The following is a 104,120-nucleotide window of genomic DNA, read 5'->3' on the forward strand; positions in this document are numbered from 1 at the left end:
GATTTTTGTACTGGGCAGTACTTATCCATTTAATCAGAGGAGTTTTCTTTTTACAACAGGTATTTTATTGAAATATCTAGATGCAACGCTAGTGAGTTTTTATAAAAAACTCTGCTTTATCATAGTTTAGATTTCGCCTAAAAGGCGACCTACCTTTTTTCCATAGATAAAAAAGTAGGCAAAAAATCACTCTAAAAACAGGGAAAACGCTAACACTTATAACTAAAATTTGGGCAATTAAATTAATTACAGTAATTCTATGACAAACTAATTTCTTCTCAATAGACCGCTTACTTTCCCAACGAAACACGCTATACTTATATGAGAAATATTTAATTTATTTTGAATTTCTGAGTTTAAAATAATATTAGATTATGACCAAATACCGCTTGCGTTTCTTTAAAGGCAAGTTCTTAATTTTCAATTAAAAAAGTGTCGCAATATACCCATTAAATCACACTTTAGCCTTGGACAGTAAATTAAAGGTTTATTTATTCAATACTTCTTCAGGATTCCAACCATCAAGGATATTTTCAATAGTATACTTCTTGGCTTCTTCAGCAGTTAATTGCTTTCTTGACGGATTGATTACTGCACCTGGTCCACTGTTCTGATATTCATAAAACCTTGCCTCAGTGGCCTTAAAACCTGACATATCTGTCCAGGGTTCAGCCTTGATATGGGCTCCCAGATAAGAGTCTCTAACTACAACATTTGCGATTGCATATTTATCTCCACCTGGATGCCATGGTCTACCTAAGTATACTGTCCCCTCTGGAGCATCACTTAAGAATCTAGAGTTGATAAACAGATATCCATAGGGCTCTTTGATCGGTGTACTGGCAGCACTGACATAGCCATTATTGACAGAAGAACCTCTATCTAAGGAATAGATTTCACAGTTATTAAAGACTGCCTGAGCAGCACCAAAGATAAAGTCAACATCACCTTCAATATAGCAGTTTTTGAAATATTGTCTGCCTGCATTGGCATATAGGGTGTCCTGATTACCTATAAATCGAACATTTTCAAAGATCATCTTATCACCTTGACTCTTGATTGCTACTGCTTGCCTCCCATCATCTTCTATACTCGGGTCATTAAATGAGTTTTCAAAGGTCAGATTCTTAGCTATGAAATTATCAGCATACAAGAAAGCAGTTGAACTACCTGTAGTTCCATAGGTTCCACCAGCGGGCTTTGGCTTACTATTGTAATTATCATAGGTCAAGATAGTACCCTCTTTACTCTCCCCTATCATTCTGATAAAAGGCTTGCTACTAGTAATATTAATTACCTCTTTATAGATACCATCTTTGATAAAAATCTCTACAGGATAGATATTATTTTCTGAAACTGCATCAATTGCAGCTTGCACTGTCTTATAGTCTCCACTATTATCCTTAGCAACAACTATTTTTGTTAAAGTTTCCGATGAATCTACATCTAATCTCTCTACCAACTCTACATCACCAACCTCTAATTTTATTCCATTAATATCCTTAGAGTTATTCGCTACAACTTTGGCATAAACTCTAACCTGACCATAATAACCTATAGAATTAACCACATCAAGCAGTGCCTGCGGATAACTGCCAGCCCAAGAGTAACCATATTGTCCCTCTTCTATTTCCCTTGAATCATGTTTTCAAATTTATCTAAATCTAATTTGTTTAGTAACTTTACATCACCATCTTTTAATTTTATACCATTCATATTCTCAGAATTAGTCTTCACAACTTTGGCATAGACTCTACCATTACCATAATAGCCTATAGAATTAACCACATCAAGCAGTGCCTGTGGATAACTACCAGCCCAAGAATAACCATATTGTCTTTCTTCTTCTATCTTCCTTAAATCATGTCTAATAATTCCATCCATTCCTGAGAAAATAGGTTTCATAGTCTCAATATCATAAAATCTATACCAGGTATTGCTATTTGGATCTTCATAGAAAAATTTCTTTGCTGGATCATTTCTAATATATTTTACACCTTCTATTTTAGCTTCCTCAAACCACCTTAAAGCACCGTTGACAGCTCTTTGAATTTCAGGGGTCTGATTAGGTCTATCCATCAAGAATTTGACTATTCCTACTGATTCAGATCCTGAAATAGATGTATGCTCAAAGACACGGGCAGGTAATGGTTCATAAGTCTTAGGATCATGCTGAGCACACCATGCTGTCAGCTTTCCATCTATCTTGACTTGAGACTTAAGAATATAGTCAACACCTTTCTCCATAGATATACTTATCTTATCAAGGTAATCTTGATCAACTAAATCACTATCAAAAGGAAACTCATGATTCAAAATATCATCAAACATATTCAAGACATTAATCATCGCATTATCATTGTAAGTGACATAGTTTGAATAATATATTATTTCGTCTGGACGAGCCCTTTTTGGATATACCTGCGGGAAACCACCGGTTTCATACTGCATCGTAAATAGGAAATCAAGACCTTTCAAAAAGCTCTTCTTTAACTTAGGTATTTTAGTCTCTCTATAAACTTTAGCAATAAATCTCATCTGAGTAATGGTTGCACCATTATCAATTGAACCTAATTCTTCACCATTTGGACCAAATTGTTCAGTTCTTTCAGCTTTTCCATCCCAGCGTGTCTTATACTTCTCTTCCATATGCTTAGTCCATCCACCATGGTCCATCTGCCATGATACAATATTTAAGGCAGCTTCTTTAGCCATATCTTTATCCATAATAACTTCTGGAGCTAATTTTTTAGTATTAAGTCTAGCCTCTTGATCTAAATCATCTGCAAGCTTATAAACTATAACAGTATTGCCCTCTTTATTTCTACCTACAGCAGCCTCTTTAATTACTAAATAATCTGTTAAATCAGGTTTTAAAGCTTGCCAGTCATTCTTAGGAGCTACTATTCTAATATCATTTACATCAAACTCTTTAAAAGCTCCATCTAATGTTACTAAAACTATATTAGCAGTTACTGCTTTAGCAGATTTAATAGTAACTTCTTCTGCTCTTTTCTCAACTTGCGTCTGAGCAGGCTCTCCTTCTATAAGAAGCCCTTTTCTTGCTAATTCTTCTAACATAAACTTATTAACAATATCAGAAACTTCCACAACTTGAATTAATTTAGCAAGAGGATCAACGTTCTCTTGAATCATATTTGAAGAAAGGACTCTTAAATGATCTATATTAGCTCCACCACTAGCTCCTGTTGCTGTTGCTCTAATTACATTCTTACCTGCTTTAAGCATTACTGTTGTTTTAGTTAGTTGCCAATTATCCCAGGCACCTGTTGGATTAAAAGCTAAATTAGACTTTATTACATCTCTATTGACCTTAATTTCAGCTGGTCTATTCTCTGCAGAACCATTTCCATATCTGAATTGAAGTGCATATCTGCCAGTATCTGGAACATCTACAGTCCATTCCAGATATCCTCCTGGCTGATTTGGCTTATAATCTACAAAACCTAGTCCTGTATAACCTACATGCTCAGTAGCTACAATAGTTCCAGATGATGATACGACATCTTCTGCTTCAAATAACTCATCAAAAGCATAATAGACTCTTAAATTGTCTATATTAGCTCCACCACTAGATCCTGTAGCTGTAGCTCTTATGATATTTTTGCCTGCTTTTAAGCTAACTGCTGTTTGGGTTGTTAACCAATTATCCCAAGCACCTGTTGGATTAAAAGCTAAATTAGGCTCTACTACATTCCCATTAACCTTAACTTCAGCTGCTCTATTCTCTGCAGAACCATTTCCATATCTAAATTGGAGTGCGTATTCCCCAGAAGCTGGAACATCTACAGTCCATTCAAGATATCCTCCTGGCTGATTTGGCTTATAATCTACAAAACCTAACCCTGTATATCCTACATGTTCAGTAGCTACAATAGTTCCAAAACCTTTAGCATCCTCACTCTCTAAAACTTCATCAAAGTAATTAGAATCATAATATAATTTGAGATGATCTATATTTGCACCACCACTAGAGCCTGTGGCTGTGGCTCTTATGACATTTTCACCTGCTTTTAGATTAGCAACTGTTTTAGTTTGCTCCCAATTGTTCCAAGCTCCCGTTGGGTTAAAGGCTAAATTAGGCTCAACTGTATCACCGTTAACCTTAATTTCAGCTGGTCTATTCTCAGAAGCACCACTTGCATAATTAAATTCAAGTACATAATCACCAGCGATTGGAACATCTACAATCCATTCAATATATCCCCCTGGCTGATTTGGTTTGTAATCGACAAATCCTGTTCCTGTATATCCTACATGCTCAGTAGCTATAATAGCTGCTGATAATGTTGATGCATCTTCTGCTTCATAAATTTTCGCTCCATCTGTAGTAATAGCTTTAGATTGAGCTTCAACTATAGATACTGGAATTGTGGTCAAAAGTAAAAAACAGATAATTAATAACAAAATATTTCTTTTTTCCATCTTTTCACCCTTTCAAATTCAAAATCATCAGATAAGCCATATACTTATCTGCTCTTCAAAAATCAATACAATACTATATCATAGAATTTTTACAGGGTTATCTTCTTATATTAATTATACTAGTGAAATTTTTATTTAATATTTTAAAATCAAACAGAACAGATTTATTAATTCAAATCATTCCATTATTCCTTAAGATAATCATTATAAAAGGATATTCATAAATTTTCACAAATCATCTAAAAGATTTTTATTCTATATCTAGCTACTAATATTAGTAGCTAGATAATTTTATAAATCTCTATTATCATCTGTTTTTCAGCTATGTCAATCCCTAGCTAAAAACTCAAACTATTTCTTGTTTTATATAGTTGCTCTTATTGTTATATTAAATTTATAACCTTATATTTACATTCTATTGATTAGGGTTCCAGCCAGCAAGAACATTCTCAATAGTATACTTCTGTGCTTCTTTGGCAGTTAATTGATTTCTGGATGAATTAACTACTGCACCTGGTCCACTATTATTATATTCATAGAATCTTGCATTCTCAGCTTTAAAGCCTGACATATCTGTCCATGGTCTAGCTTTAATATGAGCTCCAAGATAAGAATCTCTAAAGACAACACTTGCTATTGCATATTTATCGCCACCTGGATGCCATGGTCGACCTAAATATACTGTACCATCTGGTGCATTGCTTAGCAGCGTTGAATTTATAAAGAGATATCCATAAGGCTCTTTGATCGATGTACTTGCAGCAGTAACATATCCATTATTTGAAGATGAACCTCTATCTAGTGAATAAATCTGGCAATTATCAAATACTGCCTGAGCATCACCAAAGATAAAGTCAACATCTCCTTCAATATAACAATTATTAAAGTATTGTCTTCCTCCACTAGTATATAAAGTATCTTGGTTACCTATAAAACGAACATTTTCAAAATACATCTTGTCACCTTGAGTCTTGACTGCTACTGCTTGAGTTCCTCCACCTGCTACACTTGCTTCATCAAAAGAATTTTCAAAAGTAAGGTTCTTAGCTACAAAATTATCTGCATATAAGAAAGCACTTGCACTTCCTGTAGTTCCATAAGTTCCACCAGCAGGTTTCTTTTTCTTATTATAATTATCGTAAGTTAATACAGTACCTTCCTTGCTCTCTCCTATCATTCTGATAAAAGGCTTACTACTAGGAATGTTAACTACCTCTTTATAGATACCATCCTTAATAAATATCTCTACTGGATAGATATTATTTTCAGGAACTGCATCAATTGCAGCTTGCACTGTCTTATAGTCTCCACTATTATCCTTAGCAACAACTATTTTGGCTATAGCCTCAGCTTTAGCTAAATCTAATTTCTTTACTAACTCTACCTTGCCATCTTTTAGTTTTGTTACATCCTTATCTTTTGTATCATCATCCATAACTTTAGCATAAACTCTACCTCGACCATAATAACCTATAGAATTTACTACATCAAGAAGTGCCTGTGCATAGTCTCCACCCCAAGAATAACCATATTGTCTCTCTTCTTCTACCTTTCTAAGGTCATGCTTAATTACTCCATCACGCCCTGAGAAAATAGGTTCCATAGTCTTTAAATCATAAAATCTATACCAAGTATTACTATTAGGAACATCATCATAGAAGAATATTTTCAGTGGATCATTTCTAACATATTTTACATTTTCAAGTTTAACTTCCTCAAACCATTTTAAAGCACCATTTACAGCTCTTTTAATTTCAGGGGTCTGATTAGGTCTAGCCATTAGGAATTTAACTATTCCTACTGATTCCTTACCTGAAATAGATGGATGCTCATAAGAACGTGCATATCGTGGTTCATAAGTCTTAGGATCATGTTGGGCACACCATGCTGTCAGTTTTCCATCTACCTTAATTTGAGACTTAAGGATAAAGTCAACACCCTTTGCTAAAGAGTCCTCAACCTTAGCAATATTATCTCGATCAAGCAAATCACCATCAAAAGGATATTCTCTACTAGCAATATCATCAAGCAGATTCATTACATTAATCATAGCACCATCATTAAATGTAACAAAATTTGAATAGTATATTCTCTGATCAGGTCTACCTCGTCTAGGATATACTTGTGCAAAACCACCAGTAGGATACTGTAATTTATACAAGAAGTCTAATCCTTTTAAGAAGCTTTTCTTTAATTCAGGCATCTTAGTCTCTCTATAAACCTTAGCAATAAAACGCATTTGAGTAATAGTCGCATCATTATCAATTGTACCTAATTCTTCACCGTTTGTACCAAACCAGTGAGAACGTTTAGCTTTTCCATTCCAACGTGTTTTATATTCTTCTTCCATATGTTTATCCCAGCCACCATGGTCCATCTGCCATGACACAATATCTAAAGCAGCTTTTTTAGCAGCCTCTTTATCCATGGTAACTTGTGGTTCTTTTTTAGTATTAAGTCTAGCATTTTCATCTAAATTTTCTGCTAACTGATAAATTATAGCAGTATTACCCTCTTTATTTGTACCTACAGCAGCCTGCTTGATTAATAAGTAATCTGTCAAATCAGGATTTAAAGCATCCCAATCATTCTGTGGAGCTGCTATTCTAACATTATTTACATCAAAATCTTTAAAAGCTCCATCTAGTGTTACTAAAACTAAATTAGCAGACAATGCTTGAGCAGATTTAATAGTAACTGCTTCTGCTTTTTTCTCAACTTGTGCTTGAGAAGACTGTCCATCTACAAAAAGTCCTTTTCTTGATAATTCATCTAGCACAAGCTTATTAACTATATCAGAAGCTTCTACAACTTCAATTGATTTAGCAAGAGGATCAACATTCTGTTGAATCATATTTGCAGAAAGAATCCTTAAATGGTCTATATTAGCACCACCACTAGATCCTGTTCCTGTTGCTCTAATTACATTCTCACCTTTATTAAGAACTACTGTTGCTTGAGTTAATTGCCAATTATCCCAAGCTCCTGTGGAATCAAAGGCTAACTCAGGCTCTACTATATCACCATTAACCTTAATTTCAGCTGGTCTGTTTGCTGAAGCACCATTTCCATATCTGAATTGAAGCATATATTTTCCATCAACTGGAATATCAGCAGTCCACTCCAGATATCCTCCTGGCTGATTTGGCTTATAATCTACAAAGCCTGTTCCAGTATATCCTTTATGCTGAGTAGCTACAATAGTTCCAGCAGATGAGGACACATCCTCTGCCTCAAGTAACTCATCAAAAGCATAACAGACTCTTAAATGATCTATATTAGCACCACCACTAGCACCTGTTGCTGTTGCTCTAATTACATTCTTACCTGCCTGTAAGTTAACTGTTGTTTCTGTTGTTACCCAATTATCCCAAGCTCCTGTTGAATCAAAAGCTAAGTTAGGCTCTACTACATCACCATTAACCTTAATTTCAGCTGGTCTGTTGGCTGAAGCACCATTTCCATATCTAAATTGAAGTGTATATTTACCAGCAGCTGGAATATCTACAGTCCATTCCAGATACCCTCCTGGCTGATTTGGCTTGTAATCTACAAAGCCTGTTCCAGTATAACCTTCATGCTCAGTACCTACAATAGTACCAGATCCTTTAGCCTTCTCAGCCTCTAAAATCTGATCAAAATAATTAGAATTATATTCTAATTTAAGATGATCTATATTAGCACCACCACTAGAACCTGTTGCTGTTGCTCTAATTACATTCTTACCTGCTCTTAAAGTAGTAACTGTTTGAGTTTGCTTCCAACTATCCCAAGCCCCTGTTGGATTAAAAGCTAAATTAGGCTCTACTACATGACCGTTAACCTTAATTTCAGCTGGTCTATTCTCTGAAGCACCACTTGCATATCTAAATTGAAGTTCATACTCTCCAGCCTTTGGAACATCTACAATCCATTCCAGATATCCTCCTGGCTTATTTGGATTGTAATCTACAAAGCCTAGTCCTGTATACCCTTGATGTTCAGTAGCTACAATAGTTCCAGCTGATGAGGACGCATCTTCTGCTTCATAAATTTTTCCTCCATCCCCAGCAGCCAAAACCTCAACTGTAAATGCTGAAATCATAATAGAAAGTAACAAACATACAATTAACACCAAACTACTACTTTTTTTCATATTTTCACCCTTTCAAATTCAAATTAATTTGATCAACCTTGAAAATTACTAGATAAGTCATCAACTTAGTTTCAAGAAAAGCAATCTTAATTTAAAGAATGCTATATCATATGAATTTTTACAGGGTTATCTTCTTATATTGATTATAGATAGTAAGATTCTTATTTGATATTTTAAAATCAAGCAGAAAGTATTCATTAATCCAAACTCTTCTACTATGCCTTATGATAATCACCATAATCTACTTTTTTCACACTTTAAAAAGATATAATCAAGATCACAATATTTTACAGCACCAACTCCATTAAGACCTAACTACATATTGACTTCTAGCTAGTAATAAATCTATTCTATTTTAAATTGCTTATATTTGCTTTTTTGATGTTGAGATCAGTGACATTTGAAAAGACAAAACTCTCATTAGACTCACTATTTATCTCTACATTATTTAAAGTAAGTCCATCAATATCGTCAGTTACTAAGCCCTTATTTCCACTTATACTTATATCCTCTAAAACTATGTTCTTCATAGGTACTTCTGGTAAACCTTTCAATTCAACTGCCCTCTCTATGCCTTCACCTTTAATCCCCTTTATCTTAATATTCTCAAACTTTGGTGGAAGGTCAGTGTTTGGGTTGACAGTAGTAGAACCATAATACATATTGATTACAATAGCCTGTTCTCTAAGATTAGAGAGGTCTATATCTTCAAAGAGAATATTTTCAACATATCCACCTCTACCACGCATTGACTTTAGTCTAATACCACGCTCTCCCCCATTGAAGGTACAGTCATGTACATGAATATTTTTCACTCCACCAGACATTTCACTACCTATAACTACTCCTCCATGACCTTCTTTGGCAGTACAATTTCTAATCAGAAGATTCTCACAGGGCCTATTTACCCTTCTACCATCCTCATTTATTCCAGATTTGATGGCTATACAGTCATCTCCTGTTTCAAAATCACAATCTTCAATCAACATATTCTTACAAGAATCAGGGTTTATTCCATCGGTATTAGGACCATTGGTTATAATTTTGATATCTCTAACAATCATATTCTCACAATAAACAGGATGTATCGTCCACATCGGACCATCTACAATAGTAACACCCTCTATTAAGATATTCTTACTATTTATCGGCTGGATAAATTGGGGTCTTAAGCCTTCTTCTATGCCAAAAACTCTATCTTCAACTGGTATACCATTATATTCAGCATTATATAATCTTTCAGCTGCTTGCTGCTGAGTCTGCTTCCATGACCACCAAGCTTGACCATTACCTTCTAATCTACCTGCTCCTGTGATTGCAATATTTTCACAATCTGGTGCATAAATCAGAGGAGAGTAATTATAACATTCATTTCCTTCCCAGCGAGTAAAAACTACTGGTAAATAATCATCAAATTTATTACTAAAACGAAGTATTGCCCTCTCTTCTAACTTTAGATGTATATTACTTTTAAGATGAATTGGTCCAGTCAGCCAAACCCCTTCTGGAACAATTATTGTTCCTCCACCTGCTTGAAAACAGGTGTCTATTACTTCTTTAAATACTTCTGTATTTAAAGTCTTAGCATCATTTATTCCTCCAAAATCTGCTAAGTTATATTTATTATCTGGAAATGAAGGTCTAGATACCTCGATTTTAAATTTATTTTCTGACATCATCTGCCTCCCTATCTAACTAGAATTAGAACCTTTAAAGATTCCTAACTATTTTTAAGATTAGCATTGGCTTTAATTACCCGTTCAATTAAATCCATCTGCTTGTTAGTACTCTCAACCTGCTGATTTATCTTGGAATATAAATCACTATTATAGCTATTTACTTCTTCCATGGAATCATTGATCTCTCCAGTAAAAGCTGCTGCCTGCTGCATTTGAGCTGCAACCTCTTGACTAGATGCTGCAATATCCTGGGTCAATCGGTCAACTCTTTCACTAGAAACCACCTGCTGAGCAGCTGCATTCTTAACCTCTTCCATTTTTACAGTGACATCACTAGATAAGTCATTAATCTCATTAAAAATATTAATGATACTATTCTTATCACCTGTATTACTTATCAACACTGCTGATACCTCTTGAACTGCAGATTCTATCTCCCTACCAATTTTTTGGACCTCTTTAGTTGCTTCTATGCTCTTATTAGCTAGCTCTTTAATCTCATAAGCCACTACTCCAAATCCTTTACCGTGCTCACCTGCCCTAGCAGCTTCAATTGAAGCATTTAATGATAATAAATTGGTCTGGTCTGTCAGCCCCATAATCTTTTCAGAGATGGTATTAATTTGAACAATACTATTTTGCAGATGCTTCATTGTATTAAGCGTATTCTGTACAAATTCATTCCCATCTTCAATCCTCTGGTCAGTCTCTTTAACCAATCTATAGGCTTCATCACCTAATTGTGAAATAAAGTTGGCCTTATGAGACAATTCCTCAATCTTTGCTGAAACCTCTTGAATCGATAATGAAAATTCTTCTACTACCAGAGATATGTCATTGTTCCCACTTACTAGCTCTTTAACTGCACCGAAGGTATTATTCAATTTCTCATCTACACTATCAGCAACCTCTTTAATTGAATTACCAATATCGGTTATAGAATTAGCCTTAGCCGCTAATCGGTTAGTTTCACCCTTAATTTTAGAAACAACATCATTGACACCTCTAATAATTATATATCCTAAGCAGATCACTAAAATAAAGATAATTAATCCCAATATCACAATAGTAATCATCATCTGCTTACTATTATCAACTATCTGCTTTACATTATTATTAAGCTGTTCATCATTAGAAGCATTTAAAGCAATAATATTTAGCCTCATCTTGCTTCCAATTTTATTCATCTGCTGTAAGAGCAGTCTTCTAGAATAGCTATCCTTATCGGACTTCTTTAATTGATCATAATTGAGCCATAAATCATGATTCAATGCTTCTAAACTATCTAATTCTTCAGCCTGATCATCTTTTGTTAAATATTTTTTAAGAGAGTCTATATTGCTACTAACTGCATTATTACCATTAGCAGAAGTCAGACCTTTTACCCCAGCATGCCAACGATAGACCTCTAATAATCTATTATCAATATTCTGCAATAGACTTTGGCTATAGTTAACTGACGGTACTATTCTCTGATTAACAACTTCAATCTTTTTAGTGATTTGAGATGTGTTATTAAAGACTATTGCTATCACTATTATGATTCCAATCAAAATCAGGCTAAAACCAATCTCTAACCTTCTAATAATACTAATCTTATTCGATTTAAAGCCTTTATTTAATCCTCTGTGTGAGACCCTCTTCAAGATGCCAAGTTGACTTGTTTTCTCCTTTAATTGATTTAAGTTCAAGATAGGATCACTCCTTAATACTTTGATTTTTACTAGCAATTCCATCTTATAGTCTAACTCAAACATCTTATATTTAAATTATTATGGATAGTTAGCTTATTCTTCTTAATCTTATCTATAATTAATTCTATCTTTATCAAAAATATTTATCCTCTCGCCTCTTGTACTATCTCTATAAACTGCTTAGCCTTTTTAGTTAACTCTTCATAATTTTCATTATTTATCGCTTCTTTATCTACTAAAGAGCCTCCAGCGCCTATACCCTCTACACCTGCTTTAATAAAGTCAGCTGCATTATCAAGGTTGATTCCTCCAGTTGAAATAATGGAGATATGTGGCAATGGCCCCTTGATACTTTTAATATATTTTGGTCCTAAAACTCCTGCTGGAAATACCTTGACTAAATCTGCTCCAGCTTGATAAGCATTGATCGCTTCCGTTGGAGTCATTACCCCTGGAATTACTACCTTAGCATAACGATTACAAACATCAATTACATCTTTATTGAAGGTAGGACAGAAGATAAATTCTGCTCCTGCTAAGATAGCAGCTCGAGCTGTTTCACCATCTAAGACTGTTCCTGCACCTACTAACACATCTGTATCCTTCATTCTAATAGACAGCTCTTTAATTACATCTAAAGCAGCTGGATTATCTAAGGTAATCTCAAAAACGTCAATGCCCCCTTTATTTAAAGCCTCAATTGCTTTAAACATCTTCTCAGTATCCATAGTTCTTAATACTGGAACTACACCTTTATCAAGAATCTTTTTTAATTTGATCTGTTTATCCACTGTTATTCCCCCTTAATTATCTAGTAACTACCTTCTTATCACCTGTAAATATTTCAACCTCTTCCATAGTCGGTAAGCCTTCCATATCACCAAGTACTGTGATAGCATAAGCACCTACTGCATTAGCCAATTTAGTAGATTCTACTAAGTCATAGCCCTTGAGCTGTCCTGCAATAAAGCCTGCTGCAAAGCCATCACCTGCTCCTACAGTGTCAACAACCTTCTCTACTTTATAGCCTGCAACTCTTTTCATACTATCTTGATCAGCTACTAAAGCACCCTCTGCTCCCAGCTTAACTATTACAATCTCGGCACCTAAATTGAGAATCTCTTGAGCAATCTCTTCAGGGTCAGTAGTTCCTAATAACAGCTCCCCCTCTTCAATCCCTGGCAAGACAATATCAGACTTACTAAATAAATCCAACATCACTTCCTTCATCTCTTCTTGACTATCCCATAATTTCAAACGTAAGTTAGGATCAAAGGAGACTTTAACATCATTCTCTTTGGCTACCTTAATTGCTTCAAGTGCAGCCTCATAGCATGATTGGCTTAGAGCTGGAGTGATCCCTGTTAAATGTAGATACTTAGCTTGAGCAATATACTCTTGATCTAAATCCTCTGGTGTTAGCTTACTTGCAGCAGAACCATGACGATAATAATAGACCTTACTTTCATTTAAAACACTTCTCTCCTTAAACATCAGACCTGTTGGGGCTTTATCAGTAAAGATAACTCTAGAAGTATCTACACCCTCTCCCTGGATAAAGGCTTTAATATATTGACCATGGGGATCAGCACCTAATTTACTAATCCAAGCTGAATGGTGACCTAATCTTGCTAGCCCGATTGCAAAGTTGCTCTCTGCCCCACCTAACTGCTTCTTATAATCATAAATATACTTTAAATTCCCTGTCTCTCGTGGGTTCATTAATATCATTGTTTCACCTAATGTCACTACTTCAACCACATAATACATCCCCTTTCTGTTAACGTTGTAGAATAATTGAATCTATATAGATCTGTGATTTTAAAACTAAAGTTCATATAGAAAAAGCGATATTCAGGAGGTAGGTGGGTAGGGGTTAGAAAATCAAACTACCTAACCACCCAACCCCTAGCTGTCTAATAAAAAAAGTATCACAATATCTACAAGTTAAAATCATATTCTAGAACCACGTCTTTATAAAGTCACACCATCTTTAAAGATAGCAATCTCTCGATAATCATTGAGTTCATTCTTAGTTCTGACCTTTTTAGAGGCTAAATCGATAATATATGCAAAGAAGTCATCTGCTAGCTCTTCCATGCTAGCCCCTTCCAATAATTTACCTGCATTGTAATCGATCCAATTATTCTTCTTATTATATAAATTAGTATTAGTTGAGATTTTAACTGTCGGTACTGGTCCGCCAAAGGGAGTTCCTCGACCAGTAGTAAATAATACAATATGAGCCCCTGCTACCGTTAAAGCAGTAGTAGCTACCAAGTCATTTCCTGGACTCTCTAACAGATTCAATCCACTTCCAGTTACCTGTTCTCCATAGAAGAATACATCCTGTACTATACTAGTTCCACCCTTTTGAGTACAGCCTAAAGACTTCTCTTCTAGGGTAGTAATTCCACCCTTTTTGTTACCTGGTGAGGGATTTTCATAGATCTCTTGGTCATGGGAGATAAAGTAATCTTTAAATCCATTTATCAGCTCTATTATCTTTTCAAAAGTAGCTTGATCTTTAGCTCTATTCATTAAGATGGTCTCAGCTCCAAACATCTCTGGCACCTCTGTTAAAATAGTCGTACCTCCATAAGCAGATAACTTATCAGAGATTCTACCTACTAAAGGATTAGCAGTTATTCCAGAGAAGCTATCTGACCCACCACATTTAAGTCCAATTTTTAACTTGGAAACTGGAATTTCTTCTGGCTTAAACTCTTTGGCATAAGCTACTAACTCATCTATTATTTTAGAGCACTCTTCTATCTCATCCTCCACCTCTTGGAGGTTAATAAACTTGACTCTATCTTGGTCATAATCACCAATAAACTCCTTAAAATCACCAATTAAATTATTTTCACATCCTAAGCCAACTACTAATACTCCTGCAGCATTAGGATGTTTGACCAATCCAGCCAAAGCCTTTTGAGTCTTCTCTAAATCTCCACCTAATTGGGAACATCCATAGGGATGGGGAAAGGCATGAATAGCATCAATCTCTCCTGCTTCTATCTCTGCGCTATACTTCTGTTCAGCCACCATCGCCATCTTCTCTACAGGTTTGTTAATACAGCCTACAGTATTGATAATCCAGATCTCATTTCTAATCCCTACATCTCCATTCTTTCGTCGATAACCAATAAAGTTAGGGATCTCATCTTGCTTAGCTAATTCAGTCAATTGTGGTTGATAATCATACTCTAGCTTTCCTTCTAAATTGGTCTTTAAGTTATGGGTATGAACCCACTGACCTTGCTTTATATCTTCAGTCAATACCCCAATAGGATATCCATATCTGATAATATTCTCACCTTTAGAGATATCCCTTAAAGCTACCTTATGCCCTGTAGGTATATCATCTCTAGCTTTAAATACCTCATCATCTATATTCACATTCATACCTTCTTTAATATCATCTAAAGCAATAGCAATATTATCTTGCTCATTGATTACTAGTACATTGGCTTCCATGTGCTTAGCCTCCTTTATATAATCATCAATTTAACTTTAAATATATTTAAAGTTAAATTGATGATAGTAATTAGTAACTAGTCCCTTTTATCAAACTAAAACTTAACTAAATCATTAATCTTAATAAGCTGTTCCTTTTCAATAGATCTTCTAGCAGCAATTCCAGTCAAAATAGACATAGCACCATCTATTCCGCCTGCTTTCCGATTAAGAGGATCTTCTTGATCTGTATCAAGGAAGATATCCTTAAGCAAGCGAATATCTCCACCTCCATGCCCTCCTTTAGAGACCTCTACTTCTACCTCATAGGATTCAGCAAAGAGAGGGAATACTTCTAAGCGAACATTATTATCAAGGGTTCTTCTCTCTAACTTACCATCATGTCCGCTAATATATGAAGCTTCAATAACATCCTGTTCAATTCTACCTTTTGTACCAACAAAAGCAACCTTATAGCCTTCATAAGGAGCATAATTGTTCAAAGAATAGCTCAATAATGCTGAGTTATCATACTTAACAGTAAGAGCTCTTGTATCCCAGATATTAATCTCTGGTGAGAAGACACACCTATCACGGAAATAACCATCCTCTGCTTCAGCCTCTAGATAAAGACCAGTTAGTTTCTTAGAAGAGCTCATATCTAAATAGAACTTACAGTCATCAGCTACATCACAAGTCTTACATCTTAATCGATATTGGAAGGTCTCAGGCTTATAAAATCTCTTTTCCCCAAAAGCAAAGACCTCTTCTGGCTTGGCATCTAACCACCAATTTACTAAATCAAAATGATGGGTTGACTTATGTACCCACAAAGAACCTGAATTTCTCTTTTCACCATGCCACCTACGATAATAATCTGCTCCATGAGTAGTGTCTAAGAACCAATGGAACTCTACCAAGGTTAAATCTCCAATAACCCCATCTTGGATCAACTCTTTAACCTTAGAACGATAAGGAGAATAGCGATAATTAAAGGTTACGATCAAATCATTACCTGTCTCTTCCATGGTATCGATTATCTCTTGACACTTCTCTTCATTGGTGGTCATCGGCTTTTCTGTAATTACCTTTAGCCCTTTCTTTAGCCCCTTAATGATATATTCATGATGATGAGAATCTTTAGTAGTAACAACAATTCCTTCAATCTTTTCTGTTTCAAGCATCTCTTCAAACTGATAAGGTTGATAGGTAGGTAAATTCAATCCTAAAGTCTTGTTTACATAATCCATTCTACTTTGGTTCAAATCCATCAACGCCACTAATTCATTCTCTTTACTGATCTCTTCATTCTTTACAAGTGCTTCATAATACATTGAAGATCTCGATCCTGTACCAATAATTGCATATCTCATAAATTTATCCCCCTATATCTTTTTAAAGAGATTTTATATAAAAAAACGAATAAAAACAAGACATATATTGTTTATTTCATTGTTCTTCTACATTTTTTGTGGTAGAATAATAAACAATTACTATTTAGGAGGAATATTAATGGCAAGTTATTTAATCAATCATATCAAAAGAACTGGTGGACCTCATACTATGTCTGCAAAACATTATCATAATAGCTATGAATTATATTACTTATTGAATGGAGAAAGATATTATTTTATTAAAGATCAGAGATATCATATTAAGAAAGGAAATATTGTTATTATCAATAAAAATATTCTCCATAAAACTATTGATACTGATAACCCTAACCATGAAAGAATATTAATTGAATTTAACGAAAAATTATTAGAATCACTTGACCAAAATATAACTGATATAAATTTATATAAATGCTTTAATAATGATAATACTGTATTATCACTAGATATTGAAGAGCAATTATGGCTAGAAGAAAAACTCTTTAAAGTCTTAAAAGAAAAGAAGCATAAACAAAAAGGCTATAATACTTATATAAAAATTCTTATCACTGAAATATTGATCTTTTTAAATAGAATATCACTAAAATATAAAAAAGAAGCTACCTATTCTGATCCTATCAATACAAGAATATTAAATATTGTAACATATATTAATAAACACTATAATGACAATCTAACTCTAGAAAAAATCAGCAATAAATATCACTTAAGTAGTTCTTATCTATGCAAGACCTTTAAAGAAGTAACTGGCTTTAATTTTGTAGAGTATAAGAATCATATTCGTGTTAAAGAAGCTCAGAGGTTATTACAACAGACTAATTTAAATATTACAGATATAGCTAGCAAAGTAGGTTATAATAATCTAACTCATTTTGGACGTGTATTTAAAAGTATTACTGGTTATTCTCCTATGAAATATAGAAATTTAAACTAGCGTCATCTTTAATTTAAATTTCTATTTATTTGCTTTGATTAATTAATAAAATAGCCTCTCCCAATCATAGTATTATAGGTCGTTGTGGAATTTTACCTATTCATCAAAATAAATCAATAAGAGAGGCCAAACTTCTACAATCTATAGTACATCAAGATTTCTATAAGATAAATCTTATTTAAAAAATAAATTCAAAGGTCTATAGTAACTGACATTTGCTACTAAATCTGCAGCTACCTGATAAGGCATCTGACCTTTATCTACCATCTTCCCTATTACATTGGATAAAGTTCTTCTAAACATCTCATTTCTAGAGTCATAAGACATTAACTTTCTAGAATCTGATACCATTCCTGCATGATTATTTAATAAATCAACGGTACCTACATATCTTAATTGCTCTTCCATCCCATAAGGGCTATCAGTTAACCACCAGGCAGACCCCAAGCTAATATTAGGAAAAGCACGAGAAATAGTTGCTACAGTAGACCAATGGGTTGATTCCATAGTATAAAGTACAATCTTTAGACTATTATCAAATTCATTGACAAAATATTTGAGATTTTCAGCTATCTCAATATTACTAGTAGAGATATCTCCTCCAACATCTGCACCTAAAGTTTCATATAAGCTATCACGATAATCTCTAACAGCACCAATATGAAGCTGAGTTACCCAGTTACTTGCTTCATTCATCTTGCCAAATTTAACAAGCATAAATGCCTTATAATCTCTAATCTCCTCTTCACTCAACTCTTCACCACTTAATGCTTTTTCATAAATATCACTAGCTCTACTTTCTTCTACAAAATAAGATATTGGCTCTACAATACCATGATCACTGGCTACACAGCCCATTTCTTCAAAAAAGTCATGAGACTTCTGTAAAGCAACTAACAATCCCTCAAAAGTATCAACTTTCTGCTCTGTTGCCTCTGCTAATTTTTCAACAGATTCCTTCCAGATTGCTTGATCAATATTCATAATCTTATCAGGTCGCCAGGTTGGTAAAATTTTAACCCCTTCAACCTCTTCTTTAGCTTGTTGATGCTCTTCTAGCTTAGAATAAGGCTCATCAGTTGTACACATAATCTGTACATTCATATCCTTTAATATCCTCTGTGGCTTCATATCATCATCTGCTAATCTAGCCTTGGTCTTCTCCCAAATCATCTCAGCAGTATGCTCAGAAATAACCTCTTCAATCCCAAATCTACGTTTCAAATCTAGGTGAATCCACTCATAAGTTGGATTTCCTGCAAATTCAGGAAAAACTTTGGCTAATGCCATCCATTTCTCCTTATTAGAAGCATCCCCAGTTATCTTATCTTCAGATACTCCTCTCTTTCTCATCAGCTCCCACACATAATGATCTGTTGCAGCTTCTACCTCCCAAATATCACTCCAACCCTCATTGTCTAAAATCTCTTTGACATCACCATGGTTATGGGCATCTAAGATAGGTAGGTTCTTAACCTCCTCATAAAGCTTTTTAGCTGTTTCACTCTCTAATAAATAATTTTCATCTAAAAAAGCCATTAAATTACCTCCTGTTAAAATCAATTTTATTTAATTATCTAACTTATAGAAGTACTTTTAAACTATTGACCATCCCATTAGAGATAATCTGTAATAAGTAACTTTCAACCTGTTCCGTTAGATTAGCTAAGTCATTTAAATCTCTACCCCAGAAATCCTGATTAGCCAATACTCTCTTAACTAACCCTTCTAAATCAATCTCTTCTCCTTCATAGTCAGTCCATAGCTGACAGAAGAATTCTAGAGCTTCTTTATTATCTCTAATCAAATATTCCTTATCATCTCTTGTTGCTACCAATTTATTATCCCTAATCTCTGTACCCTGATAAAAAGCAATCAATGCCGCTAAAGCAAAGACTAGCCTTTTTGGCAGTTCATCCTTGATTTCAATATACTTAACTAATGATGGTAAGACTCTAGTCTTAAACTTAGAAGTGGAATTCAAAGAGATATCCAGCCATTTATGATCAATATAAGGGTTCTTAAATCTATCAAAGATCTTATTAGCAAAGGACTCTAACTCTTGCTCGTCAGCATCTAAGGTTGGAATGATATCCTCAAATACTGCTTGCTTGATAAACTCTCCCACTAATTCATCATTGACTGCATCCCTTACTAGATCAATCCCTGCCAAATAAGAGACTGGTACAGTCGAAGTATGTGCCCCATTTAAGATTCTGACCTTTGTTGTTCGATAAGGTGTTAAGTCATCTACCCACTTTACATTTAAACCAACTTTATGGAAAGGTAACCTCTCCTTTAACTGTTCATCACCTTCTATTACCCATAAGTGGAATATCTCACCTGTATCTAAATTTTGATCATGATATCCCAATTCTTCCTCTAACTCTTCAACCTCATTAAAAGGATAGCCTGTAACTATTCTATCTACCAATGTATTTAAGAAGTAGTTAGCCTCTTCTATCCAAGCTATAAACTCTTCTGGCAAATCCCAATCTTTAGCTAATTTAATGATAATCTCCTTAAGCTTATCACCATTACGGTCAATCAACTCTACTGGAATAATTACCATTCCTTTATCTTTAGCTCCATCAAAACATTCAAAGCGCCGATAAAGATAAGCTGCTAACTTAGCAGGATAAGACTTTGGAGGAGTATCAGTCAGCTTATCCTCTTGGTCATAGACAATTCCAGCCTCAGTGGTATTAGAGACTACAAACTCCATTTCAGGCTTTTCAGCAAGCTTTAGTACCTCTTCCCAGTCAGTATTAGCTTCTAGCCCTCTACTTATAGAAGATATAATCTCTTTTTGATTAATGACCTCTCCATCTTCTATACCCCTTAAATATAATGTATATAAAGAGTCTTGCTTATTTAGATTACTTACCCTTCCCTCTTTGATCGGTTGCACTACAACTGCTCTACCTTTAAAGACACCCTCTTTATTCATCTCATGGAACATCCAATTGACAAAAGCCCGCAAGAAGTTTCCTTCACCAATCTGTAATACCCTCTCAGAATAATTTAAAACTTCTGCTGAATAATCAGCAATTTCAGTTCCCAACAACTCTTCTTCTAATAGCTTCTTATCTAACATAGGTAAAGCTGTATCAATCATCGTACTCCTCCTTTAATTCAAAATTTATTAAAGTTTTAGTATTATAAACAAGCATCATCGATTAGTAAGACTATTTATTTAGTAGTTTATTTAAAATTTCAAAATCAATCTTAGTCTTTTCTATCCGTGGCTTGCAATGAGTTTCAATTGAGATATTACCCTGGTAGCCATCAGCTTTTAAGGCCTCTATCTGCCCAGCCCAATCTATCTCGCCTTCATCAATAGTGCAGCATTCATATCCTCCATCTACCCTTTTAGCATCCTTAAAATGTACATTTCCTACATAATCTTTAAGTAGCTCATACTCGTCAGGATAAGGAATTACATCTGTTCGAATTGAATTACCAGGGTCCCAATTAAGCTTAAAATTAGGACTGTTAACCCCTTCTAATATCCTTAAAGTATTCTCTGCTGTATCAGCCCACCAACCAGGTTCATTTTCCAACAAAATTTCAAAGCCCTCTTCTTGGGCACGATCAACTAACTCTTTGATATACTTAATTACTAGCTCCATATCTTCTGGGTTATCCTTCTGTTCATCTCTTTTGATTCCAAAGATAACAATCTTATTTACTCCTAATCGCTTCCCTAAGCTAAGAGTCTTCTCTAAAAGTTCACCTTTATGAAGCTCTAGTTGAGAGTCATGTAAAGAGACTTTAAATATACCAGGTGATAAAGCAGTGATATTAGCATCATATTCAGCAATCAAAGTCTCTACCTGCTTTAGCTCTTCTTCTGACAAATTGGGAACTCTCTTCTCTCCAATCCTTCTTAGCTCATAATCCTTAATGCCCAACTCTCTTCCAACTTGAAAGGCCTTTTCTAAATCTCTACTGATTTCATCTGTAACAACTCCAATTTGCACCTCTATACCTCCTTTTAGCTATTATCAAATGTTGCTTTTATCAATTAAACTCAACTGATAAATCATCTATAATTAACTTAACTATTAAAATTATTTACAAGAGAAAAAGGGGCTATAACTCTATTTTGATATCATCTGCTAGATATTATTAATTATACCCCTTCACAATAATCCAATCTTCTCTACCTATTTGGCAAGTCCATCTAAATTCTCTATCATTAACTTTCTATAAATCGCCAAATATATCTCCTGGTCTCTAATCACACAACCTGAATTCATCTTTGCCGCCTTTAATTCTGCACACTTGCTGCAAGAAATACATACCTTTTGAGGATCTAATCCATTATTATAGAGGATATCATAAGCAAAATCAGGATAAGCAAAAGCCTGGCGACCAAATCCAACTAGTGTTGTCCAGCCCTCTTTAATCATTCCTGCCGCTATATTAGGAGCAAATTGCCTTAGCCAAGTAAAGCCAGTTCCTACTACTACACCATCTTTAAGCTCTTGTTGAATTACTTTAGTCAGATATAATAGCCTATAAACACCCTGTAGAGGGTGCTCTGGTGGTTTTGGCTTTCCTTGATCATAGGGTCTATTAACATAAGGCTTTAGATATGGGGTGCTTGCTGTAATATTAAATAATTTAACACCCATCTCTTCTAACTCTTTGACCAATCGCTTTGGTTCACTTAAATCCATCTCACCGTTCTTATCAGTAGCCCAACCATAAGGATAAGGGATAGCATCATAGATATTTAATCTAATGGCTAAATCTATATCAACCTCTGCTTTAACCTCTCTGATAACCTCTTTAAGAAAACGAGTTCTACTTTCGTAATCTCCACCATATTTACCATCTCTAGTATGGGCTGCTAGCATTTCAGATAATAAATATCTATGGCATGCTTTGATATCTACTGCATCAAAACCAGCTTTTTTTGCCAATTTAGCAGAATTAACATAATCCTTCTTTAATTCTTCAAGCTGTTGATCACTCATAATTTGGAAATCGTTTTCCCCCGAAGAAACTGGATCCAGAATTTCATCCTCAAATATAATATTCTTATTATCACCAAACCTCCCTGAATGGGTCAACTGTGCCACCAAATAAGGGTTAAAATCTGCTGAATACTTCTGATGTGCCTCTCTTCTAATTAAATCTATTAACTGGATAAAAGAGTCTATATTCTCTTCATTCATAAATAACTGTTTTGAGTTAGCTCTACCACTCTCATTGACAGCTATTGCTTCAAGCCAGATTAATCCAGCTCCACCTGTAGCAAATCTTTTATACCTTCTTTTAGTCAATTCACTAGGAGTACCATCACTATTAGCATCAGCCCCCTCCATTGGGTGAACTACTAAGCTATTAGGTATAATAGAGCCTTTATCTAAAACAACTCTATTTTTTAAGATATCAATCTCTTTAGAAATAGGAAGATCTAAATTGAATTTTTCTATATCCTCCCTTAATTCTTCCAAAGAGCTATAGTTAAATCTATACCCTTTGCTCATATTATCAAATCCTTTCTTATCTACTTAAATGGGTTAAACCCCTTATAGTCTTCTACATTCACCCATTCAGTCTTCTCAGCCCAATCTATATCCAAATCAGAAAATAGTTTGCGTTCTTCAAAGGCCTGATCTATCATCTCATCTATACCCTCTAAAACACTTTGGAACTCACCATCATCATTTGTAAACTCTTCTACACAACCTGTAGGAATAGCTTTGATCTTTTTGGCAGAGTCATAAGCCCCATTTATTGCTACTACAAAATTTCTAGTATTTGTAGGGGTTGAATAAAGCTCTTCAATCTCACCTTTATGCTTTTTAGCAGCAATTCTAAAGACCTCTTCTTTAGGAAGAATTCCTTCATTATCAAACTCTATTACTTCACCATTATCCAAAGAAATCTTAGTAGTCTCATCAAAATACCAAGCAACCTTTCCTTTACTACCTACTATCTCAATATAAGGATCACGCCTTACTTTAGGAACATGAGTTACATAAAAGTATATTTTAGTACCAGCCTCAGTCTCTACTTCCATACAAGAATTGTCATCTGCTTCTATATAAGTATGTGCTCTATATAGCTCTGCTCTTACTCTCTTTGGCTTAGCTGATTGATTCATACTCTCTCCAGCCAAAAATAGCATATTGTTTAAATAATGGGCAAAGGCATTATGCATTGGTCCATCTAAGATTATTTTGCCATTATGAATACTCTTACCAGCCCAATCATTACGAGTATAGTAGGACTTATATCTTGGCCAAAATCCCTTGCAGGCTATCTCTTTAATCTCACCTAACTTGCCATCAAGAATATACTTTTTGATCTTTCTGATTGTATGGGAATGAATAAATTGAAAACCAATAGAACAGAACTTACCTGTCTCTTTTTCTGCTTTTATAATCTCATCTACCTCTTCTACAGTAGGTGCAGGTGGTTTTTCTAATAAGACATTATATCCTGCTTTCATCCCTTTAATAGCCATTTCTGCGTGACTAGCAATAGAGACTGGAAGTCCAATAACATCAACACACCCATTTCCTTCTTGAAGCAATTGCTCATATGAGCCAAATATCTTTATCCCTTCATTTCTCAGCTCTCTTACTCGATCAGCATTATTGACTTGATCTGTAACGACTACAGCCGTTAATTTAACAAGCCCCTCTTTTTCTATCTTTTTGATATTCTTTATATAGTTATTAGCAAAGTTTCTAACTCCTACTACAGCAAATCCTACTTTTGACATAAACTAACCCTCCTTAAAATCAATCAATTAATTCTAAAGACAAAGATTAAACATAATGTTAATTTTAAAATCTATCCTTTCAATCCAGAAGATGCTGCACCTTCAACTAAATGCTTCTGTAAGAAGATAAAGATTATAAAGGTTGGCAAGATAGACAATACTGTCATAGCAAACATAGCTCCCCAGTTGGTAACTGCATTTGGATCAGAGAACATCTTCAAAGCTATTGATACTGGATATTTCTTGACATCTTGTAAGTAAAGTAATGGTGTCATAAAATCATTCCATGACCAGTAAAATCTAAAGATTCCTGCTGTAACTAGTACAGGTTTTAAATTAGGTAAGATAATTCTAAAGAAGATTTGAAATTGGTTACAGCCATCTATCTTTGCTGCTTCATCTAGCTCTTTAGGAATACCTCTCATAAACTGTACCATTAAGAATGTAAAGAAAGGTACTGGAAGCATCTGTGGAAGTATTACTGGTAAATATGAACCTACCCAACCCCACTTATTAAACATGATATATTGTGGAATTCTTAGTACCTGCATCGGTAGCAATACTGTAGCTATCATTATAGCAAACAGAATCTTCTGCCCTACAAATTTTGTTCTTGTAAAGCCATAAGCTGAAAATGATGCTAGAAGAAGCTGTCCAGCTGTAGCTGTTCCAGCAATAAAGAAAGAGTTTTTAAAGAAGGTAGCAAAAGAAATCCCTCCAAAGCCTCTCCATCCTTCTACAAAATTACTGAAATTTAATCCATCTGGAATTAATGTTGCAGTTAGGGCATTACCCGATGATTTTAATGAGCCTGCTAACATCCAAAGAAGAGGATAAATCATTATAAAACAGAATACCCCAACAAATAATTGAAATAATATTGCCTCTAATTTCTCTTTTTGACTAAAAGAAAGTTTCATTGACTAGTCTCCTTTCGTTTCATAGTAAACCCACTTATTAGATGTTTTAAAGATAATAACTGTAGCTAAAGTTAATATAATTAATATTATCCAAGCCAAAGCCGATCCATAGCCTAAGTGACCATAACCAATACCCTTTTGGAATAAATACATAGCATATACTAATGTACTATTTAAAGGTCCACCTTTAGTAATAACATATGCTTGGGTAAAGACCATAAACATCTTAACCATTTGCATAAGCAAATTAAAGAATATAACAGGAGTCAATAAAGGAATTGTCACCTGAGTGAATTGTTGCCATTTGTTAGCCCCATCAATCTTAGCAGCTTCATAAAGACTTTGAGGAATCTGCTTTAAACCAGCTAAAAAGATTATCATTGGAGAACCAAACTGCCATGCTGCCAGAATAATCAAGGTCCAAATCGCTGTATCTGGATGACCTATCCAGGATATACGTTCATTCATCAGCCCTAATGCTATTAAAATATCATTAAAAGCTCCCTCTGATGCAAATAATTGTCTCCAGACTACAGAGATAGCTACACTACCTCCCAAGATAGAAGGAACATAATAAGCCGCTCTATAAAAATTAGTCATTGGTCTTGTCTTTCTAAATACCATTGCTAAAGCCAATGCACAAGTAAGCCTTAAGGGGACAGCAAAGATTACATAATAAAAGGTAACTTTTAGTGATGTCCAAAACTTTTCATCTGATGTAAAGATAGTTATATAATTTTTTAACCCAATCCAGTGTGGAGTTCCTACTATATTATATTTAGTAAAAGAGTAATATAATGAACTCAATACTGGATATAAAATGAATGCTAGAAAGCCAATCAGCCAAGGAAGAATAAAGGTATAACCTATTAAATTCTCTTTTAACCACTTCTTCCTATCCATTCCAGTATCTAGTGAAGTAACAGTACTCAGTGCCTCAAACTTATTTTTCAATTATTTCCCCTCCTTGAATCAATAATCAATTCCATAAGCTAGTATTTTAAAATACTAGCTTATGGAATTTAATTTAAAAATAATTTCTAAAGTATATTATTATCTGCCAAGTATACTATTTGCTTCTTTTCTAAACAATTTTGCTCCTTCTTGCGGACTGATCTGCTTATAAATAACCTTCCAATAAACCTCTTCATAGGCTTTGACCACTTCTTGATATGCAGGTGGTTGAGGTGGAAGCACAGAACCAGCATTTGCCGCAGCTTTATCAATAAAGCCAAATACCATCTGATCATACTTACCTGCATCCATCTTCACTGCTGATTTAACCTTACTCTCAACTGGAGTTCCTCTATCTGTTCCTAAAATCTTACCAGCCTCTACATTATGGAACCAGAAGTTAAGGAATTTCATTACTTCTTCTGGATGCTCTGTATTACTACTTACTGTAAGTAACATTGCCGGCTTTAAGAATCTACCCTCTTGAGTTTGGTCTTTAGCTGTAGGGTATAGGAATGGAGTTAACATCTTACCAGCACCTGTTGAAATTGCAGCAAGCTGATTACTCCAGTAATTTGTTGCAGTTGCAGCCTTTTGTTTAGTTACTAAATCCTCCTCAATAGCACGTGCAGACTCTTGTCTTTGTGATGCATTCTGTACAGCACCTGATTTCATAAGGTCTAAATCCATCTTCATAAAGTCTACAAATAACTGATCATTGTCATAGCCTAAGCTCTTACCATCTTCAGCAAAGAAATCTGCTCCATGCTGTCTTAAATAAACTGTAAAACCTGTACCATCTTGTTGAGCCGTTGGTGTTGAAGCACCAAAGATACCTAGTCTGTCATGAAGCTTTTTAAACATCTCTGCTCTATCTTCCCAAGTATCATCTGAACTTGGATAAGCAACACCAGCCTTATCAAATAATTCTTTGTCATAATAACCTGCTGGAGCATTAACTCCTGTAGCCAATCCTATTTGCTTACCATAAACCTGACCCATTTGAAGATATACATCAGCAATATTAGTAGTATCCAAACTACCATCCTTTATATAAGGGCTTAAATCTAGTAACTGACCATTTTCAGCATAGCCACTAATATATTTACGAACATGTTGAATAACATCAGGTAAGTTCTTTCCTGCAGCCTGAGCATTCATCTTATCCCAATATCCACCCCAACCTGTATATTCAGGTTGAACTTTAATGTTAGGATATTTCTGCTCAAATAACTTGATTACCTTTAAGGTTCTCTCATGTCTACTTTGAGAACCCCACCAAGCAAAACGGATTGTTACGGTACCATCATCTTCTTTCTTATCTCCTCCGCCAAAGATCCACCAAGCACCTGCAGTCATCGATAAAGAAAAAACTAATACCAAAGCCAAAGTTGTTATAATGGTTTTCTTCTTCAACATTTATCTTCCCCCTTTATTTTTGCTATTACTTATGATACAATAATTTTTGATTGTTTTTTATTCAAGAGGTTAAAAGTTCTCTCTTTTAACCTCTCTTCTTATAATCTTATTATTAATCCACTTAAATAACTGATTGAATTATATTATACCCTTATAATCTTATTAATTCCTTCTAAATATTTATCCTTAATCCCCCCCTCTTAAATGTTCTTAAAACTTCAACTAAAAATATAATCTTATAAACTTATTAAAAATTATTATATATAATTTTATACTAAAAATGGCCTTATATGTTTTTATTTAGCCACTTTTATCACTAAAGAGTACTTTTAAGTCATAAACAAAAAATCCCGCTAAACTTATACTAATAAATAGCATAAGTTTTCACAGGATTATAATCTTATATCACTTATTCTGCACTATCACTTATAAAATCTCATGTTTTCTTATCTCTTTAAACCTTATAGGTATGCTATGGAAATTGTTTTCCATAGTCTCTAAAAAATGTTTTTGAGTATACTTATACAAGTTATTGTAAATCATTATAAAAATTCATTATTATACTAATTTTTTAGTTTTAAAGATACCTAGCAGATCATTTTTTATCTTGATTTTATCTTTAATAGGGACAAGCACTTAATTATATTAGCTAGAATCAAAGTTTACGGAAATTGTTTTCCATAGATTTTAAAAAAATATTTTTGTGTTTGACTAATTCACTTCCTACAAATTAATTATACCACTTTCTCATCAAATAATCAACAAATTTTTACTTCTTTTATCTAAGAATCTTTTTGGGAAAATGTTTTAAGTATAGGAAAATATTTGTGTCTGACTATTTAAAGTATAACTTACAATCTCATAATTGTCAAATTATTTTGTATTTATATAAAATTTCATTGATTAAAAATTAATAGTTTAGTCAGCAACACGCCCTAAGAGTAGTCTTCTCAAGAAAATAATCTTGGGGTAAATTTAAACCAGATTAATTTTAAGGTATTAATTTATTCTTTTTACCTTTAATTCATTGCAAAAATTTCTAATTTTTTTAAAAAACATTAGTTTAAGTCATATATATAACATGAAAAAGAATTTCAATTTATTTAGAAACAAATTGAAATCAAAACCTATCTCGACACTGATTTTCACAGACTAAGTTCAGACTTAAACCTTTAATAATTTTAAATCTTTTTATGCTTTAGTCTGTGTCTAATATGTTTGTATCTTTAACTTTTTAAAAACCTTTTTTGACGCTGATTCTCGCTGATTAAGTTCCGATTTAAAACCTTAATAATCTTTTATTCTTTAATCCGCTTTTGTCTGCGTACATCTGCGTCTAATAATTCTTCTAATTTTTAGTCCTTAAAGAATTATAAAAATTTAAATTCTAGGTATATAATATGAAATCTTTATCGGTTTCTATATAGCAAAAAGGCTCTGCTATTTTATTAAAGTAAATCCCTTACAGAACCTCTTTCAATCAAGCTAATCTGAACATTGGCAGGATCGTCTACAATTTTATTGCCATGTAATTTATTAATTAAATATTCTCCAATCTGCTTTCCTAATTTATATACTGGTAAGGAGATTGTTGTTAAAGGAGGATAAGAGTATTTGGCTTCAGGAAGATCATCAACCCCAACCACCGATACATCTTGGGGAACTTTAATTCCTTGATTATTCAACTCCCACATCAAACCTAAAGCAGTGGCATCATTGGCAGCCACTACAGCCGTTACTTCATCTATATTATCTAATAGTTCTAAAGCCGCTTTTCTTCCACCTTCAAAGCTAAAGTCACTTCGAATTATGAGCCTATTATCAACCTCTATACCTCTACATTTCAAGGCCTTTTTAAAACCTTCTGATCTCTGCTGGCTAGTATTTAAAATCTTTGGACCAGCAACATAGGCTATCTTTCGGTGACCTTTATTCAATACATAATCAGTAATAGTCTGGGCAGCTAACTCATTGCCAAGCTCTATATTCACTATTTCAAAAGGATGTGGTGTTACTCCTACAATAACTGTCCCCTGCTTCTTTAAATTCTGAACATACTCCCCCATTATTTTTCGATATTCCTCATCTAAGAGAGTACTTCCTGCAAAGACAACTGCATCTGCTCTATTGACCTTGAGCATATTGACTGAATGTAGCTCCTTCTCTATACCCCGATTAGTATTATAGATATTAATGATATAGTCATAGTCAGAAATGAATTCTTCAATCCCCTTAACCATTTGAGCAAAATAGGAATCACATATATCATGGACAATTACCCCTATAATATGGGACTTATCACTCTTTAATCCTTGAGCAATTCTATTAGGCCTAAAATTTAACTCTTTGATAGCCTCCTTAACTAAAGCCTTGGTCTTACTGCTTACTGGATGGTCACTATTATTAATAACTCTTGATACTGTCGTTGGAGAGCATCCAGCTAATTTAGCAACATCTTTAATGGTTATTTCACTCTTCTCCATGACCTTACCCCTTTCATAGTTTAAGAAAACGTTTTCTGGTGTACTTATTTTATCACATCATATGTCAATAATCAATCAGTAAAATTCTAAACTATAGATTTATTGATACTTAATTTCAAAAAAAGACAAACATTTTACAAAAATCATGGAAGAGCCAATATTAAATATCCCCACTGATTTTTCAGTAGGGATTTGCTTAATTATCTTTAAACCTCAATCTCTTTAACAATAAAAAGATCAGTAATAATGAAACTAATGTGACTACAATATTTAATATCATCTCTAAATTTATTTCTTCTTTCTCTTTAACCCTGCTTTCTTGTTTCTTTACTTCTAACGCTAATAGTTTTCCTTCTTCCTGCTCTTTATTCTCTATATATTTTCTAAACTCCTCAATATCATAAATAGGTCTTCTAGCCTTTGGATTTCCAAAGCAGAGATAATAAGCTTGACCTTTATTGGTCTTAAAGACAACTTTATCGATAGTATAGTTAAGCTCTATATCATCAATTTTAATTGGCTTATTATCACCATCATAAATCTCAATTTTGATGACTTCGGAATTTAAATAATTAGAGTTGCTGCTCTTAAGTCCGATAGTATTTTCTTTTATTTTAAAGTCATCAAAAAGTAGCTGATAAATCTTAGCATGGCTTCCAGATTGAAAATCAGCTTCATCTCTGTTTTTATAAAAAACTCTATAACTTCTTCTAAAGTTATCCTTACTGCTAACTCTAAGCTGCTCTATTTTAAGTGAATCATCATTGTTAATCTCAATAATAGTCTTTCTATCCTGCTGAATAATTTGATAGTCAGCACTTTTGCTTCTCTGATAGCTTCTAGCTTTTATCATTCGATTATCATAGAGAGCCTGTAATTGATCTATCTCTGTCTTTTCAATATCCTTGAGCATTAGAACTCTATAATAATTAAATTTATAATTCTGAACTAAAGATATTTTTAACTTCTGTGAATCTTTAGTTCTATAAATATTATCCTCTTTTATGAATTCCCACTCTTTGTTATCATAACTCCCATAAATTTTTATCTTTTTTAAGAAGTAATCATCACTTATTTCAAAGGAGATCTTATTAGCTATTATATCTTGATTATTAGCAGGAGAAGTTATCTTAAAATCCTGAATGTAATTGCTCTTATCATCTACAAAATCTAATATCCTCCTTGAATCATATTCTAGCTGAGTGGCTTGTTTAATCACTAAATTTCCATTACTTATATAATAAGGAATAAACTCTCCCCTACCATTGATAACTCTAATATCTGCTAAGTCCTGCTGCCCATACCTATAGACATCTTCATCCAAGAAAACACTTATATATTCGCTTTTAGCCTTAAAGTCTATCCTTTTTTGATAGCCCCACTCATCAATATCATCAGCAAATACTCCTAGACTAAAAAGTAATAAGCTTAAGATAGTTATTAATGTTCTTTTCATCTTCCTTCCACCTCCTCAAAGCTATTGCTGAGCTTTTGATAGATAAAGGAGATCCCTATTAAGACTAATCCAAAGCAGAAATAAGCTATCACCCTACCAGTAGTATCTAAAAAGTTCAAATCAAATATAAATAACTTTCCTGTAGAGATAATAGCTAAAGCTAAGCCCAGCCTTCTAATAGAAATATAGGCCTTCTTAAAACCATAAATAATATAAATAAAGGATAAAATTAAGATAAATAAGCTGATAATTAAGTTAATATTTGCTAAATTAAATTGATTGGTTATAAGGATAATAGGTGTAGCCAATAAATAGATGGCTAAACTCATTAAATATCCTTCTAGACTGAATCTGCCAGCTTTAATCAATCTAAATAATAACTGTTTTAAATTGAGGAAGATAAAGATATTATAAAACAAGAGTATAACAATAGCTAACACCTTATATTCAAAGCTAGCCCCTTGCCCATAGTCAATAAAGTTAAGAATAAAACCACATATATCTGCTAGTAAGTAGAAGAATATAATCATAATCTCTACTATCTTATCCTGTATCACTTTTATTTTACTTAGTAGATAAGAAAAAGAGATAGTCACCGTTAAAATTAAAATAATATTATAAAAATCTAGATACCTCCCTGCTTGAATAGCTACATAATCATTATAGAGGGTATCTGCCATTCTAATAGCAAAAAACCAGCTTGTAATTATGGTAAAGTATTTATAACAACTCAATAGTTTCCCCTTAAGAGAGTATTTAAAGAGATGATCATCATTAAAGCTCTTAAGATATAAAGAGAGTACATAAATTGAGCCTAAAGTCATTAAGGTATATTTCAACTTGAAGAATGAAATATGCCAAAAACTAATTAAATCTAAGAGATAAAAAGTAGCCAAACATAAGATAAATATTACCCAAGCACCAAACTCCATTTTCTTCTCCTTATACCTAACTCCATAGGTCAAAAGAATCAAGGCTTCAATTAGCCAGCCAAGGGCAGCCCATTCAAAACCAAACTGAAAGGGAATCATTAAGATACTGAAGGTCAATGCTGTTATATAGAACAATGCCTGCACCTTCTTTTCTAAAGAAAGCGACTTCTGCATATAATATCCTAATCCAAAGTAGATTAAAGCATAAACCAATGCCAAAACCCCTAAAATAGAATCATAACCCGCCTCTTTAAAGAGTCCAAAGACCAATAAGCAGTTGGTAGCTGTATTGATTCCTAGTAAGATTATATCTGCTAACTTTAGATTTTTCTTCTTTCTAAGTGGGTAACTTAAAGTGATTAGTAAATACATTACAAAGACTATAATGCTATAAATTATAGCTATTAATTCACTCTCTACCCTAAAACTTAAGTATACTAAGCAAGGGATATTTAAAATAAAGCTTAAGTAATTGATATAGATCCACTTCTGCTCTAAAGAAATTAACAGCACCAATATATTTAAAATTAATAAATAAGCCATAGCTATATAAACCTGAGTAACTGTTAAGCCCCCCATAAATACATAGGTAAAGAAGGGTAAGTAACCACCGATTAAAGATATTCCACAGATAGTCATCGACTTATAACGCTGTGATAAGACCAAAGATAGAGCAGTAATTAAGATAGCAACTAAGATGCTGATAAATAAACTGACTATATTCAAAATAAAATAAGAACTAAAGACAGTAAAGTAAAGAATTCCTATCCCTCCACCTGCTAATCCTAAGGCAAATAGGTTCTTCCCCTTTCTATTTAACCACTCTCCTGCTCCAATTAAGGTAGCACCAAGTAAGAATCCAGCAATCCCTTTCATATATTCATTAAACCAAGTACTATAGGTATACTTCATAGCTGTTGCAACCCCAAATAATAAGAGGATAACCCCTATCTTATTAACCACATTAAGACCGATTTTGACTTCAATATCATTATATCTCTTCTTTTTTTCTAAAATCTTCTCATCAACCTCTTCATCTCTAAGCTGATCATACTCCCTTGTTAATCCAGCTAGAAGCTCTTCTTCATCCTCTTTTAAGCTGTTTTTTCTCTCTTCAATTCTGTGAGCTAATTCAGTCTTCAGTTCTTCTATCTCTTTTAAGAACTCCTCTTTTTCTGCATTTAATTCCTTATTAGCAACTGCTCTTAATTTACTCAGTCTATCATCTGCCAAACTTTCCAATAAAGTTAGCTGATTGAGCTGTTTGTGCACAGTATCTTTAAAATAAATCTCCTTCTTTCTTTTAGAAGCATACAAAATTTCTATCCGTTCATTAATCATCTGCTCCCCTAAAGATACCTTTAAATCACCATTCTCCTTTCTTAATTGATTTAACTCTTCCTGCAAAACTCTAATTTCATCTCTGTAATCCTCTACTTCTTCTTTTAATTCAATATTTTCATTAATTATATTATCCATATCAATCTCTTCAATAAGCTCTTGATATTCTGTCAATACTTCTTCTTGCTTAGCCAATAATTGATCTAATCTCCTCTTAATTTCCATTAATTCACCTCCATAGACAACCTTATCTATCAACCTATTTCGCCAAATATAATAATTATCCTTGCATAATATCAGCTTGATAATCTTGATAATACTGAAAATAACTCAAAGACCATCCATTAATGGATGGTCTTTGAGTTATTTTCTTCTATCCCTCTTATATAAATCTCGATAGCAAAGGTACCAATCCTTACAATCATAGCCCTGTTTTAACCTCTGTTCAGCCTCCTTAGTAGTCTTAGGTGGTGGAACAATCACCGGATCTCCTGACCTCCAATTGGCTGGTGTAGCTACATTATACTTATCAGCTGTCTGTAATGCTTTAATCAACCTCAATAATTCATTGGTATTTCTACCTACCTGTGGTGGATAATAAACTATTGCCCTAATTATCTGCTCTGGGTCAATGATAAAGACTGCCCTAACTGCACTGGTATCACTAACACCTGACTGAATCATGCCATACTTATTGGCTACTTTAAAACCTAAATCATCAATAATAGGAAAAGGTACTTTAACTCCAAATAACTCCTCAATACTTCTTACCCAGCCAATATGAGAGTAAACACTATCGATGCTTAAACCAATTAATGCTGTATTCAACTCCTGAAACTTGCCATAATTTCTCGAAAATGAGACAAATTCAGTGGTACAAACTGGAGTGAAGTCAGAAGGATGAGAAAACAGCATCACCCATTGCCCCCGATAATCTGACAAAGAGATCTCTCCTTGAGTAGTTGGAGTAGTAAAATCTGGTGCAGGTTGATTTATTGTAGGAATTGTAGCTTCTCTACTTTCCACTTCCTTATCATTTACAGCAGAATCTAATTTAAAACTTTCACCTGTTAAGAGCTTAGCCATATACTTTTCAACTCCTTTTAAAAATATCTATCTAAAACTTATTCAATTCAAAGGAGCTTTATATCTAATCTCTAGTTATAATCTCTTATTAACTACTCAATAGTATCTCTTTATGATAGTAAAAAAGTAACACAATAGAATGATATTGCGACACTTTTTATAATGATAAATTTACTAGCCACAGGTTTCAACCTGTGGAGATGATGACATGTTACACTACGGGTTAAAACCCGTAGCTAAAACTTAAACTGTCGCAATATACCCATAAAGAAACATTACTTATATTGAAATTGAATCATAAATATTGATAATCAAATAAGACAAATCCCTTCTTTAGAACAAAAACTTCCTAGTAATATTACTAGGAAGTTTTAATATTATATTTTAAATCTATCTATCTCTTGTTGTAAAATCTGAGCAATATCAGCCAAATCTTGAGAAGAATCACTGACCTGCTGTGACATGGTATTAATCTCATTAGAACCACTTTTTACTTGCTCACTATTCTCTGCTAAACTCTGTGTAGAGTGCGCTACTTCCTCAATATAAGCTGATGTTTCTTGAATTGAAGCTTTGATTTGAGAAAAGAATTGCCCAGTCTCTTCAACAATATTCTTGCCTATTTCTGTCTTATTCTCTACCTGCTTAACTGACTTTAGTCCATCCTTTGAACTCTTTTGTGTATTTTTGATTAAATTACTGATTTCATCAGTAGCCTTCGATGTATCTTCTGCTAGGCTTCTAATCTCATCTGCTACTACAGCAAAACCACGGCCATGTTCTCCCGCTCTAGCTGCCTCAATAGCTGCATTTAATGCTAATAGATTGGTCTGTTCTGCTATATTATTAATCAGCTCTACAATCTTTCCTATCTCTTGAGAGTTAGAGTCTAGGTTATTGATAAGCTTGACAGTACTTTTTACCATCTGATTGATCTCATTCATACTATTTATAGTATCTTCAACATTCTTGTTTCCTAAATCTATCTTAGAGTCAACCTCTTGAATATGTCCAGCAACTTCCTGACTACCTGCAGAAATCTGCTGAACACTGCTTGTCATCTCTCTGATACCATCATTATTATTGTCAATAGTTGCATTGGTCTCTTCAGCACTTGCAGATAACTCTTGACTATAGCTAGATATCCGCTCTACCATATTTGCTAGACCACCAAAAAACTCCTGCTGTTGCGAGGTTGTTTGATTGAAGGTCTTTGCTAGCTCACCTAATTCATCACTACGATCAATATTTATTCTGGTAGTAAAATCACCACTGGCAACTGACTTAATCCCTTCTGCAACTTGGATAATTGGCTGACTAAAGTTATCAGCTAACCACCAAGCTATTAAACTTGCTAGAATGCCAGCTATTAGAATCATTAATAAATTTTTATAGATAATACTCTTTAAAGGTTTAAAGGCTTCTTCTGTAGGCTGTTGAGCTACCAAAGCCCACCCTAAACCCTCTAGATACTGATATGCTCCTAACATCTCTTCACCAAAAGAATTCTGATAGATGGCATAACCATCTTCACCAGCAAGAGCCTTATCAACTGCTAAGGTACCTTTTCCGCTCTTCTGAGCTAAAACTACATCTTCAAATTGCGGATGAGCAATTGCCACTCCTTTCTTATCAGTAATAAAGGCATAACCTGATTTACCTAGCTTTACCTCACCAATCATAGCTTGTAGAATTTGGAGATTAATATCAGCCCCTAATACCCCTATAATTTTACTCCCTTTTCTAATTGGTCTAGCTATTGTAATACAGGGCTCTCCAGTTCCCTGAGATATATATGAATCTGAAATATAAGCAAAGCCCTTCATCGCCCCTTTAAACCAGTCTCTATGGCTAAAATCCTCTCCTATATATTCAGTATTCTGATTTAAACTGATTAATCTACCTTCTTGATCAGCAACAAAGAGCATCTCAAAGATAGGGTTCTTATCTAAGTACTTCTTGAATATCTTCTGATGTTCTTCAAGCTGCATCGACTGAATCTCATCTAACTCAGCCATTAAATCAACAATAGTAATCTTCTCTCGAATTCTCTCTCTAACACGACTAGCCAACTGTTCTACCAAGATATTATTCTGGGTAATGATCCCATTCTTAATCGCCTCTCTTTGATTAAGATAACTGAAAGTCCCATAAATCATTACTGGAATAATAGCCAATAATACCATCGCTAAGATCAACTTCTGTTTTAACTTCAAATTAAATAATAACATAACTCTCCTCCCCATATACTTATACCACAATGGCTCTTGTTTTTTAGATATTGTTTTATAATTTCTATAATTAAATACCATATTCCTTCTTTTTTCTAATATTTCCAATAGATAAATATTTAGCTATTATATCATCAATATCTTTCAAGCCTAGTTTAACTATATTTTTAATTGATGCAATTAGTAGCAATCTATTTTTGATGACAAACAAAAGTCATTAAAAATAGATTGCTATACTCTCTAATAACAAGTAGTTTCCTTAATGAAAAAAGTTAGTCTATATTGTTAGCTAACAATATAGACTAACTTTTTAATTAAATTCAGGATAGGAAACCTCATCTAAGACTTTCATTTCAGTTATCGGCCAATAGACCCAAAATGCCTTACCACTAATATTACCATAGGGCACATATCCTACAGCCATCATATTCCTACTATCAGAACTATTGTTACGGTTATCTCCCATAGCAAAAACATGACCTTCTGGTACATAAAACGGACCAGCAGTACTATGGATTTCATATTCCTGATTTTCCTCATTATACATCCGATAGAGACGGGTTCTAATATAGGATTCATTGATATAATCCTCTTCAACCTTCTTATCATTAATATATAAAGACCCCTCTTTAACCTCTAGCTTATCACCTGGTAGTCCCATTACCCTTTTAATATACTTTCGCTTAGGGTCTCCTTTAGGCTTTAAGACTATTATATCACCTCTTTGAGGGGGATTAAATCTATAAACGAATTTATTAACAAATAATCGTTCACCATCTGCTAAAGTAGGATCCATGGAATGTCCATGGACTACAAAGGATTGTACTACAAAAGTTATAATAAAAAATGCCAAAACTCCTGCTATCAATACAGATTCAATCAGTTCCTTAATTTCATCTTTAATAGCTAACATCATGCTCCTCCTATCTTATTCTCTACCTGTAATTAATCATCTATTCTACCAACAGCCATCCTGCTGACCTTAATCTCTACCTCTGGAGCAATCTCTAAACTTAGCTCATCATCTTTAATTTCAGTAATTTTACCTTTAATTCCGCCGATAGTAACTATATCAGTACCTACAGCTAAACTATCTAACATCTCTTGGCGTTCTTGTTGCCTCTTCTTCTGTGGTTTAATGAATAAAAACCAAAAAAGACCTGTCATTACCACAAAAGGTAATAGACCTCCTAAAATCTGCATCTAAACTCCTCCTTAAGTATCAAAGGGCTATCTATATATGAATAAATTTAATATAACCCTATCAACTACCAAAATATTTTTATTTTCTCTATCTATATTCAAGATTTTAAGGTTAAAACCCTTTTATAAGAAATATCTTTTTTTAAGCAATGTATCAATAGCAGTAATTAGTAACCAATAAACTTAAACCTCTAATCCATATTTCTCATAAAAATCAGCACGATACTCTAAGAACCTATCTTCAGCAATAGCCTTTCTGATATTCTCCATCATATCCAATAAGAAATGCAGGTTATGATAAGTAGTCAGCCTTACACCTAAGATTTCATTCTGCTTGATTAAGTGCCTAATATAAGCACGAGTATAATTTTGACATACATAGCAGTCACAATCCTGGTCTAGTGGACTAAAGTCTCTTTCATAGGTTGCATTACGGACAGTTACCCTACCTTGACTAGTAAAGACCATACCATTTCTAGCAACTCTAGTTGGGAATACACAATCAAACATATCTATCCCTCTCATTACACCTTCAAATAGATCAAAAGGAGTTCCTACCCCCATCAAATAGCGTGGCTTATTTTCAGGTAAGAAGTCAGGGGCATAATCTAACACCTCAATCATCAGCTCTTTAGGCTCACCTACACTTAAACCACCGATAGCATAACCAGGTAAGTCAAACTCGACAATCTGTTTAGCACTCTCTTCTCTTAAGTCCTTATACATTCCACCTTGCATAATCCCAAATAAGGCTTGGTCATCACGAGTCTTAGCTTCAATACAACGCTCCAACCAGCGAGTAGTCATCTCTAAGGACTTCTTCACATAATCTCTATCAGCAGGATAGGGTGGACATTCATCAAAGGCCATCATAATATCTGCTCCTAAAGCTGTCTGAATCTCAATAGACTTCTCAGGGCTGATAAAATGTTTAGAACCATCGATATGGGACTTAAACTCTACCCCTTCTTCACTAATCTTATTCATATCACTTAAGCTAAAGACCTGAAATCCTCCGCTATCTGTCAAAATAGGTCTATCCCAATTCATAAATTTATGTAATCCACCAGCCTCTGCTATCAAATCATGGCCTGGTCTTAAATATAGATGGTATGTATTACTTAGGATTATCTGAGAATTAATCTCCTTTAACTCCTCTGGAGTCATCGTCTTAACAGTAGCTTTAGTCCCTACTGGCATAAAGATAGGTGTTTCAATCTTACCATGAGGAGTAGATAGTTCTCCTAGTCTTGCTTTAGTATCCTTGCATTTTTTCTTTAGTGTATATTCAAAAGACATTTAATTTCCTCCTATATTATTAATTATAAAATTAGCATCCCATCACCAAAGCTATAGAATCTATAATTTTGCTCAACTGCCTGCTCATAAGCCTTCATCGTCAACTCTTGACCTGCAAAGGCACTAACTAGCATTACTAAAGTAGATTGGGGTAAATGAAAGTTGGTAATTAGAGCATCTACTGCTTTAAACTCATAACCTGGGTAGATAAAGATATCAGTCCATCCTTTACCAGCTTTGATTCTACCATCTTTAGTAGCTACAGTTTCCAAAGTTCTAGTAGAGGTTGTACCTACAGAGAAGACTCTATTGCCCTGTTTCTTGGTCTCATTGATTATCTGAGCTGCTTCTTCTGAGACTTCATAGTATTCAGAGTGCATATCATGCTCTTCTATAGTATCAACACTGACAGGTCTAAAGGTACCTAAGCCAACATGTAAGGTGATATCTACTATATTAACACCTTTGGCTTCTATCTTAGCTAAAAGCTCATCAGTAAAATGTAGTCCAGCCGTTGGAGCTGCTGCTGCCCCCCGCTTTTTAGCATAGACAGTCTGATACTTTTCACTCTTATCCAACTCCTTAGTTATATATGGTGGTAGAGGCATCTCCCCTAATTTATCTAATACTGCTTCAAAGGTACCTTCATATTCAAATTTAATCACCCGTCCACCAAAATCTGTTCTACCTTTAATCTCTCCAACCAACTCCCCATTACCGAAAATAACTCTAGTCCCAAGCTTTAACTTACGCCCTGGGCGAACTAGAGCTTCCCATACTCCTAATTCAGCTTGAGTCAATAACAGAACCTCCACCTTGGCTCCAGTCTCCTTCTGTCCAAATAAGCGAGCAGGTATCACCTTAGTATTATTTCTTACCAAGGTATCTCCTGGTTGAAAATAATCTACAATCTCTTTAAATATTTTTCCTTCTATCCTCTCCTCAGCCCGATTAATAACCATTAACCTTGATTCATCCCTTGGTTCCATCGGCTCTTGAGCAATTAGTTCTTCTGGTAGTTCAAAATCAAAATCTTTAACCTTCATCTAATATTCCTCCAAATTCTGCAAAATTAAGTATAAGTCTAAGATTAAGATTAAGCTTAAGTAAGTTATAAAAAATAAATACTTTCCTTAAACTAAATCTTAAACTTCAACTAAAAATATAATTACCACTCAATAATATCTATACCTTGATAATAATGCTTTAATATCTCTTGGTAAGTATAACCATCTTTAGCCATCTGATAAGCTCCCCATTGGCTCATACCTACTCCATGGCCCCAGCCATATCCTACAAATTGATAGCTATCATCTTTAGCTGTTGTAAAAGCATTCTCTACTCCTAAAGTTGCTAAGTCAAAGGTGAAGTTGTTATCTAAATTGCTTAACCTTAAGGAAGTACTATTATCAATGATAAAGCGAGTACTCTTTAAACCTAGCCAGAATCTAAAAGTAGAGCTATCAACATCATAGATTTTCCCATTGCCATCAAAGATTCTAATAAAGCTAGCTCTTCCTGAAGGTCCTACATCCTCTAGAGTAATTCCTTTCAATCCAGTAATAGGAACCCCTTTTTTTATTAGTATCCTCTCTATCTCAGCCTTAGAATATTCCTTCCGCCAGCTATAATGGGGTGAAACATCATCAGGAGAACTGACACTTTGGAGATATGGCGTATCACTACTCCAGATAGTTGCCCCCTTGGCTGTCTGTCCTCCTGCTGTAGAGTGATAAACTGAGGCAATCAACTTACCTTGATAAGTAGCCACCTCATTACGGGTCTCCTTCACCGCTGTTAATGTTCTTGGATGTTCAAAGCTATAACCTTTATAGGCTTGAGATCTAACAGTCGCTGATAGATTATACCCTTTACTTGCATGGGATTTCATATTCCTTAAGGCATAGGTTCTAGCCACAATCGCTTGAGCCTTTAAAGACTCCATAGGCCACTTAGCACTAATTTCACTACCTACTACACTGGCTAGATAATAATCAAAATCTACATGGTTAACCACTGTTAAACCTTTATCATGATTCAAAACCTCTAAATAGCCTCTATATTTTCTACCATTGGCACTGATTAAACTGTTAGAGTCAACAGGATATATCAATATCTTATCCTCTTGGAAGATATTCTTCCCAAAATAAATCAAATCATTATTCTTACTGACATTAAATCCATCTGCTAAGGTCAAGCTAAATTCTACTCCATTATCCAATACCACCTTAACTCCCTTATCTGCTCCAATCAAGAACTCTTCAACATCATCTAATATACCTACTTTTACTGTGTCAATACTGGCATTACTAATAGATGTCATTGTAAACAACAAGACTAAAATCACTAGTAAATTTAATTTTATTTTCATTTTATCCTGCCTCTCTGATTTAGTGATAAGTGACGGGTGACAAATAATAAGTGATGAGTAGTATTATCTAAATAACCTTAGAATTAATGATAAGATCAGACTGACCAATATCCCTGTTGTTAGTGGAAAATAAAAGCTAAAGTTCTCCTTTTTAATATAGATATCTCCTGGCAAACGCCCCAGGGGAAAACCTAATTTGATGATTATTCCTATAACAATTAAGAGTATCCCTATTAAAATGATCTGTCCACCAAATAAATCTTTCATCTAGCTTCCCAGCTCGAGATTAAAATGCTTATAAGCCAAATCTGTTACCTTTCTTCCCCGTGGTGTCCTGTTTAAGTATCCAATCTGTAATAAATAAGGCTCGTAAACATCTTCAATGGTCTCTCGTTCTTCATTGATGGCAGCAGCTAAAGTTCCTAAGCCCACTGGTCCACCTTTAAATTTCTCGATAATCATCTTCAGCATCTTTCTATCGACTCTATCTAGACCTAATTTATCAACATTCAACCTATCTAAGGCATCATGGGCAATCTCTTCAGTAATAATCCCATCACCCTCAATCTGAGCAAAGTCTCTAACCCTTTTCAAAAAACGATTGGCAATTCTTGGTGTGCCTCTAGAACGTAGAGCAATCTGCTTAGCTCCATCCTTCTCAATCCCTACCTGTAAGACCTTGGCAGTTCTTAAAATAATCTGAGTCAATTCACCCTCAGTATAGAACTGTAATCGATTAATCACTCCAAATCTATCACGTAAGGGTGAAGTCAAGCTTCCTGCCTTAGTAGTAGCACCAATTAAGGTAAAGGGTGGTAAATCTAAACGAATAGAACGAGCTTGAGGTCCTGTACCGATTACAATATCTAAGGCAAAGTCCTCCATTGCAGGATATAAGGTCTCTTCTATTACCCGATTTAAACGGTGAATCTCATCTATAAAGAGAATATCATTTGGTTGTAACTTGGTTAAAACAGCTGCTAAATCCCCAGGTTTTTCGATAGCTGGACCTGAAGTTGTCTTAATATCAGCCCCCATCTCATTAGCAATAATATTTGCTAATGTAGTCTTCCCTAATCCTGGAGGTCCATATAATAGAACATGATCTAAAGAATCTCCCCGCTCTAAAGCTGCTTGAATAAATATCTTCAAATTCTTCTTTATCTCCTCTTGTCCGATATAATTATCGAACTTATTAGGGCGTAAATTAAAGTCTATATCCTCTTGCTTCTTAGTTGCTGACACAAATCTATCTCTCATCTTCTCTTCCTCCTACCCTAGCTCAAATGAAGTAGAGCATTCTTGATAATATCTTCTACAACCATCTCTTTGTCCTCTCTAATTACCTTAGCTACTGCTTTAGTAGCATCACCTTGCTTGTAGCCTAAACTGATTAGTGCCTGAACAGCATCTTCCATTCTACTATCACCGCTAACCACATCTATAGAGTCATTATCTAATATATTATCAAGGTCTATCTTCTCTTGCAACTCTAAAATTAACCTCTTAGCAGTCTTGTTACCGATACCCTTAATCTCTTTTAAGGTATTTATCTGACTATTAACGATAGCCAGCTTAAACTCCTTTGCTGGCATAGTAGATAAAATACTTAAAGCAACCTTTGGTCCTATCTTTGAAACATCTAGTAACTGCTCAAAAAGCTCTAGAGTCTCTACATTATTAAAACCATATAATGATATATTATCTTCCCGTACATAGTGATAGGTATGTAATTCAACCTCTCCACCTATCTGTGGTAGAGTCTGCTGTAGGCTACTTGGAATATAGACCTTATATCCTATTCCACCTACTTGAATAACTATGTATTCTATATTATTTCTGATTAATTTTCCCTGCAAATAAGCTATCATACATTCCCCTCCCTAACCCTTTAATTTCAATAACTTTTACTAAAATCCTGTTTAAAAAGAAAAAAACAGCCTAGTAATGACTGCTTATAATGGATATTTATTATTATAGAGTATCCTGCTGTTATAGATATCAATCTTCTAAAAATCGTTATTTATATAATCTCGAAATTATATTTTATCCTAATTTAATGATTGATATACTATATAGAGATAATGAGACACTTTAAGTTTAAGGTTAAGATTGAACAGACAATAAAACACTACTTTAATCATTTACTTAAACTTACAATTAATCTAAAAGTATCTCAATATCCCCATTAACAAATATTAAAGAATCTGAGAAAGAAATTCCTGAGCTCTTTTGTGATTTGGATTATTAAAGAAGTCCTCTGGTGTAGTCTTTTCTATTAATACTCCATCATCTAAAAATATTACCTCATCAGCAACTTCACGGGCAAAGCCCATTTCATGAGTAACCACAATCATTGTCATACCATCATCTGCTAAATCTCTCATAACACTCAATACCTCTCCTACCATTTCAGGATCTAAAGCAGAGGTAGGCTCATCGAATAAAATTAGTTCTGGCTGCATGGCTAAAGATCTCGCAATAGCCACTCTCTGTTTTTGACCTCCCGACAAAGAAGATGGGTATTGGTCAGCCTTGTCCAAAATTCCTACTCTTTCTAAAAGCTTAGTGGCTATAGCTTTAGCCTCTTTTAATTTTAGCTTTTTGACCTTAACTGGTGCAAAAGTGATATTTTTCAGCACCGTCATATGGGGAAATAAATTAAAATCCTGAAATACCATCCCTATATTTTTAGAAATATCTACTATTTTAGTCTTAGGGTTTTGGATAGAAATATCATCAACAATTATTTCACCACTATTAATTTTTTCTAAGCGGTTAATACATCTAATCAATGTACTCTTCCCTGAACCACTAGGCCCACAAATAACAACAACCTCTCCCTTAGCAACGCTGAAATTAATATCCTTTAATACCTCTAATTGACCATAACTTTTACAGACATTATTTATATTGACCATAATATCTTGATTAATACCAGACATCTTTAGACACTCCTTTCTAAACGATCAGAAATATTAATAATTGGATAACAAATAACAAAATAGAATATACCTACAATAAAAAATATTAAAAAAGGATTCTCACCACGTTGAGTCAACTGCCTACCCACTCTAGTTAAGTCTGTTAATCCTATTAAAGAGATTAAAGCTGTAGACTTAATCAACAGAACAAATTGACCAGCTAATGGTGGTAGGGTTATTTTAATAGCTTGAGGTAAAATTATATACCTCATCTTCTGAAAATAATTTAACCCTAAAGAATGAGCAGCTTCATGCTGACCCTTCTCAACTGATTCTATTCCACTACGTATAATTTCAGTCATATATGCTCCTTCATGAATTACCAAACTTAACACTCCTGCTATAAATGGAGATAATCTGATATTGAAAAAAGGTAGGACATAATAAATTATAAAGAGTAATAATAAAAATGGTACTCCTCTAACTATATAAGTATAGAAGTTAACTACATAAGTAATAATAGGCACATGAATACTTTTAATTAACCCAGCCACAAAACCAACAATTAAGGACAGAATACTTGCTGCCATAGAAAGACATAGTGTCCAATAAAGCCCTGTCACTAATTGCATAATGATCCGATCAAATATTCCACTCTCCATCTATTTCACTCCTTAATATACATAATATAAAGCAAAACTTAATAACCTGATAAGGAAAATTTCTTCTTTAATATATTAGCAGAAATCATCAAAATAGTAACTATAATAATATATCCCAATAAAGCTACCACAAAAGGTTCAATCGGTTTAAAAGTCCTAGCATGAACTACATTAGCTGTATTAGTAAGTTCATAAATACCTATTGCCGCTAAGATACTACTATCCTTTATCAAATAAGTAAATTGACCAATTAACGGTGGTATAATCTTTCTTAGCGCTTGTGGTAAAATGATATATATATAAGTCTGTCTTTTATCAATACCAAGAGACTGTGCAGCTTCAACTTGACCATTAGGAATAGACTCTAAGCCAGCACGAACAATCTCCGAAATATAGGCTCCACTATTCAAAACCAAAGCAATAACTCCACACCAATAACCAGAAATATTTATATTGATATATGGAAGTCCAAAATAAACAAAATAAACTTGAACTAATAAGGGTGTAGACCTAATTAAATTAATATAACCACCACTAAGCCAAGATAGCCCCTTTATTTCAGACCTCTTCAATATAGCAAGAATAATCCCGAATATTAAAGCAAGCGAAATACTAATTGCAGATATGCTTAAAGTATTAAAAAACCCTCGATAAAAATAATCTGAATACTTCTCTATTATTCTCCATTGAAAAAAATAATTCAATTAAATCCCTCCTTATTAAATTAGTAAAGGACAAGAAAGTCCATATCTTGTCCTTTACTGATTTTATTAGATTACAATTGTTTTTGAGCCTCTGGATTCCATTCTTTACCTAACCATTTCTTATATATTTTTGCAAATTCCCCTTCTCTTTTTATCTTTTCAAAGAATAGGTTTACCCACAAACGTAAGTCATTATCTTCATGGCGTACTGCAAAAGAATAAGTATCTACTACTAGAAATCCAGGTAAGATTTTTAATTTATCTGGAGCTTGTTGAACTTGTTCATAAGCAATAATTTCATCATCCAAAGCAACTTCTACACGATTACTTAATAAAGCTGATTTAATATCTGGATTGGTTTGAAGAGGTACTATCTCTGCTTTAGGCAACTGATCAGTAGCAACCTCTTCCTGAATTGACCCTAATAACACTCCAACCTTTAAATCTTTTCCTCTCACATCGTCAGCACTGCTTAAAGAAGAAGTATTTCTTACATAAGCTACTGTTCCAGTCTTTAAATATGAATCAGTAAAGGCAACACTTTTAGCTCTTTCCAAAGTATTTGACATTCTATCTCCTATCAAATCAATTCTTTTAGATAATAAAGATGGTATTAAGCCAGCCCAGTCCATATCGATAAATTCAACTTCAACTCCCATCCTTTCACCAATCAATCTTCCTAATTCTACAGTCATGCCAGTTAATTCTCCATTATTATCTCTAAAAGTAAAGGGTGGTGCACTTGCATTAATTCCTATTATAATTTTACCTCGAGATTGAATCTTATCTAATATTCTCTTTTCATCTACAGCCTTACTACTTGTTACCTGCTCATTGCTTGGACTAGAGCAAGCAACACCCATAACCATCAAAACCATTATTAAAAATGACATTAAAACTACTCTTATCTTATTCAATTTGACTCCTCCTCAAATTTATGTTTTAACTAATAATCTCTAATTTTAAAATATCCCCCTTCTTTTTTATTATTCTAAATAGCTTTGTGTAAACTATATGTTAATTACATGTCAATTATATACCTTGGCTACTTGTTGTGTCAAGATTTTTATCAAAATAACTTCTTAAAACAACATATAGTTAACATTAAATTGAAAGGTTTAGAGATAAGAAAAGGTAAAAGAGCAGCAATGCTGCTCTTTTACCTTTTCATTCATTTATAATACTAACTAAACCCTCTAAAACAGTTAGTAGCTCTTCTTGATTTGCCACCTCTATCCCTTTAAGCAGTTCCTTCTTATCCTTTTCCGATAGCTTCTTGACTGGAATATCCTTTCTTAATTCAACTAACTCCTTAGCTTCTAAGCTATCCCCTTTATAGATTGCTACATATCCATCCTTAACACCTAAAAACAACTTATTCTTTATCTCTAGTTGCTCTTTATCTTCACTATTATCCTCTTGACTCTCTGATTCTAAACTATCATCACCTTGTTTCTTCAATTCCTGCTCTTTATCCTCATTGTCTGTATCGTCTTCATCTAAAGCTTGATTATTATCTATTCTCTCTTTATCTTTATCCTGCTCTGAACTATCCTCATTTATATCATCTAAAATCGACTGATTATTGCTATCTTCATTCAACCAAGAGAAGAAGTCATCTGTATCTGATGTTGAATCTTCTATCTTAGTCTCTTCTTCTTTAGCTGATCTCTTCTGCTGATTCTTCACAAGATCTTCTTCATTGATTTCGATAATTATCTCATCTGATTTTGTCTTATTCTTGTTATCCTCCATCTTCTCCTTAGCAACCTCTAAGATTGATTCTAGCAATCGGTTCTCTTGCTTAGTATTTTTAGAAGAATGATTTAATCTCTCTAAAAGATATTTAAGCCCTTCACTTAACTTGATATTAGTAGCTGCCTCTAGCTTCTGATTTATCCTCTTCTCTTCTTTTTTAACCAACTCTAAGATGGTTAAATTCTTTTCAATCTCCTCTTCAACCTCTGAAACCTTAGCAACATCCTCCTGCTTTTCATCTCCTAAATTATCCTCTTGCTGTTGATAAAAGTCCTCCTCCACTAGTTCTTCTCTATTTTTGTTAGGCTTCTTATTATTTATAGTTGTATCTAAAATTAGATAAGTTAGACCTGCAATCATCCCAATTATAATAGGAATTATCATCAGCTTGTTTAGGTGCTTCAAATCAAATCCTCCTTTAGTATTAAAGTGCTAAAGTTATTATCTCCAAAGAAGGATTTGATTATAATTAGTAAAGCAAGTAAATCAAGCCTTGTTGCTGATTAAGTAGTTATAATATTTAACAACTTTAATTAGAATAAGTTTTTTAATAATTTAGCATCTATTTCTCCAATTGAATCAACAGTAATATCTGCTAGTGACAGATCTTGATTTCCTGAGTTGATATTCTGAAATCCAATACACTTCATCATAGCAGCTTTGGCAGCCTTTACACCATTAGTTGAATCTTCAATAACAACACAATCATTGGGGTTAAGGTCCAATCTATAAGCTGCTTCTGTAAAGATATCAGGGGCTGGTTTGCCCTTTTCTACCTCTTCTCCACTAATAATCAAATCAAATGAATCCTGTAAATTAAACTTAGCAAGAATAATCTCAATTAGCTTCTTGGGAGATGAAGAAGCCACTGCTATCTTGATTTCTTTACCTCTTAATCCTTCTATCAGCTCTCTAATATACCCCACTATTGGTAATTCTTCAGCTTCTGACATGTATTGAAAGACACTATCTTTATGTAACCTTGTCAAATCTTCAATAGTCTCTTTTAGCTGATATTGATCTGTAATCTTCTCCCATAGTCCTTCCATTGTCATTCCGACAAAGGACTCATGTTCTTTTTGGGAGATATCCAAGCCTAGCTCATCAAATAAATCTCTTTCTATTTTAAAATATATCGGCTCACTATCAATAATTACCCCATCCATATCAAAGATAACCGCTTTTAACTTAGCCATTTAATCGCCTCCTATAACTATAATTATTTCAGTAAACTTCCTTTTAATATCATTACAGCTTGCCCACCTAAATAAACTCTATCTTGCTCTACCCTAACCTTGATAACTCCTCCACGTTTTGAAGCTTGATAAGCTAAAAATTCATCCTTATTCAACCTCTCTTGCCAAAACGGACCCAAACAGCAATGTGCAGAACCAGTAACTGGATCTTCATTTACTCCAACTCCTGGGGCAAAGAATCTTGAAATAAAATCATACTCTTTAGAATCAGATTTGCTAGTTACAATAACACCTCTAGCTTTAAGATCTTTTAATGCTTTAAAATCAGGACTAATTCCTCTAAGAAGCTCTTCAGATTCAAGCTCCACTAAATAATCAAGGCGATTTCTCCCAACATATCTAGGCTCTACTCCTAAGGAATTAATAATTATATTAGATGCTTCAGCTTTCTTCTCTGGCTCAGCTGGAAAATTCAGTTCTATCCACTCACCATTCTTTCTTGCTGTTAGTAAACCACTTCTTGTATAAAAATTTATCTCCTTATCCTCTTTTACCCTTTTAGTCTCCCATAACACATATGCACTAGCAAGAGTAGCATGACCACATAGCTCTTCTTCATGTTCTGGAGTAAACCAACGTAAATTATAACCATCACCTTCTTTATACAAAAATGCTGTCTCTGATAAGTTCATTTCAGCTGCTACATTCTGCATCCAACTATCTTCTTTTAATTCTGATAATAGACAGACAGCTGCTGGATTACCTTTAAAAGCTTTAGCTGTAAACGCATCTACTTGATATATCTCCATTTTTTCTTCCTCCTTAAATATTCTTGATATTTATTTTTAATGAAATAGTTTAATCTTTTTAACATCTATTCAAAAAATTATCAATCTCTTCTTTATCTTCATTCTTAAAAGTATATCTAAACTTATTATTAAATTCCATCCCTAACAATTTTGCTTTGGTATTAAACTCAATAAACTCATTATCTTCTGACCATTTATAACCCTCTATATTTTTAAATTTCAAATTCACTCCAGAGATGATAATACCACTATCAGTAACCCCTTGCTTTACACAATCCAGTTAATAGACTAGCTAAAATAATAATAAATACACTGAATTTATAAATATTATTTGTACCTTTCATATATTTTTCACCTCTAAACTCTCACAACCAAATAAGATTAAGAACAAAGTTGCTGTCGAAACTTAAATCTTGTCCCATAAGCTGCTCAATTACTATTTAATAATTATATTCTGTAGATATGAATATTTTTGAATTTATCCTCAACTTATATCAGCTGATTTATCCGAAGTACGGCTTTACTTTTATCCTAACTTCTTACTCAATAATTTCTTTTAAAGTTTTTATTAAAAGATCCATCTCTTCATCTGTTCCTATGCTTACACGTAAAAAATTCTCTATTCTCGGTTGATTAAAATAGCGAACCAGAATCCCTTTTTCTTTTAACTGATTGAATAAATTTTCTGCCTGCACTCTTAAGTGACTAACAAAAATAAAGTTTGCCTTTGACTCTATCACTTTAAAGCCTATTTTTCTTAATTCTTCTGATACTCGTTCTCTAGTTTTTATAATTTTTGACCTTGTTTCTTGAAAATACTCTTCATCTTTAATTGCTTCTTTTGCTCCAACTAATGCTAGTCTATCAAGAGTATAAGAATTAAATGAATTTTTAATCCTGTCCAGTCCTTCCATTAAATCTTCTTGACCAAAAACAAACCCTACCCTAAGTCCTGCTAAGGCTCTTGATTTGGAAAGGGTTTGTACAACTAATAAATTAGGATATTTATCAATAAGTTTTACTGCTGACTCTCCACCAAAATCAATATAAGCCTCATCTATAATTACAACTTCATCAATATTCTTCTTTAAAATCTCTTCTATAAATTCAAGAGACAGATATTTTCCAGTTGGTGCATTTGGATTTGGGAGGATAATTCCCTCATTTGGTTCAGAGAATCCATCCAATGATAATGAAAAATCTTTATCTAACTGCACAAGATTATAATTGATATTAAATAGATTGGCATATACAGGATAAAAACTATATGTAATCTCAGGTAAAAGTATAGAATCATCAGCATCAAAAAAAGCCATGAATAATAATGCTAACACTTCATCAGAACCATTCCCTACAAAAACTTGACTTTTCTTCAAACCATAATAATCTGCAAGAGTTGCTTTGAGTTCTTCACAAGTAGGATCAGGATATAGCTTCAAATCTTCATTTGTTGCTTGCTTAATAGCTTTCATAACTTTTGGTGATGGTGGATATGGATTTTCATTAGTATTTAATTTAATGTATTTCTTATCTTGTGGTTGCTCCCCTGGAACATATGGTTCCACTTTTTTAGCAAGTTTGCTCCAATATTTACTCATATATAATTCTCCTTTCTTAAAATAATCTTATTAATAGTCAAACACTTATTTTAAGCTGTATTTCTGATAATATCCTTAGAGTTAGCGACGTCCTTGATAATACTTATAATCTTACATAAGTCAATCTCACTTTCATTTACACTCACAACTGGGATGTCACTAATATATCATTAGACAACGTTTCCCTTTCTATTTATTTACTTGTATATTTTTAAATATTCTTTAATTATCAATCTTTCTATGTAATATATCTAATAGCTCTTTTTGCCTTTCTATATTGTCTAAAGAAACAGCTTTAAGACTATCTTTTACTTCAACTTTTATTTTTTGATCATCAATCACTTTAATTGATGATATCTCATCCCATTTGATAAATTTACCATAATATGAAATTCCATTTTGATATATGTATATCTTTTTCCTTATTTTAAAAATTTGAGATATTATATAAAATTGAAGCATAATAAAATTACTTATAATAAACGACTCTAGAAATATTAAAATATTAGCAATAGAGCCAATTATTGAAATGACAATAATAATATTTTTTAAAGATGATTTATGTTTAAAACTTTCTATTTTATTTCCACCATATTCTTTTATTTTATAGTAATTTATCGTTATTGATATTAATTCATAAATAAAAACAAGCAATATAACAATATTTATATTTCCCACTTTATATGCCCCCTCTATAGATTTTTATTCTACTTATCATTACAATTCTATTTGCAACCTTATCATATCTAAACACTGTATGCCATTCTCATATATTGGTTCATCATAATGTTTTAAAAAGAAATCTTTATCAATTCCAGTAATTCTAAAACCCAATTTTTGATATAATGCTAGCTGAAATATACTTGAATTTGCTGTTCCAATCTCTAAAATTTTTGCACCATATGCCAATGCCTTTTTAATAGCATCTTTTAGTAACAATTTACCTAATCCTTTACTTTGGTAATCTTCTTTTATAGCAATATTTACAATTTCAATAGTTTCTGGACGCGTATGTATCAAAACATACTCCCCAACAATAACATCACAATAACTTGCAGTAAATACTCTACCTCTACTAACATAATCATTAACCAGTTTCTCTGATGGGTCTGCTAATAATAGTAACTCATATATTAAATCATTAATATCACCCTCTTTTTTATAACAACATTCTTATTTAAATCCTTCAATAACAACCCCCCTATTTTTACTATTTAGAACATAGTTTTTATATATCTAATATACTATATCTCTCAACTCCAAACTTCTACTAAATTCATTTCTCTAATAGACCTTAATAGTTTGGCAACCAATTAATAACTTATCTACATTAAATAATCTATTTATACCATTATAATACTCTATATTAGCTATATATTCAAATATAAATACTATCCAAAATAAAAAAACACTTAAGCACATCTTGTACTTAAGTGTTTAAAATCTTATAATTCATCTTCAATTTCTACCATTACATCATCAGGGATATTAAAGTTAGCATATACCTCTTGTATATCATCTTGATCTTCTAAGGCATCTATTAATCTTAATACCTTCTTAGCATCATTAGGATCAGTTATATCCAGTACATTCTCTGGAACCATTGCTATATCTCCAGAATCAAACTTGTATCCTGCTTCTTCCATAGCAGTTCTAACTTCTTTTAGATCTGATGGATCAGTTATAATCTCTACACTATCTGCTTCGATAGTAATATCCTCTGCTCCAGATTCTAAAGCAGCCATCATAATCTCATCCTCATCAATCTCATTTTCACTACGATCGATGATTAATTGACCCTTTCTTTCAAACATCCAAGCTACACAACCGCTCTCTCCTAAATTTCCACCATTCTTAGATAGAACATGCCTTACATCAGAAGCTGCACGATTACGGTTATCTGTCATGATTTCCATATATAAAGCAACTCCAGCTGGAGCATAACCCTCATATACGAACTCTTCATAATTGACCCCTTCTAAATCACCAGTTCCTCTTTTAATAGCTCGTTCGATATTATCTTTAGGCATATTAGCATCCTTAGCCTTTTGAACAGCTAAAGCTAAATCATTATTAGTTTCAAGATCACCACCACCATTTCTAGCAGCAACGGTAATCTTTTTAACTAATTTGGAGAACAGCTTACCCCTTGCTTTATCCTCTTTCGCTTTCTTATGTTTAATGTTGGCCCACTTAGAATGTCCAGCCATTTTAATACCTCCTTATCGATAGATACAATTCACCTAAATATTCTAACATAAATCAGTTAACTTTTCAATTTGATTTTAGATACCCTTATAATATTAGTCTACTACTTTACTAACATTTTATAAATATTTCTTCATTATTACTTACCACTATCCCAATTAAAACTCTACAATACCGACTGCCTTCTCATATGATCCTAAGAGCTTGTACCAAGAACTCTTATACCTTACTAACTCTAAAGCTGTTTTGACCCTCTCATCTTGATAATGACCTTCAAAGTCTATAAAGAAGATATACTCCCCTAACATTCTCTTAGCAGGTCTAGACTCTATCTTAGTCAAGTTAATCCCTCTAATGGCAAATTCGTGTAAAATATCATATAAAAAACCTGGATGATCCTCTACCACCGAACAGATAATTGAGGTCTTATTATTCTGACTCTTTATCCCTTCTTCCTTGGATAAAACTATAAATCTAGTACAATTATCACGATTATCCTGTATCCCTTGAGCCAAAACCTCTAAATCATAATGATCAACTGCTCTACTATTTCCAATAGCTACCCAACTATCATCTAAGGTCGTAAGCTGTTGAATCGCTTCAGAAGTACTATTACTGATATGAGTTTCATAATTACTTAAATTTTCTTCCAAAAAAGAACGGCATTGAGCTAAGGCCTGAGGGTGTGAGATAACATGTCTAATCTCAGCTAAATCCATCTTCTTCTTAGCCACTAAGCTCTGCTCAATAACCAGAACTACCTCACCAACAATATTCAGATCAAACTCTGCCAATAAATCTAAAGTCAGAGTAACTCCACCCTGTATCGAATTCTCAATTGGAACAACCGCTCTATCAATATCATCTTTAACAATTCCCAATACCAAGCTCTTAATATCATTATAAGGGATAAACTCTCCTACTTGATGCTCATATTCTCTAGCCGCTACTTCTGTAAAACTTCCTTGTGGTCCTAAAAATCCTAATCTACTCACTACTTCCACTCCTAACTTATAGCAATTTTAAAATCAAATAAATAATTGAATTAAAACCAACCTAACTCTTTCTTTCCAATCTATGTTAACATAAAAAAGATTTACAACATAATATATAATAAATTAATTATAAGGAGGTCTAATTATGTTCAAATTCAAAAATGATGATGACTCTTCACAAGAGCCTATAGATGATAGTCAGAAAAGTAATTATAATCCCTTTACATTATTTTTAATTTTAATCTTATTAATACTAGCCGATCCTAATGCCTACTCCTTAGATTTCTTAACAGATTTTCAAAATAAACTCCAACAGCTTTATAGAAAAAAGAAATAACCCCTCTAAAGCCAATTATTTAGGTATTGGGAATTGAACTTCAGAAGATACCAAATCATGGAGAACCCAATACCTTTAATATTAGAATCCTAAAATAAGTTATTAAAACACTAGAATAATTCTATAAATACAATTATTGAAAGAATAAAGCTACAGTCCCTGGTCCTGCATGACTTCCTACAGCAGCTCCAATATCTGTAATGATAATATCTTTAATACTATACTCTTGCTTAAGCTTAGTTGCTATCTTATTAGCAAGTTCACTATTATCAGCATGCCCAATTCCAATTAGCTCCTCTTGTAATAACTCCACTCTCTCTTTAAAGGTATCGAGTATATATTTAATAGAACGCTTCTCACCTCTGACCTTGGCTAAAGGGACAAGCTTTCCTTCAGAATCCACCTCTGCCATAGGAATGATATTTAACAATGATCCTATAAATGCCTGAGTAGATGAGATTCTCCCCCCTTTTTTTAGCATCTCCAAAGAACCAATAGCCACTATATGCTTCATCTTACTGATAGTTTCCTCAACTTTAGAGATAATCATATCCGTAGACTCGCCTTCCTCCAGTAACCTAGCTGCCTTTAAAACTATTAATCCTAAACCTAAAGAGGCAGCCTTAGAATCGATTACAGTAACTTTATCCTCTCCCAAAACCTTCTGTGCCATCTTAGCAGAGTTATAAATTCCACTTAGTTGCGAAGAGAAGCTAATATAAACAAGCTCTTGATACTCCTCTAATATTCTTTTGAATTCTTCTTCAAAGGTATAAGGATTAATCATAGAAGTCAACGGACTGAGATCCTCTGTTTTCAATTTGTTATAAAACTCTAATGGAGTAATATCTTCTCCATCCTTATAATTTTTATCCCCCAATTTGACAGGAATAGGTATTACCTTTATATCATAGCGCTCAATTAATTCCTTACTCAAATCAGCACCACTGTCTGTTACAAGCTTAATACTCTTCATATCATCCTCCTTACAAAACCTTGAAAAATGACTTATTATTAATTATACACTCAAAGATTGACTAGTACAAATATTAGCTTATACTTTAATTTTATCCGATATAATTTAATATATTCTACATTACTCTTAAACTTTTACTCATATGTAGCTAATTAATTTTAATATATAACAAAACCTCCGCTAGATAGCGGAGGTTTTTAGATAATATTTAACAAATAAGTAGACCTGTAAGCCGGGTTCTGTACCCTCACGGGTGATGACCATCCATCTAGGATGACAGTTGCCTGCCACCTCAAGCGACCTAACCCGGAAAGATGAGCGAGCTACTCTTAACCTTTCCCTACTTGGTCTTGCTCCGGATGGGGTTTACCATGCGGACTCTGTCACCAGAACCCCGGTGCGCTCTTACCGCACCCTTTCACCCTTACCTGTGCCTTAAAGGCCATCGGCGGTTTGCTCTCTGTGGCACTTTCCCTCGAATTACTCCGGCTGGCCGTTAACCAGCATCCTGCTCTATGGAGCCCGGACTTTCCTCAAGCATAGCCCATTTTACCATACTTGCGATCATCCAGTCTACTTATTTAATTATCGTTTTAGATTATAACATCTTTAATGATGGTTGTCAATAAAGAGAAATGCTTTTATCTCCTTGACGACAAGTTATATAATATCACTTAGTATCTATGAAGTCAATAGTTTTATAGATACATTTTTTTACAATTAACCTACGAGTTCTTTGAACTCGACCTGATGGAAAAACCCCCGACCGAGTTTTTATCAATATTTATAACATTTTATTAATTAGAACTTTTTAACCTTATATTCTGCTTCTCTCTATATTATGACCCTACGAGTTCTTTGAACTCTTCGTGATGGAAAAACTCCCGACCGAGTTTTTATCAATATTTATAACATTTTATTAATTAGAACTTTTTAACCTTATATTCTGCTTCTCTCTATATTATGACCCTACGAGTTCTTTGAACTCTTCGTGATGGAAAAACTCCCGACCGAGTTTTTCCTATCTTCTCCAGTAAAGTATCCTACCACAGTTTTCACAGTAGACTATCTCTTCACTAGACTTGACCTCTTCTACTAGATTGACCGGTAATAACATCCTACAGCCCATACAATAACCATCAGATACCTCTACAACTACCCGCCCCCTCTTCCTACGATATAAGTCCTCATATTTCGAGATCATTTCATCCTCTAACTTATCAAATATATCTTCTTTAGCCGAATTCACTCTATCAAGCTCTTGATTTATTTTAGTATTACCTTCTTGGTAATCTTCCTCTAGCTTTATCAACTCTTCTTGCTTACTATCTAAATTCTCTCTTAAAGATAATAATTCATCCTCTTTTGCTTCTAACTCTAGCATCAACTCTAATAATTCATCCTCTAGCTCTTTCTTACTCTCCAATGTAGTATCTAATTTTTCTTGCAACTTCTGTAGCTCTTTGGGATTAGAAGTAGCTCCACTATAAAGCTGTTGTTGATAGTCTTTCTCTTTTCTTATCAAACGGGCATCTTTAAATTCCTCTTCCTTAATCTGATGCTTTAAATCCTCCACTTCTTTATTCTTCTGACTCCAATCTTTTTTTATACTAAGTACAGCCTCTTTTAAAATGTTAATCTCTCCAACGATATCATCTTCCTCAATACTCTTTTTCAACCCTTTATCCTCTTTATCTAATTTTTCTAATTGATATAATAGTTCCAAAGTAGCCATTCTTACCCCTCCCAATTTATAATATAAATCAGCCTTAATCTAAAAATATCTTTATCATATAGAAAAAAGTAGGTCGCTAAAACGACCTACTTTTAAACTATTCTAACAGGATTAGTATTAATTTGTGACTTTACAATCTCCACATCTAAATTATCATTAGCTGTCTTTTCTACTAAATATGATACTACAGCATCTCTCATAATCTGCTCAGTTTCATAATGACCAGCATCTATCAATGTTAATCCCTCTTCTAATACTAGCTGAGCATCATGGTATTTAACATCTCCAGTTACCAATACATCTGCACCTTTAAAGGATGCAGTTTTAATCAAATCAGCTCCACTACCACTACAGATGGCAACCTTTTTAATTTCAGTATTATCTTCACCTACTACCTTAACACTATCTATATTTAGAGCATCTTTAACACCTTGCACATAATCTTTTAATAAGATACTCTCCTCTAAATATCCAATTCTACCTATTCCAAAAGCTTGACCTTTATTATCTACAGGATAGATATCATAGGCTACCTCTTCATAAGGGTGAGCCTTAACCATTTTATTGATAACCCTACTTAAAATCTTAGCTGGTACAATAGTCTCTAAGCGATATTCTTCAACCTCACTTAACTCATCTTTAGTCCCTATATAAGGATTGCTACCTGCTAAAGGTCTATAGCTACCAGTACCTTTTTGCTCAAAGAAACAGTCACTATAATTACCAATCCAACCTGCTCCTGCTCTACCCATAGCCTCCTTGACCTCAGATATAGAATCCTCTGGTACAAAAACAACTACCTTCTTTAAGTCTTCAACTTCAGTCACCTTTAAAATCTCGGTATTAACTAAGCCTAATCTCTTAGCCAACAAATCATTTAACCCATCTCCTGCTATATCATAATTGGTGTGGGCTACATAAATAGCAATATCATGCTTAATTGCTTTTTGAATTATCTTACCTAAAGGAGTATTGAATCTAATATTAGAAATCCCTTTAAAGATAACAGGATGATGAGCAACAATTAAATCCACATCAGAATCTATAGCCTCTTTAACTACTTCTTCAGTTACATCTAAAGTAACCAAGACCCTACTTACATCCTGATTATAATCACCAAGCTGTAAACCTATATTATCCCAATCATAGGCTAAGTGCTTAGGTGCTAAGTTATTTATTAAATTAGTTATTTGTTGTAGTTTTACAGACATCCTATACCTCCTTAATAGAGAAACTATTAAATCACTTATTTATCTCTCCATCTTTAACTCTATTTCTTCTAATCTCTTAATTCTCCTCTTTAAAATTTCAATTTTTTGATTATCAGGAGAATTATCAGCAATTTTACTGATTATCTGCTGCCATTGATCCTTCAATTCAGTGAAATACTCTTCTAATAAACTATCCTTATTCTTAAGTAAAACAGGTCCTATCTCTAATACAAAATCATCCTTTATCTCCATCTTACCCGGCTGAGCTACAATAATCTGATAAAGCTTATCATCCTCTTTGACCAAAGTCTCATCAACAATTTTAAAATTATTCTCTACCAACCATTTCCGTAAAGATGATGAACCAGCCATCGGTTGCAAGACCAATCTCTCTAACCTCTGAGCTAAATCATAATCATCCTCTAAAATACCAATAATAGTCCTACTACCCATCCCTGCAATCACAACTTGGTCAACTTCATCTTTGTCTAGAACCGATAAGCCTGAACCCTGCCTAACCTCAACTCTATCTTCAACTCCAGCCTGCTGAATATGCTTTAAAGCAGCCTGACAGGGCTGTTTGTTATAATCACTTGCTATGATCTTATTAGAACTTGTATTTTCTGCAAGATAGATTGGTAAATATCCATGGTCAGTCCCTACATCAATTACTCTAGTTGGTAAAATCAATAAATCTACTATCTTAGCTAATCTCGGTGATAATCTCATAATTTACTCCTTATATGTAATCTATTCTTTATTCTTCCTAAAGTTTACTATAATTATTAAAAAACCTTACTACAAATGTAGTAAGGTAGAGATTTTTAACTTATTAGAGGTTTTATATGCTTTAAAAATCTTCAATTCTAATTTATGTAAATCATTGTAAAAAAATAATGGCTCCCCGAGCAGGACTCGAACCTGCGACTCGATGGTTAACAGCCATCTGCTCTACCAACTGAGCTATCGGGGAACATCAACAATTAGAATTATATATCAAAGATATCTAAATTTCAACTTCCATTTAAAGCAAATGGAAATAATAATCCATAATTAATGATTAATCTCTAATTATATCTCTTATTATCTATGTTAAATAATCTTTAAGTTTCTTACTTCTACTTGGATGTCTCAGCTTTCTTAAGGCTTTAGCTTCAATTTGTCGAATTCTCTCTCTAGTAACCCCGAATTCCTTTCCTACTTCCTCTAAGGTACGAGAACGTCCATCCTCAATACCAAATCTCAATTCTAGAACCCTCTTTTCACGATCTGTTAAAGTATCCAATACACCATCTAATTGCTCTTGTAATAACATAAATGATGCTGCTACAGATGGTTCTGGAGCATCCTCATCTTCAATAAAGTCACCCAAATAGCTGTCCTCTTCTTCACCAATTGGAGTCTCTAAAGATACAGGCTCTTGAGCAATCTTCTTAATTTCACGTACCTTATCCTCAGTAATATCCATCTCATTAGCAATTTCCTCTACAGTTGGCTCACGGCCCAACTCTTGTACTAAGTGACGAGATACTCTAATTAATTTATTGATTGTCTCTACCATATGAACAGGGACTCTAATTGTTCTAGCTTGGTCAGCAATAGAGCGGGTAATAGCCTGTCTAATCCACCAAGTAGCATAGGTACTGAACTTATATCCTTTTCTATAATCAAACTTCTCTACAGCTTTAATCAAACCTAAATTACCTTCTTGGATTAAATCTAAAAACAACATTCCTCTACCAACATACTTTTTAGCAATACTTACTACTAATCTTAAGTTAGCAGCAGCTAATCTCTGCTTAGCATATTCTTCGCCCTCTTCCATCCTTTTAGCCAAGTCCTTCTCTTCGTCAGCAGTTAATAGTGGAACCTTTCCTATCTCCTTAAGATACATCTTTACTGGATCATCTAATGATACTCCACTTGGAATACTTAAATCCAATTCTACCTCATCATTGTCATCTTCATCATCATCTATATTATCATTATCATCATCTTTAACTTCAATCCCCATTGAGGAGAAACTTTCATAAATCTCTTCGATTTGATCAGTGTCCAAATCTACTTCAGATAACGCATCCATTATCTCTTGATAGCTTATTTCACCTTCTTTTTTACCTTTAGCAATCAAAGTTCTAACTTTTTCTTGAACTGCACTCTTATCTACAGACATTAATTCCCCTCCCTTCTCAACAATTGTACCTCTTTCATCAATTCCATCTGTTTAGTAAAATTTCCACTCTTTTCTGCTTTTTTTATTTCTGCATTTAGCCTTTCTATTCTCATTTCTCTTTGATACCCCTTTATTGTTTCAATATAATCACTTATAGTCTTCTCAGTATCATCTAAAAAATCATTATCTTTTATGGATAACTCCAATAATAAATTCTTAGCATCATTATTGGTTATAGTCTGTAAAATTTGATTAATCTCTAAAGTATTATGTTCATGATAAAATTCAAAAATTCTAGTAAACAACTCCCTATGCTCCTTCTTAGCTAAATCATCAATCTCTAATTGAGACTTTAAGCTGCTAATAAGATTGGGATTTTTAAAGATAATACTTAATAGCTCTTTAATAGCTTTTAAGTATTTAATTAATCTAGAATCATTTAAAGCATCGGCTAATTCTCTCTCAGTATTTATATTATTCCTATAATTACTCTTTCTATCCTGACCCCTCATCTTAAATTTATATTTATCAATCTCTTTTCTTAGTACACCTTCACTTGTTCTTAATCTTTCTGAAATTTTCTTACAATATTCATCTAATTCAACCTTATTTTTGACCTTTGCTAAAACAGCTACAATTTCTTTAACTGCTATTATCTTATCATCAACATCCTCTAAGCTTCTTCCTCTTAAAATATTACTGATTTTAAAATCTATTAATGTTTCTGCCTGTGACTGACTTTTAGCAAAGCCTTCTTTTCCTTCAGCCTTAATAAATTCGTCAGGGTCTAAATCTTTGGGTAATATGATTACTTTTACTTCTAATCCCTCTTCTTTTAAGATATCTAAGCCTCTTAAAGTAGCTTTAGCTCCTGCAGTATCTGAATCATATGCTATATAAACCGTATTAGCATATCTTTTTAATAATTTAGCTTGCTCACTGGTCAATGAAGTACCCAAAGAAGCTACCACATTCTTGATTCCATATTGGTAAGCTGTAATCACATCGGTATAGCCTTCTACTATAATTGCTTGATTACTCTGCTGTATGAATTTTTTAGCTAAATTGAGTCCATATAAATTTTTACTCTTATCAAAGATAATTGTATCAGGAGAATTTAAGTACTTGGGTTGATTAACATCCTCTATAATTCTACCACCAAATCCGATAACTTGTCCTTGATGATTGCTGATAGTAAAGATAACACGGTTACGAAACCGATCATAATAACCAGTGTTATTTTTCCTTGCTAAAATCAGACCCGACTCTAGTAATAATTTATCAGAATACCCCTTATTCTTTAAAAACCTATATAAAGCCTCCCAACGATCAGGCGCAAAACCTAGCTGAAATTCCTCAACAATATCATTCCCAAAACCACGTTGCTTTAAATAATTATTGCCATTTTCCCCTATATCAGAGCTTGTCAAAAGGTAATTATAAAAACGGGCAGTTAATTCATGTATCTGCAGCAACTTCTTTTTCTTATCAAACTTCTCCTTAGCTTGGGGATTGGCTTTGTGTTCAGGAAGGCTCAATCCAGCTCTATTAGCTAAAGACTTAACGGCTTCTCTAAAATCAATTCCTTCCACACCCATTATAAAGTTGAAGATATCTCCTCCAACTCCACAACCAAAGCAATAGTATAGCTGTTGCTCAGGATTTACAAAGAAAGAAGGAGTATTTTCATCATGAAAAGGACATAATCCTTTGTAACTCTTTCCTGAATGTTCCAATCTAGTATAATCCGATATAATATCGATTATGTCATTATTAAAACGAACCTGCTCTATAAAATCCTCACTATAAGCAAAACTCAACTCTTTTCACCCTCTAGCTTAAATGATATCTTCTAATTTCATGTAGCATATAACTTGATAAAGTAGCTGCTCTAGACTACTTAAGCTCAGCTATATTCACCCAATAAACAAAATTAAACTCAGCACTGAACAAATTCCCTTAACCTATCTATAATAGAGAATGTGTAATAAATAGTTCTACACTTATTATGAAGATTATACTAAACATAGAGTCTAATAATAATTAGAAAAGCTATATTTTCTATCCTAATTTAGTTATTAATTCGATTAAATTAGTTTTAAAGCTTTCTCTATCCTCTTTAGAGTATTTACTCTGCTTTGAGATATAACTTCCCTGTCGTCTTAATTTGGCAGCTAAATGCCTTTTAGCTAATAGGTAATCTATCTTATCTCTAGTAAAGACTCTGCCATCAAAGGAGAGTGCAGATGCCCTCTTAGCTAAAATTAAAGAAGCTAAACCATAATCATTAGTTATAACTATATCTCCAGCTTTAACTTGATTAACTATCTTCATATCCACTTCTTGATAGTTACTGTCAACAGTTATATATTCAACATCTTCTCTATTGTCAGTCCAATGGGCAGTGCTTATAAAAATTATCACCTTAACCTTATACCTTGCTGAAACTTCAGAAATAGTCTCTTTGACTGGACATGCATCTCCATCAACTAAAATTTTCATCCTATACTCCTTATGATTATACTTGACAGCAATTACAACTTTTCGACAGTAATACACAAATCCCTTCTTTTAATTTAAAAAAGTATAAATTGATAGGTTTAATAAGAGAAGAAGATCGAGCAGCAGATATTCTAAAGAATTATTCATTGATGGTTTGCTAAAAATAAGTTATGCTTGTTAAAACGCTTAAATTAACAACCCTTATTATTCCAAAAAAAATATTATTTATTCCATCAATTTTAGAGTGTTAAAGCTAAGCTAAATGATAAGGGTTTATGATGATTATTACTTAATTAAGCTAGCAATTCTTTTACCCAATATTTGAGCTCTCTTTTGACCTTCTAAATCTTCTTTGGCATCATGCTGACTACAGGCACCTTGATGACCCATATCAGTATCTTCAGATCCATCACCTACTATCATCATTCCTTGAATCATCATCATATCATGTAAAGCACTAACTGTGGTCTCTTGCCCTCCATACCTAGAAGCACCTACAGTGATCGTAGCTCCTATTGTATTGAACAGAGACTTTTCACTTCTTAAAGCTCTAGTCATATCCCAAAATGCTTTTAATTGAGCTGTAACTGTTCCAAAGTAGACAGGACTTCCTAAGATAACTCCATCTGCCTCTGCTAATAATTGATAATGCTCTTCTAATAAAGTTCCTTTATAACAAACCTTACTACAAGGGCTTGAACATTGTACACAAAAAGGTTCCTTTAACTCCTTTAAGGCATCTCTAACATGAATTAATTCCGTTTCCACACCTTCATTTTGAGCAGCCTCCAAGGCCTTAGTCAATAAAAAAGCAGTATTTCCATCTCTATTTGGACTTCCATTAACTGCCAAGAGCTTCATCATATCCCACCCTCTCCGTTATAATATTCTATGTTATATTACAATAAAAACTTTAAAACTCCTTTAATTTTTAGAGTTAAAATTTTATAAAAGATCAAAAAACTTAACTTCTATGTATAGAGTAAAGAAACTTTAAAGCTCTATAATAAAGGGATTGACCTTTACTCTAGTATCAATAAAAAGGTGGTCTAATATAGAGATATTGCGACACTTTTTGAGTTTACAGTGGACTGTATACAGTTGACAGTTAGTTAAGGTCTTTAAAACCGAAGAAAATTTTTGTTTGAACAAAACAAAAATTGAGATTAAATTTAGAGGTTAATCAAATTTTAAATAAAGAATATAATTAATGATAATAATTAGCACTTTGATTGCGTAGTGAGTGGGCTCTGCCACGAAGAGTCTGTTCTTTAGACTCGTAGGTATATTTTCTTCTTGATTGGATTTATCACGAAGGGGTCCCTACAGGTTTTTAATAAAAAAACCTTCCGTAATAAATTTAAGAATGAACCCGTAGGTTTGGTTACTTTTTCATCAAGGACGCCCCGCAGGAAGTAGTCTTGGGCTGAAAACGTAACCCGCCCTTAGGCGGAACCTAATATTTTGTCTACTTTTTAAAAGTAAAAAGTGTCGTAATATACCCATAAAGTTATAATATCCATATTAAAATTCATCTAATTGCTTACCTTTTTAAGATTATAATGATAATCATCAACTCCTCACCAAAACTACTATACAAAAAGAAATTTCGTTCTAAAATTAGAACGAAATTTAATAATATCTTATGAAGAAACTGCCTTATCTTTTATCTTTAATTAGAACTAGTTAATTTGATAGTATAGATTAGCTATAAGAAAGAACTATGTATTATATAAAAGTATTAAATCTATTAAATAATCATCAACTAAAAGTTAGCAACTTCTTTTTCTAAATAGATGTTATTACTGAGTCTATGTTCTAGTTTAATATGTCTAACCTTATTAGTTGAACTATTCATTACTATAGAATGAGTCTCTACCCAGTTATGATAATGTTGAACACCCTTTAATAATTCACCATTGGTTATTCCTGTTGCCGAAAAGATAACCTCTTCTCCTGACACTAACTGGTCAAGGGTAAATATCTGATTTATATTAGTAATTCCCAACTGCTTAGCCTCTTCAACCTCTTTATCATTATAAAAGATTAATTGACCTTGCATATCTCCACCTAAACATTTTAGGGCTGCTGCTGTTAATACTCCTTCTGGAGCACCACCAATTCCATATAATAAATCACCTTCATGATTGGCTAATCCTACTGCAACTCCTGCTACCACATCAGCTGCATTAATCAATTTCACTTTAGCTCCTACTTCCCTGATCTCTTTGATCATTTCTTGGTGACGAGGTCTATCTAAGATAATCACTTTAATATCAGAGATCCTTTTACCCTTTGCCTCAGCTACAGCCTTGATATTCTCTGTGATACTGGCTTCCAAATTAATAGCACCTTTAGCTTCAGGCCCAACTGCTATCTTCTTCATATACATATCAGGAGCACTAAGTATCTGACCCTTTTTAGCAATAGCAACTACTGCTAAGGCATTTGGTAAATCACCTGCTACCAAATTTGTACCTTCTACTGGGTCAACTGCAATATCTATTTCAGATCCTGTTCCAAGCCCAAGCTTCTCCCCTGTATATAGCATTGGAGCTTTATCCTTCTTCCCTTCTCCAATCACTACCCTTCCTCTCATCTTCATCCTATTAAACTCTTCTCTCATCGCATCTACAGCCGCTTGATCAACCAACATCTTATCACCCTTACCTATTAAAGGGCTAACTGCCAAAGCTGCTGCTTCTGTTACCTTTACAATCTCTAGTTCTAATTCTCTTCTCACTGTTATCCTCCTCTTTTATTAAATCCTTATTATAGCAAACTGAACACATATCCAAATTATCATATACTTATTATACTAATTTTAAATAAAAAGTGCAACACTTTTATTTAAAAAGTATAACATAATCATCTCAAAAAAGAAGTATATGGTGTAATAAAAGAGAAAAAGCTCTAAACATTAATGTTTAGAGCTTGAATATATAAGTTAAATTAAAAACTTTTATTTAATTTTATTTAAAATCTCATCAGCTATGTCTTCAATAGCTTTATTGGTGACATCAATGACCCTAGCGTCTATCTTCTTCATAATCTTTTTAGCATACTTTAGCTCTTCTTCTATTCTGTCCATACTGACATAATCTCCACCTTGATTAAAAGCCATTAACTTAATTCTATTCTCTCTAACCTTTTGTAGACATTCTGAATCTATAGTTAAGCCTATTATCTTATTACTATCTAGTTCATATAGTTCTTTAGGTGGAATAACCTCAGGGGATAAAGAAACTGTAGCCACATTATAATTCTGCTGAGATAAATATATACTCAAAGGAGTTTTAGAGGTTCTAGAAACACCAACCAATACTAAATCAGCCTCTTTTAATTTATTTAAATTTCTTCCATCATCACACCTTAAACTAAAATCTATACAAGAAAGCTTTTCAAAAATCTCATAATCAATATTATAACTCAATCCAACCTCTAACTGAGGTTGTTGATCCAATGCTTGAGAAAAGCTATTGATCATTGGACCCAATATATCTATTATTGGCAAGTCCAAGCGTTTAGCTTCATTCTCTAGATAGGCAGATAATTCTGGTAAAACAATGGTATAAGCTAATAGTATATTATCAACTTGCATTGCTTCATCTATAATTGATTCTAATTTATCAATATCTGATATATCAGAAAACTTCTTTATCTTGATTCTGTCATTATCAAATTGAATCGCCACAGAATTGAGTATAGTTTCAGCTGTTTTCCCAGTAAAATCTGATATAGCAAATACAGTCAACTCATTTTCACTTATATTATTATTTGACAAGTCCATTTCCCTCCTATATTTGCAACTTACAATCAACAAAAATTCTAGCAATAGTAGTCTTACTGACCCTTCCAATCACCTTAAACTTATCTTCTATAACTTCACCTGCTTGGTCAGTTAACTGCTCTACTACTGGCAAGCTATCAACCTCATAGTCTACTATCTTTTTAGCAGCTTCAAAAACAGCATCCTCATCTTTTACAGTAAAAAGATGAGGCATTCTAGTCATTACTACACTGACTGGCATCTGATTTATATCGGTCTCTCCTATTGTCATCTTTAATAGATCTTTTCTAGATAATACACCTACTAAGATCTCATCATCATCTATTACATACAACGAACCTACATCTTCTAAAAATAGCTTTACTATTGCATCATAGACTGAGGTTCTCTTTTTAACAACAACAGCTACCGATTTAACTTCTTTTACTTTCTTACCATATATCTCTTCTAAATTATTTAAATATCCACTTCCCTCTGAATATGTATAACCAACTTTAGGTTTGGCTTCTAATAGACTGGCCATAGTCAATACAGATAAATCAGCCCTTAAAGCACCACGGGTTAGGTTTAATTTATTTGCTATCTCTTTACTAGTAATGGGTTCGTTATTTTTTACTATTTCAATTATTCTCTTCTGTCTTTCGCTTAGGTTAATCTCAATCACCCCTAATATCAGATTATACAATGTATTAAATTACTTACACATATAATTATTTCACCTTATATATAAATATATCCTTCACTTTTAGAGTAATTAATCTGATAGTTACTAGATAAAATCAAATATATCTCTATTTCAAACTTTAACTTTATCCTACAAAATCAAAAATTTCCTCTTTATTATATTCCTTAGCTATTATCTTTGGAGTCTTTCCATTTTTATCTTCCATTTTAGGGTCTGCACCAAACTCAATTAGTGTACTAGTTACATCTTGATTATTATTCTCTATTGAATACATTAGAGCTGTACGCCCTACATTCTCAGAAGCATTAACCTCTGCACCTGCTTTAATTAGAGTATCTATAATTTCAACATCCTTATTATATCTTGATGCATACATTAAAGGAGTTCTTCCCAGTTCACACTTAACATTAACATTTGCTCCTGCATCAATAAGTAACTTAATTACCTCTAAGCTCTCTTTATGCCAGATAGCAAAGATTAAAGCAGTAGATCCAGCTCTATTTTTAGCATTTACATCAGCTCCAGCTTCAAGCAACTCTTCAATTACCTCTATATCAGCATTATTTAAAATAGCTTCCATCAATGATGTATCTCCATACTTATTTCTTTTATTGATATCCTCCAATAGATCTGTAGAAACGCTAGTTGTCATATTAAATCCCCCTTAAGATATAGTTTATTCTATTTTTTTACATTTATCTTCTATATAATATTATAACACATTTATTTAATAGTGCAACACATTATCAGAAAATCATCTAATTATTTTGATTAAAAATACAAATTGAATCTTATATATAGTTCTTCTTATTTATATACTCACTAATAAAAGTAATTATGACACAAATATAAAAATAATTTTGAAAATAAGAGTAGATTATATAATATGATTTAAATATGACGTTACATAGAAATATTGCGACACTTTTTACCTCAGTGTATAGTTGATAGTTGATAGTTGATAGTTGATAGTTGATAGTTGATAGTTGATAGTTGATAGTTGATAGTTGATAGTTGATAGTTGATAGTTGATAGTTGATACCTCACACCTCATCCCCGCCCCTTCTCCTACTCTTAGGAGAAGGGAGACAAACAAAGAAAAAACAGTTCCCCCTCTCATTAGTTAAGGAGAGGAGGTTAGGGGGTGAGGTTGAAACTATCGCAATATATCCATTAAATCTAACTTTAAATTTCACATATCTATAAAAAAAGAGCTACCTAGTCAAAGACTAAGTAACTCTTATTATACTTATTTTATTCAATATCTATACAGATAAAATGAAAATAATTAGATCCTATCATTAATTAATCAATTACAATCTTAGTTAAATCAGCAATCTTAGCTAATAAATTAGAGATTGAATTTAATAATCCCAATCTATTCTCTTTAACTTCTTCATTCTTTGCCATTACCATTACAGAATCGAAGAAGTTATCGATTGGTTCTTTTAATTTAGCAACCTCTGTCAATGCCTCTACATAAGCACGCTCAGCAACTAAACTATCAATCTTATCCTTAGCATTTTGATAAGCTGAATATAGCTCTCTTTCACTATCATCTTCAAATAACTCAGGATTAATTTCTGTATTATTACTCTTACTTGCTAAGTTAGCAACACGGTTAAAGGCTGTAATCAACTCTTCAAAGCCTTCATCTTCTCTGTATTCCATTAGGGCAGTAGCTCTAATTAAGGTATCGTTGATATTAATAAAATTGCTTGCTAAGATAGCATCACTAACATCATATCTAACCTCTGCCTCTTCTAATAGATTCTCTAGTCTTAGCTTAAAGAAGTCCAATACTTCTGCTTTTACTTCTGCCCCATCCCTTTGTAACTTATCTTGCTTCTTAAGAGTAGCTAAGGATTGCTCGATTAGATAATCTAAGTCTAATTCCAACCCTGCATCAACGATAATCTTAACAATTCCTTGAGCCTGACGGCGTAAAGCATAAGGGTCTTGAGAACCTGTTGGGATGATTCCTACACTGAAGAATCCAACAATACTATCAATCTTATCAGCAATACTTACTATAATCCCTGCTTCGGTACTTGGTAAGATATCATCAGCATAACGTGGTAAGTAATGTTCAAAGATAGCACTTGCTACCTCTTCATCCTCTCCATCATTTAAGGCATAATAGCTTCCCATCACACCCTGTAATTTAGAAAATTCATCAACCATACCTGTTACTAAATCGGCTTTAGATAATTTCGCAGCTCTTTTAGCTTGCTCTACTTTGTCTTCTGATAATCCTAACTGATTAGCAAATTCGCCTGATAAACTAACTATCCTTTCTACTTTTTCGTAGATAGTTCCTAAATCCTCTTGGAAAATAACATTCTTCAGTTTATCTACCTTAGTTGCTAAAGTCTCTTCCTGATCTTCCTCATAGAAGAAAATTGCATCAGATAGGCGTGCTTGTAATACCTTCTCATTTCCAGCTCTAACCACATCAATATGCTCTTCATTACCATTTCTGACAGTTACAAATAGGTTTTGGAGATTTCCTTTCTTATCTTCAACTGGGAAGTATCTTTGGTGCTCTCTCATCGAAGTGATCAATACTTCAGAAGGTAGTTCTAAGAAGTCCTCAGAAAAACTACCGCATAAAGCAGTTGGATACTCAACTAAAAAGTTGACCTCAGTTAATAGACCTTCATCTACCTTTACAACTACATCTTTCTTTTGAGCAATGGCTTCAATCTGCTCTACTATCATCTCTCTACGCCTATTATGGTCTACAATTACAAACTCTTTCTCTAACTTAGCAAAGTACTCGGCTGGACTATCAATTACTATCTGACCTTCACTTAAGAATCTATGACCTTTACTCCAATTGCTAGCTTTAACACCTGCTACAGAAAGATCTACTATATCCTCTCCATATAGGCTTAGAATCCATTTGATTGGTCGAGCAAATCTCATCTCTTCACTAGCCCAACGCATAGATTTAGGGAAGTTCAATTTATTGATAATCTCTGTTAACAGTTCTGCTAATAACTTTTTAGTATCTTCTCCAAGCTCTCGAGTACAAGCATAAACATACTCATCTCTAACCTCTAACTCTTCTGGACTAATTCCTTGTCCACAAGCAAAACCTGCTCCTGCTTTGCTAGGATTCCCCTCTTCATCAAAGGCGATTCTAACAGCTGGACCTCTAACCTCTTTCTCCAAATCACTCTGTTTTTCTGCTACATCCTTAATCAGTAAGACTAACCTTCTTGGAGTACCAGTAGCTTGTATCTCTCCAATCTCAATCCGATTATTAGAAAAGATCTCTTTAGATAGTTCAGTTAATTGTTTGAAGGTATAATCCATAAAACCTGCTGGAATCTCTTCGGTTCCAAGTTCTAATAATAAGTCCTTACTCATTATCTTTCCCCTCCTTTAACAAAGGATAACCCAGTTCTTCTCTCTGCTTAACATAGTTTTGAGCGCATTTTTTAGCCAAAGTACGTACTCTAGCAATATAGCTAGTCCTCTCAGTAACAGAGACAGCTCCCCTAGCATCTAGCATATTGAAGGTATGAGAGCACTTCAATACATAATCAAAGGCTGGTAAGACTAGACCTTCTTTGGCAATTCTAGTCGCTTCCTTTTCATATAGATTAAATAATGTCAATAAAGTCTCTACATCAGCAATCTCAAAATTATAAGTAGAATGTTCTACTTCACCTTGATGGTGAACATCTCCATACTTAATCCCTTCAACCCACTGAATATCAAAGACACTATCTACCTCTTGAAGATAGATAGCAAGACGCTCTAAACCATAAGTAATCTCTACAGATACAGGCTTACACTCAAGCCCTCCAACCTGTTGGAAGTATGTAAACTGTGTAATCTCCATTCCATCTAACCAGACTTCCCAACCAAGCCCCCAAGCTCCTGTAGTTGGGTTCTCCCAGTTATCCTCTACAAATCTAATATCATGCATCTTAGGGTCAATTCCTAAAGCCTCTAAACTCTTTAGATAAATCTCTTGAATGTTATCAGGAGATGGCTTCATAATCACCTGATACTGGTAATAATGCTGTAAACGATTAGGATTCTCACCATAGCGACCATCTGCAGGTCTCCGGCAAGGCTCCACATAAGCTACATTCCACGGCTCTGGTCCCAATGACCTTAAGAATGTCGATGGATTCATCGTACCAGCACCAACCTCAATATCATAAGGCTGTCTGACAATACATTTTTGTTCAGACCAGAATTGATTTAAGGTATTGATCATATCTTGAAAATTCATAAAAATCCCCCTCTTTTTATAATGGAGAATTGAGAATTATTTTAGTTTTTAATTCTCAATTCTCAATTCTAAACTCTCAATTAAATATAAAAACCCCCTCCCTAATAGTAATTTCTACTATCAGGGACGAGGTTACCCGCGGTTCCACCCTGTTTAATCCTCTTTAGCAGGATTCACTTTATTATCAGTTACTCCCAAGTGCCCTTCACCAGATTGCTATACTAGACTTCCACCATCCCTAGCTCGCTTTAATAGCAAATTCTAACTACTCCTCTTGTTCTTTGTAACTAACTTTATCTATTTTTCCTTAAATATATCAGAATTCATCTGAATTGTCAATATCATTCTCTACCTTATCAGCTATCCTATTAAGCCTTTCAACTTCTATAGTACATTTACTGGCTAAGGCTGCTAGACCTGCTAAGACCGTTAGATAAGGGGCGATCACCGTTCCTACTACACCTGCTGTTACAGGGATATCTACTAATACCCTGTCATCTTTTTTAACCCTAATTCTTGTAACATTACCCTTTCTAATCAAATCTTTAACCCTACCAAGAACCTGCTGACCTCTTACTTGAAACTCTTCTTTAGTATATTTCTGTTTTTCTTCTTTCTCTAACTTAATAATCGCTTCTAAAACATCACCATCGACAGACCTTAAAGCCTCTACAGCCTGCTCATAATCAACTCCTGTTCTCTCCCTAATCACATCTACCTTCTCTAACTCTTCTGTTATCATAGTTCTCCTCCTTAATTAAACTCTTTTAAACTTTCTATAAAAGAGATAGACTTTAACTTTTTATGAATTAAAGATTGAATATAGTAAGGTATAATCTCAGCCAATTCCTTTCTAGCATATTCAGGTAGCTTCATCTGTAGCAGCTTCTTATAATCCAATTCTAGGATTTTCTTCATGTACTGTACTGTTCCCATACTTATCTTCTTAGCCCAGTTAGCAGAGCAAGAGCAGACCAATCCACCAGCTTGTCCATCAAATCTAAGGTTCTTAGTTGATTTATTTCCACATTCTACACAGCCAGCTAGATAAGGCTCATAGCCCAATAATTTAAGTAACTTTAATTCAAAAGCTCTAATAATCAACTCTAAATCATCTAAATTATCTATTAACCTTAAGGTTAATAATAACAACCCAAAGACCCATTGATTCTCTTCATAGTCTGTAGTCAACTCATCAACTACCTCTACTACATAAGAAGCATAAGCCATCTTATCTAAATCTCCTCTTATCTTGCTAAAAGACTCCTTTATATCACATTGACTTAACTTACCCAGATCAGATTTACCTTGATAAACTAAAACATTATTATATACAAAAGGCTGTAATCCAGCAGATAAAGTACTCTTGGTCTTACGTACACCCTTTGCTACTATCTTAATCTTTCCTTTTTCTCTACTATAAAGAGAGATAATCTTATCAGCTTCCTTAAATTCATAATTTCTTAGCACAATTGCATCTGTATCAAAGAGTGGCATAACATCATTCCTTTTTTATCTGTTAGTATTAAATAATCTTCTCCATCTAGCTAAAATATCCTCTTTGACACAAACTACTCTAACCATAGTTTATGCAAAAAAATAAATTTAACTCATTATCATAATTAAATATTGAAACACTTTAAATCTAAGATAAAGTTTAAGGTTGAGCAAACCGTAAAAACATGGATTTAATGTTTTACTTAGACTTAACCCTTAAACTTTCACATTATCCCATATTATTAAAGATTAACGTAAAAAAGAAGTTGGTATTTAAATACCAACTTCTCATTATTCATCCTCATCTCCAGTTACTATTGCCACACCTTCGCTACTACCAATTCTATTGGCACCAGCATCTAACATTTCAAGGGCTTCATCGAAGGTATCAATACCACCAAAGGCTTTAACCCCAATAGACCTACCTACATTCTTACGAATCAAACTGACCTCTTCAGTTGTTGCTCCTCTTGGTCCAAAGCCAGTAGAGGTCTTGATAAAGTCAGCCCCTACCTTTTTAGAGATATAACATAGCTTTTCAATCTCCTCTTCATTCAAATAACAGGTCTCGATTATAACCTTAGTGATTATATCCTTAGTGACTCCTGCTATTTTAGTAGCATCAACAACAGCCTTGACATCCTCTCTAACCACATCCCAAGAGTGGGACTTAACAGCACTGAGATTAACTACCATATCAACCTCTTGAGCACCATTTCTGATAGCATTCTTAGTCTCATATGCCTTGGTCTCAGAAGTAGTAGCTCCTAAAGGATAACCTATCACTGTACATACCTTTACAGAGCTATTCTCCAATAGCTTAGCTGCTAAGGGAACAAAACAGGGATTAACACAGACAGAAGCAAAATCATGTTCTTTTGCTTCATCACAGGTCTTCTTGACATCTAACACCGTTGCAGTGGGATATAGTATTGTATGATCAACCATTTTAGCCATATCTTTAGGTTTAATTGCCATGATTATCAGCTCCTCTATCGTATTATTTTATGTTAAATGATTCAAGAATAATCTAGCCAAAGTAAAATAAATAAATAATCCAGATGCATCAATTACAGTAGTAATAAAAGGACCTGCTGCTACTGCTGGATCAATACCGAAATAGTCTAAAATAAATGGGGTAGTAGTTCCTACAAAGGTTGCTGTTAATATATTACAGAACATAGCCAAGCCTACTACAACCCCTAATATATAATTTCCTTGCCATAAAAATGCCACTAAAGCAATCATAGAACCACAGATTAAAGCCACCAAACCTCCAACTTTAACCTCATTAAATAGATGCATAAATAAATCTTTAGATTCTATATCCCCTGTAGCCAGTCCTCTAACCACAATTGCCAAGGACTGAGTTCCAGCATTACCACCAGTTCCAGCCAAAGTAGGCATAAACAAAGCCAAAGCCACTACACTATTTAAAAGACCTGAGAACACATCGATTACAGAGCCTGAGAGCATACTTGCAAATAAGAGGACTATCAACCATGGGGAACGCTTCATAGCAGCCTTTAAAATTGAATTATTACCAGATTCAAAATCAACCTCACTGGTTGCAGCCATCTTATAAATATCCTCTGTAGCCTCCTCTTCAATAACATCAATAATATCATCTACAGTTATTATTCCCAGAAGCTGCATTTGATGATTGACTACTGGAACAGCCAATAAATCATACTTAGAGATAATCCTGGCAACTTCTTCTTGGTCTAAATCTAGCCTAACATGAATTACCTTCTTCTGGATTAGATCCTTTATCTTCTTGTCAGGGGTTGCTGTAATTAACTCTCTCATCGAAAGAACACCCATTAACTGCTTGGTCTGATTTACTACATAGATATAATAAATCATCTCAGCTTCTCTAGCAATCTCTCTAACAATATCTAAAGCCTCTCCTACAGTCTTACCTTCCTTGATTGCTATGTATTCGGTGGTCATAATACCACCAGCACTATCCTCATCATAACCTAAGAGATTATGAATCTGCTCAGCATCCTCTTTTCTCATCAACTTTAACAATTCTTTAGTCTTACCAATGGATAAAGTTCCTAAAAAATCGGCTATATCATCGGCATACATATTGTCTAAAATAACTCTTAGATCTTCAGGTTTTACTAAATTCAAAATAGTATGCTTAACATCATAATCAAACTCTGTTAAAGCATAAGCCAACTTCTTTAAAGGAATAGCAGGAATTATCGCCTTAACTTCCTCCATAGATAGTTCATCTATCAACTCAGTAATATCAGCTGGATACAGCTCTTCTAAGATAGGCTTTAACTCTTCAATATCCCTTTTCTCAAGTTTTGCTTTTATATCTAAGAATATACTCTCTTTCATGTAGTATCACCCCTTATAGCCTAGCATTTTCAAAGCATCCTCCTTATCTCTCCAGTCATCTTTTATCTTAACCCATAAATCCAAAAATACCTGAGTACTCAATAGATTCTCTATATCAGCTCTAGCACTTTTACCGATCTTTTTGAGCATACTTCCACCTTTACCGATTAAAATTCCCTTTTGAGACTTTCTCTCTACATAAATATTTGCACCAATTTCAATTAAGTCCTTATCACTTCTCTCTTTAAATCTAGTAACCTCAACAGCTACCGAATGGGGTACTTCTTGATGAGTAAACTTTAAGATCTTCTCTCTAATCAATTCAGAAACGATAAACTGCTCTATTTGATCAGTAATCATGTCATCAGGATAATACTTAGGACCTTCTGGCAAATAATCAACTATAATCTCAGTTAAATCATCTAAATTGATCCCTTTCTCAGCTGAAATAGTTATAATATCAGTAAATTCTCCTAATTTCTGATAATCATTGATCCTTGTAGCTAAATCATTTTTAGAAACAGTATCGACCTTATTTAAGACCAGAAGAGTTGGTTTAGATGATGCATGAGCTAACTGGGTAGCAATCTTTTTATCCTGGTCATTTGGTTTATAATTAGCATCAACCATAAAGAGCACTAAATCAATCTCCCTTAAAGATTCATAAGCTATCTCATTTAAGTATTTTCCCATCTTATCCTTTGGCCTGTGAATCCCTGGGGTATCTATAAATATCATCTGTGCCTTATCTAAAGTTAAAATACATTGAATCCTATTTCTCGTTGTTTGAGCTTTTCGAGAAATAATATTGATCTTCTCTCCAATCAGTTTATTGACTAGGGTCGATTTACCAACATTAGGCTGTCCTACTACTGTAATAAATCCTGATTTAAATCCTTTATCAAACGTTAAGTTGTCCATTGCTCTGCCCCCTCATAATTTCAGTTCCATAATTAGTCTATCTTCTCCTAAACCATATTCATTCTTACGATAATCGATCTTATTAAATCCAAACTTATGCTGATAGATATAAACTGCATTCTGATTATTAGGATCTACTGTTAACTCTACCTTCTTAATTTCTCGCTTAGACAGATCTCTTAAAGAATAATCTAATAATTTACTACCAAAGCCCTTACCTTGATGTCTTTTAGATATAGCCAACCCATATAAATATCCCTTCTCTAGATCTTCCATGTCTCTAATATATTCTGCTAAACCAACGGGTTCTTTATCCAGCCAAATAACATAAACCAACCCATGGTAAATCATTGGTACTAAACCCCACTGATTTAAACCCCCTTCTCCAAAGGCCTCTTTTTCAATCTTGGTCAGCTTATTAATAATATCGATTTGATTACTCTTTAGTACTGTAATTCTTACTTGCAAAGTTTACCCTCCTTAATCATCTTCAGGTGCTACTGTCCCTCCTGACACAATCAACTTCAATCCTTCTTCAACGGTCATATCTAAGTAAGTAATATCATCTTTAGGGATTAAAATCAACATCCCAGAAGTGGGATTGGGAGTGGTTGGGATAAAGACATTGACAACCTCCCGTGCTGTCTTCTTTTGAACCTCTCCGACACCCTTACAGGTTAAAAAACCCAATTGATAGATTCCCCGGCGAGGATATTCAATTAGAACCACATCACGAAAAGCAGTCTTATTCTTTAAAAACAAGGCATTAATCAGCTGGCGCACAGTCATATAGATAGTGCGAACTAATGGAATTCTAATCAGTAATCTTTCACCAAAATCAATTAACCTTTTTCCTAATACATTTTTAGCTATAATTCCCACTACCAAAATTAAAATAAAGGTCATTATAAAACCTAGTCCATAAAATTCTTTTCCTATCAGTATTTTAACTACTGGGCTTAAAGCATTATCTACAATATTGATAACTGTAACAATAATATATAAAGTAGCTATCGATGGTAATAATACAATTAAACCAGTAATTAAATAATTCCTTAATTGCTTGAACATCTATACTTCCTCCTGCTCAATTGCTACTTTATCCTTAACACGTTTAATTCTAACCTTCGAGATTCTTCTTTGAATGACCTTCTCTACAGAAATATGTAAATCCTCGAATTCGATCCATTCTCCAGCTTTAGGGACATAGCCCAACATACTCAAGATAAAGCCACTGATTGTCTCATAGTCCTCTTCAGGCAAGGATATCTCTAATAGCTCATTAATCTCATCAATATCAACCCGTCCATCAATTAAGATCTCATCTTCATTAATAATTCTAATCCACTTCTCTTCTTCATCATATTCATCCTGAATATCACCAACAATCTCCTCTAACAAATCCTCAATAGTTACCAGTCCAGCCGTTCCCCCATACTCATCAAGAATAATAGCCATATGAATCTTTTCTTTTCTAAATTCAGTTAACAGATTATCTATCTTCTTAGTTTCAGGTATATAGTAAGCAGGCCTCATAATCTTTTGAATATCAACATTATAACTATCCTCTTTTAATAACGGAAGCAAGTCCTTAGCATACACTACACCTACTATATTATCAACAGTATCATTATAAACTGGAATTCTAGAAAAGCCCATATTAATAATCAGATCTATTAACTCCTCTAAAGGATCATTTATCTCTATACATAACATATGTATTCTTGGTATCATAATCTCCTTGACACTAATATCATCAAATTCAAAGATACTGTTAATCATCTGCTTCTCATCAGTTTCAATGACACCTTCTTGTTCACCAACTGTTAAAAATCTCATAATCTCTTCTTCGCTGATAAAAGGTTTAACCTTCTTATCACCAGACCTTCTCATGACAAAATTAGTAACCAGTGTCAAGCCTTTAATAAGTGGAGATAATAAAAAAGAGAAGACTTCTATATATGGAGCTACTAACATAGAGACCTTTTTAGACTCTTTGGTAGCAAAAGATTTTGGAGTAATCTCCCCAAAGATCAGTACAAATAGAGTTACTGCACCTATAGCAATACCAACTCCTTTGGCACCAAAAATATCGGTAGCTAAAGCAGTTGCAATTGATGAAGCTGCTATGTTAACTAAATTATTACCAACTAAGATTGTAACCAATAATCTATCTGGACTACTTAGTAGCCTATCTACAACAGTAGCTTTCTTATTTCCTTCTTGCTTTAAGTGCCTAATCTCAACTTTATTTACTGACATTAAGGCAGTTTCAGAGCTTGAGAAAAATCCAGATAGGATTAATAGTATTAATAAGGCTATTCCTTCTATTAACACCGTCAAATCCATAGATTAATGCCCTCCTAACAAAATTACAAATTGACTAATTGAAAGACTAATATACCTACTAATGAACCAATTATTGCACCAGAGATAACCTCCAAAGGGGTATGAATCTCTCCCTCTATCCTGCTTTGTGCTATCAAAACCGCCATTAATAGTGCTAAAGTTGTAATCAAAGCATCATTTGCCAAATTAGAAATAATAATCATTAGACCAAAAGCAAGGGCACTATGACCACTGGGCATCCCCCCTTGCAACGGAGTCCCTTTGTTAAATTGAGATTTTATTCCAATCACTATTAATATAATTAGAATAAGTGATATAAAAGTCAAATGAATTGGGGTCTGCTGAATATGTTGTAATAAATCTAAGGTTAAAGGCTGAATATCTTTAAAGAATATAATATATCCTACAACAATAGCATTTAAAGCTGTTATCAATACAGCACCTGCTGCTATATCTTTAATTATCTTAATCATCGGATGATATTCTTCACTGACCAGATCACTCAATCCTTCAATTGCAGTGTTAATCATTTCAGTAAAGAAAACCAAGGTCATTGTTATAAATAAAATCAATAGTTCCAGCTTATCTAAGCTGAAAAAAGTTCCAAACAATAGGACTATAATAGAAATAATAAGATGAACCTTCATATTACGCTCATGCTTTAAAGAATATATAATCCCATTAACTGCATAGTTAAAGCTCTTAATTAGATCATTAATAAACTTCATTTAATCTCTATTTAAGCCTAGCTCTACTAGGATTTCCTCCTCCTTTTTACGCATAATTACCCTCTCTTCTTCACCATAATGGTCATAACCCAAAAGGTGGAGCATACCATGAACTGTCAAAAATCCAACCTCTCTAGCAAAAGAGTGGTTATACTCCTCTGCTTGGCGTTGGGCTGTCTCCAAAGAGATGATAATATCACCTAACAACAGATTATCATCTTGGGGAAAAGACAGTACATCAGTAGGTTGATCCTTTCCTCTGTATCTATGATTTAAGCCATGTATATAACTATCATCAACTAAAGCAATACTTACCTCTTTAGCTAAGTCAGCTTCCCTTTTTAATACTACACTTACCACCTGCTCTATTACATCTACAATCTCTTCTTCAACCTCTAAATTATCTTGTAAATTATTTATTAGTACTGCCATCTAGCTTTTTTCCCTCCTTAAATTGTTGAGCAATATTATCAGGATATTCTATTCGATTATGAAAGATTCCTTTTAATATATTAACAAAGGCATTAGCAACCCTATCTAAATCCTTCAAAGTTAAATTACATTCATCTAACTGTCCACTATCTAGCTTCTTTTTGATAAGTTCTCTAACAAATTTCTCTAACTTACCAGGGTTGCTTTGGGCTGATACATTTGACCTGACAGCAGCCTCTACCATATCAGCTAGCATAATCAAACCAGCCTCTTTGGTCTGTGGCTTAGGGCCATCATATCTAAAGTCATCTTCATCTATACTCTTATACTTCTCATCATGCTTAGCCTCTTGATAAAAGAAAGAAACAAGGCTAGTTCCATGGTGCTGTTCAATCACATCTACAATAACCTGTGGTAATTTATACTCCTTAGCCAACTCCAATCCATCCTTAACATGTGAAGTAATGATTAAGGTACTCAAACTAGGTGATAATTTATCATGAGGATTCTCAGAACCAATCTGGTTTTCTGTAAAGAAATAAGAACGTTTTGTCTTACCAACATCATGATAATAAGCAGCTACTCTAGCCAATAATGAATCTGCTCCTATTTTATCTGCAGCAGCTTCTGCTAGATTACCAACTATGATACTATGATGATAGGTCCCTGGAGCATCTACTAGTAGTCTCTTCAATAAAGGATGATTTGGATTAGATAGCTCCAATAGCTTGACTGGTGATGTGATCCCAAAGATATTCTCTATATAAGGTAATAAACCATTTGTAACAACAGCTACCAATACACCATTTAGTATACCCCATAAAACCTTTAAAAATCTAGCTAGCTCTACATTAGGTACCATCAATAAAAAAGTAAATATCGTTGCTGAAGTAGTCAAACCAACAATGAGTCCAGCTCTAGCTAAATCAGAACGTTGGCTTAACTTCGATACACTGTAGATTCCAGTTAGCCCACCAACTAAGGCCACTGTAATCCCAATTACCCCATCACCAGTAACTATGCCTACTAAAAAGGATAGACTGATTGTAAAGAGAACTGCTAAATCTGTATCAATTAAAATTGCAATCATAATCGAAGCAGCAGCCACTGGCACCACAAAAGATGGATATTCAATGGGCATATAATTGGCTATATAACTTGCCAATTTAGCTAATGTAATAATAATAATCGGCAATAACCCTAATAATGCTAAGATCCCTTCTCCCTCTAAAATATCACGCTGATATTGGGAGATATAAATAGTAGGGATTAAAGTAAAAATGAGCACAATTAAAATGTGTCCAATAATATTAAGATAATTAATTTTAGCCTGCCTTAGCCCTAATTTCTCTAAAATCTTAATATCATCTTTAGTAACGACCTTACCATGGCGGATGATAATCTCACCTTTAGAGAAGGTCCTTCTAATAGGTTCTATCTTCTGACGAGCTTCCTCTTTCTTCTTCTCTGTTGCCTCTAAATTAAAGATCATATTAGGCTTAATAAAGTGTTGGGCGATCCCACTTACCAAGTTATTATATTGCTGATCTTCACTTAATTTAGCAGCATCTTGGCTTAACTGTTCCTTAACATTACTTAAATAATCGTTCTTAACACCACGATTTAAGTATTTAGCCAATATCATCAGAATATCCTCTTTTAAAAGCTCTATATCCTCTTCGGATAGACTGAATAAATATGACAGATTCTGATAAGATAACTCTATATCATAATTATCTTGAACCTGTTCAACCTTATTTTCTAACTCAACATCAGCCTTTCTTATCATTGTAACATTATCAAAGAACTTTCTAACCTCTACCTTTACCTCTGTTAAGATTCCTACATCCTCTTCATATACCTTAGAAACTGAATTGGCAGCTTCTTTTCTTAAAGCCTCGGTCTGTTCTTCATCTATGTACTCTACCGTCTTAGGGGCAACGACATCATTTTTAGCAACTTGTCCTACTTCCAAATTAACCTGCCTTGGAAAGATATCAATAGTAATAATCCCTGCTAAAATAACAAAAATAACTATAACCCAAATATAGCGTTGTGATTTTTCAATCTTATAAAAATCAACCTGTTTAATCTTCAACTTTTCTAATAGTTGCTCAAAAAAAGACATTATCTTTCACTCCTAAAAGGATCAGTTAATTGCTTCATAAGCCTTAATTATCTCCCTAACCAACCTATGTCTTACTACATCAAGATTAGTTAAATAGACAAAGCTTATGCCAGCTATATCTCTTAATATCTGCTCTGCTTGAGCCAATCCCGACTTCTTTCTACTTGGTAAATCAACCTGAGTTATATCACCAGTAATTACTGCTTTAGAATTAGGTCCTAAACGGGTTAAGAACATCTTCATCTGCTCTCTAGTGGTGTTTTGAGCTTCATCTAAAATAACAGCTGAGTTTCTAAGGGTTCTCCCTCTCATATAAGCTAAGGGAGCAATCTCTATAATCTTCTTCTCTAAAAACTGCTCAACCTTCTCCGGTCCTAAAATATCATACAAAGCATCATATAAAGGTCGTAAATAAGGGTCAACCTTCTCCTGTAAATCCCCTGGCAAAAACCCTAAATTCTCCCCGGCTTCAATGGCAGGACGGGTTAAAATAATTCTCTCTACCTTATTTCTTACCAAATAATTAACGGCCATAACTACTGCCAAATAGGTCTTTCCTGTCCCTGCTGGACCTATTCCAAAAACAATATCATCCTTACGCAAAGCATCTAGATACCTCTTTTGACCTATAGTCTTAGGGGTAATCTTCTTTCCTGACCTAGTAACCTGCACTACATCAGAGTAAATTTCATTTAAAGAAAATTCCCCCTCTTTACTCATTTCAATAGCATATTCAACTTCTTTAGTGCTTAGTGCATCCTTATTGTTAGCTATCTTATTGAGCTCTTCAAAAAGCTTAGATACTTGATTTACATCTTCTTGTTTTCCTTTGATTTTAACAATATTCCCTCTAGCAATTATCTGTGCTGAGAAATTATCTTCGATTAACCTTAAATTCTGATCATGATGTCCAAATATATTTCTTGCAGCTTGATTACTACTTAATGTAACCTCTTTTGTTAAGATGTTCAAAACTAGCTACTCCCTCCTGATTCCAATCTCTTCCTCAATCTCTAGTAATGCCTTGACTCTAATTATATTATTATCTTCACCAGCTAAGTCTATTAACTTTAATTTACTATTTAATATTATAGCCTCTTTTGATACCCCTTGCAAGATACTTTCTACTGCCTCTTCTTTAGCAATCTGTTTAGCCGTATCCAATTTGATTTTCTCTTTTATCTTCTTTACCTGTATGTATCTTCTTGTAACTAATTCGATAGGTAAGTCGATATTCCTCCATTTAGGTAAAGTTTTTACCTCTTCTACTACTTTATAATTAGCATATGGAGCACTTTTAGGTCCCTTAAGATTTATCATCTTCTCTTTAAATTTAATAGCTAGACTAGTTTTACTATTATCAGTCAATTGTTCATACTCCTGCAGGACTTTAGCTTCTCCATAACCCTCATACCAGATCCTTGCCTTAATAATTCCTTCAGCCTTAACCTCCTCTTTTTTAACAAGAATTCCCCTCTCATTATCCTCTTTCTCTTTATTAATTACCTCTTCCTCTTCTTTTTTTATAAATACTTCCCTACTTATCAATAGATCCCCTTTTTTAACGGTCATCCCCTCTTCAACCACTGGAGTACCCTTTAATACAATCAGTTTAGATATAATTCCAGACTTGGCAGCTACAATATCACTAGGTAGAATCTTAGAATCTACTATCTTCTTCTCAACCACCTCTAGAATCAATCTAGTTCCAGAAAAATAAATATTTACCCAAGCAATTTTAGGTATCCTCTTAATTAAAGCTTTTTCTAAATCCTCTAATGGAATACTAGATTTCAATACTCCTGGATGAATTTCAACTTCTTTTAAAAAACCTAATATCTCCTCTTTTTCTATCTCCTTAAGCCCTTGTATCTCAATAAAGAAGAGAAATGATGACAAAGTATATAATGATAAGATTAAAAAAAGCAATCCAACAATTAAAAATCTCCTGCTTAATGCTTTAGTAAAGAAAAAGGGTAGTCCTCTTTTCTGATTTATTCTAACCTTATACCTTTTTCTCCTTAAATGAGGTCTGATATTCTTAAAATCCTTTAATCTAATATTTACATATAATCTATCACCTATACGGATAATATCCCATAATTTAAATCCTTCTCTCATTAGAATATTAATACACTTCTCCAAATTAGCTCCCTGTATCTCTAGTCTTAAATATCCTTCTACTAAAGTGTATAGTTTCTTTAGCATGATATCCCCCTTAAACTGATTTAATCTTCAAATCAGTTATCTTACCCTCTATTATAATAATCTCCTCTTCTAAACTGTCAATACTCATATCCTTACCCTCTATAACCATCTGCCCACGGTAGAATCTAATCTTTATAAATTCTGGAGTATACTTTATAATCCCCCGATGATTCTCAATTGCTAGTTGTATACCTCCAACTAATGAAATCCTAGGCAGATCTAATACTACCTCTTGAGGAAGGTCAAATATATTAGCAAACAACTCCTTAGCCTTCTCTTTCTTCCCCATTTAAATTCCTCCTAAGCGTTAGCTACTGCTAACTTAATTGCTAATACTATCAACATTTAATAAATTCAGTCGACTTTACTACTAAATAATATATATGTAAGGACTTGATTATTAATTACAGTTAAGCTTAGAAGAATAAGATTGACAGAGATAATGTATTTTTAAGTATGAACGCCTGTATTGGTGTAAGTAGAGAATTAAAAGATTTTAAAGTAGGGTATGGTCGCGACCATACCCTACAAAAAAATTAATATTTATCACATATGAAAGCATCTCCATATTTCTATACACTTTAATATTAAAAATTAATAAGAGACGGCTAAAACCGTCCCTATAAAATCAATAATTCTATTTTAATTTTACTTTATGCTAATCTCTCTTTTACTAATTGACTAATTACATTACCATCAGCTCTTCCAGTAACCTCTGGCATAATAGCTCCCATTACTTTACCCATATCCCTCATGCTCTCTGCACCAGTTTGAGCAATTACTTCCTCTACCATCTCAGCTAATTCCTCTTCACTTAACTGTTCAGGCAAATAGTCTTCTAATACACCAATCTCTCTCTTTAAATCTTCTACTTTATCCTCTTGACCAGCCTTCTCAAATTCAGTAATAGAGTCCCTGTTCTGCTTTACCAGTTTAGCTAAAACCTCAATAACCTCTTCATCGGATAAATCTTTTCTCTCATTGATCTCTTTGTCTTTGATAGCAGCCCTTGCCATCCTAATTACCGATAGTCTCTCTTTATCTTTACTCTTCATCGCAGCTTTCATATCTTCTAATAATCTTTCCTGTAAAGACATACTAACCCCTCCTAATTTATCTCTATTTGTTATTTGATTGTTGGTACTTCCGCAACTCTTGGAACATCATCTATATTCTAGTAGCAACTAAAACTATGTAAATCTATTATAATTAATATTTAAACCTCTTAACCTGGAGGCCACTGTAAGTTTCTTCCCCCTAATAGGTGATAGTGGATATGATAAACACTCTGACCTCCTGCTTCATTACAGTTACTTACTACCCTAAATCCATCCTCTGCAATTCCTTCATCTTGAGCAATTTTACTGGCTACCAAATAAATATGACCTATCAACTCTTTATCATCCTCTTGAAGATCTAGTAGAGTAGGAATATGCTTTTTAGGAATAATTAAATGATGAATAGGTGCTTCAGGATTAATATCCTTAAAAGCAATTACCTTATCATCCTCATAAACAATATTACTATTTATTTCACCAGCAACTATCTTACAAAAAATACATTCTTCCATCCTATGCTCCCCTTTCCTAAATCAGCTATAGTCGATTTATAACTTAAATAATTATATTATTCTAAACAACCTATTAATTTTCCTTCTTTTTCCATCAACTTTACTTCAACTAGTTCTCCTAATAATTCATCAGAGCCATCAACTAAGACCCTCAAATAATTATCAGTTAGTCCAGTTAACATTCCCGTTTCATTATCTCGTACTTCCTCTAATAAAACCTCTATTCTCTCTGCTATAAACTTCTGCTGGTAAGCCAAAGATAAGCTTTTAGCTAACATTCTTAGCTTTTCACTTCTCTCTTTTTTTATAACTGAATGGACTTGATTTTCAAAGTCTGCTGCTGGAGTTCCTTGACGCTTGGAATACTTAAAGATATGTAAATCACTAAACTCAAGCTCCTTAACCACTTGATAAGTATCATTAAAGTCTTCATCACTCTCCCCTGGAAATCCTACAATCACATCACTGGTAATTGCAATCTCAGGTACTTTAGCTTTAATCTTAGTTACCATATCCCTAAACTGCTGCACATCATAAGGGCGATTCATAGCTTCTAATATCTTATCAGACCCGCTTTGTAAAGGCAAATGGAGGTGGCGGCATAATTTATCAGATTCTGCAATTAGGTCTATTAGTTCATCACTAACTTCTGTTCCCTCTATAGAACTCAACCTAATCCGCTTAATCCCCTCAACAGTTAATATTCCTTTAATAAGCTTAACCAAATCTAGTTCTTCTTTATCTTTCCCATATTGGCCTAAGTGAATTCCTGTTAGAACTATCTCCTCAAATCCACCCTTAGCTAAACGAATAACCTCTGCCTTAACATCCTCTAAGGAACGACTACGTAAAGAACCACGAGCATAGGGAATGATGCAATAAGAGCAGAACTGATCACAGCCCTCTTGAATCTTAATAGAAGCTCTTGTTCTCTCTTTAGACTCCTCAATAGCAATCTCTTCAAAGCTATCATCCTCTTCCATCTCTTGTACAAAGTTAACTGGAGCTTTTGCCCTTATTGCCTGCTTGACAAACTCTATTATTTTACTTCTTCCTTTAGTTCCAACTACTAAATCAACTTCTACCATCTCCATTACCTCATCAGCATCAACCTGAGGATAACAGCCTACCATAGCAACCAGAGCTTGAGGATTTCTCCTTTTAGCCCTCCTAGTAATCTTACGAGACTTACTTGCACCTTGTTGAGTTACAGTACAGGTATTAATTACATAAATATCAGCTTCACTTTCAAAATCAACGATCTCATAGCCGGCTTCCTCAAACTGTTTCATCATCGCTTCTGTATCATATTGATTAACCTTACATCCTAGTGTATAAAATGCAACCCGTTTCATATATTCCCTCCTAAATCAACCTAGGTCTCCTAATTGATATAATACCATAGATAAAGTTGCAATACCAGCAGTTTCAGTCCTTAAAATTCTTGGTCCTAAAGTTACAGATTTTGCTCCTGCCCTCTTTACTTGTTCTATCTCTTCTAAGCTAAAACCACCCTCTGGCCCGATTATTATCATTATCCTCTCAACCTCTAAATTAGATCCCAAAGTCTCTTTTAACCCTTGGCTCTCTTCATCCTCCCAAGGAACTAAGACTAGGTCATAGCTATCAAACTTTCCTATAATCTGCTTTAAATCAGAGAGTTCTTTAACTTTTGGAATTTTACCCCTTTTAGATTGCTTAGCAGCTTCCTCTACTATCTTCTGCCATCGCTCTTGGCGCTTTTGAGCCTTCTTCTTATTTAAATTAACAACAGTTCGCTTAGTATCAATAGGAATAAACTCTTCTACACCAATCTCCGTACATTTCTGTACGATCATGTCCATCTTCTTACTCTTAGGTAAGCCCTGTACAAGGGTGACCTTGACTCTAGGTTCAGCCTGAACTTTAAACTCTTCTAGTACCTTAGCCTTTACAAAATATTCGCCAAACTCCAACAATTCAGTTAAATATTTCTGACCTTCTCCATCACTAACACTGATTTCATCACCAAGATCTAATCTTAATGAACGGGTAATATGAGCTACATCATCACCCTTAATAACCACTATCCCATCATTTATATCTGTTGATTGAACAAAAAAATGATGCATCTTATCCTCTCCTAATAGCTACAATTGTAATCCACTGCTCTTTTTGAATGATCTCTTTGACTTCAAAATTATATTTTTTCAATTCATCCTTTATCATATCCGCTTTCTCTTCAATAATTCCTGATAAAATTGAAATACTTCCTACCTTGGCAACCTTCGGCAAATCAGGAATCAGCCTTTTAATCACATGAGGTAAAATATTAGCAATAACCAAGTCATACTTCCCATCAACAATATCCAGTAAATCACCTTGAGCAAAATTGATCTGATCTAAGACTTGATTCAACTTGGCATTCTCCTTAGCTACCTTAACAGCAACTGGATCGATATCGAGGGCAAAGTTACTCTTGGCTCCTAGCTTGGTTGCAGCAATCGATAAAATTCCTGTTCCGGTTCCGATATCCAAGACATCAAAATCAGGTTGAAGATACTTCTCTATCATCTCTAAACAACCACTAGTAGTCCCATGATAACCTGTACCAAAGGCTAAACCTGGATCTAATTCTATGATAATCTCATCTGCTTGCTTCTGATATTCTTCCCAAGTAGGCTTAATCACTATCTTATCCGTTACTTTAATAGCCTTAATATCCTTTTTCCACTTATTGACCCAGTCCTCTTGCTCTAACCCCTTAATTATTATCTCTCCACTACCTATATTTAAGTCATAATCAGCTAATTGTGCTATTCTCTTCCTTAAAGAGTCTACTTTCTCTTTAGTCAACTCTTCCTCTTCAAAGTATCCTTTCATAATTACTTCTTCTTGTTTGAAGTCTTCTTTACTGATCCCTACAGCACCAATCTCTGCTAAGATATTCTCTATTGCTGAAAATCCTTCATAATTGGTTGCAATGATTACTTCTTTTAATTTCATCTATAATTTCCCACCTTTTTAGTCGAGTCCAAAAGCATCTTTAATTTTCTGTAAAAACCCCTTATGTTCTGGATTTATCTCTTCACCACTGATCTCTGCAAATTCTTTAAGTAAATCCTTCTGCTTATCATCTAACTTCTTAGGAATGACAACTTTTACCTTAATATGTTGATCTCCCCGTCCACTACCCCTTAAATATGGAATTCCTTTATCCTTCAATCTAAAGGTAGTAGCAGGTTGAGTTCCTTCTGGTATAGTAAATTTAACCTTACCATCCAAAGTAGGAACTTGGATCTCATCGCCTAAGGTAGCTTGAACGAAACTGATTGGTACCTCACATAAAACATCATTTCCTCTACGCTTAAAGATTTTGTGGCGTTTAACATTGATAACAACCTGTAAATCTCCTGCTGGACCACCATTGACTCCAGCTTCTCCCTCACCCCGTACTCTCAGAGTCATTCCATCATCTACTCCTGCTGGAATATCTATAGAGACCGTTCTTCTCTTCTTAACCTTTCCATTACCATGACAATCTGGACAAGGATTTTTGACAAATTTACCAGTCCCGCTACAACGGTCACAAGTAGTTGTCTGTACCATCTGTCCAAATGGAGTATTCTGTTTAAATTGAATCTCTCCACTTCCACCACATTTAGCACAAGTCTCTACATCACTGCTAGACTTAGCACCTTTACCATCACAAGTCTCACAGTCTTCAGTTCGAGGAATAGTGATATCCTTTTTAGTACCAAAAGCTGCTTCTTCAAATTCAACTGCAATATTTACCCTTAAGTCTGACCCTTTACGAGGGGCATTTCTACTTCTTGATCTTCCACCGCCACCAAAGAACATATCAAAGATATCATCAAAACCACCACCGAAACCACCTTGACCAAAGCCTCCAAAGCCACCTTGACCAAATCCTCCACCATTACCATCTACTCCTGCATGACCAAATTGATCATATCTAGCTCTCTTATCCTCATCACTTAATACTTCATAGGCCTCTGCAATCTCTTTAAACTTCTCTTCTGCATTCTCCTCTTTACTCACATCAGGATGATATTTTCGAGATAACTTCCGATAAGCCCGCTTAATCTCCTGTTTACTAGCACCTTTATCTACACCTAATATCTCATAATAGTCTCTCTTAGCCACTTCAATCACTGCCTTTCTAATTCATTTTACAATATATCGTTAAGTAAAAATTTCAAAACTAATTAAAACAATTTTTTGGCGACAGATTTCTATATAAAATAACTATAAACTTATTATAGTCTACTATTACTTACACTACCTACTTAGATTATTATACAATAAGTCTAGCAAGAAATAAAATTTTACAGAAAATAATCACTAATTTCTATTCATAAAAACAGAGTCAAAGCCAAATTAATCTGGCTTTGACTCTCATTATCTTATATTAATTGATTATATTTGCTATTAATCAACATCTTCAAAATCAACATCTACTACATCATCGTCAGCTTCTGCCCCTTGTGCACCAGCGCCTCCTGCTGCTTGTTGAGCTTGCTCAGCTTGTTGATACATTTGAGTTGTCAACTCATGAAGCTTTGTAGTTAATGCCTCTTGTTTAGCTTTGATACCATCAATATCTACTTTATCTGGATCGATATTATGCATATCAATACCTTCTAGTACTTCCTTTAGTTCATCCTTCTTGCTTTCAATCTCACTTAAGACTGAAGCATCAGCATTTTCTTTAGCTTCTTCTATAGTCTTTTCAACTTGATGTACTAAGCTATCTGCACCAGTTACTGTCTCAATAGCTTCTTTCTTCTTCTTATCCTCTTCAGCATGGCTCTCTGCATCTTGAACCATTCTTTCAATCTCTTCTTCTGATAGACCAGTATCAGATTTGATCGTAATCTGTTGCTCATTACCTGTTCCTTTATCTTTAGCAGATACATGAACGATACCATTAGCATCTATCTTGAAAGTCACCTCAATTTGAGGTACTCCTCTTGGTGCAGGTGGTATATCAGTTAATTGGAATCTACCTAAAGTTTTATTGTCCTTAGCCATCTGTCTCTCACCTTGTAAGACGTGAATATCAACGGCAGGTTGATTGTCTGCTGCAGTTGAGAAGACTTGGCTCTTTTCAGTTGGAATAGTAGTGTTTCTATCGATAAGCTTAGTAAATACTCCACCCATTGTTTCAATACCTAAAGATAATGGAGTAACATCTAATAGTACAACATCACTAACTTCATCATTCAACACTCCACCTTGAATAGCTGCACCCATTGCTACACACTCATCAGGGTTAATACCTTTATTTGGAGCCTTACCGATCTCTTTTTCAATTGCTTGTTGGACTGCTGGAATTCTAGTAGAACCACCTACTAATAATACCTCATCAATCTCAGACTTGCTTAGTCCAGCATCATCTAAGGCTTGGCGTACAGCCTTTAAAGTTCTATCTACTAAGTCAGAACTCATCTTCTCAAATTGAGAACGAGTAATATCTACATCTAAATGCTGTGGTCCCTCTGCAGTTTGAGTAATAAATGGTAGATTTACATTAGTAGTTGCTACTCCAGAAAGCTCAATCTTAGCCTTTTCAGCAGCATCCTTTAATCTCTGTAATGACATCTTATCTTTACGCAAGTCGATACCATGCTCTTTTTCAAACTGTTCAGCTAAATAATTGATAATCTTTTCATCAAAGTCATCTCCACCTAATTGGTTATCACCACTAGTAGCAATAACTTCTACTACACCATCACCAAGCTCTAGAATAGAGACATCAAAAGTACCTCCACCTAAGTCATAAACCAAAACAGTCTGCTCTTTATCATCATTGATTCCATATGCTAAAGCAGCTGCAGTCGGCTCATTGATAATCCTTTCAACCTCTAATCCTGCAATTTTTCCTGCATCTTTAGTTGCTTGACGTTGAGCATCACTAAAATAAGCCGGAACTGTAATAACAGCACCTTCAACTGTTTGACCTAAGTAATCTTCTGCATATCCCTTTAATTCTTGTAAAATCATCGCAGATATCTCTTGAGGTGTTCTATCCTTTCCATCTAATTCAACCTTATAATCTTCACCCATATGTCTTTTGATAGAACTTACTGTTTGATTTGGATTAGTAATAGCTTGTCGCTTAGCTGGTTCACCTATCAGACGCTCACCTTTTTTAGAAAAACCTACCACTGAAGGTGTTGTTCTAGAACCTTGTTTATTAGGAATAACTGTAGCCTCTCCACCCTCAATAACTGCTACACAAGAGTTTGTAGTACCTAAATCAATACCAATAATTTTACCCATTTATCTTCATCCTCCCATTATCAATTTATAGTTTCTAATATAGATTTATCCTTGCTCTTTGATAAATTATTATAAAAGCATCTATATTATAGTCTGAGTCTGAGTTTAAGTCTAAGTTAAGAAGAATAACTGTATCTCATTCCTTAAATCTACTCAAACTTAAGCTTGAACTTAATCTAATCATTAACTTATATCAAAGACTCCCCCTCCGGGTTCTAAAGAACCCTTCGTGATGGGAAAATTCTTAAATAAATTTTCCCTATCTACTCTGACACCTTGACCATTGCTGGTCTAATTACTGACTCATTAAAGATATATCCTTTTTGTAATTCTTCTATAATTACTCCTGATTCATAATCTTCACTTTCCTCTTTCATTACTGCATTATGTAAATTAGGGTCAAACTCTTCTCCAACTGTCACTATTGCTTCTACCCCTGTCTTAGTTAACAGGTTATTTAATTGGCGATAAATCATCTCTACACCCTTTAAGACACCATCGCCCTCATCATTTAAAGAACTAGCCAATGCTCTTTCAAAGTTATCAATTATAGGTAATAGTTCTACTATAAAATCCTTGGTGGCTTGCTCAGCCAAGTTACTCTTCTCTTTGATAACCCTCTTTCTATAATTAGAAAATTCAGCCTGGAGTCTCTGTAAACGATCTATGTATTTCTCTTTCTCTTCCTTCTCTTTAGCCAGCTCTTCTTCTAACTCTGCAAACTGCTGATCTGTTTCAGAAACCTCTTCATCAAGCTCTGCTTTTATATCTTCAGATGCTTCTGCAGCTTGATCCTGATTTAACTCAGCCTCTTGCTCTTCTGCCATATTCTTCTCTTCCTCAACCATTCAATTCACCTACTCTTAATCAATTAGTTTGTTTTTAATTACATGGAAAACTATATCTATTTTTAAAAATAGATATAGTTTTTATATCTACTTTATATCAGCTATGGTTTAGCCAAAAATTCACTTAAAATATCAGCCATAAATTTCACTGTCCCAATCACATTAGAATATTCCATCCTAGTTGGACCTATTACTCCAATCTTTCCAACTGGACGCCCTCCTAAATTATAGGTAGCTACTACAAAACTACAGTCTCTAATCTCTTGAAAGGAGTTTTCACTACCTATCATAATTTCAACACCTGTTTTCTTATTGAAATCACCCATAATATTATATAACAACTGTTTTTGCTCTAATAGTTTTAAAACACTTTTAATTTTATTAATATCATTAAATTCAGGCTGTTCTAGTATATGAGCAGTTCCCCCTAAATATATTTTACCATTTTCGGGAATATTATAACTAGAAATTTCTTCATTTATAAAATATAAGTTGCGCAGTGGTACTGAAATCCTGTTTACCAATTCTCTATTAATAATCCCTATAGCTTCCTTATCTATCTTATTTAAAGCTAAACCAGAAAGTCTTTCATTTAAAAAACGTGAAATCATTTCAAGATCACCAGTAGATATTGATTCAGGAACATCAATTATCTTATTCTTAATCAATCCAGTATCTGTCACCAAAACCATTAGAACCTTTCTCTCAGCTATAGAAATCAACTGTAAATGCCGAAAGATACTCTCCTCCAGCTGTGGACTTAGGACCAAAGCTGTATAATTAGTTAAATCAGATAACATCTGTGAAGTCTGTTGAATAATTTCTTGAATTCCTACTTGTTTAGAGATGATATTTTCCTTAATAGATCCAATCATTTTTTGAGATATCTTCTTTAGTTCCATTAAGTCATCTACATAAAATCTATATCCCTTATCTGTAGGAATTCTTCCTGCTGATCTATGGGGTTGCTCTAAATAATTGGCTTCCTCTAAATCAGCCATCTCATTTCTGATGGTCGCAGGGCTAACTCCAAAGTCATACCTTCGAGCCAAAGTCCTAGAACCAACAGGCTCTGCAGTCATAATATATTCATTTACGATGGCCTTTAATATCTCCTTTTTCCTCTCTGTCATCTCCACTAGCAACCACCACCTTTCTGCAATTAGCACTCAACGTTATCGAGTGCTAATAAGATGCTATAAATAAAATATCATCATTAAGCTGATTTGTCAAATATATTTATTTTCGATTAAATATAATTAAAGCCATTATGCTCACTTATTCACCACTATTCTTAGCTATCTGAGGTTAAAAAATAATGGATTTATTTTGAAATATGGCTAGAATTCAATCTTAAGCTAAGATTGTTTTAGTATATTGTGATACTTTTAACTTTTTAAGAAAGTAAACAAAATTTTAGGTTCCACCCCAAGAGTACTTCCTCGGGAAAATCACCTTCGGGTTAAAAAGATAACCAAATCTACAGGTTCATAGAACCTTCCGTGGCTCTACAGGGAATATAAAACAATTCCCTTTCACACAAGACCAGTAAAAGCAGCCCAATCAAGAAAAAAATATATTTACGAGTCCACAGACCAAGACTCTTCGTGGCAGAGCCCACTCACTCCGCAACCAAATTGCTTATCAATATCATTAATTATATTTTTTGATTAAATTTCAACTGATTTCTAAAATCTTTGTTCAATTTTTGCTTCGTTCAAACAGAAATTTTTTTGCTTTTAAAGAACTTAACTGTAAACTAAAATAAAAGTGTCGTAATATCTATCTTTTAAGTCAACATAAAATCAGCCAATACCTGATTAGCTAATAATATTCCTTGCCAAGTCAGAGCTAGTCTATCATTAGTAATTGTGATTAACTTCTGCTGTGAGAATTTATCAAGTTCATCATTATAAATTTCATAGATAGATAGTCCAAATCTCTCTTTAAATTCTTTCAAGCTAATCCCCTTTATCAATCTCAATCCCAACATCATCGTCTCTTCGATCTCATCTTCTCTAGTTAAGTTATGATAATCCTTTACAGGTAACCTGCCTTCTTCTATACTCTGGCTATATTCCTCTAAAGCAGAATAATTATATCCTCTACCAACTCCATCATAAAAATGAGCACCTGCTCCCAGACTTAAATAGGGTTCATTCTTCCAATAGATTTGATTATGTTCACTCTCATAACCCCTTTGGGCAAAGTTTGAGATTTCATACTGCTGATATCCTTTACTTTCAAGTAACTTTTTAGTCAAGTTATACATCTTCAAATCTAACTCTTCACTGGTAGGAATCAATTCTCCTTTACTTAACATCTGATAAAAAGGGGTTCCTTCCTCAATTTTGAGATTATAAGTAGATAAATGCTTTGGTTCAAGCTCACAGGCTTGTAGCAAAGCATTCTGCCAATCCTCTAAGCTCTGATCTGGTAAAGCAAAGATTAAATCAAGGCTGACATTATCAAAACCTACCTCTCTAGCTAGATAGTAATTATCAATTGCCTCTTGTGCTGTATGAATCCTGCCAATCTTCCTTAACATCTCATCATTAAAGCTCTGTACTCCAAAGCTCAACCTATTGACTCCTGCTTCCTTGATTAATCTCAATTTCTCTTTATCTACTGTCCCAGGATTAGCCTCTATCGTTATCTCTATATCTTCTTTTATAGCCAAGCTCTGATAGCACCTATCTAATATCTCAGCTAGTTGGGTACCCTCTAAGCTTGTAGGAGTTCCCCCACCAATAAAGATACTCTTAATCTTAGGAGAATATTTCTCAGCCAATAACTCTATCTCCTGATACAAAGCAGATAAATACCTATCTTTTAAATCCTGCTTAGCAGCAAAAGAATTAAAATCACAATAATAGCATTTGCTAACACAAAAAGGGATATGAATATATAGTCCAAACTCTTTCATAAGCATCACCTTTGTCTTTTCTATAATAATATATAAGGGCGAACACGAAGTCCGCCCTACTTAATCTTAAGCTTAATCTTGTTCTTAATTTTAGTCACCAATCTCTAAAACAGCCATGAAAGCATCTTGAGGAATCTCTACACTTCCTATTTGCTTCATCCTCTTCTTACCTTCCTTTTGCTTCTTCAATAATTTCTTCTTACGGGAAACGTCTCCACCATAACACTTCTGTAATACATCTTTACGTCTAGCACTGATAGTCTGACGAGCAACAATCTTATGACCAATTGCAGCCTGTATCGGTACTTTAAACATCTGTTGTGGAATGAACTCTTTTAATTTCTTAGTCAGCTCTTTTCCAACATCATGAGCAAATTCACGGTGAACGATACAAGACAATGCATCAACAGGCTCTTCATTCACAAGGATATTTAACTTGACTAAGTCAGCCTCCTGATAACCATTGAATTCATAATCGAAGGTTGCATACCCTCTTGTTCTAGATTTTAATTTATCAAAGAAATCCAATACAATCTCACTTAAAGGAATATCATAGGTTAATCTGACTCTAACCTCATCTAAATATTCCATATTCTTAAATTGACCCCGTTTACCTTGGCACAGCTCCATGGCTGCTCCTACATGCTCATCAGGTAATAGAATCTTAGCTTCTACTAGTGGCTCTTCAATCTTATCAATCTCTTGAGCATCTGGCATATTTGCAGGGTTCTCTATTTGAAGAACCTCTCCATCGGTCTTGTAGACATTATAGATTACACTAGGTGCTGTAGTAATTAAGTCTAATCTATACTCTCTTTCCAATCGCTCCTGCATAATTTCCATATGTAAAAGTCCTAGGAAGCCACAACGATAACCAAAACCTAAAGCCTCAGAAGTCTCTGGTTCAAAGGTTAAAGATGCATCATTTAACTGTAACTTCTCTAAAGCATCCCTTAATACATCATAATCTTTACCATCCACTGGGTACATACCACAAAAGACCATCGGCTTGGCAGGCTGATATCCTGATAAAGGCTTATCAGTTGGATTCTGGGCATCAGTAATAGTATCTCCTACCTGAGCATTCTTAACATTCTTAATACTTGCTGACATATAGCCTACCTCTCCAGCACTTATCTCTTTAGATGCCTTCATCTTTGGACTAAAGGTTCCTACCTCATCAACTTCAAAGACCTTCTTAGTAGCCATCATCTTAACCTTCATTCCCTTTTTAATCTTACCATCTATCACTCTATAATAACAGATAACCCCGCGGTATGGATCATATAAAGAGTCAAAGATTAATGCCTTTAAAGGCTTGTCCTTATCTCCAGATGGTGGTGGCACCTGTTTTACTACCCTTTCTAATAGCTCTTCAATTCCAATCCCTTCCTTAGCACTGGTCAAGATAGCATCATCAGGATCTAATCCAATATCAATTAGCTCTTCCTTTACTCTATCAGGATTAGCACTTGGTATGTCTATCTTGTTGATTACAGGAATAATCTCTAGATCATTCTCCAAGGCTATATAGATATTAGCCAAAGTCTGAGCCTCTACGCCTTGAGCAGCATCAATTACTAGTAGTGCACCTTCACAAGCAGCCAAACTACGTGAAACCTCATAAGAAAAGTCCACATGCCCTGGAGTATCTATTAAATTTAAGGTATAATCATTACCATCTTTGGCTTGATAAGACATCCTAACTGCTTGAGCTTTAATAGTAATTCCCCGTTCTCTCTCCAAATCCATTGTATCTAATAACTGTTCCTCCATCTCCCGTTCTGAGATCGTCCCAGTAAATTCTAATAATCTATCAGCTAATGTAGATTTACCATGGTCAATATGAGCAATAATACAAAAGTTACGAATATTATTCTGATTAATCTTAGCCATCAAGAACCTCCTCTTTCGTGTACATTATCTTTCCTAATTATAACACCCATTATTACATTAATCAAGATAGTAAGGAGTAGCTAAATTCCTTCATTGATTAAACTAGCCAATACATTAGCTAATAGCTGAGATGACCTTTTAGCTTCATCTAAAGTATTCTTAGCTCCACCAATCTCTAATAACAGAGCATGGGGATGAACCTGTTGATTATATCTTCTGTTACTTAATAACTTCACATCTCTTAATAAACCAGGGTACATGGTATTCATTTTTATGGCTAATTTTTTAGCAAAGGCTACATTTTCTTCCCAATGGGGATTGGGTAAATACTTATTATTAGTTACAACAATCATTATCCTAGCAACTTTATGTCCATTAATTGTTGTAGTAATTAAGTTTCTCCCCCCTTGACCAATAGCATCACGATGAATATCAAAGATCATCTTTAAATCAGCATTATCATCTACTATTCTTTGCGCAGTTCTTAAAGAATTTATATATGATCTTGCATAAGTTTTATCATTAACTGTTTTAGAATGGACTGCTAATATCCCATACTTCTCCCTTAAAATCCTAGTCAATTCATCGCCTATTAGTACTATATCTCCTCTCTGTCCAGCTGCTGCTCTAGCATTATATCCTTTATTATCATAATTTTCAGCAGTATGAGTATGATAAATACCAACTAAAGCTTTATTAGATAATTTAGTTTCTTTTTTGGGAAATAAAGTCTTCTGACTCTCATTCTCTTTAGCTATTCTCTCTGTTGTGTCACTTTTTTCAACTTGCTTAGAAGGCTCTGTCTGCCAAAATTCTAGCTCTATCTTTACCCGCTCTTCATTATCATGGGTACCTTCTGCTCTTAACTTCTCTTCAACAGACTGCTTTTTTGTATTCTCTGCTATAACCCTATTCATGACTGAGGTAACTCGTACATCATCCTTTACTTGAAAAAAGGATGGCGGTAAATCTGTTGCAAAACTACAAGTTAATTTGACAAAGGGATTCATTCCTTGGGATTTAGCTAGCATCTCTTGATTCTTTATTCTAACAATTGGCAACCCCTCTTTTAACACAAGTCTAGAATGGAAATCATCAAGATAAAGAAAATTAACTAAATAGTAGACAAACTTATTACTAAAGAAGGTATTACCCAAAGATATTCTGTCTACAATACTGTATTTATGAACTACCAAGCCACTAAAGACTAAAAATAAGATTAAATATAAAAGAATAATAGCTGCCATAAATCTATGTTGATCCTTGAACATGATCATCACATCCTAATTTAAAGGTATTTCATAATTGTCTCTTCCTCATGTAGTTGCTTAATATAATAAAATAAGAATATAATTGCCTTTCTAATTTTCTATAATCGAAATTATAAATCAATCTTTTTTAAATTTAGCTAAGTAATTTATAAAAATTTATGTACTAAGTATAAAATTTATTACATTGAAATTAGAATTATTCTTAAATTCTTAAGATAGATTGATTTTTATCTATAATTATCTAAATATAAAATCAACCTTCATGGGTATAATATCAATCTTTACTATAAATATTTTATTAGTAAGTAACTAAGAATTATTACTAAATATTATAGCTATAAAATTTAATAAGAAAGCTCTAATCTTTAAATCAAAGACTAGAGCAAATATCAAATCTATTGTAGATATAAGGAGACATCTTCCGCTCTAATATCTGGATGTAAAGCTACATTAATACCTCCAGCTATTACCTTACTTGTATCCCTAATTAATTGGTCTATCCCTTTAGGAGCAACGATCAAATCACCCATAAATGGCTGTAATATATTCTGGATTATCTGTTGATAATCATTTCCTTGCTGTAAACTTGTTTTTAATTGTGGTGGTATATTTGGTTGATTCATTAATTGATTGATCGTATCATTAACGATATTTACAGAGTTAATAACAGTTGGTATTCCCATAGCTATTACTGGAACCCCCATATCCTGTTGGGTAATTCCTATTCTACGCTTTCCTAGTCCAGAGCCTGGATAGATTCCAGTATCACTGATTTGAATTGTAGAAGCAAGACGACTACTCTCTTTTGCAGCTAAAGCATCAATAGCAATGATCAAATCAGGATGTACTCGATCAACAACTCCACGAATTATCTCTGCTGTTTCAATCCCTGTTAACCCTAAAACTCCTGGTGCGAGGGCACAGACTGGTCTCATTCCCTGCTTGGCATCTGCTGGAGAAGAATCATAAAGGTGTCTAGTTACTAAGATATGATGAACCACTTGAGGACCTAAAGCATCAGGAGTAGCATTCCAGTTACCTAATCCAATTACCAAAATAGTTGCTTCTTGATTTGGACTTTTCTTTAATGCATTATAGTCTATTAGTCTATTAAGCTCTTCAGCTAATATCCCGCTTAAATACTCATGGCTTGGCTTGTCAGCCACTCTCAAAGACTCTGATTCAATAGTAATGTAATTTCCTGGTGCTTTGCCTATTCTCTGAGAAGCCATTTCATTCATAACTTGAATTCTAGTAACTTTAGCATTGTCTTTCTGCTCTTCTTCTAAAGCTACCCCCTCTATCTCTCCACCAGTTCTCTCTACCACCATATTTCTAGCTTCAACAGCCAAATCAGTTAAAGCAGATAATTGGCTTAATTGCTCTATCATGTTAATATCCTCCCCTTAAACAAAGTTATCTCAATTCTGTTGGTACAAAAGAGTCTACAATACCAATAATTAAGGCAGCTAATAAAGATCCTATGAAGGTAACTCTCATCCCTGTTAATATAGATTGAGTTAAATAGATTACAATTGCTGCTGAAATAAATCCAGTCAACCCTCTTGCTTGTGGTGATAACCCTTCTCCAAAGAGATTTTCAACTACATATCCTAAGAAAGCAATCACAATTGAAGCGATTAAAGCATTGACAAACCCATTGATTTGTACATTGGGCAATAAGAAATCTACCCCCAATAAGACAAATGCTGAGACAATAAACCTTACTACTGCTCCTAACCATCCTATCATCTTATATATCGCTCCTTTCCCTATTTAATTATCCTTTTAAAATTTGACCCTAGTGCTGTTTGCAAATATGATAAATTTGATCTTATAAATAGCTACAAGAGTTTATATAACTGGGTCAATACTTATAATAACCTAATTATTGTTCTATATACATTGCTAAGATAATTTAACTATTCAATTTATAATACTAACTATTGATATATATATCTAATTTATAAAGTAGGGTTATATAAGGACATTACGACACTTTCTTAAAATGAAGAATCGGAATTGAGCGGTGGAGAATTAAAAAATTTAAGGAATTGATTTTTGATTGCTAAAATATCGTTCTATCTATAAATTCCTCTATTAACAAAATATATTTATATAATGCATTCAAGAACAAATAAATAAAACAAACATCTCTAATTATTATCAATAAAATAAAAGTATTTTAATCTTCGTCTTGCGTTTTGAAGAATAATGTGATAAAATTCTTTTGTTAATGCTCAGTAAACTATATTTATATCTTTATATAGAATAAGAAATAGTTTTAGAAGGAGGTGACCGTAGTGGCAAATTCTAAATCTGCTCAAAAAAGAATTAGAATCATCGAAAAGAAGACTGCTATCAATAAAGCAAGAAAATCTAAAATGAAGACTGCTATCAGAAGATTTGAAGAAGCAGTTGCAGCTGGAGATGTTGCATTGGCTCAAGAAAAATTGAACAATGCTAAGAAAGTTATCGATAAAACTGCTGCGAAAGGTACTATTCATAAGAATAATGCTGCTCGTAAAAAATCTAAATTAGAGAAAAAATTTAATGAGTTAACTGCGTAATTATACTTATTGAATTAACATAATAAAAGGTACTACTCTGAGATCAGAGTAGTACCTTTTATTTTTTTATCTTAATTATAGTCTGTTCTGCTAATTAAACCTCAATATAGATAATAACTATTTACTCATCATTTATTAGTATCATCAAATTGCTTCTTTTAACCTAATGACTAATAACTCCATCTCTAGGTTTTTATCACTGCCTGTAACTAGCCTACAATCTGTTTCAAATAACTTCTCCAAAGCCAACTCTAAAGAATCCACACTAAAGTTATGGCTCTGTTGCAGACACTTTTTGATAGGATAGGGATGTTGATTTAACCTCTTAGCAATCTGATCAACTGTCAACCTTTCATTAGATAACAGCTTACTCTGTAGCATCAATCTAATTTGGCGAGCAATCATCCCTAATATCTGTTTAGCATCAGTTCCTTGTTGCATAATATCTGATAACAACTTTAAGGCTAATGATGTATTCTTTCTACCTATAGCATCAACAAAATCAAAGACTATATTATCTTCAATCAGCCAATCTTTACTAATAATCCCTTCTATATGGGATGTAGTAATAAATTTATCAGCTCCCATAAAAGTAATGATCTTATTTATCTCACTATCTAATCTCTGCAAATCATTATTAAAAGCCTCTTCTAATAAGGTAATCGCACTATTTTCTATCTGATATCCATAACTTTTAATCTTATTTGCAATCCAATCATCTAACTTCTTGTATTTTAATGCTTCAAATTTTAAAACTTTGCCTACCTTTTTTACCTCTTTAAATATCTTTAAACTCTTTTTAGGCTGTTGATAACTCACAAATAATAAGATAGTACTTTCGGGAAAGTCTGCTAATAAATTATATATTATTTCTGCATCCTTAACTTTCTTCTTAAATAAGTCATAAGTATAAACTATTACAATCCTCTTTTCAGTCATAAATGGCAATGTTTTAACAGAATTTATTAAGCTATTAACCAATTGCTCATCTTCTTCTATAATATTCAAATTAAAATCCTTAAGCTCTTTTGAAGCAAACTTATCTGTAAAGCCTTCAATAAACTCCTCTATTAAATATCTATCTTCACCATAAATCAAATAAACTGAATCTAATTGATCTAAGTTCTTATTTAAAATTTCAGTATGTTGCATAAATTATCTCACCCTTTAAAATATAATTATAATATAGTCATCCAACTTTAGATATATCAAAAAATTTATAGAGCTTTATCTTCTGTTATATCTAAATTAAGTCTTAACCTTTATTTTAACATAAAATTTTAGTTATTAAAATTTTTATTTAGAAGAATAACAAACAGTAATTAAATTTAAATTCTTTTCCATAACACCACTTTACAAGTTTGACTATGCAATCTTGTCATCTCGTAGAAAAGAACTAATAGCTTTCTGAACTTTAGAATAAATTTTGCTACTTTCGAG

General features: G+C 33.8%; 90 protein-coding genes, 1 tRNA gene, 1 other RNA gene and 1 other annotated feature. Of the genes, 3 read left to right on the plus strand and 89 right to left on the minus strand.

What is annotated here, in order from left to right:
- Positions 1–487: 487 nt before the first annotated feature.
- From BX659_RS09895 to BX659_RS09935, 9 genes are all read right to left on the minus strand, one after another.
- Entirely contained in the window at positions 488–1,570 is a 1,083-nt protein-coding gene (locus BX659_RS09895; protein WP_216358753.1) for a pectinesterase family protein, read from the minus strand.
- A 56-nt stretch (positions 1,571–1,626) separates the two neighbouring features.
- Entirely contained in the window at positions 1,627–4,446 is a 2,820-nt protein-coding gene (gene pelA / locus BX659_RS09900) for a pectate lyase (RefSeq protein WP_097016972.1), read from the minus strand.
- Positions 4,447–4,861: 415 nt separating this feature from the next.
- The gene (gene pelA, locus BX659_RS09905) at positions 4,862–8,581 is read right to left on the minus strand and encodes a pectate lyase (protein ID WP_097016971.1); all 3,720 of its coding nucleotides are present in this window, start codon (positions 8,579–8,581) and stop codon (positions 4,862–4,864) included.
- Between the two features lie 350 nt (positions 8,582–8,931).
- Positions 8,932–10,257 carry a glycoside hydrolase family 28 protein gene (locus BX659_RS09910; RefSeq protein ID WP_172431837.1) on the minus strand — a complete coding sequence of 442 codons (1,326 nt, stop codon included), beginning with the start codon at positions 10,255–10,257 and terminating at the stop codon, positions 8,932–8,934.
- A 44-nt stretch (positions 10,258–10,301) separates the two neighbouring features.
- Positions 10,302–11,951: a methyl-accepting chemotaxis protein gene (locus tag BX659_RS09915; protein ID WP_172431836.1), complete on the minus strand. Its 1,650-nt coding sequence runs from the start codon at positions 11,949–11,951 to the stop codon at positions 10,302–10,304.
- 146 nt (positions 11,952–12,097) lie between these two features.
- A complete protein-coding gene (locus tag BX659_RS09920; RefSeq protein WP_097016968.1) occupies positions 12,098–12,745 on the minus strand; it encodes a bifunctional 4-hydroxy-2-oxoglutarate aldolase/2-dehydro-3-deoxy-phosphogluconate aldolase in 648 nt (215 codons plus the stop codon).
- A gap of 16 nt (positions 12,746–12,761) precedes the next feature.
- Positions 12,762–13,715, minus strand: coding sequence for a sugar kinase (locus tag BX659_RS09925; RefSeq protein ID WP_216358752.1), 954 nt, complete (start codon positions 13,713–13,715; stop codon positions 12,762–12,764).
- Positions 13,716–13,928: 213 nt separating this feature from the next.
- Entirely contained in the window at positions 13,929–15,434 is a 1,506-nt protein-coding gene (locus BX659_RS09930; RefSeq protein ID WP_097016966.1) for a UxaA family hydrolase, read from the minus strand.
- A gap of 95 nt (positions 15,435–15,529) precedes the next feature.
- Positions 15,530–16,786, minus strand: a complete 1,257-nt coding sequence (locus BX659_RS09935; RefSeq protein WP_097016965.1) for a Gfo/Idh/MocA family protein — start codon at positions 16,784–16,786, stop codon at positions 15,530–15,532.
- Between the two features lie 139 nt (positions 16,787–16,925).
- On the opposite strand from BX659_RS09935, the gene BX659_RS09940 reads away from it, so the two are divergent.
- Positions 16,926–17,741: an AraC family transcriptional regulator gene (locus BX659_RS09940; protein ID WP_097016964.1), complete on the plus strand. Its 816-nt coding sequence runs from the start codon at positions 16,926–16,928 to the stop codon at positions 17,739–17,741.
- Positions 17,742–17,915: 174 nt separating this feature from the next.
- Here BX659_RS09940 and uxaC read toward each other — a convergent pair whose 3' ends face one another.
- From uxaC to pheA, 34 genes are all read right to left on the minus strand, one after another.
- Complete coding sequence (gene uxaC, locus BX659_RS09945; RefSeq protein WP_097016963.1) at positions 17,916–19,280, minus strand: glucuronate isomerase; 1,365 nt, start codon at positions 19,278–19,280, stop codon at positions 17,916–17,918.
- A gap of 43 nt (positions 19,281–19,323) precedes the next feature.
- The gene (locus BX659_RS09950; RefSeq protein WP_097016962.1) at positions 19,324–20,859 is read right to left on the minus strand and encodes a tagaturonate reductase; all 1,536 of its coding nucleotides are present in this window, start codon (positions 20,857–20,859) and stop codon (positions 19,324–19,326) included.
- 70 nt (positions 20,860–20,929) lie between these two features.
- Positions 20,930–21,724 carry a sugar phosphate isomerase/epimerase family protein gene (locus BX659_RS09955; protein WP_172431835.1) on the minus strand — a complete coding sequence of 265 codons (795 nt, stop codon included), beginning with the start codon at positions 21,722–21,724 and terminating at the stop codon, positions 20,930–20,932.
- Between the two features lie 186 nt (positions 21,725–21,910).
- Positions 21,911–23,242, minus strand: a complete 1,332-nt coding sequence (locus BX659_RS09960; RefSeq protein ID WP_097016960.1) for an oxidoreductase — start codon at positions 23,240–23,242, stop codon at positions 21,911–21,913.
- 20 nt (positions 23,243–23,262) lie between these two features.
- On the minus strand, positions 23,263–24,486 hold the full coding sequence (locus BX659_RS09965; protein ID WP_097016959.1) for a Gfo/Idh/MocA family protein: 1,224 nt from the start codon (positions 24,484–24,486) through the stop codon (positions 23,263–23,265).
- 71 nt (positions 24,487–24,557) lie between these two features.
- Positions 24,558–25,406, minus strand: coding sequence for a carbohydrate ABC transporter permease (locus BX659_RS09970; RefSeq protein ID WP_097016958.1), 849 nt, complete (start codon positions 25,404–25,406; stop codon positions 24,558–24,560).
- Between the two features lie 3 nt (positions 25,407–25,409).
- Positions 25,410–26,360 carry a carbohydrate ABC transporter permease gene (locus BX659_RS09975; protein ID WP_216358751.1) on the minus strand — a complete coding sequence of 317 codons (951 nt, stop codon included), beginning with the start codon at positions 26,358–26,360 and terminating at the stop codon, positions 25,410–25,412.
- A 99-nt stretch (positions 26,361–26,459) separates the two neighbouring features.
- A complete protein-coding gene (locus tag BX659_RS09980; protein ID WP_097016957.1) occupies positions 26,460–27,779 on the minus strand; it encodes an ABC transporter substrate-binding protein in 1,320 nt (439 codons plus the stop codon).
- Between the two features lie 1,448 nt (positions 27,780–29,227).
- Positions 29,228–30,262 carry a LacI family DNA-binding transcriptional regulator gene (locus tag BX659_RS09985; protein WP_097016956.1) on the minus strand — a complete coding sequence of 345 codons (1,035 nt, stop codon included), beginning with the start codon at positions 30,260–30,262 and terminating at the stop codon, positions 29,228–29,230.
- Positions 30,263–30,458: 196 nt separating this feature from the next.
- Positions 30,459–31,718 (minus strand): DUF3999 family protein, encoded by a 1,260-nt coding sequence (locus tag BX659_RS09990; RefSeq protein WP_097016955.1) that lies wholly within the window; start codon positions 31,716–31,718, stop codon positions 30,459–30,461.
- On the minus strand, positions 31,715–34,216 hold the full coding sequence (locus BX659_RS09995; protein ID WP_097016954.1) for a DUF2339 domain-containing protein: 2,502 nt from the start codon (positions 34,214–34,216) through the stop codon (positions 31,715–31,717). The genes BX659_RS09990 and BX659_RS09995 overlap by 4 nt, the downstream gene beginning before the upstream one ends.
- Before the next feature lie 138 nt (positions 34,217–34,354).
- On the minus strand, positions 34,355–35,077 hold the full coding sequence (locus BX659_RS10000; RefSeq protein WP_106231824.1) for a peroxiredoxin: 723 nt from the start codon (positions 35,075–35,077) through the stop codon (positions 34,355–34,357).
- Between the two features lie 377 nt (positions 35,078–35,454).
- A complete protein-coding gene (locus BX659_RS10005) occupies positions 35,455–37,308 on the minus strand; it encodes a methyl-accepting chemotaxis protein (RefSeq protein WP_172431830.1) in 1,854 nt (617 codons plus the stop codon).
- A 310-nt stretch (positions 37,309–37,618) separates the two neighbouring features.
- Positions 37,619–38,221 (minus strand): signal peptidase I, encoded by a 603-nt coding sequence (lepB, locus tag BX659_RS10010; RefSeq protein WP_172431829.1) that lies wholly within the window; start codon positions 38,219–38,221, stop codon positions 37,619–37,621.
- Between the two features lie 32 nt (positions 38,222–38,253).
- Complete coding sequence (gene yajC / locus BX659_RS10015; protein WP_097016907.1) at positions 38,254–38,511, minus strand: preprotein translocase subunit YajC; 258 nt, start codon at positions 38,509–38,511, stop codon at positions 38,254–38,256.
- A 183-nt stretch (positions 38,512–38,694) separates the two neighbouring features.
- Entirely contained in the window at positions 38,695–39,810 is a 1,116-nt protein-coding gene (gene tgt, locus BX659_RS10020; RefSeq protein ID WP_097016906.1) for a tRNA guanosine(34) transglycosylase Tgt, read from the minus strand.
- Positions 39,811–39,833: 23 nt separating this feature from the next.
- A complete protein-coding gene (gene queA, locus BX659_RS10025) occupies positions 39,834–40,856 on the minus strand; it encodes a tRNA preQ1(34) S-adenosylmethionine ribosyltransferase-isomerase QueA (protein WP_097016905.1) in 1,023 nt (340 codons plus the stop codon).
- A 122-nt stretch (positions 40,857–40,978) separates the two neighbouring features.
- Entirely contained in the window at positions 40,979–42,181 is a 1,203-nt protein-coding gene (locus BX659_RS10030) for a SpoIID/LytB domain-containing protein (protein WP_097016904.1), read from the minus strand.
- Positions 42,182–42,244: 63 nt separating this feature from the next.
- Positions 42,245–42,448, minus strand: coding sequence for a DUF2905 domain-containing protein (locus BX659_RS10035; protein ID WP_097016903.1), 204 nt, complete (start codon positions 42,446–42,448; stop codon positions 42,245–42,247).
- Positions 42,449–43,441, minus strand: a complete 993-nt coding sequence (gene ruvB / locus BX659_RS10040) for a Holliday junction branch migration DNA helicase RuvB (RefSeq protein ID WP_097016902.1) — start codon at positions 43,439–43,441, stop codon at positions 42,449–42,451. It abuts the gene before it with no gap.
- A 17-nt stretch (positions 43,442–43,458) separates the two neighbouring features.
- Entirely contained in the window at positions 43,459–44,052 is a 594-nt protein-coding gene (gene ruvA, locus BX659_RS10045; protein ID WP_097016901.1) for a Holliday junction branch migration protein RuvA, read from the minus strand.
- 327 nt (positions 44,053–44,379) lie between these two features.
- Positions 44,380–45,102 (minus strand): amino acid ABC transporter ATP-binding protein, encoded by a 723-nt coding sequence (locus tag BX659_RS10050; protein ID WP_097017024.1) that lies wholly within the window; start codon positions 45,100–45,102, stop codon positions 44,380–44,382.
- A 26-nt stretch (positions 45,103–45,128) separates the two neighbouring features.
- Positions 45,129–45,767 carry an amino acid ABC transporter permease gene (locus BX659_RS10055; RefSeq protein WP_097016900.1) on the minus strand — a complete coding sequence of 213 codons (639 nt, stop codon included), beginning with the start codon at positions 45,765–45,767 and terminating at the stop codon, positions 45,129–45,131.
- A gap of 38 nt (positions 45,768–45,805) precedes the next feature.
- Entirely contained in the window at positions 45,806–46,471 is a 666-nt protein-coding gene (locus BX659_RS10060) for an amino acid ABC transporter permease (RefSeq protein ID WP_097016899.1), read from the minus strand.
- Between the two features lie 71 nt (positions 46,472–46,542).
- The gene (locus BX659_RS10065) at positions 46,543–47,388 is read right to left on the minus strand and encodes a substrate-binding periplasmic protein (protein ID WP_097016898.1); all 846 of its coding nucleotides are present in this window, start codon (positions 47,386–47,388) and stop codon (positions 46,543–46,545) included.
- 250 nt (positions 47,389–47,638) lie between these two features.
- Positions 47,639–48,634, minus strand: a complete 996-nt coding sequence (locus BX659_RS10070; protein WP_097016897.1) for a BofC C-terminal domain-containing protein — start codon at positions 48,632–48,634, stop codon at positions 47,639–47,641.
- Positions 48,635–48,762: 128 nt separating this feature from the next.
- Positions 48,763–49,425: an HAD family hydrolase gene (locus tag BX659_RS10075; RefSeq protein ID WP_097016896.1), complete on the minus strand. Its 663-nt coding sequence runs from the start codon at positions 49,423–49,425 to the stop codon at positions 48,763–48,765.
- Positions 49,426–49,448: 23 nt separating this feature from the next.
- Positions 49,449–50,234, minus strand: a complete 786-nt coding sequence (locus BX659_RS10080; RefSeq protein ID WP_097016895.1) for a PhzF family phenazine biosynthesis protein — start codon at positions 50,232–50,234, stop codon at positions 49,449–49,451.
- Between the two features lie 58 nt (positions 50,235–50,292).
- A complete protein-coding gene (locus BX659_RS19025) occupies positions 50,293–50,514 on the minus strand; it encodes a DUF5673 domain-containing protein (RefSeq protein WP_258176133.1) in 222 nt (73 codons plus the stop codon).
- Between the two features lie 259 nt (positions 50,515–50,773).
- On the minus strand, positions 50,774–51,832 hold the full coding sequence (gene hisC, locus BX659_RS10085; RefSeq protein ID WP_097016894.1) for a histidinol-phosphate transaminase: 1,059 nt from the start codon (positions 51,830–51,832) through the stop codon (positions 50,774–50,776).
- A gap of 222 nt (positions 51,833–52,054) precedes the next feature.
- Positions 52,055–52,510: a hypothetical protein gene (locus BX659_RS10090; protein ID WP_097016893.1), complete on the minus strand. Its 456-nt coding sequence runs from the start codon at positions 52,508–52,510 to the stop codon at positions 52,055–52,057.
- Positions 52,511–52,549: 39 nt separating this feature from the next.
- Positions 52,550–52,978, minus strand: coding sequence for a GNAT family N-acetyltransferase (locus tag BX659_RS10095; RefSeq protein WP_097016892.1), 429 nt, complete (start codon positions 52,976–52,978; stop codon positions 52,550–52,552).
- 299 nt (positions 52,979–53,277) lie between these two features.
- Positions 53,278–54,042, minus strand: coding sequence for a YebC/PmpR family DNA-binding transcriptional regulator (locus tag BX659_RS10100; RefSeq protein ID WP_097016891.1), 765 nt, complete (start codon positions 54,040–54,042; stop codon positions 53,278–53,280).
- Between the two features lie 156 nt (positions 54,043–54,198).
- Entirely contained in the window at positions 54,199–55,035 is an 837-nt protein-coding gene (gene pheA / locus BX659_RS10105) for a prephenate dehydratase (protein ID WP_097016890.1), read from the minus strand.
- 145 nt (positions 55,036–55,180) lie between these two features.
- Between pheA and BX659_RS10110 the strand changes: the two genes are divergently transcribed.
- A complete protein-coding gene (locus BX659_RS10110; RefSeq protein WP_097016889.1) occupies positions 55,181–55,372 on the plus strand; it encodes a hypothetical protein in 192 nt (63 codons plus the stop codon).
- A 133-nt stretch (positions 55,373–55,505) separates the two neighbouring features.
- On the opposite strand, the gene BX659_RS10115 is transcribed toward BX659_RS10110, so the two are convergent.
- The 45 genes from BX659_RS10115 to BX659_RS10330 all read right to left on the minus strand — a co-directional run bounded on the left by BX659_RS10115 (position 55,506) and on the right by BX659_RS10330 (position 101,862).
- Positions 55,506–56,348, minus strand: coding sequence for a DegV family protein (locus BX659_RS10115; protein ID WP_097016888.1), 843 nt, complete (start codon positions 56,346–56,348; stop codon positions 55,506–55,508).
- Between the two features lie 212 nt (positions 56,349–56,560).
- Positions 56,561–56,928: RNase P RNA component class A (rnpB, locus tag BX659_RS10120), an RNA gene on the minus strand.
- 441 nt (positions 56,929–57,369) lie between these two features.
- On the minus strand, positions 57,370–58,083 hold the full coding sequence (locus tag BX659_RS10125; RefSeq protein ID WP_097016887.1) for a zinc ribbon domain-containing protein: 714 nt from the start codon (positions 58,081–58,083) through the stop codon (positions 57,370–57,372).
- Between the two features lie 92 nt (positions 58,084–58,175).
- Positions 58,176–59,294, minus strand: a complete 1,119-nt coding sequence (locus BX659_RS10130) for a Nif3-like dinuclear metal center hexameric protein (RefSeq protein ID WP_106231826.1) — start codon at positions 59,292–59,294, stop codon at positions 58,176–58,178.
- Positions 59,295–59,333: 39 nt separating this feature from the next.
- Complete coding sequence (locus tag BX659_RS10135) at positions 59,334–60,023, minus strand: tRNA (adenine(22)-N(1))-methyltransferase (protein ID WP_097016885.1); 690 nt, start codon at positions 60,021–60,023, stop codon at positions 59,334–59,336.
- 168 nt (positions 60,024–60,191) lie between these two features.
- Positions 60,192–60,267, minus strand: a tRNA-Asn gene (locus tag BX659_RS10140).
- 114 nt (positions 60,268–60,381) lie between these two features.
- Positions 60,382–61,467 (minus strand): RNA polymerase sigma factor RpoD, encoded by a 1,086-nt coding sequence (rpoD, locus tag BX659_RS10145; RefSeq protein ID WP_097016884.1) that lies wholly within the window; start codon positions 61,465–61,467, stop codon positions 60,382–60,384.
- Positions 61,467–63,287 (minus strand): DNA primase, encoded by a 1,821-nt coding sequence (gene dnaG, locus BX659_RS10150; RefSeq protein WP_097016883.1) that lies wholly within the window; start codon positions 63,285–63,287, stop codon positions 61,467–61,469. The genes rpoD and dnaG overlap by 1 nt, the downstream gene beginning before the upstream one ends.
- Before the next feature lie 241 nt (positions 63,288–63,528).
- Positions 63,529–63,969: a YaiI/YqxD family protein gene (locus BX659_RS10155; protein WP_097016882.1), complete on the minus strand. Its 441-nt coding sequence runs from the start codon at positions 63,967–63,969 to the stop codon at positions 63,529–63,531.
- A 285-nt stretch (positions 63,970–64,254) separates the two neighbouring features.
- Positions 64,255–64,830 (minus strand): flavodoxin family protein, encoded by a 576-nt coding sequence (locus tag BX659_RS10160; protein WP_097016881.1) that lies wholly within the window; start codon positions 64,828–64,830, stop codon positions 64,255–64,257.
- 904 nt (positions 64,831–65,734) lie between these two features.
- Positions 65,735–66,712: a class II fructose-bisphosphatase gene (gene glpX, locus BX659_RS10165; RefSeq protein ID WP_097016880.1), complete on the minus strand. Its 978-nt coding sequence runs from the start codon at positions 66,710–66,712 to the stop codon at positions 65,735–65,737.
- Between the two features lie 219 nt (positions 66,713–66,931).
- Complete coding sequence (locus tag BX659_RS10170; protein WP_253250672.1) at positions 66,932–67,753, minus strand: pyruvate, water dikinase regulatory protein; 822 nt, start codon at positions 67,751–67,753, stop codon at positions 66,932–66,934.
- Between the two features lie 13 nt (positions 67,754–67,766).
- The gene (locus tag BX659_RS10175) at positions 67,767–68,444 is read right to left on the minus strand and encodes a helix-turn-helix transcriptional regulator (protein ID WP_253250671.1); all 678 of its coding nucleotides are present in this window, start codon (positions 68,442–68,444) and stop codon (positions 67,767–67,769) included.
- Positions 68,445–68,568: 124 nt separating this feature from the next.
- Entirely contained in the window at positions 68,569–69,096 is a 528-nt protein-coding gene (locus tag BX659_RS10180) for an ankyrin repeat domain-containing protein (protein WP_097016878.1), read from the minus strand.
- Between the two features lie 276 nt (positions 69,097–69,372).
- Positions 69,373–69,498 (minus strand): hypothetical protein, encoded by a 126-nt coding sequence (locus BX659_RS19435; RefSeq protein WP_258176132.1) that lies wholly within the window; start codon positions 69,496–69,498, stop codon positions 69,373–69,375.
- A 251-nt stretch (positions 69,499–69,749) separates the two neighbouring features.
- Entirely contained in the window at positions 69,750–71,819 is a 2,070-nt protein-coding gene (gene glyS / locus BX659_RS10185; RefSeq protein ID WP_097016877.1) for a glycine--tRNA ligase subunit beta, read from the minus strand.
- Positions 71,812–72,696 carry a glycine--tRNA ligase subunit alpha gene (glyQ, locus tag BX659_RS10190; protein ID WP_097016876.1) on the minus strand — a complete coding sequence of 295 codons (885 nt, stop codon included), beginning with the start codon at positions 72,694–72,696 and terminating at the stop codon, positions 71,812–71,814. Before glyQ ends, glyS begins: the two co-directional genes overlap by 8 nt.
- A 119-nt stretch (positions 72,697–72,815) precedes the next feature.
- Positions 72,816–72,987, minus strand: a binding site (T-box leader).
- A gap of 25 nt (positions 72,988–73,012) precedes the next feature.
- Positions 73,013–73,438: a DUF4342 domain-containing protein gene (locus BX659_RS10195; protein ID WP_097016875.1), complete on the minus strand. Its 426-nt coding sequence runs from the start codon at positions 73,436–73,438 to the stop codon at positions 73,013–73,015.
- An 11-nt stretch (positions 73,439–73,449) separates the two neighbouring features.
- Complete coding sequence (recO, locus tag BX659_RS10200) at positions 73,450–74,193, minus strand: DNA repair protein RecO (protein ID WP_097016874.1); 744 nt, start codon at positions 74,191–74,193, stop codon at positions 73,450–73,452.
- 291 nt (positions 74,194–74,484) lie between these two features.
- Complete coding sequence (gene deoC, locus BX659_RS10205) at positions 74,485–75,171, minus strand: deoxyribose-phosphate aldolase (protein WP_097016873.1); 687 nt, start codon at positions 75,169–75,171, stop codon at positions 74,485–74,487.
- Positions 75,172–75,198: 27 nt separating this feature from the next.
- A complete protein-coding gene (mgtE, locus tag BX659_RS10210) occupies positions 75,199–76,548 on the minus strand; it encodes a magnesium transporter (protein ID WP_097016872.1) in 1,350 nt (449 codons plus the stop codon).
- Between the two features lie 6 nt (positions 76,549–76,554).
- Positions 76,555–77,469 carry a GTPase Era gene (gene era, locus BX659_RS10215; RefSeq protein WP_097016871.1) on the minus strand — a complete coding sequence of 305 codons (915 nt, stop codon included), beginning with the start codon at positions 77,467–77,469 and terminating at the stop codon, positions 76,555–76,557.
- Positions 77,470–77,481: 12 nt separating this feature from the next.
- A complete protein-coding gene (locus BX659_RS10220) occupies positions 77,482–77,937 on the minus strand; it encodes a GNAT family N-acetyltransferase (RefSeq protein ID WP_253250670.1) in 456 nt (151 codons plus the stop codon).
- 12 nt (positions 77,938–77,949) lie between these two features.
- Positions 77,950–78,540, minus strand: a complete 591-nt coding sequence (locus tag BX659_RS10225; RefSeq protein ID WP_097016870.1) for a DUF502 domain-containing protein — start codon at positions 78,538–78,540, stop codon at positions 77,950–77,952.
- Positions 78,541–79,818: a hemolysin family protein gene (locus BX659_RS10230; RefSeq protein ID WP_097016869.1), complete on the minus strand. Its 1,278-nt coding sequence runs from the start codon at positions 79,816–79,818 to the stop codon at positions 78,541–78,543.
- A 23-nt stretch (positions 79,819–79,841) separates the two neighbouring features.
- Positions 79,842–80,546 (minus strand): diacylglycerol kinase, encoded by a 705-nt coding sequence (locus BX659_RS10235; RefSeq protein WP_097016868.1) that lies wholly within the window; start codon positions 80,544–80,546, stop codon positions 79,842–79,844.
- Complete coding sequence (ybeY, locus tag BX659_RS10240) at positions 80,547–80,978, minus strand: rRNA maturation RNase YbeY (RefSeq protein WP_097016867.1); 432 nt, start codon at positions 80,976–80,978, stop codon at positions 80,547–80,549.
- A complete protein-coding gene (locus BX659_RS10245; protein ID WP_253250669.1) occupies positions 80,959–83,106 on the minus strand; it encodes an HD family phosphohydrolase in 2,148 nt (715 codons plus the stop codon). The genes ybeY and BX659_RS10245 overlap by 20 nt, the downstream gene beginning before the upstream one ends.
- Before the next feature lie 21 nt (positions 83,107–83,127).
- Positions 83,128–84,078: a PhoH family protein gene (locus BX659_RS10250; protein ID WP_097016865.1), complete on the minus strand. Its 951-nt coding sequence runs from the start codon at positions 84,076–84,078 to the stop codon at positions 83,128–83,130.
- Positions 84,079–84,084: 6 nt separating this feature from the next.
- Positions 84,085–85,314 (minus strand): sporulation protein YqfD, encoded by a 1,230-nt coding sequence (gene yqfD / locus BX659_RS10255; RefSeq protein ID WP_097016864.1) that lies wholly within the window; start codon positions 85,312–85,314, stop codon positions 84,085–84,087.
- Positions 85,315–85,324: 10 nt separating this feature from the next.
- A complete protein-coding gene (gene yqfC, locus BX659_RS10260) occupies positions 85,325–85,603 on the minus strand; it encodes a sporulation protein YqfC (RefSeq protein ID WP_097016863.1) in 279 nt (92 codons plus the stop codon).
- A 364-nt stretch (positions 85,604–85,967) separates the two neighbouring features.
- The gene (locus BX659_RS10265) at positions 85,968–86,411 is read right to left on the minus strand and encodes a GatB/YqeY domain-containing protein (RefSeq protein WP_097016862.1); all 444 of its coding nucleotides are present in this window, start codon (positions 86,409–86,411) and stop codon (positions 85,968–85,970) included.
- Positions 86,412–86,539: 128 nt separating this feature from the next.
- On the minus strand, positions 86,540–86,884 hold the full coding sequence (locus tag BX659_RS10270; RefSeq protein ID WP_097016861.1) for a histidine triad nucleotide-binding protein: 345 nt from the start codon (positions 86,882–86,884) through the stop codon (positions 86,540–86,542).
- Between the two features lie 56 nt (positions 86,885–86,940).
- Entirely contained in the window at positions 86,941–88,239 is a 1,299-nt protein-coding gene (mtaB, locus tag BX659_RS10275; protein WP_097016860.1) for a tRNA (N(6)-L-threonylcarbamoyladenosine(37)-C(2))-methylthiotransferase MtaB, read from the minus strand.
- Positions 88,240–88,254: 15 nt separating this feature from the next.
- Entirely contained in the window at positions 88,255–88,995 is a 741-nt protein-coding gene (locus BX659_RS10280) for a 16S rRNA (uracil(1498)-N(3))-methyltransferase (protein WP_097016859.1), read from the minus strand.
- 1 nt (position 88,996) lies between these two features.
- The gene (gene prmA, locus BX659_RS10285; protein WP_097016858.1) at positions 88,997–89,869 is read right to left on the minus strand and encodes a 50S ribosomal protein L11 methyltransferase; all 873 of its coding nucleotides are present in this window, start codon (positions 89,867–89,869) and stop codon (positions 88,997–88,999) included.
- An 18-nt stretch (positions 89,870–89,887) separates the two neighbouring features.
- Positions 89,888–91,030 carry a molecular chaperone DnaJ gene (gene dnaJ, locus BX659_RS10290; RefSeq protein ID WP_097016857.1) on the minus strand — a complete coding sequence of 381 codons (1,143 nt, stop codon included), beginning with the start codon at positions 91,028–91,030 and terminating at the stop codon, positions 89,888–89,890.
- Positions 91,031–91,315: 285 nt separating this feature from the next.
- Entirely contained in the window at positions 91,316–93,169 is a 1,854-nt protein-coding gene (gene dnaK, locus BX659_RS10295) for a molecular chaperone DnaK (protein ID WP_097016856.1), read from the minus strand.
- 263 nt (positions 93,170–93,432) lie between these two features.
- Positions 93,433–94,017: a nucleotide exchange factor GrpE gene (gene grpE, locus BX659_RS10300; protein WP_097016855.1), complete on the minus strand. Its 585-nt coding sequence runs from the start codon at positions 94,015–94,017 to the stop codon at positions 93,433–93,435.
- A 101-nt stretch (positions 94,018–94,118) separates the two neighbouring features.
- Positions 94,119–95,150 carry a heat-inducible transcriptional repressor HrcA gene (hrcA, locus tag BX659_RS10305; RefSeq protein ID WP_253250682.1) on the minus strand — a complete coding sequence of 344 codons (1,032 nt, stop codon included), beginning with the start codon at positions 95,148–95,150 and terminating at the stop codon, positions 94,119–94,121.
- Positions 95,151–95,806: 656 nt separating this feature from the next.
- A complete protein-coding gene (gene hemW, locus BX659_RS10310; RefSeq protein ID WP_097016853.1) occupies positions 95,807–96,943 on the minus strand; it encodes a radical SAM family heme chaperone HemW in 1,137 nt (378 codons plus the stop codon).
- Positions 96,944–97,033: 90 nt separating this feature from the next.
- Positions 97,034–98,839, minus strand: a complete 1,806-nt coding sequence (gene lepA / locus BX659_RS10315) for a translation elongation factor 4 (RefSeq protein WP_106231828.1) — start codon at positions 98,837–98,839, stop codon at positions 97,034–97,036.
- An 80-nt stretch (positions 98,840–98,919) separates the two neighbouring features.
- Positions 98,920–100,110 (minus strand): stage II sporulation protein P, encoded by a 1,191-nt coding sequence (gene spoIIP / locus BX659_RS10320; RefSeq protein ID WP_097016851.1) that lies wholly within the window; start codon positions 100,108–100,110, stop codon positions 98,920–98,922.
- 395 nt (positions 100,111–100,505) lie between these two features.
- Positions 100,506–101,501, minus strand: coding sequence for a GPR endopeptidase (gene gpr / locus BX659_RS10325; protein WP_172431827.1), 996 nt, complete (start codon positions 101,499–101,501; stop codon positions 100,506–100,508).
- 25 nt (positions 101,502–101,526) lie between these two features.
- Positions 101,527–101,862 (minus strand): phage holin family protein, encoded by a 336-nt coding sequence (locus tag BX659_RS10330; RefSeq protein ID WP_097016850.1) that lies wholly within the window; start codon positions 101,860–101,862, stop codon positions 101,527–101,529.
- Positions 101,863–102,413: 551 nt separating this feature from the next.
- Between BX659_RS10330 and rpsT the strand changes: the two genes are divergently transcribed.
- Positions 102,414–102,680, plus strand: coding sequence for a 30S ribosomal protein S20 (rpsT, locus tag BX659_RS10335; RefSeq protein WP_097016849.1), 267 nt, complete (start codon positions 102,414–102,416; stop codon positions 102,678–102,680).
- 144 nt (positions 102,681–102,824) lie between these two features.
- Here the strand turns inward: rpsT and holA are convergent, their stop codons facing one another.
- Complete coding sequence (holA, locus tag BX659_RS10340) at positions 102,825–103,832, minus strand: DNA polymerase III subunit delta (RefSeq protein ID WP_097016848.1); 1,008 nt, start codon at positions 103,830–103,832, stop codon at positions 102,825–102,827.
- Positions 103,833–104,120 lie beyond the last annotated feature (288 nt).

It is taken from the genome of Orenia metallireducens, assembly GCF_003001995.1.
GTDB lineage: Bacteria > Bacillota > Halanaerobiia > Halobacteroidales > Halobacteroidaceae > Orenia > Orenia metallireducens_B.

Excerpts from the sequence above, each read along its gene's own strand:
- pelA (WP_097016972.1), bottom strand. The coding sequence starts at position 4,446 with ATGGAAAAAAGAAATATTTTGTTATTAATTATCTGTTTTTTACTTTTG.
- pelA (WP_097016971.1), bottom strand. The coding sequence starts at position 8,581 with ATGAAAAAAAGTAGTAGTTTGGTGTTAATTGTATGTTTGTTACTTTCT.
- BX659_RS09910 (WP_172431837.1), bottom strand. The coding sequence starts at position 10,257 with ATGTCAGAAAATAAATTTAAAATCGAGGTATCTAGACCTTCATTTCCA.
- BX659_RS09930 (WP_097016966.1), bottom strand. The coding sequence starts at position 15,434 with ATGGAAGCCAATGTACTAGTAATCAATGAGCAAGATAATATTGCTATT.
- BX659_RS09935 (WP_097016965.1), bottom strand. The coding sequence starts at position 16,786 with ATGAGATATGCAATTATTGGTACAGGATCGAGATCTTCAATGTATTAT.
- BX659_RS09940 (WP_097016964.1), top strand. The coding sequence starts at position 16,926 with ATGGCAAGTTATTTAATCAATCATATCAAAAGAACTGGTGGACCTCAT.
- uxaC (WP_097016963.1), bottom strand. The coding sequence starts at position 19,280 with ATGGCTTTTTTAGATGAAAATTATTTATTAGAGAGTGAAACAGCTAAA.
- BX659_RS09950 (WP_097016962.1), bottom strand. The coding sequence starts at position 20,859 with ATGATTGATACAGCTTTACCTATGTTAGATAAGAAGCTATTAGAAGAA.
- BX659_RS09960 (WP_097016960.1), bottom strand. The coding sequence starts at position 23,242 with ATGAGCAAAGGGTATAGATTTAACTATAGCTCTTTGGAAGAATTAAGG.
- BX659_RS09965 (WP_097016959.1), bottom strand. The coding sequence starts at position 24,486 with ATGTCAAAAGTAGGATTTGCTGTAGTAGGAGTTAGAAACTTTGCTAAT.
- BX659_RS09970 (WP_097016958.1), bottom strand. The coding sequence starts at position 25,406 with ATGAAACTTTCTTTTAGTCAAAAAGAGAAATTAGAGGCAATATTATTT.
- BX659_RS09980 (WP_097016957.1), bottom strand. The coding sequence starts at position 27,779 with ATGTTGAAGAAGAAAACCATTATAACAACTTTGGCTTTGGTATTAGTT.
- BX659_RS09985 (WP_097016956.1), bottom strand. The coding sequence starts at position 30,262 with ATGGAGAAGAGTGAAATAACCATTAAAGATGTTGCTAAATTAGCTGGA.
- BX659_RS09990 (WP_097016955.1), bottom strand. The coding sequence starts at position 31,718 with ATGAAAAGAACATTAATAACTATCTTAAGCTTATTACTTTTTAGTCTA.
- BX659_RS09995 (WP_097016954.1), bottom strand. The coding sequence starts at position 34,216 with ATGGAAATTAAGAGGAGATTAGATCAATTATTGGCTAAGCAAGAAGAA.
- BX659_RS10000 (WP_106231824.1), bottom strand. The coding sequence starts at position 35,077 with ATGGCTAAGCTCTTAACAGGTGAAAGTTTTAAATTAGATTCTGCTGTA.
- BX659_RS10005 (WP_172431830.1), bottom strand. The coding sequence starts at position 37,308 with ATGTTATTATTTAATTTGAAGTTAAAACAGAAGTTGATCTTAGCGATG.
- lepB (WP_172431829.1), bottom strand. The coding sequence starts at position 38,221 with ATGTTAGCTATTAAAGATGAAATTAAGGAACTGATTGAATCTGTATTG.
- yajC (WP_097016907.1), bottom strand. The coding sequence starts at position 38,511 with ATGCAGATTTTAGGAGGTCTATTACCTTTTGTGGTAATGACAGGTCTT.
- tgt (WP_097016906.1), bottom strand. The coding sequence starts at position 39,810 with ATGTCTTTTGAATATACACTAAAGAAAAAATGCAAGGATACTAAAGCA.
- queA (WP_097016905.1), bottom strand. The coding sequence starts at position 40,856 with ATGAAGGTTAAAGATTTTGATTTTGAACTACCAGAAGAACTAATTGCT.
- BX659_RS10030 (WP_097016904.1), bottom strand. The coding sequence starts at position 42,181 with ATGAAAATAAAATTAAATTTACTAGTGATTTTAGTCTTGTTGTTTACA.
- BX659_RS10035 (WP_097016903.1), bottom strand. The coding sequence starts at position 42,448 with ATGAAAGATTTATTTGGTGGACAGATCATTTTAATAGGGATACTCTTA.
- ruvB (WP_097016902.1), bottom strand. The coding sequence starts at position 43,441 with ATGAGAGATAGATTTGTGTCAGCAACTAAGAAGCAAGAGGATATAGAC.
- ruvA (WP_097016901.1), bottom strand. The coding sequence starts at position 44,052 with ATGATAGCTTATTTGCAGGGAAAATTAATCAGAAATAATATAGAATAC.
- BX659_RS10050 (WP_097017024.1), bottom strand. The coding sequence starts at position 45,102 with ATGGTCAATATAAATAATGTCTGTAAAAGTTATGGTCAATTAGAGGTA.
- BX659_RS10055 (WP_097016900.1), bottom strand. The coding sequence starts at position 45,767 with ATGGAGAGTGGAATATTTGATCGGATCATTATGCAATTAGTGACAGGG.
- BX659_RS10075 (WP_097016896.1), bottom strand. The coding sequence starts at position 49,425 with ATGGCTAAGTTAAAAGCGGTTATCTTTGATATGGATGGGGTAATTATT.
- BX659_RS10080 (WP_097016895.1), bottom strand. The coding sequence starts at position 50,234 with ATGGAGATATATCAAGTAGATGCGTTTACAGCTAAAGCTTTTAAAGGT.
- hisC (WP_097016894.1), bottom strand. The coding sequence starts at position 51,832 with ATGAGTAAATATTGGAGCAAACTTGCTAAAAAAGTGGAACCATATGTT.
- BX659_RS10100 (WP_097016891.1), bottom strand. The coding sequence starts at position 54,042 with ATGGCTGGACATTCTAAGTGGGCCAACATTAAACATAAGAAAGCGAAA.
- BX659_RS10110 (WP_097016889.1), top strand. The coding sequence starts at position 55,181 with ATGTTCAAATTCAAAAATGATGATGACTCTTCACAAGAGCCTATAGAT.
- BX659_RS10115 (WP_097016888.1), bottom strand. The coding sequence starts at position 56,348 with ATGAAGAGTATTAAGCTTGTAACAGACAGTGGTGCTGATTTGAGTAAG.
- BX659_RS10125 (WP_097016887.1), bottom strand. The coding sequence starts at position 58,083 with ATGGCTACTTTGGAACTATTATATCAATTAGAAAAATTAGATAAAGAG.
- BX659_RS10130 (WP_106231826.1), bottom strand. The coding sequence starts at position 59,294 with ATGTCTGTAAAACTACAACAAATAACTAATTTAATAAATAACTTAGCA.
- BX659_RS10135 (WP_097016885.1), bottom strand. The coding sequence starts at position 60,023 with ATGAGATTATCACCGAGATTAGCTAAGATAGTAGATTTATTGATTTTA.
- rpoD (WP_097016884.1), bottom strand. The coding sequence starts at position 61,467 with ATGTCTGTAGATAAGAGTGCAGTTCAAGAAAAAGTTAGAACTTTGATT.
- BX659_RS10155 (WP_097016882.1), bottom strand. The coding sequence starts at position 63,969 with ATGAAAATTTTAGTTGATGGAGATGCATGTCCAGTCAAAGAGACTATT.
- BX659_RS10160 (WP_097016881.1), bottom strand. The coding sequence starts at position 64,830 with ATGAAGCTCTTGGCAGTTAATGGAAGTCCAAATAGAGATGGAAATACT.
- BX659_RS10180 (WP_097016878.1), bottom strand. The coding sequence starts at position 69,096 with ATGACAACTAGCGTTTCTACAGATCTATTGGAGGATATCAATAAAAGA.
- BX659_RS19435 (WP_258176132.1), bottom strand. The coding sequence starts at position 69,498 with ATGAGGTGTGAGGTATCAACTATCAACTATCAACTATCAACTATCAAC.
- glyS (WP_097016877.1), bottom strand. The coding sequence starts at position 71,819 with ATGAGTAAGGACTTATTATTAGAACTTGGAACCGAAGAGATTCCAGCA.
- glyQ (WP_097016876.1), bottom strand. The coding sequence starts at position 72,696 with ATGAATTTTCAAGATATGATCAATACCTTAAATCAATTCTGGTCTGAA.
- BX659_RS10195 (WP_097016875.1), bottom strand. The coding sequence starts at position 73,438 with ATGATAACAGAAGAGTTAGAGAAGGTAGATGTGATTAGGGAGAGAACA.
- recO (WP_097016874.1), bottom strand. The coding sequence starts at position 74,193 with ATGCCACTCTTTGATACAGATGCAATTGTGCTAAGAAATTATGAATTT.
- deoC (WP_097016873.1), bottom strand. The coding sequence starts at position 75,171 with ATGGCAATTAAACCTAAAGATATGGCTAAAATGGTTGATCATACAATA.
- mgtE (WP_097016872.1), bottom strand. The coding sequence starts at position 76,548 with ATGAAAGAGAGTATATTCTTAGATATAAAAGCAAAACTTGAGAAAAGG.
- era (WP_097016871.1), bottom strand. The coding sequence starts at position 77,469 with ATGGACAACTTAACGTTTGATAAAGGATTTAAATCAGGATTTATTACA.
- BX659_RS10225 (WP_097016870.1), bottom strand. The coding sequence starts at position 78,540 with ATGTTCAAGCAATTAAGGAATTATTTAATTACTGGTTTAATTGTATTA.
- BX659_RS10230 (WP_097016869.1), bottom strand. The coding sequence starts at position 79,818 with ATGGATTTGACGGTGTTAATAGAAGGAATAGCCTTATTAATACTATTA.
- BX659_RS10235 (WP_097016868.1), bottom strand. The coding sequence starts at position 80,546 with ATGAAGTTTATTAATGATCTAATTAAGAGCTTTAACTATGCAGTTAAT.
- ybeY (WP_097016867.1), bottom strand. The coding sequence starts at position 80,978 with ATGGCAGTACTAATAAATAATTTACAAGATAATTTAGAGGTTGAAGAA.
- BX659_RS10245 (WP_253250669.1), bottom strand. The coding sequence starts at position 83,106 with ATGTCTTTTTTTGAGCAACTATTAGAAAAGTTGAAGATTAAACAGGTT.
- yqfD (WP_097016864.1), bottom strand. The coding sequence starts at position 85,314 with ATGCTAAAGAAACTATACACTTTAGTAGAAGGATATTTAAGACTAGAG.
- yqfC (WP_097016863.1), bottom strand. The coding sequence starts at position 85,603 with ATGGGGAAGAAAGAGAAGGCTAAGGAGTTGTTTGCTAATATATTTGAC.
- BX659_RS10265 (WP_097016862.1), bottom strand. The coding sequence starts at position 86,411 with ATGTCTTTACAGGAAAGATTATTAGAAGATATGAAAGCTGCGATGAAG.
- BX659_RS10270 (WP_097016861.1), bottom strand. The coding sequence starts at position 86,884 with ATGGAAGAATGTATTTTTTGTAAGATAGTTGCTGGTGAAATAAATAGT.
- mtaB (WP_097016860.1), bottom strand. The coding sequence starts at position 88,239 with ATGAAACGGGTTGCATTTTATACACTAGGATGTAAGGTTAATCAATAT.
- BX659_RS10280 (WP_097016859.1), bottom strand. The coding sequence starts at position 88,995 with ATGCATCATTTTTTTGTTCAATCAACAGATATAAATGATGGGATAGTG.
- prmA (WP_097016858.1), bottom strand. The coding sequence starts at position 89,869 with ATGAAATTAAAAGAAGTAATCATTGCAACCAATTATGAAGGATTTTCA.
- dnaK (WP_097016856.1), bottom strand. The coding sequence starts at position 93,169 with ATGGGTAAAATTATTGGTATTGATTTAGGTACTACAAACTCTTGTGTA.
- grpE (WP_097016855.1), bottom strand. The coding sequence starts at position 94,017 with ATGGTTGAGGAAGAGAAGAATATGGCAGAAGAGCAAGAGGCTGAGTTA.
- hrcA (WP_253250682.1), bottom strand. The coding sequence starts at position 95,150 with ATGACAGAGAGGAAAAAGGAGATATTAAAGGCCATCGTAAATGAATAT.
- hemW (WP_097016853.1), bottom strand. The coding sequence starts at position 96,943 with ATGAAAGAGTTTGGACTATATATTCATATCCCTTTTTGTGTTAGCAAA.
- lepA (WP_106231828.1), bottom strand. The coding sequence starts at position 98,839 with ATGGCTAAGATTAATCAGAATAATATTCGTAACTTTTGTATTATTGCT.
- spoIIP (WP_097016851.1), bottom strand. The coding sequence starts at position 100,110 with ATGTTCAAGGATCAACATAGATTTATGGCAGCTATTATTCTTTTATAT.
- gpr (WP_172431827.1), bottom strand. The coding sequence starts at position 101,501 with ATGATAGAGCAATTAAGCCAATTATCTGCTTTAACTGATTTGGCTGTT.
- BX659_RS10330 (WP_097016850.1), bottom strand. The coding sequence starts at position 101,862 with ATGATAGGATGGTTAGGAGCAGTAGTAAGGTTTATTGTCTCAGCATTT.
- holA (WP_097016848.1), bottom strand. The coding sequence starts at position 103,832 with ATGCAACATACTGAAATTTTAAATAAGAACTTAGATCAATTAGATTCA.